The following is a 112,551-nucleotide window of genomic DNA, read 5'->3' on the forward strand; positions in this document are numbered from 1 at the left end:
CTCGCCTGTCCAACCAGCCTTGGCGCACGAGCTGGCGCTTCTTCGCACCAGGGTCCGTATCCGGGTCTAGAGTCAAAAACTCGACTCGACGTCGACTATATTGCGCAAATGCGCTGGTCCGCTGTACAGCTGAGCTAGTGATCCCTCCAAATTCATCGCTTATGCCCCAAGTTAGAGCGTAGATGGGCATATCTGGAAGTGGGGACTTGCGGAGCATCGGGCCTCTTCAAATTTCAAATTCTGCTAGGTGGGTGACCTTGATTCTACAGTTGCTGAGCCGTGACCTCCGCTCGCCATCTTAATCGGTGAAGAAACTTCAGCCGCTATGACGGAGTAGCATCAGAACGCCATCCACTTTGGAACAGGCTGCCGTCTGGGGCAGAGACGTAATCGACTGAGTCTTACGAATCGCGCCTCCCTCGCACTGATACTCACCACATACCCCTAGCGGTCGGCAATGAACTCGAAAGTACCTAGAGCACTTCTCCGAATAGAGTGGGATCCAGAAGGTGGACTTGCTCGTTGTAGTCTTTATCTTGGTGCATTTCCCCCGTAAACTAAGGCAATCGGCCCCGAAATACACGACCGATTCAGTGTTTTTTTACACCAGGTTTCCATCGACACGAACCAAATCTAGCGGCGCATAAGATGTCGCAGCTGAGTGTCATGCTCAGAGTTTGTGCAAGTCGCCCGAAAGAGTCGAATCATCGACCAGACACACACTCGTCGAGCAGACAGCACCCTAGCTCTGCAATTAACATTGGTGAGGTTCGAGGCAAGAACGAACTGCCTAGAAGCTTCACCACCTGCGAAAGGCTCACTGTGAAAAACCTGATCCGTAAACCAGCCCTATGGGCCGTGCGCTCTTCCGCATGGAAGAACACCAGCAAGTGGATCAGAGGCACAGAGCGGTGGAACCGCCTTGAAGACGAGTTCGACGGCAGTTACGTACAGGCCGAAGTGGTTGTTTATTTCGGAGATCGGTCGTCGAAGTTCTACCAGCTCGAGCAGTGGATCCCGGTTCTTGAGGAGCTGCATAAGAAGCACCGCGTCGTTCTGGTCATGAGGAAAGGCTCGGCCCTGCTTCGCACGCTCGAGACCACGAACCTTCCTGTGGTGTTCAAACGTAAATTCGACCCGCTGCACACCTTCTATCATGCCAACGACTTCAAGTTGGCGCTCTACGTCAACAACGGGATGACGAACTTCCAGTCGCTGGCCTTCGCCCCGATGGTGCACGTGCACGTCAACCACGGCGAGTCAGACAAGTTGAGCATGGTCTCGAACCAGGCCAAATCGTATGACAAAGTGTTCGTCGCCGGCGACGCCGCTGTCGAACGGCACCGCAGAGCACTCATCGACTTCGACGAGTCCGCTCTCGTTAAGGTCGGACGGCCTCAGCTCGACATCGAGCGACCTGTGGAACTGGAACCTACTGATGCGCGAACCATCATGTATGCGCCCACGTGGGAGGGCGAGAATGAATCCAATAACTACACTTCAGTCGATCACTTCGGTCCGCAGATCGTCGAAGCCGCGTTGCAGATTCCCAACGCCCGAGTGATCTATAAACCGCATCCTCGCGTTGAGACGTCCAAAGATCCGGCGATGACTGAAGCGAATACTCGGATCCTCGACCTCCTCGAGGCGTCTAATGAGTCGATCTCAGACGAGTCCATGCAACATCAGGTGCTCATGCAGGGCGATATTCTCGCGATGTTCGACGCGGTCGACCTGCTTATCACCGATATCTCCAGTGTCGGGCTCGACTTTCTCTACCTGCACCCCGAAAAGCCACTTGCGCTGACAGATCGCCGCAATGACACCGCTAGGCTCAATGCCGAAGCACCGATCAGTCGTGCCACTCCGATCATCGACATATCGACCATCGACAGCTTGAATCAGGTGTTCGGGTCGATGCTGTCCGAGGATTCGGCAGCGGACGCTCGTCTCGATCTGCGCCGTCACTACTTCGGTGCCGGAGGAAAGGGGACGTCGACAGTCCTCTTCACTGAAGCGGTGTCGAAGCTGATCTCCGCTCGGGCCGTAGATCTGGAGCACTTCCATTCCGACGACAGTATCAACGCCGAGTCCGAGGACGAGTCCAACGGCGAATAGGAGTCGGAGGTGGGACAGAGCCACCGATTGGCGATGTCCCGCCTCCGGGCGGTCTTCCTACTGTGATTTCAGGGGTCGTACCGAGAGATTCCCATGCTTCGTGGGATACCACTCCCACTCCCCCGACTGCATCCCATTGTGCGTTCTCGGGAGTCGGATCCTCCGCTTCGACGTCCATAGATCGCGGGGCCTCCGCAGATAGACGTCAAACGTCTCACCCACCGACTCGGAGAAGTTCTCAAAATCCACATCGAATGTCACCACCTGCCGCCGCCCCATCCGCCGGGTAGACACCGAAGTGCTTCCGCAGACGAAGAACGTGTTGATATCGCGCGCGGCAACGACCATCTCCAGGCTTTCGAGGACCTGTCGGTGGAGATGCGCGAATTCGAGCTCAATTCTGCAACCTCCAGAGATCGCTTCGCACGAGGCTCTCTTCACCGCGACGGGGAAACCTGACGTGTCGATACGGTCATCGGCCAAGTGTGCAGCCGCAGGCAATTCCTCGATGACCGTCTGCCAGCGCCGGTATCCGGTCTCCGGCAGATAGCGTTCGACCGTGTCCATGGCAGAATTGCGCATTTCCGCAACGGTATCTGTGCTCAGAGAGAGAAATTCCTCGATCTGATCTGCGAGGGCGTCGATATCATTCCTCGGCGTGATGAAGCCGTTGTGGCCCTGCTCGATCAGGTCGCGCGGGCCATAGGTGATGTCGTAGACGATCGGGATGCAACCAGCACCCATCGATTCCATCATCGACAACGGCAGTCCTTCACTGGTGCTCGTCAGCATAGAGAATGAAGCCGATGTCAACCTGTCTACGACATCATTGACATAGCCGGGCAGCTCCACTCGATCACGAACGTCAAGGTCATCGATGAGCTTCTCCAGTTTGGGCCGTGCTGGCCCCTCTCCCAGGACAGTCAGAGAGACGTCGACACCACGGTCACGCAGTTTCGCCACTGCCCGAATCGGGTGGTCCACCCGCTTGAGGTCAATGAGATTGGCGATCATTACGGCCTTACCCACTGACCGTTCTTGCCGAGCCTCGGTCAGCACCGACCCTGCCGGCAGCTCTCCGGTCAGAAGCCTGATGTTGTCTTCAGTGAATCCGAGCGCTCGGACGGCGTCCGCCTGCTGACGTGTCTGCACCCCGACCACGTCGAAGCGGTCGAAGTTGCGCACAGTATCAACTCTGCGGGGCAGCACCTGGCCGTGGTTGCCGTTCCACGGATGACGTAGGTGGGTTCCATGGAGGAACAAAATGAGTGCGAAGTTCCGATCTGCGATCTCGTGGATGAACTCGCTGACCTTCTTGTCATCGGCGATGACGACAGCGGGCTCCTTGTTCACAACTGCCTTGATCCAGGCGTTGTAGAAATCTCGCGGACGTCGCCATTCCGCGATCGGTGTTCCATTCGGAGCACAGAGGACGAACCTGCTGCCCAGTTTCGGATCCCGAATGTCCGCGACCAGCAGGCTCCCATCTTCCCTGTAATAGTTGCGGCGAATGATCTTGCCGCTGCGCGCATTGCGGACTACGTCAAAGAATGAGGTGATGTTCTCGATTTCACCATCGACGTCCGGAATCGGGCTCTGCGGCTGTTCACCTTCGAGCTGCGCGAGTTCCTGGTCGGACCTGCACCGCAAGTCCGACCAGATGTTCATCAGCTCGACGTCATCACGCATCCGTCCCGACGAGACCAACCGATTCCGAATTTCCTCTGTGTCCATTCGAGGGCTGAACGTCAGGATAGTCTGCGACATCGGCCTCCCGAAGTTCTGAAAGCTCCGAATCCGTCGGAGGGCCGCGGTCGTCATTCCGCCCATCGATTCGGGGATCCCCCACAGGACGTTGTAGACGTGCACTTCATCGGTCCCGAGCTGGTAGTCGGGCTCGTTCTGGACCTGACTGTTGTCGTTGACGTCATGCGTTCGTCGAGCCATAAAACTCACTGATGGTATCCTTCTCAGCTCTGGTCGTGCGGCAGTCTCGGCGCGCTGATCAACGTGTCAGCGTCATGCGACCGTAGTAGCGTGTTTGGCGCCGCCAGTTGACGATCTTAGGGCTGTCCGAAGTCTCCCACTGGGCGCGGACGTTCCACTCGTCGCCGATATCGGAGTACCTTCCGCCGACGATCGTCTGCATTGCGTCAACATAACTGAGCTTGAGGTCCTGCATCAGGCCGATGACCTTATTCACGAGACCTTCGCTGCGCATTTCGCTGAGGTTGAGGACCGCAGTCTGAGGGTCGAAGGGAACAAAGTCTTCGGTGAGGTCAGCGTGACTTGCGAAGACGAAGTTGAGCGCTCCGACATGATCGTCGCCGAATGAGCTCGCGATCCTCCTCATCAGAGTGAGGCCACTGGAGCGGTTCTTCCTCACGTCATGTTTCGCAGCGAGCAGTGCACTGCCGATTTCGGCCTTCGAGAACTCGACGATGTCGGCAGAGAACTCGCCAGCTGCGGGAACCACGACGAGGCGCTCATGATCAGGGAACAGTACGGGAAGCAGAGCCTGCACCAGGTCCGATTCGTTGGCGAAGTCGGCATAGGACACCGACTCCAAGCTTTGGACTGTCCCGTGCGAGAGCTGTGCCTGGATCTCCTCGGCGCTCTCAGCACTCATTGCTCCAGACGGCAGCCAGATGCGATAACGGCCGGAGGTATAAGAGTCGATGGACCTGACTGCCGTTTCGACCAGTGACTCTTCACCCTTCTCGACAGTCATGAAGACGTCGGTGACCTGTGCTTCGGGAGCTGCCTTGTCCACCTTGCTCACTGCCCCATCGATCGCAGTGCTGTCTCCGATGGGAAGCGCAGCTGAAGCCAGATACTCATCGGCGGCGACCATGTCGTCCGCGGTGATCTCTGCCCACTTCGAGTAGATCTCGCTTGCCGAAGCGCCTGTCGCGATGAGTGGAATCAGCACGGACAGTTTGTCCAAGATCCCGTCCCGAATCGCGTCGAATTCGGCTTCGTCGATGCCGATCAGCCCGCCGAAACGTGAATCCGATTTGTTCTTCGGTTCGAATTCGACCTCGGCACCCACAGACCGTGCGGGCAGGTTCGCGTGCAGTCGCGAGGTCAGAACTCGTTTGTACTTGTAGGCGTAGTCGGCGACCCAGTTCCGGGCCAGTTCCAAGTTCTCCGGGAACGACTTGTCACGGATCGCTGTGACGGTCTGCTTCTTCTTCGGCCCTTTTCCGCCCTTGGTCCAATCGATTCGCACTGTGCCGGACCGGCGGTCGGCTGACGGTGCTGGGAACAGGGTGTCGACCGTCGTCGTGAGGCACCCGGAGAAGAATGCAGGAACGCCGACGGCCCTGAGCACGGCGACCGACTGCCAGTCACGGCATCCCACCGGGCCGTACTTCTTCAGGTAGGCGATGGCATCGGGGGTGAGCATCTCCGGGTAGCGGACGAAGACGGAGAGCAGAATGGGACGCAGGTTCTGGTGGAACGGAATGTTGAATGACTTGCCGAAGATGTCATGCATGTACCAGCCGAAGGCGATGTACCAGGTGTCTTCCGGAATATCCTGATAGACGTTGCCGTCTCTGTAGACCTCAACGAGGTTGAGTTCAGCCTCAGGACCTGCGTACTTTCGTTCGTCTTTGACCGATTTGCGGAGCTTCTTGAAGAGCTCGGTCAGCCCCTGATCGCCCGTGAAACTGAGATTCTCGTACCGCAGAAGATGACCGATCGACGCGATCGTCTGGATATAGTCACCGATGTTGCGGGAGCGGATCCCCGGCTGGTCGTAGCTGAGCACACCGAAGTTGCGTGTGCCAGCTGCGGCCGGGAGAGGCTCGAGGTGCTTTCCGCCCGGAAGCCAATCGAGCATGCGGTTGAGTTCGTAGCGCACTGCCGAATCCACCTGATCCGACGACCTTCCGAGACGTGCCTCGATGAGGGTACGCACATGGTCGAAGGCTCCGATGCAGAATGACGATTCAGCTGTGCGCAACACAGCTTTGTCGCTCCATCGGTCGGTTTCGCCTGCTTCATTCGAGCGATCCAGGAGCGGCAGGGCTTCCTGCCCGAGGGTGTCGATCGCAGTAGGGAAGTATTCTTCGGCTGCCGAGACGATGATGTCGCGGTCATTGATCTTTGCAAACTCAGCCCACGCCACCTCCGGGTCCGATGACCGCTGATAAGCCATTCCGAGAATCACCCTGCCGGCTTCCTCAGTCGACGCACCGCTGCGGAGGTTGAGACCGATGGACACCGCCTCAGCCAAGTTGCCTTCTGCGACGAGAATCCGCGCCGCGTCGACCACCGATTCCCCGAGAGCTGATCCGTGTGCAAGTGCCTCCGAAAGTGTCGCGTGAGCCTTGACACGCGCCAACTGGCGTGCTTTAGCGTCGACTTCTCGAGTCGAGGGTGCAACCGTCCATCCGTCAGTATCTTCGGCTGTCTTGCCTCTGAGCCCTGAGGCAAGTTTGCGGTACGCGCGAGCGGTGTCCGTTGCGATCTTCTTCGAGGAACCGGCAAACTTCCCGGCCCTTGTCCCTCCGGCGGCTCGTTCACGCACGTACTTCGTCCCGGATGCTCGTTCCACCACGGGCAGGGCACGTCGTGCGATTCCGTGGACGACTGGTTTCACCAGTTCTCGTCCCTTGCTGAAGTACCGGTCTGCGGCGTTTCGTCCAGTGGTCACTCGTTCAGTCCTTTGCAGATGTTTCGGTGATCGGTCGGTGGTTACGGTCGGCGGTCAGGGGCCATCAGGCACACGCTATCCGACTTCACTGTCAGTTCGATGAACCGCAGCGGCAGCAGTTCTCAGTCGAATGTGCCGAGTCCTGTCTTGCGGAGGCTTGCATCGAATTGCGGGGCAAGAGTCTGCGCATAGGTCGCGGTGATATGAGCGGTATCGAAGTAGGTGATGACTCCGCCGATGACCGGCTCGCATCGCCCGTCCGGACAGAACCAGTCCTGAGGGTAGATGACCGACAGATTCTTCGAATCAATTGTCCTCGCCGAGGCGGCAAGCGGATCCATCCAGTGCCATGACTCAGGAGTACCGGAGCACTGCTCGAGGTCGTCTTCATGCTTGGCAACGCAATCCGGCACGGTAACATCGGCCCCGCCAGGGTATGGGGTGTCCCTAATGACCACGACGTCCAAATCAGCATCAACCCAGCGCTGCAGGATCTCACGATGCCCTTCAGGTGCCTTCTTCTCGGTTTCTTCCCAGTCCATGCCTTCCAACGGCGTCGACTGCCGCTCCGACGTGATCACTGCGTCGAAGCCGCCTTCGGTCGTTCTCTTCGCGACCCAATCGGCGTATTCCTGACATCCCTTGGTCTCCTCCGGTGTCGACAGGTCCTGAGGAAGGGTCGAAATGCTGCAGTTCGAAGCGAGGAACGTCGTGATCGTCAGATCATGCTTTTCGGCCAAGCGCTCGAGCGTCGGCAACCAATGCCCGGCATGCGAATTCCCGACGAGTGCGACATGCTTCGACCCATCTCCATAGGTGCATTCCGGTTTGCTCGCATAAGGTGCGCTGGCCCAACAGCCATCGGCATAAGCTTTGGACTTGTCCTTCTTCGCCGCAGCGGGTTCCATCTGCAGCGAGTCCTTGTCTTCGCAGTTGGGATTGTCTTTCGCGTTGGGGAGGAGAATCCCGGCGCCGAGACAGGAGTCGGGGTCATCCAATTGAGCCTGCAGCTTGTCTTCGTTCTGCTCGACGATGGTGTTGGCGACGACCATCTGGCTGAGCCCCAGGGCCGCGACGAGTGCCATAGCAAGTGTCGCGAACGCGAAGGTCTTTTTCGAACTGCTGAAGAACGACGACTTGCGGAACCGGTTCTCAACCCAAGTCGTCGAAGCCCACGCGGCGATGATCGAGACCAGAATGACGGCGATATTGTCCAGCACGCCGAGGCTCTCCGAGCGTCCGAGCTTGGCCGAAAGATAAGGCACGAGAACAATGAGCGGCCAGTGCCAGAGGTAGACGGAATACGAGATGTCGCCGAGGAATCGCACTGGTGGCAATGACAGCAGCGGAAGCACAGACCCCCGGCCCCGCGAGTCAGCGAGGATGACAAGTGCTGTCGACACCACGGGGAGCAGAGCGATGTAGCCGGGGAACGGCATGTCTGCGCGGATGAGGAAGGTGGCCGCCACAATTCCGGCGAGACCGATCCACCCGAGCAGAGAGCTGAACGGAAGTCGCCCCGGTCGAACGTAGAGAACGAATACGGCAACCAGACCGCCCGCGGCCAGTTCCCACATCCTGGTCGGAGTGATGAAGTAGGCCATCGCCGGTTCGGCAGCCGTGTACCAGATAGAGAAGACGAACGAGGCAAGAAAGATTCCGAGTACGGTGAAACCGACGATCTTCTTGGACTGGCCGAGCTTCGTCCCTACGAGGAACGCCAAACCGATGATCATCGGCCAGACGAAGTAGAACTGTTCTTCAACGGACAGCGACCAGAAATGCTGAACCGGCGACGGAGCATTGTCCGCAGCCAGGTAGTCGACGCTGGATACGGCAAAGTCCCAGTTGACGACATAAAGCCCTGCGGAGAGGATCTGGCGCCCGGTATCGGCCCAGATCGATTGTGGAGCAACCAAGAAGGTTGCGATGCCGACGAGGAAGAGGACGAGCAACGACGCCGGCAGCAGACGCCGGACCCGTCTTGCCCAGAACTTCGCCACGTCGCCCCAACTCCGTGGAGGGGTCTTGATGAGGTGGCTGGTGATCAGGAAGCCGGAGATGACGAAGAAGACGTCAACACCGACGAATCCGCCGACGAATCGGTCGGGCCACAGGTGATAGAGCAGAACGATACCCACGGCCAGAGCTCGCAGCCCCTGGATATCGGAACGAAAGCCCGAGAGTTTGGGCACGCTCGACCTCTGCGGGGAGTTTTCAGCGACGGGGGCTGTCGACTGCATCAATCGGCTCCACTCAGTTTCTCAGTCGGTTGGTTCGGACCCGACTGCGGTCCCTGTCATTTCTCGTTTCGGTCGTACGCGGCAGACAGCATGCTCTCCGGAGCCTCCCCGGTCTGATTCCTGCTGTTGCGACGCGCACCGTTCGCCATGGCCGCGTGAGGTCACACGATCGGCGGTCGACCGTGCCTGGACATTCGAAGAACGCCCCTTCTCGACAGCTTCTGCCTGTCTTCGTCTTGACCCCACGGGTCGAGACGCCATCCGGCGCGCCATCCTTCCATCCAGGCTTTGAGCTGGTGTGGCTTGTTGGCCCACTTGATGAATTGCATCAAAGTCCAGGAACCCACGTAGGCCCAACTGAAGGGCCACGGCAGATTGCGCCGCGCCAGCCAGACTCGGTTTCTCGCGTTCATGTAGAAGTATTCGTCGTGACGTCTCGGGTCGATCACCGGGTGGGCGACGGCAAGGTCGCCCATGTACCAGACGATGTAGCCGGCGTCCCAGACCCTCCATGCAAGTTCGATGCCTTCGTGCGCATACCAGAATGGGGCCGGCCAGCCACCGCATTCGTCGAAGGCCCGACGCTGCATGCAGACTGCGCCTTCCCACACCGAGAACACGTTTGAGGAGTGGTCGGCGCTTCCCTTCTTCAGTCTGGGAATCCACCGTTTCGGTGCATCCGGCCCACCGGGTTCTTCGACCCTTGGCTGGATCAGTCCGATCTGCGGTTTCGTGCGCATCAGTTGAGCCATCCGCATCAGCGACGTGTCATCCGGCAGCCACGCGTCGTCGTCGAGGAAGAACAGGAATTCTCCGTCGACATGGGGGACGCCTGCGTTTCGTCCTGCAGGGATTCCGAGGTTCTCCGGCAGTCCCAATTTCTTGACCTGCTCCGGGATCCCTTCCGGCTCCCAACCGTTTCCCACGCAGACGATGTCGAGATCGACGCCCTTCTGCGCCAGCAGTGACTCGAATCCTCGGTTGAGGTCGTTTAGTCGTTTGCCTTGGCTGAGAACGACAACACCGAAAGTGTAACGCTTGTTGTCTTCGAAGCGCTGGGAGAGGATCCGCGATGACTCGCTCATGACAGCCTCCTCGATGCCATGATCGACATGAAGTGACCGATGACTGAGAGGAGGCACAGCGGAGCCATGATGAGGACGAGCCACCGTTCGCCGAACAGGGGCTCAGCTCCTGCCGATACAGCTATCGCGGTGACGATGCTCGAGGCCAATGCCATCAGAGACATCTCTACCGAATGGAAGATGCGGTGGAAGGGCACAAACCGAGCGATTCGTTTGAGGGTGGAGATGACTCCCGGATTCAGTGCTGTGGCTTCCTTCGAATCCGCGAGTTTATCGAGTCCGTTGAACGCGCGGGAGACATGAACCATGTCGTTGAGAGCCTTGTTGAGAAGCACCAGTCCGGCGAGAACCGTTCCGGCGAGCAGAAGCGGGTAGGACCCAGCGGGATCGTCGATGAGGTTGTTCCACTCCCCCACTGCTCGGATTCCGAGTGCAACCGCAACCAGACCCTCAGTCGTGTAGTGGCCGACCTTGTCCAGAAACACGCCTTTGGCGCCGCTGGTTCCTCGCCAACGGGCAACCTCACCATCACAGCAGTCGATGTACATCTGGGCCTGAGAGAAGAAGACAGCCAGAATCGCGCCCCAGATGCCTGGGATCAGAAGACTGAAGGCGATGCACCAACCCGCCACGATCATCAGGCCGGTGACACCATTGGCACTGATCTTCGTACGCACGAGCAACATCGTGAAGTAGATCGAGATATGGCGGAGGTACAGCTGCGCCGTCCAGTGCTCGGCATTCTTCCGACTGCGAACTTCCGGTGGCTGTGCCTTGGCCCGAAGCTCCGACAGCGTCGGATGTTTAGCCGAAGAATTTTCGGGCACGTCCGTTCCTATCAGATCCATAGATGATGTCCAGCAACGATAGCGCGAAGCTCGCGCCATTGCTGTCAGGACTTGCCCAGCTCGCTCTTGATCCGCGTGGTCGAGATCTCGGGAGTGCGCGGCAGATAGACGACCTCGCACTTGTCCTTGAGGAAGTCGAACTCGCCTTCCCAATCGTCACCCATGACAAAGGTGTCGATGTGGTACTTCTCCACGTCAGTCGACTTCTGTTCCCAGTTGTCTTCAGGAATGACGAGGTCAACGTAGCGGATGGCCTCGAGCATGTGCTTGCGCTCTTCATAGGAGAAGTACGATTTCTTCCCCTTCCCGGCATTGAACTCATCGCTCGACAGTGCAACGACCAGGTAGTCGCCCTGCTCTTTGCATCGCTGGAGCAGTCGAATGTGCCCATAATGGAGCAGGTCGAAAGTTCCGTAAGTGATGACTCGTTTCATTGCTGATTCCGTCCAGAGGTCAAAGCTCACCTCGTGAGCCGCAGAATTAGTTCCGCGTTAGTTTATCATTCTGTTACTTCAAGTTAAGAAAATGTCACACGGCTCACTCAGCGTGCTTCAAACGACGTTCCTCCGAACGGTTTCTGATCACTTGTTCACTCGCCTGGATGAACCGTGAAGTCTGCTCACCGGCTGCTGTGTCGCCCAAATAGAACTGAGCCAATTCAGCGACCAACCCCCTTCGCGCCTCGGCTTCTTCGATGAGGTCGACAACTCCTTGCCTGTTCATCGGGTCGACTGCCGGACATCGATCCAGAAGACCTCCCTCGAGCACTTCCGCGGCTGGTTCATGGGGCTTGACCATCACAAGCGGCTTCCCGGAGGCGAGCCAGTCGAAGGCCACCGAAGTCATTTCGACAACAGCAAGATCGGCTTCGTCCAATTGCCATGACACATCCGGGCTTTTGTCGAGGAATCCTCGAGGATCGGATTCGACGATCTCCGCTACATCTTCGACAGCTTTTTCAAACTCATGACGCATCACTCCGGTACGAGGGTGAGGCCGGAAGATCACTCGGTAACCAGCTTCCAGAAGTGAGTTGACTATTTCCACTCCGTTGTAGGCGATGGTTCCATACGCCATCGATGGAGAGTCCCCCTCCCACGTCGGCGCGTAGAAGACCACTTTTCCATCAGGATTCTTCGTCTTGAACTCCTCCCACTCGCGAGGTACGGAGCGCGGACGATCCAGTTGGGGTCGACCAACATCGAACATGCGGTCGTCGCCCAAGCCGTAGAGAGTCTGCTCAATCCTCTGTCTGGCGGCTTGACCGGCGGTGAAGACATAGTCATAACCTTTGAGCTGATTGGAGATCATCGAGATCTTCTCGCTCTCACCATGGCTGAGGTGCACATGAGCCGGTTCAGGGTAACGCAGAGCCTGAAAGTTGCTCGTTCCCTGATTGACGTAGAACACTGCCCGCAGGCTCGGCGACTGCATGAACTCGTCCAGTCCCTTTGTCAGGCGTGAGAAGCGAACTGGAAAAGAGGTGACACCTTTCAGGTGTTTGGCCACTAAAGCATTTCGGACCATGATGCCGAAAGGTCGATCACCGTGACCGAGCTCTTTGAGTCGAGTCTCAAGCTGCGCGAACGGCCACAGCCACTGTTCAAGCTGATAGACCGAACTGAGATCCCCTGCGAAGTAGGCAGCCGCCACGAACTGGTCGTCGTCCTGAGGGTGAAACTCGTCAGGCAGCCGGGACTCGCGAACACGCTCACGCAGTCTCTGCGCTGCGAGCTTGGCAACTGACTGCGCGAACGAGGCACCACGTACTGCGGTATGCGGCAGTTCTGCCGGTAGGAAGGTCATGCAGTCTATTGTGCATGTCCGTCTGTGCTCCCCCTGAGTTCCGCCTGCTCCCCAGTTTGATAACCCCGGTCACGCAATCGATTCGAGCGCTCGCGCGGTGGTCTCGGCTCCTAGAGCTCAGTCACGAATGCCCGTCTTCGCACGGCGATCCGCGTACGAGACTCCTATCCGCAGCATGTTGGCGTTCCAGCTCTTCGTCGAGGCCGAGAACCTCGGTGCCCTCAATATCTTCTCAACTCACCCTCAAGCTTTCTCCGACGAATCGGAGCACGTAGGTCTCGTCGTCGCGGCCCACGCTGCGGTGGCCCTCGCCGGGTCTCAGGAAGTGTCCCAGCTTCACTCTGCTCTCCTCTCACGCGATACGATCGGCATGGCTAAGGGGGTTCTCATCGAACGCTGCGGCTTCGACGAGCACCACGCGTTCCTGCTTCTGGTCAAAGTGAGCAATGCTTCGAACTTGAAACTTCATGAACTGTCCGAACGACTCGTCCTCACTGGGAACCTGCAATTGAACTCTTGCTGCCCGACGGGGTGTTCCGACGAACCGGGGTGAAGCTATCTCCCGAAGTCGTCATCCGGCGCCAAAGGCTCAACTTCGTCGAAGTCAGGCTCATTGCTGAAGGACCCCCGAGGCGGATCCGGCAACATGTCGATAAGTTCATCGACGGCCTGCGCAATGATGTCGTGCTGATAGCCGGAGAGTCCGAAGACTCCGTGGAGGTAGGCATCGATTTCCAACTCGCTCAGCTCACTGCCCAAACTGACGCTGTGCAGCCAGACTCCTTCGAGGGAGAGCTTCCAGTAGTCGATCACCTCGGCCAGCTTCGCCCCTCTTGACTGAATGGCCCTGTCCATACTCGCGTATTCGTAGCCCCCGAAAGATCGGATGGAGCTTCCCGATGGTCGATCCGGGAACCCAGCGCAATGCGACTTAGCTTGTTGTTTAACCTCTCATGCGACTTTCCCAACTGGCTGGATGGGCACTGTCGGCCTGCTCGGACGACCTCGGGCACGTCCGTCCCGGCTCGAGAGATTTGCACCGAGACGGACCAGGCTCTCGCAAATGCGCGATAGCACCCGGTCGGGGTAAATCCTGCTTATCACCTATGCACACTATGCACAGGAGGTGTAGCTGAGCATCGCCATAGCGCTGTCACACCGCGCGGAGGTGATTCTGCTGGACGAACCATCCACGAGCGGACCCGTTTGCACGCCACGAGCTGCTCGACCTGCTGGGAGAGGTCGTCGACGATGGCGAACGCAGCGTCTTCTATTCCACTCACATCACCAGTGATCTGGACAAGAGCGCGGACTTCGTCGTCTTCATCCGCGACGGTCGCATCGTCGCCAACGGCACCAAGGACGATCTGCTCGCGGGCCTCCTGCTCGTCAGGGGCGGCAGAGACGATCTCACCGATGACCTGCATGGACGCCTTGTCGGACACTGGGGGCACGCATTCGGATTCACGGGGCTAGTACGAACCCAAGACCACCATGTCGGCCTTCCGCCCGGGGGAGCGCTGAGTGACTTTGATCCGGAAGTTCGCAGGGCGCTCGATCTCTGCAGGAGCCTCGAGGGCCCAGATCTCGACCTCGATAAGGCCGAGGCGGTCTGGAAGGAATCGCTGGCGCTGCCCGGCGCCCATGAACCAGGACAGGATCGCTGGTTTCACGGCGATCTCGTGGGAGAGAACCTGCTGGTCACCGGTGGGGAACTCAGCGCAGTTCTCGATTTCGGTGCCGTTTCCGTCGGCGATCCTACGATCGATCTCCACGGAGCGTGGGAGATACTCGACGCCACGGCCTGTGAGGTGTTCGCACGCAGGCTGGGCGTCGATGGGACCGAGTGGCTCCGCGGCCGTGCCTGGGCGCTCGGAGTCTCTCTCACCGCGCTTTCATACTACTGGTCGACCATGCCCGGCCGACGGGACGATCGCTTCGCGATGGCACACAACGTGCTGAGCGACTGAGCCGCCGAATCACGCCGAGCCTGGAGCCTGCCGAAGGTTTGGTGGACATTGACGCGACGTCAACACCTATGGTCGTGTCCCAGGCCCACAGGAAGGAGTCGAGCCCATGAACAGCAGAAGAATGCAATCTCCTATGTCCGACGCGGACAAGCGTGAACAGTGGGGAACATTCGCCGACGACGAAAAAGAGTTGCTTGATGAGGTGGAAGCCCGCTGGGGTGATACCGCCGCCTATGCGGAATCCGCCAAGAAGGTCTCCACATACACCAAAGAGGACTGGGAACAGATCAACGTCAGCAACACGGCGATCGAGCGGAGAATACAGGAACTCATGGACGCTGGCGCAGAGCCGACGAGCGAGGAGGCCATGGAGATCGCCGAGGAACAACGCTGCCATATCAGCCGCTGGTTCTACACCATGGACCACACATTCCATGTGCAGAAGAGCGACCTGTACGTCCAGGACCCGCGCTTCCGCGCCGGCATCGAGAAGAATACGCGACCAGGGGCAGCCGAGTGGCTGCAAGCGGCGATCGTCGCGAACGCAGCACGCTGGGGCTGCTGAATTCGAATGATCGCGGGCCCACTATCTGGGAACTGTGACCGCCGAACCACACACTTTCATCAGCACCCCTTTCACACCACCGCTTGAGCGCTGCCATCGGAGTCCTGGCTGCTGCCTGCAGCCGTGCCGTCGTCAGCAATCGCGTAAGCCTGGGACGGCTCGCCTCCGGCGTGCAGCAGCCGAGTGGTCCTGCGGTTGTCAACGATCGCAGCGTGACTGTCCTCAGTGCTCGCTGCAACAGTCCCGGACTCATTGACGTCGTGGTCCTTGTGCAGCGATTCCGGCAATGTAGCGACTGTCTCGGTCTTCGGATTCCACAGAGCTTGGGGGCTGTAATCCAAATCGTCGGTGGAGACGCCTCACTGAACAGCCCGCGACCGTTGAATCAATGCCTTCGGATTTGTCGTTTGTTGTGGTTTCGGCGAACGCCGGAGCACTCGAGCTTCCGAACGCGTTGCTCCGGCGAGCGCGCATGCGGCCAGAAGTGCTCCCGCCGTAGCTGCGCCATTATTCGGTACTGTCTTCATCTGCATTGCCACCCCTGCTTCCTCAGCGGGCTTCACTGTCCGTTCACAGTCGCTGGCCCCTTCCGCACACGGGCCGAGTGCGCGGCCTGGAACCAATATTTATAATGCGATTGCATTTTAACGTGATGCACGAGTGCTTCAATCCACGACGCTTGAGAATTCGCTCATCGACCGCTGAGTTGCAATCCACGCGTGTAAAGCTCGAAGAGCGGACTGACGGATTTAGTCTGTCGCGAAACGTTCGGCAGCCGTGGGGAAGGCGGTTACGCGTCGTCGAGGATGAACCCCGCTGCTCGCCACGCCATGGCCATGACTGGCCCGTTGATGTTGCCGGAGACCATGGTCGGAAGCACCGATGCGTCCACAATCCGCAGTTGGGACACTCCGCGTACGCGCAGTCGGGAATCGACCACGTCGTCGTCGTTCGGACCCATCGCAGCGGTTCCGATCGCATGATAGCCGGCAGATCCGGTACGCAGCCCGGCGTCGATGATCTCCTGGCTGGTCTGCACATCAACGCCCGGAGCGGTCTCGTGCTCGATCCATTTCTCCAGTGCACTGGTCGAGAACAGTCTGCGAACGAAGCGAACGATATCGACAGTCGTCTGCCGGTCATACTCCGTGGTGAGATATCCGGGTTCGATATCGAGGTCAGCGTCCGCTTCCGACGCCGTAATCCTCACTACTCCCCTGCTGGTTGGCCGGAGCATGTAGGCGATGCAGAGCAGCCCGGGGTCTCGTTCGACCTCGATGCCTCTGCCCTGTTGCGGAGGCAGCATCGAAAACGGAGCGACCTGAACCTGGGCATCGGGTCTCTCCAGCTCCGGGCGGGTCTTGAAGAATCCCACCAGATCGAACGACGGCGCGGCCATCGGCCCGTCTCGCTGCGCCTGATATCGGGCCATGGACTGCTGCCGCCCCTCAGCAGTGGCAAGCAGTCGATTGTAGCCGACGTCTTCGGTCAGCCGGTACTGCAGAGTGAACACACGGTGCTCGCGCATTCCGGCACCGACGTTCGGGCTGTCGACCACCTGGCGGACTCCGGCGGCATCAAGTGTGGCGCGGTCGCCGATGCCGGAAAGTTGGAGCAGCTTCGGAGTGGCGAGAGCACCGGCACACAGAACGACTTCTCCCGCGGCGGCGAATTCTGCTGTCTCCCCGCCTCGCCGCACCTCGATACCGATGGCTCGGCCGTCGTCGACGACGACTCGGTCGACTCGGGCGCCCAGGGCGACGGTGAGGTTGGGACGATCCGCGATCGGGTGGAGGAAGGCGTCGGCCGCGCTCCACCGACGTCCGCCGCGGATCGTCGCCATCGCAAAGCCGATCCGCTGCCCCTCGGCGTCATTGTGATCGGACACCCGTCGCCACCCCATCTCGACGCCGGCCTCGACGACATCCTCGAGCAGCCGGTCGCCTCCGCCTGCAGTAGAGATGTGCAGCGGTCCGTCGCCGCCTCGGGTCGCGGAGGGTCCGAACTGATGCGCCTCGATTGATCGGAACGCGGGCAGCATGTCCTCCCATCCCCACCCATCATTGCCGAGGGCCTTGAGAATCTCATAATCGGCCCGTTCTCCTCGGTTGTACACCATCCCGTTGACCGAGCTGGATCCGCCGAGGGTCTTCCCCCGCACCCAGTATTCGATCTGCTGATCCGGTCCGAAGGGACGGGTCGGGTAGTGCCAGACGGATTCGGGATCGCCGAGCAGCTCCCCGAATCCGCGTGGAATCGCGATCATCGGATTGCTCCTGTCGCTGTCTCCGGCCTCGACGAGCAGGACGCTGGTCTCCGGGTCGGCGGAGAGACGATTGGCGAGCACACATCCCGCCGAGCCTGCACCGACGACGATATAGTCAAAGTGGTTGATCATCAGTTTCTCCTCACATCATCGAAATGTCTCATGCGTCCCTCCTGCCGAAGACCGCCGACGCCCCACCGAGGAACACCGTTGTCCAGACGATCAGAGAGAACAGGGCCAGGGCCGGGGCAAGGAATTCCGCGTCACCCGGTCCCGCCGTGCCGGAGAGGCTGTGCAGCGCCGGTCCTGGTAAGAACGGGAGCAGAACACGTTGCCACCCCCCGGGAAGGACGCCGATCAGGGCCGGGAGAAACATGAGCGACAGGGCGATGACCACGGCTCCCCCGGTGCTGCGGCACAGGAACGCCGAGGCGGCCGCCGCCGTCGCGTAGAACGGCACCATCACTGCGCTGCCGACGATCACACGAAGCAGGTACGGATCGTTCACGTCCAAGGGGCCGACCCCGTACCCCAACAGAAGCGCCTGCGCCACGGCGAACACCGCTGCCGCCGCCGCCGCGCCGCATCCCACTGACACCGCAGCACACCAGAGGATCTTTGCCGAGAAGAGACGGACACGACTCGGTGTGACGATCAAGGATGTGCGTATCATTCCCGATGCGTACTCACCGCCCACCGTCCATGCCCCGAAGACGATGGCGACCAACGTTGCCGCATCGATGCCGAGCGCCGCGGTTCCAGCGATGTCCGTCTGGGAAAGTTCGTCGAGGGATTCGGACTGTGTGGCACCTGTCGTCGTCAGAAAGAGGGCGGCACAGGCTGCCGCCAGGACCACTGCCGACAACCACAGCCTGCGCGGGAGATGAAGCGAGAAGAACTTCACCGCCTCCGACCGCAGCGCCGCCGGCAGCCGAACCCCGGGTGCCGCACTCTGCCGAATCCTTACACTCGTCGCACTCATGATCTTCCTTCCCCGTCAGCGACGTCTTCTCGTTTCGTCAGAGACAGGAACACGTTTTCCAGGCTCGCCTCTGGCCGCGACAGCTCGTGGAGCGGGATCCCCTGCTCCGCGGCGATGTCTCCGATCGTTGCGGCGGGTACGCCGATCACGATGAGGGACCCGGCACCGGACGAAGGCTCGTCCACAGTGATGCCGTGTTCACGAAGAACCGCGAGCAGTGCCTGGCTCTGCGGAGTCCGGACCGTCACCCGCTCGGTCTCAGCTCCGACGTCGTCGATGTCGACGGCGACGACGAGTCGTCCCCGGTCGATGACGACGACCCTGTCGACCGTCTGCTGGATCTCGCCGAGCTGATGACTCGAGACGAAAACCGTTCGCCCCTCGGCCGCCAACATCCTGAGGAGGTCGCGCATCCATCGGATGCCGGCAGGGTCGAGCCCATTGGCGGGCTCGTCGAGAATGAGGGTGGCAGGGTCTCCGAGGAGCGCCGCCGCGAGACCCAGCCGCTGGCACATTCCCAGCGAGAAACCCGAGATCCGCCTGTCGGCGGCGTGGCCGAGTTCCACCTCATCGAGCACCTCGGCGACCCTGGCCCCGCTCATTGCCCCGGCCTCGGCGAGCCAGCGAAGATGCTGGCGTGCGGTCCTGCCGGTCTGCAGTGCCGTCGGATCGATGAGTGCGCCGACCTCGCGCATCGGAGCGGATGCGCCTCGATAGGGGCGGCCGTTGACCGTGACGTGTCCAGCTGTCGGCCGGTCGAGACCCAGGATCATCCTCATCGTGGTCGTCTTCCCTGCCCCGTTGGGACCGAGGAACCCGGTCACCACACCGGGCTTCGCGTCGAAGGACAGATCGTCGACTGCCCGAACCGCTCCGTACTGCTTCGTCAGTCCACTGGCCGAAATCATTAGGCGCATTCTCCCTAAGTCGGTTATCATGCACTTGCACTGTAACGCAGAAACGCGCGTTTTTAAATGCATTCGCATGATGAAGATATGGAGGTGGTGTTCCGGTGCCCAAGATCGTCGATCACGAACAGCGCAGGAAGCAGATCGCAGAAGCCGTATGGGCGATTGTCGCCTTCCGCGGCTTCGAAGCCGTGACCCTCCGATCAGTCGCCGGCGAGGCGGGGGTTTCGATGGGAACGGTCCAGCACTACTTCACGAACAAGGAAGAGATGATCTACTTCGCCTGCACGCAGTTCGTCGAACAGGCGACATCGGGCGCCGAATCACTGATGGAGCAGTCGAACGACCCGGATGCGCCGCGGACGATCATCCGCGCCATCATGCAGCAGACCATGCCCCTTACCGAAGAGCAGCGTATCGGCAGTGCCGTATGGCTGGCCTTCGTCTCACGCGCAGCCGTCGACGACCAGCTCGGGGAGTTCATCCGGGAGGCGTGGAACGGTCTGCACAGATTCGTCAGCGCTCAGCTGAGAACCGCTCAGGAGGCCGGTCAGGTACCGACGGCCCTCAATACCGGGATCGAGGCGGCGAGCCTGATCGCATTGGCTGACGGCCTCGCCTCCCACCTGCTTGTCGGTCAGCACACCGCGAAATTGGCGATCGAGGCGGTTGACCACCGGCTTGAGCAGCTGTTCACCGACTGACACGGAAGGCAGGCCCACAGTCCGGAGACCGGCTCCCCTGCCTCCGCCGGGGCCGACTGCCGAATCCCCGTGAGCGACGTCAACGGATCGAGTTTAGTTCTTCTGCGGGCGCATTGCTCGTGTCGCGCCGGACGCGAAGCTTCCGTACGAGTTCGACCACAGCACCGAGGACGACGGCCAGACCGACCCCGACGGCGACCCCGATAAGCGGCTGTTCATGGAACACCACTCCCCCGGCATAGCCGATTCCTGAACTGTACACAGCCCAGGCCAGCCCGGCGATGCTCGAGAACAGCGCGAACCGCGCGCGGGGATAGCGAACTGCCCCCGAAGCAAAAGTCGTCGCCGTCCGTCCGCCCGGGATGAATCTCGCACCGATAATGAGCATTCCTCCGCGCTCGTGCAGCCCCTTCCCTGCCCAGCGATACACGCTGCCGCCCCAGCCGCGGAGCCGCAGCAGCCGAGACAGCCGCCCGGTGCTCCTCCCGAGCTGGTGAGTGAGATGATCGCCGAACACCGCCCCGATCGCGGCCGCGGCTACGAGCAGAGCGACGTCCGGTTCGCCTTGAGCGGCATAGGCACCGGCAGTGATGACCAGCGTCTCTGCCGGTATCGCCGGAACGGTCGAATCGAGAGCGACCACCAGCGCGACGAGCCCGTAGAGCCACGGAGAGGCGACGGTCTGCTCCAGCAGATTCAGGAATGCATCCATGCACGCCCCTCTCGGGTCGGAACGGAATGCGCGGACGCGACCGCCCGGTAGTGGCCGAGCAGCCGGTCACCCACAGCCTGCCACGACTGCCCCTCCAACCCGGCGCGAGCATGCCGACCCATCCGCCGTCTCCGTTCGGGGTCCGCAGCGAGCTCGTGCACGGCTCGGAAAAGGGAGTCGGAGCCCTCGGTCGAATAGAGCAGTCCGTTGCGCCCGTGGTCGACGCGCTCGAGCAGTCCGCCAGCCTCTGGTCCGATGACAGGAACGCCTGAGGCGAGCGCCTCCTGCGCCGACTGGCAGAATGTCTCCTCTGTCCCCGTGTGGACGAACAGATCGAACGAGGCGACGACCTCGGCGAGGTCCTCACCCGATCGCGGGCCCAGGAAAACGGCGTCTGGCAGGAGCGCCCGGAGTCCGGGCTCGCTGGGCCCCTCGCCGACGAGCACCAATCGGATCCCAGGCAGATCCTGAAGACCCTGCAGGCGTTCTAGCGATTTCTCGGGCGAGAGCCTGCCGACGTAGCCGACGACAACCTCTCCCCCGGGCGCCGATTCGCGTCGTCGGGACTCCGATCGCTTCTCGGGGGAGAACAGCTCGAGGTCGACTCCCCGCGGCCAGTAGTGGACGCGTCGCACACCCAACTCCTCCAATTGCCGGCGGCTGATGTGCGAGGGTGCCAACGTCCGGTCGGCCAGATGATGAATGCGTCGGAGGCGGTGCTCGAGGGCTGGCCGCCAGCGGTTCATGCCATAGCGGTCGGCGAAGCCTGCGACATCGGTCTGGTAAATGGCCACGGCGGGAATGCCGAGTCGATACGCTGTCCGCGCAGCCGTGGCACCGAGAACGAAGGGAGACGCCAGGTGCACGACATCGGGCTGGAACAGACGCATCAGTCGCGACAGATCCCACGCCGGGGTGACGCCGAGGCGGAACCCCGAGTAGCCGATGAGCGGAACTCGCCCCGTCGTGATCACCGGAGCACCAGCGTACTCGTCGGGGCCGGTCGGGGCGACCACGGCCGCGCTGTGTCCGCGCAGCCGAAGGTGGTCAAGGGTCCGGCAGACCGAACCGGTCACGCCGTTGACCTGGGGCAGGAAGGACTCTGCGACTACCAGTACCCGGAGTTGCCGGTCCGGCTGGTCGTCGACGGGGATGTCGGGCACGGGGGATGAACGATACATACGGATACTTTCGCTTCAACGTTGAGGCTTGTGATGTGGGATCGAAATTTTTTTAATGCAACTGCATTTTAATTGACCTCGCCCAATGTCGCAATGCGGTAGCATTATAAAAATCCGAGACGATGACATCGAGGACGATGATGACCACTCACACCAAAGCTCCCCCGACCCCCACATCACGGCCCCTGCATCTGCGGGGACGAATTCTGCCCGAAGGCAAGGTGCGCGACATCTGGATCGCCGAGGGGCGGATCTCCCGCGAGCCAGTCGACGGCTCGGAGACGATCGCCCCCGGAGGGTGGATCCTTCCAGCACTCGTCGATGCGCATGTTCACCTGGGCATCGCAGAGATCGGCGGCCCCCTGGATTTCTCGGTGCTCCGAAATGACATGAGACAGCTCGCCCACTCGGGAGTCGGCGCAGCCAGGATTCTCGGCTCCCCAGAGCGGCTGCCCGCTCACATGCTTTCACTCCCGGGCGAACCCCAGCTGCTCACCGCGGGAGTTCCGGTCGCGGCGTTCGACCGCTTCATCTCGGGTTGGGGCCGCCGTGTGCCCGATCGACTCCTCGCCCAGGCATGTGCCGAAGAGGCCCGATGCGGGTGGAGCAAGATCATCGCCGATTGGTTCGACCCCGACGGAGGCTACGGGCCTTCGTTCTCGGCCCACGCCATCGAAGCGACGGTCTCCACAGTGCACGGCATCGGCGCTCGTATTGCTGTGCATACCCAGAGCAGCGTGGCCGGAGCCCGGGCGGCAGCGGCCGGAGTCGATTCGATTGAGCACGGCATGCATCTCCCTCCCTCCGCGCTCGACGACCTGGCCACTCACGGCGGATTCCTCGTACCCACCGGATTCGTCTTCGAGCAGCTGAAGCACTCGATGCTCGACCGTTCGCAGCCGACCGATCTCCGCACATGGTTCGCAGAGGGACTCGAGAACCATCCAGGCATGGTGATCGGGGCCCGTGATCGGGGAATCCCTGTGCTCGCAGGCACCGATCTTCCGGTGGGCGCACTCGTCGACGAGGTGGCCTGGCTGCATTGCGCCGGGCTCAGCGCCCATGACGCCGTGGGCGCCGCCAGCTGGACTTCCCGGGAGGTCCTAGACCTGCCCCGCCTGCGTCATGGCGATCGCGCGGATCTGATCTGGTTCGCCCATGACCCCAGAGATGACCTGGAGATGCTGCGCTCGCCCGAGCTGGCCGTGATCGGCGGCGAGGTCAGTGCGGCAACACTCTGACCCGGCGGCTCGTTCACCTCAGCGCGCCGGGAGTCCAGCGCGAAAGGGCAGCCGATTCATGCACAGGCAGACTCCGAGTACGGTCAGCCAGGCCCAGGCAAGGACCGTGAATGGCACGATCACGGCAAAATTGATCGCTACGGCACCGACGATCCAGCCGAGTCCGATGACGGCGCCGATGATGCCGAACACTCGGCCGCCGGTCTCCGCTCGGGCCAACAGCAGGCCGGTGAGCGCCACCGCGAGTCCCAGCAGTGCCTGGGCCACGAACGCTGTGCTGCCGAGCACCAGCAGAAGGGCCTCAGTCCGCTCAACCACCGCGGCCCGATCGACCGCTCCCGACAGGTACTGATCTGCCGCGGTCGAGAGCCCGATGGCATGAATGCCGAAATACACACCGAAGACCCCGGCGGCAACCGCCCAGACCGATCCCGTCGCCCGCGAAAGCGGCCCCGGCAGGCCGGGCAAGGTCCGCAGAAACGCCAGAGCGATCACCCAGAGGACAACGGCGAGGATGTTGACCAAGTGCGCAGCCCTCCAGCCGGACGCGTCGGAGACGTATTCCAATGTGGCCGCGGCATCGTCGATCGGAGGGTTCCCATGCAGGACCGACGGCAGAATATACAGAACGACGCCGGCGAGTATGAGCACGCCGGCTGCTCGCGGCGCGCCTCTGTCACTTCTGGTCACGTGCTCAGTGCTGGTCATGTGAACATCGCCCCCATGGACGCGATCGCCGCAATTCCGATCAGCACCGCCCCGGCGCCTGCGCCGAGGCAGAACAGCCCCACGCCAATGCCAACTGGAGAGCCCCATCCGTGCCATTGCTGCTGAAGCTCTGCCGACCGAGCCTCTGTCATCTGGTTCGCCTGGTCTTCACTCATTCTCTTACTCCATTTCGTCCCGCCAAGCGGGAATAGACATATTATGTCGTTCGCCAATATACATACGCTCGACATAAAATGTCTACTATGGCGAAACGGAATGATGAAGCAGAGACCGAAACCACGGAATACGCGAAGAGAAAGACCGCTCCAACCGAGTCCCAAACGAAGAACCAACCTGCATTGGCAGCCCTGATCCTTGCACTCCTCGAAGAGCATCCGATGCACGTCTACGGCATGCACAAGCTCATGCTCGAGCGGCGCCTGGACCACCTCGTCAACATCGAACGACGAAACAGCGTCCAGCAGGTGCTCAATCGCCTGCATCGCGAAGGACACGTCGAGACGGCGGACGGCAAGACCGGGCGCAGGATCGTCTACCGCATCACGGATACCGGTCGCGCGCTCTTCTATGATTGGCTGCGCACCGAGATCAGCCGCCCCCGAACGGAGTATCCGCGCTTCACGGCGGCCGTATCATTGCTCGGACTGCTTCTGCCCACCGAGGCGATCGACCTACTCGCCGCGCGCCGAGCAGATCTCCATGACGCGTCCGCGCACCTGAAGGAAGAACTGACCCAAGGAAAATTCCTTCCCGAGGTCCTGACCCTGGAGGTCGACTTTCGCCTGACCACGACCCAGGTAGAGATCGACTGGCTCGATCGAGTCATCGCACGACTCGATTCGAAGCAGCTCACCTGGGAACGCGAGGACCTGCTGGCACTCTCCACCGCAACTCATCTTCCGAAAGAGTGAGTGAATCGTCTGCACAGTCGGAATTGGCAGCACCTGAATGCGGTCGTAAGCCCGCGAAGCTCAGTGGATGCACCCCTTCGCCGGCGCTCCGAGGCGTCCACTTCCGGCGGCATTCGCCCTCATGACGACTGAGTCAGCCACGGATACGAAGGAAGCCGGCGGGAAGTCGCGAACATGTCTGTCACCTTCATCAATAAGTCGAGCAGAAGACGATTCTTGAAGGTAAAGTCGCGCAAGCCTATCCCGAATCCGCTGGGCGGGGCAAGGAAACGTCCCGCGTTGCCTGACCTGGCCACCCGGGCACACTTGTGCATGATCGTTTCATATCGAGCCAATGCGGCGTCGGGAGCCCGACCGGGTTCAGACAATGCGCCAGCCAACACAAACGCCCCCACCACAGCCAGCCCGGTCCCAAAACCGCCAAGCGTATTGCCATATGCCGCGTCACCGACAAGGACAACTCTATGAGTGCGGTAGCTGTCCAAGCGGACCCGGCTGATTTCGTCTAAGTAGAATTCCTGAGCACCCTCCAGTCGGGCAAGCATCTCCGGTATGCGCCACCGCATGGAAGCGAAAGCGTCAGCTACATATCGCTTCTGCCGCTCCGAGTCATAGCGGTCATCGAGGCGCCGCGCATCAGCGAACACATACAACTCCGGGGCCTTCGGGCCGCCGGTGGCGGCCAAGAGTCCCGGCTCGTTGTACCAGTAACCCCAGGCCCGCCCCTCCCCCGCTCGCTCACCGGCAGCGACCCGATCGGCAGATTCGCCTCCGACAACTGCATAGTGGTAACCCAGATGCTGAACGTTCCTTTCGTCGGGACCGAACGCAAGCTGCCGGACGCTCGAATGCATTCCGTCGGCGCCCACCACCAAATCGAAGCTGCCCTGCCGTCCGCTGCGAAAGACCGCCTCGATCCGATCGTCAACCGTTTTCAATGACTCGAGACAGTCATCGAATACATATGCCGCTCTCGAAGCGCTGCGCTCGAACAAGAGCCGCGCGAGGTCGCCGCGCAGAATCTCCACATCGCCTCCGGTGAATTCGTGCGGAATGATCGCCCGCAACCGACCATCCGGGCCAACGATTCTCTGATCGACTGGCGATGTGCGCATTCTGCAGATGTCTTCCCACACACCCATCTGATCGAGCACCATTCGATGGGTCTGGCCTTTGAAGTCAACTGCCTGTCCGCCGACCCGAAGCGTTGAGGCTTTCTCCACTACTTGCACTTCGTGACCTTGGCGCGCCAGCCAATACGCCGCGGAAGTCCCTGCAATTCCTGCCCCTGATATCAGAATTTTCACGAATACGACCTTTCTGACCTTATAAACTGTGTCTGGCGGACACATATTAGTGTCCATCAGACACAGTGACAATGATTGAAAGGCCGCGAATGCCCAAGGACACGTTGCTCGAGTTCCTATGGTCGGATCCGAAAACCTCAAGACGGGGGCCAAAACCACAGGTCAACCGGGGTCGAATCGTCGAAGCCGCAATCAAGATCGCCGACAGCGAAGGTATCGATGCAGCTTCCATGCAACGGATCGCCGTCGAGGTCGAGGTGACCAAAATGGCACTCTATCGACATATACCGGGCCGGTCTGAACTGATTGGCCTAATGATCGAAGTCGGCTTGGGCCCCGCCCCCGCCGTCGCTGGGCCCTGGCATGAGGGGCTGCGCAACTGGGCCGATGCGATGGAAACCGCCCTCTCGCGCCACCGGTGGCTGTCCTCGGCACTGGTCGGCCCGCGCCCCATAGGGCCGGGCGAGCTCGGGTGGACCGAAGCAGGCCTGGATGCACTGAGCGATGCGCCCCTTTCCGCCTCAGAGCGACTCGACACCTTGGTCCTCGTAGGCTCACATGTACGAGGCATCGTCGAACAAAACGGCGTTCACACGACGGCCACGGAACGAGCCAGCGGAGCCCGGCTGACCGCCCTCCTGCGCGAACATAGGGAGGAGTTTCCACTCAGCATGGAGGCCTACTCCGGAACCGCGACGGCCGACACCGCCGACCAGGCCTATGACTACGGCCTGCAACGGATATTGGCCGGGGTCGCTGCACTCATCGAAAGCCGATGAACTCAGATCAACCGCACGCTCGGCTCATGCCGAGTACTGGCGAACGGCCCCCTGAAACTACGTCTCAAGGCTCCCCCTATGGGGCAGGTATGGCGAGACAGCGAGTGCCACGCCGAACTCGAATCGATAGCCAACTTTTCCATGCAAACGCATTGCCACGGGTCGCCGCGGCCTAATACAATGCAACTGCATGACAACATGCAGTCGGTCCGCGACGAGGTAGACGACGGAACAGCACACAGAGTCGCATGCGTCGCGGTCCGACCAACTGAGGAATACACGTACGCATTCAAAGAAGGGAATGGTCATGCAGGTCAGAGAACACGGGAAGAGTTCCAACACGGCACGAGCGACGTCGCTTCTGGCCGTCGGCGCATTGTGCGGGTCTGCTATTGGACTATCCGTCGGAGCTTTCAGCGGTTCCGCTGCAGCAGCTTCCGGGCAGTCCGAGAACTCCAAGTGCTCAGTCAAGAAGCTCGAAGAACCCGACGGGACGACGAGTTCCGAAGCGACCGATGGCTCCTCTGACGGCGACCTCCATATCGGATATACGCATGACGATGGAAGCGCTCAAGCTGCACTGTGGTCCCTCGGAGAAACGGACGACGAACTGCCCGACGTCGAGGACTTCTCACCGACAGGGGTCAACGACGACCACATCGTCGTCGGCACGGGCGGCGAGGAACGAGCGAGTGATCGCACGTCATATCTCTACTACGACGGTGAGATCCGCACCCTTGAAGCCCCTGCAGGCGAGACCGCCGCAGTCGCCGACATCAATGCCGCCGGAGACAGCGTCGGACACGGATCGGACGGCAGCGCACTGCTGTGGCGTCTCGACTCTGAAGACGAGCCACGCAGGCTGTCGTCGCCTCATGGAGATGCTCGAGCAGTGAGCATCGGCGACAACGGCAGAACCAGCGGCAGCGCCGACGGCAAGGACGGGGAAACCGTTCCGGCACTCTGGCATTCCGATGGCGAGTTCGATGAGCTGCCCGGGCTCGACGATGCCGAACACGGCGTCGCCGCGAGCGTCAGTGGTGATTTCGCCGTCGGGACATCGGGTCCCAGCCCCGACGCCAGCGCCGACGTCATGTGGAATCTCGCTGAGAACACCGTGACCGAACTGCCGGATTCACTCGCCGAAGCCAATGACATCAACGAGTCGGGTGTTGTCGCAGCGACCACCGATGATGGCCACGCAGCGGTCGTCGACGATGGCGACCTCACCGAACTCCCGCGTCTCGCCGGCGGTGAGTCGAAGGCCGAATCGATCACGGATTCGGGCCAGGTCGCGGGAAGCAGTCAAGATGCCGCAGGAAACTGGCACGCAGTGGTCTGGTCCGGCTGCTGAAGAGTCCAGCGCACAGATCTGCCGGGCAGCGTCTTGCAGAATTCGATCCGACCGAAGTCTGCTTAGATGGTGCCCGGCAGGCCCACACACCAGCACAGATGATGGAGGAATCATGCACAACGACAAGAACAGTTCGCCGCTGACGGCAATGAGCGGAACTCTGCTGGCAGGTCTCGGAGCCGCTGCACTCGTCTTCGCGCCGATGCAGGCCCATGCCGATACCGCCGCTCCCTCGGAAGACGGAACCTCGGCCGACAATGAATCCACGCTCGGTCCGGACGGTTACAAGTCCCTCGAACTCGGGCAGTCCGAAGAGGAAGCGCTCGCCACGGATCTCATCACCGATCGGCAACAGATCGGGGACTGCACCTGGTACAACCTCAAGAAGTCCGAGGGCGAACAGAATCCCGGCTCTGGTGTGGTGATCTCCCCCGATCGCGGGGTGGTGAACATTCCGGGCACGCAGAGCCTGAATACTCCAGAGGGCATCACGATGGGGTCGGTGAACAACGACAAAGGTTCGACGACCGAGCAGATCGAGAATGCCTATGACCGCTATACGGTCGACAAGACCGGGCCGGTTCCCATCTACACCGCCCCTGCCCCGGGAAACTCGAAAGCACATTACATATTTGCGATCGGAGAGGATGACAAAGTCAAGGACTTGGGCCTGACCTCCGACGACGACGGCGGGTGCGGACTCAACGACTGAGTCGGTGAGGCGCCCGACGCAATAGGAGAACAATGCAGTTCCATCTCAACGGGTTCCGACCCGGCGATCCGGACATCCACCCTGCAGTCGACATTCGCCCAAACGAATTGACCACCGAGGCCGACGTCCTCATCGTGGGAACCGGTCCGGCCGGTCTCGTCCTCGCCGCGCAGCTGGCGGCCTTTCCGGACATCTCCGTGCGCATCGTCGAACGTCGCGAAAGGCCTCTGGAACTGGGGCACGCCGACGGCATCATGTGTCGGACGGTCGAGACGTTCAACGCATTCGGCCTCGCCGACGGGCTCGTTCGCGAAGCCTATGGGATCAACGAGACAGCTTTCTGGGGCCCAGACGGCGACGGTCCGGCCCGGATCGTACGCACCGGCCTGGTGGATGACGTTCCCGAGGGGATGACCGAGTTCCCCCATGTCGTGCTCAATCAGGCTCGCGTGCAGGACTACCTCCTCGAGCACATGGCGAACTCTCCGTCTCGATTGGAGCCGGAGTACGGAATCGAGGCCGCAGATATCACCATCGCCGATTCCGGCAGTCATCCCGTCACCGTCACAGTACGCCGCACCGGTGACGACGCCTCGGCGCCAGTGTCAGTGCGTGCGAAGTATGTCGTCGGTTGCGATGGCGCGCGAACTGCGGTGCGAAGAGCACTCGGCATCGGCATGACCGGTGACGAGGCGAACCACGCGTGGGGCGTGATGGACGTTCTCGCCGTCACCGACTTTCCTGATGTCCGTCGCAAGTCCGTCATCCAATCCGCGGCAGACGGAAACGCCCTGCTCATCCCCCGTGAAGGCGGTTACCTCATCCGACTCTATGTCGATCTCGGGGAGCTCGATCCGTTCGATCCTCAGGCGCGGAGCCGGTTCACCATCGATGCCATCATAGAAGCAGCGCAGCGGATCTTCCGTCCGTACCGGTTCGACGTCAAGGAGATCGCATGGTGGTCCGTCTACGAGGTCGGCCAAAGGATCGCGGAGCGGTTCGACGATGTGCCTGACGAGGAACGGGGGGCGCGCACTCCACGAGTCTTCATCGCAGGCGACGCCTGTCATACCCACAGTGCGAAGGCCGGGCAGGGTATGAATGTGTCCATCCAGGACAGCTTTAACCTCGGATGGAAACTCGCCGCAGTGCTTCAGGGTCGCAGTCCTGCACGGCTGCTGCGGACGTACGATCAGGAGCGACGGGAGGTCGCTCAGTCCCTCATCGACTTCGATCTGAAGTGGTCAGCGGCCATGGCTTCCCGACCATCAGGGACGGAGGATTCCTCCGTCCCTGGGATGAGTTCGGCCGAACGGCAACAGCTCTACACCGAGAGCGCGAGATTCACCTCGGGATTCGCTACTGACTACCCACCCAATATGATCACCGGCACCGGTGACCATGAGGATCTCGCTAAGGGATTCCCTGTCGGCGAACGGTTCCACTCGGCACCAGTGATCAGACTCGCCGACGCCAGACCCGTGGAGATCGGGCACCAGGCCGAAGCCGACGGACGGTGGAGAATCTACCTCTTCGCCGACTCCATAGATCCTCGCTCTTCTGACTCGGCCGCATCTCGCCTCTGCGAGTTCCTGGCCGAATCGTCAGACTCACCGGTTGTCCGCGCTACCCCAGCCGCCGCCGACCCGGATTCGAGCATCGACGTACGAGCGGTGTTCCAGGCCGACCATCGCGATCTCGACATCACGCAGCTGCCGCCGCTCCTGCGGCCTCGCAAGGGCAGGTACGGACTGATCGACTACGAGAAGGTCTTCTGCACGGGCCGCGGGAAGGCTCCGGACATCTTCGACCAGCGCCGTGTCAATCGCAGAGACGGAGCGATAGTTGTCGTCCGCCCCGACCAGTACGTCGCCGAGGTGCTCCCGCTGGACGGGGTCGATCGACTCAAGAGCTTCTTCACGGGCATCCTTTGCGACGCTTCGGATGCTCGTACACCCACCTCGACGCGGCTGACTTCCACAAAGCGCTCGCGTGGAACGGGGAACCTGAACTCGTGGAGGAACTCGGCCGCAGTTGACTGCGCCGCACCTACACCAGAATGAGGGGCTAAGCAGAGATCAGCCTTCGAACAGCGGTGCGAAGCCTGCGGGCAGCTGTGAGCGGAGATCGTCGACCTCGCCCTCGGAGACTGCGGCGTCAAGCGTCGAAATTACCGCACGCGCGTAGGCACGGGCGGTATCAGGATCGATCCCCTCGCCCAGCTGATCAGCCAGACGACGAAGGAAATCGTCGACGTCGTCGGTCAGCGGCGCTTCCGAGCCGTGCCGTTGGAGCGGCTCCTGCAGTTCGGCAGGAAGCTGGGCGCCCAGCTCCGCCGCCTCTCCTCCTTTGAGCTGTTTGCCGAGGTTATCCAATACCGTCCGAGTCACGACGGCAGCGCTTTCAGGATCGCCGGGTCCGCCAGTTTCGGTGACGTTTTTGAGGAACTCATCACTGCGCATGTTCAAACACCTTCTTCCGGTTCGCAGTCTTTTGTCACGTCGTCAGTGCGCTGGCCGATCTCATCGGTGGACACCTCCGGGTGCGTCGCCTTCGGGCTCCTGCGGGACTGCTTCGACGACATCGTCTTTGTTTTCGAACTGTCGATCCGGCAGAGCTCGCAGAGCCTGAAGTGTCTTCGCAGTGGCCGAGCGTTCGGTCGCATAGTCGATGAGCTCGGTCTTCGAGGCTGGGAATTCCATCCCCTGCAGGGCCTTCTCGGCACGGAGTTCGTCACGTGTGGTCATCGGTGGTTCTCCTTCATCTGTGATTCGTATCTGTGTTGTCGCGCTGAGCTATTGCTCGTCCCCGAAGACATGACGCCGCTGCTCGGCGTGGAACTCAGCCTCGGCCGGGTCGGGCCGGTCCTGCGCTGTCATCATTCTGTGCCAATGCGGATAATAGGCAGGTAGCTGAGACGCCGCAGTGATCCGATCCCGGGCGTCTGCCGGAAGCGTCAGCTCAGCGGCGTCGAGGTCTTCAGTGAGGTGATCGAACTTCCGGGCCGCGATCACCGTGCCGTCCACGCCCGGCCGATCAAGGATCCAGGAGATCACGACCTGCGGGATCGACCAGCCCAACTCGTTCGCAATCTGAGCGAAGAGTTCGATGAGGTCAAAGGCCCTTTTCCAGTCGGTGACGTGGGGCTCCGGCCAGCCGGTTCCCTGTCGGGTGTCCGAGGGCGTCTGCCGGCCGCGTCTGACCTTCCCGTTGAGGAGACCTTCGCCCAGCGGGCTCCAGCCGAACGTCGCCACGCCCAGGTCACGAGCGGCCGGGATCATCTCGTATTCGATCTCGCGTGCCTCGGGCGTGTAGTACACCTGCTGTGAGATCGGGCCTTCGAGGCCCGCCAGCTGCGCTTCGTAGACGGTCTTCGTCAGCTGCCAGGGACTGAAGTTCGAGACTCCCCAATACCGGATCTTCCCGGCCCGGATCATCTCGTTGACGGTGGCGATGGTCTCCGTGATCGGCGTCTGCCCGTCCCATTGGTGGATGTAGAGCAGATCGAGATGATCTGTGCGCAGTCGTTGCAGACTGTCCTCGACTGCTCGCGTCAGATGCTGTCTGCTTGCCCCGGAGTCGTTCGGGCCGTCCCCGGTGGGCATCCGCGCCTTGGAGGTGAGGATGACTTCATCGCGTTTGTCGCCCATGATCTCGCCGAGGACTCTTTCCGCGTCCCCGGCCGAATAGAGGTTGGCTGTATCGATGAAGTTCACTCCACGGTCCAGAGCCTCGCGGAACTGGCGTCGAGCGTCATCTCCGCAGACGCCCGCGATCCTCTCGAATCCGCCACCGGATCCGAACGGAATAGTCCCCAGAGCCAGCCGTGAGACGCGCAGGCCTGAGTTCCCGAGTCGGGTGTAGTCCATGAGCAGCTCCTCCTCGCCATATCGTCGGGTGAGCACGTGTGCCGACAGTGGTCCACAATTTCAGAACGACGACGTCCTCGCTACCCCTCCCGCGAATTCGCTCAAGCCACTACAATCCGTGCGTCCGGACACGGCGGGCGAACTGAAAACGTCGGTCAGGGCCTGCTGTCGTTCAGAGATCATCCACCGACTTGGAGTCGGACTGTCTCCCACCGGCCCGCTTCTCACTCTTGTCGATGAGGTGGGCTCCGACGAGGTCCCCGGTGATATTGATCATCGTCGCCCCCATCCCGAGCAGGACGTCTACACCGGCGACCAGTGCGACGGTCTCGAGCGGGAGACCGGCTTGCTGCAGCAGTATCGTCAATCCGATGAGCCCGGCGCCCGGCACTCCTGCGGTGCCGATCGAGACGAACGTGGCTGTGAGGACGATCGCGCCGAGTTCGAGCACGGTCAGGTCATGGCCGGCGATATTGGCAGCCAGCACCACCGACGCCCCCAGGCGGATGACAGCCCCGTCCATGTTGATGGTCGCGCCCAAAGGGATGACGAAGCCTGCGACCTCTTGGAGGATGCCTGCTTTCCTCGTAGCCTCCAGCGACACAGGGATCGTCCCGGAACTGCTCTGAGTCGTGAACGCCGTGGCCATCGGCGCACCGGCGACGCGGAAGAACCCGCCGACCGGAATCCGGTTGAACAGCAGCAGCGGAATATAGATGAGGAGGATCTGCGCGGCCAAGCCGGCGTAGACGACGCCGGCCAGTTTGCCCAGTGCCGCCAGCGCATCGAGTCCTTGGCTGCCGATATCGCTCGCCACCAGGGCAGCGATACCGAACGGCGCGAATTGGAGGATCCCTGCGAGGATGCGGAACGTCATCTCCTCGGCCGCGAGCACGAGGTCGTACAAGAGCTTCCCGAAACCGCAGATCGTCGAATCGGATGATCGGCGCATACCTGCCATCGTGATGCCGACGACTATGGCCACGAAGATCAGAGCGAGGATGTTGCCGTCAACCAGAGCCTTGAAGATGTTCTCGGGGAATACGCCGACGAGCTGATCGACGAATGAAGGTGCCTCGGGTGTCTCTGCGCCATTGTCAGGACGCTGGAGCCCCGTCCCCGGATTGACCAGAAGCGCCAGTGACAGACTGATGACGACGGCGGCGATCGTCGTGAGGATATAGAAGGCGAAGGTCTTGAAAGCGACCCTGACGAGGTTTCCGGAGCGGGTGCTGTTGACCGCGTGGATCAGCGTCACCATGATGATCGGGATGACGATCAGTTGGAGGAGGTTGAGCAGGATGTCACCGATCGGTGACAGCACCTGTGCCTTCTCTCCGAAGACGAATGCAACGAACAGTCCCAGAACGAAACCGGCCGTCATCTTCAAGAAGAGAGCTGTATCCCGGTAGCGGCGCCAGATGCGGAGGAAGATTCGTGACATGTTCTGCGTCTCCGTGCTCAAAGGTTCCTCGTGGAGGGCTTGCAGTCCGCGACGATGCCGACTGGTTGCCACTCTAACCCATCTGCGCACCGGCGCGGGCAGAGATCTTTCGCAGGCACCGCACCCGATCTGAGAATCCGCCGATGAGGATTTCGCCTCCGTCGCGCTGCGTCCCAAAGCTGAAATGGGCGTGCAGTACCGTTGAAGGGCTGTCAGAGGAAAGGGAGCACAATGGCCAGAGTCCACAAGCATAAGGCTGAGCGACCGTCACTGCGCAAGAGATCGGCGGTATCGACGACGGTCCCCGCGGAACCGATGCTCTTGAGCCGGCGGATCATCGACAGCGAACCGCAGGAGATGAGTGTGGTCCGGTCTTTCGCCGAGGCGCTGTCCGCACCTGAGCTGGACGACTCCGACCCGTCTGTTCCCGGTTCGATCACACAGGTCGTGATCCCCAGTTCTGCCCCCGAACTGCTGGCGGAGATTGCTTCAACATGGGACCTGCATCCTGTCCTCGTCGACGACCTCTTCCACGCGAACCAGCGAGCCAAGGTCGAGCGCTACGAAGATGTGCTCTTCGTCGTTCTGAAATCAGCTGTCTACATCGACGCGAAAGAAGAAGTCGAGTTCAGCGAGTTCCACCTGCTCATGAAGGACGATGTGCTCGTCATCATCTGTCAGGGAGACCGCTTCATCGACGGCACTCCGATTCCGGCGGATACAGATGGCGTCCGGGAGTACTTCACCGACGAGAGGCGAAGCTGGACGAAGGACCGCGAACTGCTCGCGCTTGGACCAGAAGCGCTCATCTACCGACTTCTCGACACCGCGGTCGATGGGTACTTCCCTGTTCTCGACGGTTTGCAGGACGACAAAGACGGGATCGAGAGACAGGTCTTCAGCGGCGATACTGCCGCGGCTGAGCGCATCTATCTCCTCACCCAAGAGGTCATCGACGTCCTGCACAACTCCACCCACCTCAATCGGCTGACGCAGGCGCTAGGCAATGGAGCAGCCAAATACGCAATTCCCGACGACCTTCGCGCCTATCTCGATGACGTGACGGATCACCTCACCAGAGTCCTTGCCGAAGCCGGAGAACTGCGCGAAGCCCTGTCGCAGATCCTCAACGTCAACTCCACTCTGGTCGCTCAACGTCAGAACGAGGACATGAAGAAGATCTCCGGCTGGGCGGCGATCCTCTTCGCCCCCACCCTCGTCGGCGCGATCTACGGAATGAACTTCGACGATATGCCCGAACTCCATTGGGCTTTCGGCTACCCAATGGCATTGGGGCTCATGCTTGGGTTGGGCGTCGTCCTCTACATCGTCTTCCGAGTCAAGAAGTGGATGTGAGAGCGGTCGAGATGATGCGACCGCTGAAGTTTCCATGCTTGGTCGAGTAGAGATGCAACTTATCTGAAGACGTGAAAGCTGAGTCTTCGTTGCAAGCAATACGCACTCTTTCGAAGCCTCGATCAAAGACGAGGTCGAGGGAGAAGTCGACATATCCGTCGGTGATCGGGCGCATTCGAGAATGTGGAATCTCGGCCGTGATCAGATCTTCGCACCGCTCGGCTTCGACTCGTCCGAAGAAGGTTCCAGTCCGCGACTTCCAGGAGACGAACATCTGCTTGGGCATGCTTTCCCGAATCGCAGAAATTCTCATTTCGATGGAGATTCCGTTCGAAGTCACTTCGGCGGTGTGAATCTCTGCGCGAGCGTTCTCGGTACGGACGATTGGGGCGAACGACTGTGCCGACAGCACCTCTCCCCACCGTCGGACGATGGGATCGTGAAAGAAGTCCGCGGCCCGCGCGACGGCGTTTCGGCGCATCGTCGTAACCTCGCCCTCTGACAGCGACAGGAATGTCGAGATTGCAGCGGACAGTCCTTTGACGTCGCCAGGTGCGACGAGGAATCCGCTGACCCCGTGTTCGATGATGTCTGCGGGGCCGAAGTCCACCGCATAGCAGATGGGGATGCACCCGGCCGACATGCTTTCCAACACCACCAGCCCTTGGCCTTCGAATCGACTCGTCAAGAGACTGAACGAGCTGGAGAGAAAGTTCGACTTCGCTCCATCCACGTGGCCGTGCAGTCTGACGCGGTCGACTGCGTCTTTGCTCTCGATGAGCTCGGTGAGCATCGGTCTGTCTTCGCCGTCTCCGAACACGTCGAGTGTCACCTGTTGATCATTGGCTGCGACGTCCGCAATGGCTGCGATCGCATCTTCCACGCGTTTCTGAGGAGACAGACGAGCAATCATGGAACCTTTATGGCGAGGCCGTGGTCGGTCGGGGTCTCCATGCAGATCGTCCGTCAGGTTCGACACTGTCGTGAGCTTTCCAGCTGACAGGTCCAGCCTCTCCATTGCGTATCTCTGCGAATCGGTGAGCGTGGTCGTCACATCGAAGGCGTCAAGATGGCGAAGGTAACCGAATTTCTCTTCAGCCAACGCCCCTGTGGCCTCATCATCCGCATCGGCAAGAAAGTGATTGTGATTGACCATGCAGAGAACCACATTGTCGCGCCGATACTCGTGGATGAAATTGCCGACGAAGGCCGAGTCACAGATGAGGTAAGCAGGTTTATCCCCGATGACGACGTCGAGCCATGCCTGATAGAACTCTCGCGCCGTTGACCATTGCGCGATCACATTCTGCTCACGGTCGGACAGCGTGATCCGGCGACCGCCTCGGCGTCCGGCCTTCTTCATGTCCTGACGATCAATGACAAGCAGATGCCCGCGATCATGGTATCTGTCAGCCTGGAGCAGTCTTCCTTCGGAATCTTTCCTCAGTTCAGTCCATTCCTGACCGGTCCGATCCAGGACATCATCAGCCGCTGATGGATCGGGTTCGATCGTGCCGATCATTCGCCGCAATTTCCGGTCGGACCACGTTGTGAGGTCCTGCCACAGGTTGCGGATCTTCACCCTGCGATCGATGGCCCCGGCTTCACGGAGCTCGCGCTCCCGGTCAAGGCCTTTCATCTCCGGACTCAGAGTCAGAATCTCCACGTGCCGGTTGTCGAGTCGAGCGAAAGCGGAGCTTCGCTCGAGCGCGACCGTGGTCATGCCTCCGTAGTCATAGCCGATTGTCCAGGTCAGGGTGAAGTAATTGCCTTCGGGCAGGAGACCACGATGAGGGAAGCGGTGGGGATGAGAGCGCCTCGGAGATGCTTTGGGGATGCTGTTCACTACAGAAATATTAGTCGAGCGTGACAGCCCCGACCGTCGACACACCACAACTGATAGGTGATATGCATTTCACGAGGCACCTTTGCGCATTCGGCTGCACAGGGCCGTTCACTATGCGGACGGCCGGTCGAAGAACAGTCTGCGTTCCCTGACGAGGATGATCACAGAGAGGACGAGCATCAGGCCGGTCTGAATGATCTTCGAGTCCGGGGCGGTCATGAAGATCTCAGCGGACATATTCGCCGAGGCGTGGAAGATCACCGGGACGAGGATGCTGCGTCCGCACCGAAAATACAGCCAGTTCATCACGAGCACGAACGCCACCATCGAGACCGGGAAGTTCAAGGTCTGCAGCACACCTGATTCGACGACCTCGTTCTGGTAGTAGCCGTCGATGAACGACAGCGGCACATGCCACAGCGCCCAGATGAGGGTGAAGAGCATCGACGCCGAGAACACCCGCATCTTCCTCACCAAGGTGTCGGTGCCATAGCTGTGCCAGGCGAGCTCTTCGATGACGGCGGCCCCGATGAGCGTCACCCAGACCGGCATCAGCCCCGTGGAGAAGGTGAACCCTCCCCGCAATCTGAACTGACCTGGGTCGTAGCCGAAGAAGAGAGACAGCCCTTGAGCTGCCATCAGGGTCACAGGAACCAGGAACACCGCCGCGACAAGGAACGGCCACCGTGCAGAACTCGGCCACTTCAGCCTGTTGACGATGTCGGCTCGCAGCTCCGGCCGGTGCCGGACAAGAGCGAAGACCACGGCAAGAGGGGCGAACAGCCCCGCCAATGACAGCGCCAGGGTCGCGACGAGCACGGTCTGATTCTGCTCCGGCAGATGACTGAGGTAGGCGGCCGCGAACCAGAACGCCCACGGCAGCACTGTCGCCCACACATAGAACGCAACCGGGCGATCATATCTGTGCAGAATCTCTTCATCCTGGCGACCCCGTGTGGTGGCGGGATCGGCCGGAACGCTGCCGAGAGCGGGGTCGGTCACCATAGCGCAAAGAATAGAGTCCGGTCGGGGGCGATACCAGGGATGCACGTTCCTCACCACGATGTCCGCGAACGCGGACGGACGGCAGTGGGCGGCCGCCTCGGCGAGGTCATTCATTTCCCACCCGTTCGTCCACTCTGCCGATGACGTTCACAGCACCTTTGCCGCACGGTCGCCTGCGCTTCGTAGCGTCGCAGACGTGAATACACAGAGAGAGACATCCACACGCACCCGTCCGTTCACGATTCTCGCCACTGCCGTTCTCGCGGCTTCGGCCACCTTCGGTGCCGGCCTCGCGCCCGCGGCCGCCACCGGGCTCGGATCCGCCGGTGAAGCACCGGGACTCGGCTCCCCCAGCGATTTCACCGCCCCCGACAAGGTCGACGACATCGAATTCCCGACGACGATCTCCCACCGAGGCGGCGCCAACCTCTACCCGGAAGAATCCATGGAAGGATTCACCGCCTCGGCGAAGGACGGATTCCTCCCCGAGATGGACATCCAGTTCCTCGAAGACGGCACCCCCGTCCTCATCCACGACGACACCGCAGACCGCACCCTCAACGGCGCGACCGGACCCATCCGGGACCTCAGCCGTGAGGAATGGGACTCGGCCACGATCAAGCACCCGGCCGGCGGAGAGGAAGCCGCCACCGTCACCCTCGACGAACTCCTCGACGAAATGGGCGGCGAGGTCGTCCTGGTTCCCGAGATCAAGCCCGGGGCCACCCCCGAGGAGGTCGACCGGGTTCTCGACGAATTCGACGAACGCGGACTCAAGGACTCCCTCGTCGTCCAGTCCTTCGACTTCGAAGCGGCGAAGACGATCGCCGACCGCGGATACACCTCGCTCTACCTCATGGGCTCGACCATGCCGAAGGAATCACCGGCCGAGATCCAGGACGCCGGAATCGAATGGGTGGGACCGAGCAAGAACCTGCCGACGAACAAGATGCGCGAACTCGACAAGGCCGGCTTCCACGTCGCCCCGTACACGCTCGAGACTTCGAAGGACGGGCAGCGCCTGCCCGGGTTCATCGACGGCTACTTCACCGACGACGCCTGGACTGACTGAGTTCCTCGCACCGATGATCGAACAGCGGGATCCGGGAAAGGGTCGGAAAATCACCGCCGCGAGTGCCCGCGACGTTGAGTAGACTGCACGAATGGAGCCTCTCGAACGCGGCACCCCGATCCCGGACCCGCTGACACCCTATCTCGAGGTCGACCGCACCCAGCCGCGGCACGAATGCTGGGTGACCGGTCACATGGTCGCCGGTCTCGACGGAACCGCTGCCATTCACGGACGCGTCGGTGCTCTGTCGACAGAACCCGATCAGGACCTGTTCCGACGGATGCGACAGATCGCCGATGTCGTCATGGTCGGCGCGCAGACGGTTCGCAGCGAAGGCTACGCTCCGATGCGGCTGAGCGAGTCCGCCCGAGCGCAGCGTCGAACACGGGGACAGTCCGAGATGCCACCAGTGGCGGTCGTCAGTCGCAGCCTCGACCTCGACTGGTCGTCACAGGTCTTCACCGCAGCACCCGAGCACGCGCGCACCATCGTCATCACGTGTGCCAAGGCCGACCCGCAGCGGCTGGCGGCCGCCGAACAGGCGGCCACGGTCATCATCGCAGGTGTTGACCGTGTCGAACCAGTGGAGGCTCTGCAGGCTCTCGCCGGGCTCGGCTACCAGGTCGTGCTCTGCGAAGGCGGACCCCGGTGGCTCGGGGAGCTCGTCGCAGCGGACCGACTCGACGAACTGTGCCTGTCGATCTCACCGATGATGGGTGGTGATCCGCTGCCGGTGAGCATTGCGCCGCCCGGTGCCGGGATCGCACAGTTCTCGTTGAAGTCGACGATGGTCGCCGATGACACCCTCTTCCTCCGCTACGAGGCGAAACCGCCTGACGGAAACGGCTCATGAACACCATCGAGGCCCTCATGGGATCGGTCGATTCCCCACTCATCGTCGTCACAACCTCGGCGGAGGGCGAACGGGCCGGCTGTCTGGTCGGATTCCATTCGCAGGCGAGCATCGATCCGGAGCATTACTGCTTCTGGCTGTCGAAGGCCAATCACACCTACCGGGTGGCGCTGCGTTCCGAGCGTTTCGCCGTCCATTTCCCTACCACCGGGGACAGTGAGCTGGCCCGGTTCTTCGGGTCGCGCTCCGGATCGGAGACGGACAAGTTCGCCGGTCTTGACTTCACCGTCACCGAGGATGGGGTGCCCTTGCTCGCGGACCTGCCGAATCGCCTCATCGTCGAACGCATCACGATGCTCGACGACGGAGGCGATCACGTCTGCCTCACGGCCCGTGTGCTTGCGACCGAGACGAAGGGCGGCTTCGCGTCGCTGCGCCCTTCACAACTGGGAGACCTCAGCCCCGGGCACAGCGCCGAGGAACGGGCGATCCGCCCGTAAGCCGACCGCGTGCCGATCTGCTGTCAGCGATGACGGAACAGACGATCAGACACACTTCCTCCACACGGTAACAAGAGACAGCGTGGTCGATAACCCCTGTCGTGGCCGAGATTCCATCCGTAGCGTGGATCATCTCAGCGGGAGCAGAAGCCCCGCAGAGCGCTAAGGAGATGATTACGATGGCCACCGACATCAGCAGCCCGGTCAAGGACAAGAACTACAACCTCATCTGGGCGATCGAAGCGTCATTGAGCAATGTGTGGAAGCTCGAGACCTACGTCCAGGATGCTCGGGAACAGGGCGATGAGGAACTCGCCGACTGGTTCAGGAAGATCCAGGAGAACAACCGTACGGCCGGCCAGCAAGGCAAGGAGATGCTTCTCCAACGTCTTCAATGACGTCTAGACAGAGCCCCGGTTCGCCGGGGCTCTGGTCTGTCCGGACCTGCGACAGGACCTTAGACGCCCCGAGGCACGAGTACCGAACAGACCCCCTTGTGGCCCGGAGGAACATCGGTACTGTTGAAGCTATGACGACAATGGCAGAGGCCATTCGGGGTCGATAGCATGCCGACCGCGCATCATCCTCATCGCAACGCCATCGACCGTGTAGTAGTGACCTACCTTGCGGCTCTGCTCCTCGGCACAGGCCTGCTGATGCTGCCCGCAGCGACGTCCACTCCCGGCGGCATCTCAGTGCTGTCTGCGCTCTTCACCGCCACTTCCGCGATCAGCGTCACGGGCCTGGAGGTGCTCTCGACCGGCAGCGACTACACGTTCTTCGGCCAGGCCGTGATCCTCGGTCTCATCCAGATCGGCGGCCTCGGCGTCCTGCTGCTCACGACTCTTCTGGCCATGCTCGTCGCGGGAAAGGTCGGGCTCAGGCTCCGCGAGTCGGCCGCCGCCGAGGCCAAAAGCTCCGATATCGGAGGCGTCCGACCCATGGTTCTGCGGATCATCGGTCTCACCGTCGCCACCGAGGCGGCCGTTGCCACGATGCTGTTCCTTCGCTTCTCCACCCACTACGGCGAAGAAGCCGGAAACGCGGCGTGGGACGCGGTCTTCCATGCAGTCTCGGCTTTCAACAACGCCGGCTTCGGTCTCAGATCCGACAGTCTCGCCGGCTACGCCACCGATCCCTTCGTCTGTGGTCCCGTCGCCGCGGCCATCATCCTCGGCGGACTCGGCTATCCGGTGCTCATCGAGATCGTCCGCCGCTACCGGACTCCGCTGGCGTGGAGCATGACGACTCGTGCGATGGTCGCCGCCACTCCCGTTCTGCTCCTTGCCGGCACGGTGTTCATCGCCGCCGTCGAATGGAACAATCCCGGCACTCTGGGACGATTTGACTGGTGGGACAAACTGCAGGTGGCCGCATTCCAATCGACGACCACACGCACGGCGGGCTTCAGCACGGTCGATTTCGCGCAGCTGCACCCCGCCACCTGGTTCGTCATGGACATCCTGATGTTCGTCGGCGGAGGCCCGGCGGGAACCGCGGGTGGCGTGAAGATCACCACTGTTCTCGTGCTGCTGGCGATGACCTGGGCAGAGATCTCCGGAGGTACGGCAACGAACCTCTTCGGATCCCGTGTGGCACGTTCGGCGTACCGACAGGCGGCGACGGTGATCGTTCTGGCTCTCGCGCTCATCGCCACAGCCACCATCGTCCTCATGCTCGACGACCCGCGGCCCGGACTCGGCCGACTCCTCTTCGAGGTCATCTCCGGCTTCGGCAACGTCGGCCTGTCGACCGGCATCACCGCCGGACTGCCCGGAACGAGTCAAGCCGTCCTCATCACAGTGATGATCCTGGGGCGACTGGGTCCGGTGACCGTCGCTTCCGGACTGGCACTGCGGGCCCGCGCCATCCGCTACGAGCTTCCGGTCGAACGGCCGCTCATCGGCTGAGCCGGGTGACCGGCACCGCTGCCTCCCAGCCAGATCCCACGCACTCTCGGAAAGGAGACCGGAGATGAAGAGCAGAAAGTGGCGCACACGACCTGCGGCGTTCTTCTTGGGCAACCCCCACCCCCTGGCCAGGGACGGGGCGGTGGCCGTCATCGGGCTGGGCCGCTTCGGCGGATCACTGGCCACAGAACTGGCCGCCTACGGCGTCGACGTCATCGGCATCGACATCGACGAGGCGGTCGTGGCCCAATACTCTGACAAACTGGCCTTCGTCTCCCGGACGGATGCGACGGATGAGACCGTTCTGCGCCAGGTCGGCATCGAGGAGGTCAGCCGAGTGGTGATCGCCATCGGCAACGACGTCGAAGCCGGCATCCTCGTCGCTTCGAAGGTCCTCAAGATCGGGAATCAGCATATCTGGGCCAAAGCCGTCAGCCAGACTCATGCGGACATCCTCGGACAGTTGGGCATCGACAATGTGATCCGTCCCGAGAACGATATGGGGCGACGGACAGCGCATCTCATCCGCGGACACATGTCCGACTTCATGTCAGTCAGCGAAGATTTCGTGCTGGCTCGCACCGCCCCGCCAGTGCGCATCTCGGATTCACCCGCTGGCGTCCTTCGACATCAGACGCGAGTACGGGATCAGTGTCGTCGCATTCAGACGCGACGGTGAGGACACCTGGAACATCGCTGATCAGGATGTCACTCTCTATGCCAACGACGAGATCCTCGTCGCAGGATCTCCCCGCGAGGTGGAGGACTTCAGCACCCTCGACGAAGAGGACGACGAGGAGGGCTGAAGTCCTCGACCGGTCTCAGACCGCGACGACCTCGACGGGGATGTTGCCGCGAGTGGCCTTCGAATAGGGGCAGAGCTCATGGGTGCGGTCGACGAGCTTCTGCGCAGTCTCGGGGTCCACACCGGGGATGCTCACCTCGAGTCTCACCGACAGGCCGAAGCTCTCACCCTCTTTGCCGATCCCGACCTGCGAGTTGACGACGGACTTCGAGGTGTCGACGCCCTGTTCCTTGCCCGCCAGCCCGAGTGCGCCCTGGAAGCAGGCCCCGTAGCCGACGGCGAAGAGCTGTTCGGGGTTGGTGCCGCCGCCCGGTCCGCCCTGTTCCTTCGGTGTGCGCAGGTCGACGTCGACCATCTTGTCATCGGTGGCGCCGTGTCCGTCCCGGCCGCCGGTGATCTCCGCGCGAGCGGTGTACGCGATGCTCTCAGGTGTATTCACTGTCTGCTCCTCACTAATGCTGATGTCACAGGTCTCCCGAGACTAACGCAGTTGCCGCGTTCCCGTAAGGGGGCGCAGCAGCCCCTGGTCACAGTGCTAACCTGCCGGCCAGAAGCCGTTGAGACATTACGGAACAGAGACAATCGCAGACGGGAGGACAGACGCCGTGAACGAGTCCGATGAGAAGATCCCCACGCCCGACGGCATCGACATCAAGACGATGCCGCCCGGAGACAGACGCACACTCAGACGAGCCATCAGCGGCTCCGCCCTCGGAAATGCCGTCGAATGGTTCGACTACGGTGTCTACTCCTACGTCTCCGTCTACATCGCCAATGCGTTCTTCCCCGGCGAGTGGGGTGTGGCGCTCACCTTCGCCTTCCTCGCCCTCTCCTTCGTCTTCCGTCCCTTGGGCGGCTTCGTCCTCGGCCCCCTCGGCGACAAGGTGGGGCGCCAGCACATCATGGTTCTCACCATCATCATGATGACCATCCCGACGACGCTGATCGGCATCCTGCCGACCTATGCCACGCTGGGTGCGTTCGCTCCCATCCTCCTGCTGCTGTGCAGGATGGTCCAAGGCTTCTCCACGGGTGGAGAATACGGTGGTGCTGCTGTCTACATGGCAGAGTCGGCCCCTGATAAGCGCCGGGGCTTCTGCGGGTCGTTCCTCGAACTCGGCACTCTGGCCGGTACCGCCTCGGCGGCCCTGGTCTGCACCGTTCTGCTCGTCCTCGTCGGCAGCGACGGCATGGATGCCGGCTGGTGGCGGCTGCCGTTCCTGCTCACACTCCCGCTCGGCGGCATCGCCCTGTGGCTGCGGATGAAACTCGATGAGCCCGAGGCATTCTCCGCGGCGACGAGCCGACAGCAGACGACGAAGAAGCCCTTCCGAGATCTCTTCCGCGGTTACTCGAAGCAGATCACCATGCTCATGGCTTTCGTGGTCCTGCTCAACATCGGCCAGTACATGGTGCTCACGTATATGCCCACCTACCTCAGCAGCACATTGGGCCATTCGGAGGTCGAGAGCAACTTCACGCTCGTCATTGTGCTCGCGGCGATGATGGTCGTCATCACACCTCTGGGCCGGCTGACCGACACAATCGGGCGCAAACCGGTCCTCTACACCTCGGCGATCGGGTTCATCGTCCTCTCCGTCCCCGCGTTCCTGCTCATTCAGGCCGAGGGCGCCGGCCTGCAGATCCTGGGATTGGGCATCATCGCCCTGCTCCAGGTGATGCTCCAATCGTGTGTCTCGGCGACCCTGCCGGCGATCTTCCCCACACAAGTGCGCTTCTCAGGGTTCGCCATCGGCTACAACATCTCCACCGCGATCTTCGGCGGCACGACCGCGGCAGTGAATACCTTCGTCATCCAGAAGACCGGTTTCGAACTCTTCCCCGCCGTCTACCTCGTCGCCGCCGGTCTCATCGGACTCATCGGCATCCGCTTCTTCAATGAGACAGCCGGCCGACCCATCGACGGTGCCACTCCACCTGGCTCCGAAGACGAAGAGCTCGCCGAGATGGGCTACGACCTCATCGGCTTCAACGACAACGGCACCGACGATGACACCGGCAGCGGTGACAAGCAGGTTTCCCACTGACGTCGCCGCCGCTTCCCAAGCACCGGTCGGAGGTCCACGATGGAGTGAGAGAGCGGGGCAGCTCGACCTCGGCTCGGATTCCAGTCTGAGGAGGACTCATGGGACGTTTTCTGCTGATCACGTCGACACTCATCGCGCTCATCGCGGTCGCCTGGGCAGCCGCCGTCGGACCGTGGGCATGGTGGGTCCTCGGTGCGGTGGTCCTCGCCATCGTCGGCGTGGCCGCGTACGACCTGCTTCAGCGCAAGCACTCTATTCTGCGCAACTACCCGGTAGTCGGTCATCTGCGATTCCTGTTGGAGACTCTCCGACCCGAACTCCAGCAGTACTTCATCGAACGCAACTGGGACGGACGCCCTTTCGATAGAGACATCCGCTCCCTCGTCTCCGAACGTGCGAAGGGAATCCACGGAGAGCTCGCTTTCGGCACCGAACGGGACGTCAACTCCGCCGGCTACGAATTCCTCATCCACTCCACCGCTCCCGTCGCGGTTCCGGACCAGACGCCTCGTGTGCAGGTAGGTGGGCCGGACTGTACGAAGCCCTACAGCATGGCGCTGCTCAACGTCTCGGCCATGAGCTTCGGCTCCCTGTCGCCCAACGCCGTCAGGGCGCTCAACCGCGGTGCCGAACTCGGCGGCTTCGCCCATGACACCGGTGAAGGCGGGATCTCCGACTACCACCTCGAGAACGGCGGCGACCTCGTCTGGGAGATCGGTTCGGGCTATTTCGGCGCCCGGACCGACAGCGGCGACTTCGACCCCGCCCAGTTCGCCGACCAGAGCTCCCGCGACCAGGTCAAGTGCGTCTCACTCAAACTGAGCCAGGGTGCGAAACCCGGAATCGGAGGCGTCCTGCCCGCGGCGAAGGTCAACGCCGAGATCGCCCGAACCCGCGGCGTCCCGCAAGGCGAGAAGTGCGTGAGCCCGGCCGCCCACAGCGTCTTCAGCACCCCGGTCGAACTCATCGAGTTCATCGCCCGGATGCGCGAACTCTCGGGCGGCAAGCCCACGGGATTCAAACTCTGCGTGGGATCCCGCACAGATGTGCTCGCGATCTGCAAGGCGATGCTCGAAGTCGGAACCGCACCCGACTTCATCATCGTCGACGGTTCCGAGGGCGGCACGGGAGCCGCTCCCCTCGAGTACGAGGATCACGTGGGGACTCCGCTCACCGACGGCCTGCTCACCGTCCACAACGCGCTGGTCGGAACGGGCTTGCGGGATCGGATCCGCGTCGACGCCAGCGGGAAGGTCGCCGCGGGCAACGACATCGTCAAACGCCTCATCCAGGGGGCAGACTATACGAACTCGGCCCGCGCCATGATGATGGCCGTCGGCTGCATTCAGGCTCAGATCTGCCATACCGGACAGTGCCCTGTCGGCGTCACCACCCAGGACCCCAAACGGCAGAGGGCCCTGCATGTGGGTGACAAGAGTGAGCGGGTGCGGAACTACCAGGAGGCGACCGTGCAGCAGGCCGTGGAGATCATGGCATCCATGGGCGTCAGCGATCCTTCCGAACTCTCCCCGCAGCAGCTCCACTGCAACCTCGGCCGCAATGAACACGTGTCGTACGCCGAGCTCTTCGACTGGCTCGAGCCGGGAGAGCTGCTGACGCAGCCGCCCGAGTCCTGGAGCCGCGACTGGGCGAGGGCCGATGCGGGAACGTTCCGTTCGGTCTGAGCACGGGATTCAGCGACTTTCGCTGACAAGGAACCTAGTCTGATACCGTGGCTCGGCGTGATCCAAGAACCCGCGCACGCGAAATCTGCCGCCGATCGAACGCAGCCGTCGAATCCGCAAGACCGCATCGTCTCGATCGATGTCATCCGCGGCATCGCCATCGCCGGCATTCTGCTCATCAACTTAGGCTACTTCCTGTCCCAAGCCGGGCAGACAGAGGATCCCGTCGGCATAGACGCAGTGATCTGGCAGGTCGTCGACGACATCGCCCTAGGCAAGTTCCATTTCGTCTTCGCCTTCCTCTTCGGCACCGGCATGCACATCTTCCTGAGCAGGCTGCGCGCGAAGCATCGTTCGACTTGGGTCTACGTCCGACGGATGATCATCCTCATCGCAGCCGGCATCATCAACTCAGCCCTCGGAGGCATCGATGTGCTCGCCTCCTACGGCGTCCTCGCGCTCTTGCTTCTGCCGCTGACTCGGCTGCCGCGCTGGGCCTTCGTGATTCTCGGCGTCGCGGCGGCGACGGTTCCCGACGTGCTGCAGCTGGCGTCGAGCCTCGGCGATCTCGACCCGCCGACGCTGCTGTTTCCCATCCTGTCGTACGTCCGGACTCTGGGGCACATGATGCTGGGGTTCTGGCTGACCGGTCTCGGCCTGTACTCCGCAGCGACTCGAATCCCGGTCACGGGACTCTTCATCCTCAGCCTCCTCGGCTCGGTGCCGATCTGGATCTGGACCACCGCTGCCGGGACCGGATCGACCGAGGCTCACGAGATCGCCTTCCGCACCGCTTTGGTCCCCGGTCTCATGTACATCACCGGTCTCATCCTTCTGCTGCGCACCCAACTCGGCCGAAAGAGCCTGTCCTTTCTGCGTCTGTACGGTCGGATGGCGTTCTCGAACTATCTGGGACAGACCGTGGTCTGCGTGCTGGTCATCCCGCTCCTGACCGCTCACGGACATGTATCCACGGCTGCCGCGCTCATCGTCTGGGCAGTCATCATCATTGCCCAGTGCGCATTCTCCACGGTGTGGCTGCGCTATTTCCGCTACGGTCCCCTGGAATGGCTGTGGCGCTGCGGCACCTATTGGGAGCTCACACCGCTCCGATACGCCGCCGACACTCGGTCGGAATCCGCCTCGCAGAGCTGATCGGTCTCAGGCGACTGCCCGCCTTCCAAAGGAAGCTCAGCCCCGCACATCCTCTGAGTCGATGTCGGAGCGCAGGCCGCGCCAGACCGGGTGCCGCAGGCGCCCGGCCTCGGTCAGGCCCGAGAACCGGACCTCCCCGACGAGGTCGGGTCGCACCCAGTGGGCATCTCGCGACTCAGCAGCCGGCACCGTGAGCGCCGGCGTCTTCCGAGACCGGCGATCGAGACTGGAACGCAGACTCCGCAGGGCGGCCTCGTCGAACCCGGTGCCCACACGCCCCAGGTAGACGAGGTCGTCGCCGTCGTGGGCGGCGACCAACAGTGAGGCGAAGCTGTCAGAGCGTTCGCCTTCTCCGGTCCGCCAGCCGACAATGATGACATCTCGGGTCGAGGCATGCTTGAGCTTGGCCCAGGTGCGAGTGCGCTTTCCGGGAAGATAGATGCTGTCGGTCCGCTTCGCCATCACCCCTTCGAGGCGAAGCTTCCGGCTGGATTCGAATGCTGCATCGACGCTGCCTTCAAAAGCATCGGGCACCTGGATGTGGTCACTTTCGGCCACGAGTTCGAACAGACGTTCGCGACGTTCCGTGTACGGTTGCCGCAGCAACGAGGATCCGTCGGCATGGAGGACGTCGAAGAGCATGAGGTAAACCGGGGTGCGTCGCCGCTCTCGTTCGACATCGCTCTCCCGGCTCAACCCCATTCTGCGCTGGAGTCTCCCGAAATCCGGTCTGCTGCCCTGTCCGAGAGCGACGATCTCCCCGTCGAGGACGCAGTCGACATCGACACAGTCGACCAACTCGCGAAGCTCCGGATAAGTGCTCGTCATGTCACGACCGTTGCGGCTGGTCAGCTCAACGCTGCCGTTGCGGTCCCCGTCACCCGGCTGCACCCTCGCCAGAGCGCGGATGCCGTCCCACTTCATCTCGAAAGCCCAGTCCTCGGCTTCCCTGCGCACGGAATCGATGTCTCCGATGCTCGCGAGCATCGGAGACAGATCCGCCGGCAGAACCTCCTTCTTCGATCCGTGATTCGTCGATTCGTCCTCCATGAGGTGGATCATCCAGTTTTTCTCCGGGTCCTTGTTCGGACCGTGGCCCCCGGTGTTGAACAGTGCGAACCGCCGCACTGCCCCGAGGCCGCCGTCCTCACGCCCGTGGAGGACCGCGATGACCTCCTTGCCCTCCTGCCACTTCTCGATGTCGCAGGTTCCGGAGTCCCAGATCTCCACGTCGCCGGCTCCGTACTCCCCTTTCGGGATCGTGCCTTCGAAGCTGCCGTATTCGAGGGGATGGTCCTCGGTCTGTACCGCCAGGTGGTTCTTCCCCGGGTCCGTCGGCGGCCCCTTCGGCAGGGCCCAGGAGACCAGCACACCGTCGTGTTCGAGTCGGAAGTCCCAGTGGAGGCTCCTCGCATGGTGTTCCTGGATGACGAAGGTCAGTCCGTCCCCGCTCGTTCCCTGTTTCGCTGGCACGGGTTCGCTCGTGCGCTTCGGATCCCGTTTGGACCGGTAGACCTCCAGTCGGTCGCGCACGACCTCTGGGGCCTCGTCCGACATCGGGTCGGATTGGGGCTCCGAACCGGCTCCGGGCTCCGGCGCCGAGGCGGTTCCTCCGACCGCCTCGGCGAGAGGTTCGAGAAGATCCCCGAAGTCGTCCACGCGGTCGAGGACCTCCTCGAAACGTACCTGCTCGACCGCGGCCGGATCATCGAACTCGTCCCAGCTGCGGGGAGCGGCGACCATGGGGGTGAAGCGTCCGCGCAGCGAATACGGGGCGACCGTGGTCTTGGCCGCTGAGTTCTGCGACCAATCGATGAGCACCTTGTTCTCCCGCAGCGTCTTCTTCATCGCCGAGACGATGAGATCTTTGTGGTCGGCCTCCAGGCTGCGGGCGAGCTCATGGGCGACATCGGAGACCTGCTGCGAGCTCACCGACCCGTCCAGCGGTGCATAGAGGTGGACGCCTTTGGAACCGCTGGTCACCGGGTATGCGTCGAGGCCCATGCCCTCGAGCAGTTCGCGGACGAGCTGAGCCACCTCGATGCAGTCGGCCAGGCCGCGACCGGGGCCCGGATCGAGGTCGAAGACCATCCGGTCGGGGAAGCGGGTCTCCGAATCGATCGTTCCGGGGTCCTTCGCTCCGGCGCGCACCGTCCACTGCGGCACATGGATCTCGAGCGCGGCCATCTGAGTGAGGTAGGTCAGCGTCGCGAGATCATTGACCAAGGGGTAGCGTTTGGTGCCGGTGCTGTGTCGGATCGCGCGCGAGCGGATCCATGACGGGGCGGATTCGGGCAGGTTCTTCTCGAAGAACACGTCCCCGGGGTCATCGGGAGTGCCGACCCCGTCGACCCAGCGTTTGCGTGTGGCGATCCGGTCCCGAGCATGACGGATGAGATGCGGCGCGATGGTGGCGCAGTAGTCGAGGATCTCACCCTTGGTCGTCTTGGTCTCCGGGTAGAAGACCTTGTTCAGATTGCTCAATGTCAGTCGATGGCCCTCGACCGTGACCTTCTGCTCGTGACGTGCCACTGAGCACCTCCTCTGTGCACCGTTCGGGCTCATACCCAAGATCGTCCTTTCACGGTAGTCGGAGACCGCCATGGGCAACAGGGGGTGCGAGATCGCCCGACCTCCCGCATCTGCGAGCGCCCGATCCTCACCACAGGTGGCCGAGTATCCGCGCCACAGCCAGGAGCGCCGCGATGACGAAAGCTGACCCCTCTTGTCGGGGTGTCCGAACGGGGTTAGATTGGCCGGACGTCGACAACGCTGTCTGGAGGGCCCTCATGGGACACTCGCTGCACCTCACCGTCGACGGCCAGGAGCACACCCTGGTCGTGGATTCCCGAACCACCCTTCTCGATGCCCTGCGGGACAGGTTGGGGGTGATGTCTGCGAAGAAGGGCTGCGACCACGGCCAATGCGGGGCCTGCACCGTCCTCGTCGACGGCCGTCGGCTCAACTCCTGCCTCGCGCTCGCGCTCACCCACAACGGTGCCGAGGTCACGACCGCCGACGGTCTGGCTCCCGAAGGCGAACTCTCGCCCTTGCATCGGGCGTTCCTCGCCCTCGACGCATTTCAGTGCGGATACTGCACCCCGGGGCAGGTGTGCTCGGCCGCCGGTATGCTGGCCGAGGCCGCCGACGACGCTCCGAGCGTGGTCACCGAAGATCTCGAAGGGCCCGTGGAGCTGTCCGAGGAGGAGATCCGCGAGCGGATGAGCGGCAACCTCTGTCGCTGCGGAGCCTACGTCAACATCGTCGCGGCCGTGAGCCGAGCCGCAGAGGAGTCACGATGAACCCCTTCGACTACGAACGCGCCGCCGATGCCGCCGGAGCCGTCACGACTGTCACCGATCGTCCCGATGCGGTGTTCCTGGCCGGAGGCACGAACCTCGTCGATCATCTCAAACTCGGAGTCGCAGAACCCGACCTCGTCGTCGACATCAACCGCCTCGAGCTCACGGAGGTCGAGGCGCTCGACGACGGAGGCCTGCGGATCGGTGCGATGGTGCGCAACAGCGACGCCGCCGCCGACCCGCGCATCAGACGCGACTACCCGATGCTCTCACGTGCCCTGCTCTCCGGTGCCTCCGGTCAGCTGCGCAACGCGGCCACGATGGGCGGCAACCTGCTGCAGCGCACCCGGTGCGTGTACTTCCAGGACACGACTACCCCCTGCAACAAACGCGAACCCGGCTCCGGCTGCTCAGCCATCGGCGGCTACACCCGCTACCACGCGATCCTCGGTGCCTCAGCGGACTGCGTGGCGACGCATCCCTCGGATATGGCGGTCGCTCTGACCGCACTCGACGCCGTGGTCGTCGTCCTCGGTGCCTCCGGTGAGCGCCGGATCCCGGTCACCGAGCTCCACCGGCTGCCCGGCGACCGTCCCGAGCAGGACACGGTCCTCGAACACGGGGAGCTCATCACGGCGCTCGAGCTCCCTCCCCCACGGCCCGGCGCCGCGACGTATCGGAAGATCCGCGATCGCGCGTCCTACGCTTTCGCTCTCGTCTCCGTCGCGGCCCGGGTTGACGTCGACGCCTCGGGGCCGGCACCGATCATCCGTGAGGCCGCGATCGCCCTCGGCGGAGTCGCACACAAACCCTGGCGTGCACGCGCCGCCGAGGCGGTGCTGCGTGGCGCGGAACCGACTGCCGAGACGTTCCTGGCAGCTGCCGACGCCGAGCTCGAGACCGCCGAACCCCTCGAGGGCAACAGCTTCAAGGTTCCGATGACCCGCGGAGCGATCACCACCGTGCTCGCCGAGCTCACCGGAGCGTCGGAAGCCCTGCCGGAGACGACCACGGAGGACACTCATGAGTGACCTGCTCACGACCACGTCCGTCGGCACGCACCAGGTGCGCCTCGACGGACCCGACAAGGTGCGTGGACGCGCCCCCTACGCCTACGAACACCCCCTGACCGATCCTCTCTACCTCTACCCCCTGCAGGCGGGGATCGCCCGCGGACGCACAGCGCACATCGATGTCTCCGCGGCGGAAGCAGCCGAGGGGGTGGTGTACGTGCTCACCGCCGACAACGCACCCGAGCTGGCGAGCACCGATGACGGCGAACTCGCGATCCTGCGCTCTGCTGAGATCGGATTCCGCGGCCAGTACCTCGGCGCTGTCATCGCGACCACCCCCGAGCGGGCCCGCCACGCGGCAGGCCTCGTCGAGATCACCTATGTGCAGGACGATCACGACGTCGAGCTGCGCGAGGATCACCCTGCTTCCCGGGAACCGGAGTCGGGCAGCGGGGATGTGCGCACAGGCGATGTCGACACAGCCCTCGCTGAGGCGGCCGTATCCATCGATGAGCGCTACAGCACCCCCATGGAGCACAACAATCCCATGGAACCGCATACCACCGTCGCCCTCTGGGACGGAGACGAACTGACCCTGTGGACCTCGACGCAGGGCGTGCACCCCGCACGCGCGACATTGGCGCCGATCCTCGGGGTGGAGCAGGAGAAGATCCGCATCATCTCCCCGCACGTCGGCGGCGGCTTCGGCTCCAAGGGCCTCCCCCACGCGGATATGATGCTCGCTGCCCTCGCGGCACAGGCGGTGCCGGGTCGACCCGTGAAATATGCCGTGACCCGGCAGCAGATGTTCTCGATCACCGGCTATCGAGCTCCGACCCTGCAGCACATCCGTCTGGGCGCGAGAGCCGACGGCACGCTCACGGCCTTCGCTTATGATGCGATCTCCATGTCCTCGCAGACTAAGGAGTTCCCCGAGGAGTCGACGAAGCCGGGCCGCATGATGTACGCAGGCGACAACCGCCGCCTCACCCAGCGAGTGGTTCCGCTCGACGTGCCGGTGCCCTCCTGGATGCGTGCTCCCGGCGAGGCTTCAGGCATGGTCGGACTCGAAATCGCCATGGACGAACTCGCAGTGGCCGCCGGCCTCGACCCCATCGAGCTGCGGGTGCGCAATGACCCGACCACGGACCCGGACACCGGGCTGCCGTTCAACCAGCGCCGCCTCGTCGACTGTCTGCGAGAAGGAGCAGACCGTTTCGGTTGGGAGAAGCGGAATCCGCAGCCGCGCACGCGTCAGGAGAACGGCTGGTTCGTCGGCATGGGCGTGGCCTCTGCGACCTACCCGGCAGGCAGACAGCCGGGCTCTGTCGCGCGGATCCGCCGCACTCCCGAAGGCTTTGAGGTCTCGATCGGTGCCGCCGATCTGGGCACCGGGACGTGGACCGTCCTGTCTCAGACTGCCGCGGACGCTCTCGGAGTTCCCATCGGGCAAGTAGATCTGCGGATCGGCGACACCGCGCTGCCGAACGCGACCGTGGCCGGCGGATCCACGGGTTTGGCGAGTTGGAGCACGGCGATCGTCGCCGCAGCCCAGGAGCTCCGTTCCGAGCACGGAGCCGATCCTGCCATCGGCGCCGAGGCCCATGGTGAGGCCGAGGCCAATCCCGCGGCGGAGAAGTTCGCCCTGCACTCTTTCGGCGCCCATTTCGCCGAGGTCCGCATCCAGCCGACCACCGGTAAGATCCGACTCGACCGCATGTTCGGCATGTTCTCCGCCGGGCGGATCGTCAACCCGAGCACCGCACTCTCACAGCTCATCGGCGGCATGACCATGGGCGTCGGGATGGCTCTGCATGAGAAGGGCGAGCTCGACCCGCGCTTCGGTCACGTAGTCAACCACGACCTCGCGGAGTATCACGTTCCCGTCAACGCAGACATCACCGACATCGAGGCAGATTGGCTCGACGAGAAGGACCCGCAGGCCGGTCCCCTCGGCGCGCGCGGCGTCGGTGAGATCGGCATCGTCGGTGCCGCAGCCGCGATCGCGAACGCCGCCTTCAACGCCACCGGAGTCCGAGTCCGCGATCTGCCGATCTTCGGCGACGCGTTCCTGCCGTCGTGAGCGGCGAGACCGGGTCGACTCCTCCCAAACGACCCGTCCCCGGTCCCCCGAGAGGGCTCGTCCTCGCCGCCGGAGCGGGGCGACGCCTCGGCCGAGGGCCGAAGGCACTGCTGGTGCGAATGGATGGGCTCACCCTGGTGGAGTCGATGGTCCTCGCCCTGCTCGACGGTGGCTGCCGGGACGTCACAGTCGTCACCGGAGCCTGCAGCGAGCAGGTTGCGAGCCTGCTGGGCGGGTGTGACCGCGTGTCCGTCGCGTTCAACCCTGACTGGTCTTCGGGTATGGGTTCCTCGCTGCGCCGCGGCCTGCAGGCGATCGGCCCCGGACCCGACGTCATGGTCACACCTGTGGACCGTCCGGGAATCTGTGCGGCGGAAGTCGCTCGTCTCATCGCCGCCCATCGTCCCCGAGCGATCACCGCTGCGGGCCACTGTGATGCGAACGGGTCGCTGCACCGCGGTCACCCTGTGCTCTTCGACGAGAGCTGGACGAGCCGGGCGGCTGCCGCCGCGCACGGCGACGTCGGTGCCCGCGACCTGCTCGCGACGCACAGAGCTGTCGTCGACCTCGTCGACTGCTCCGACCTCGACGACGGGGCCGATGTCGATGTGCCCAAGGACCTGCACAGGCTGACAGTCGTCAGTTCTCGCGATTAGCTCTGGGTTGTCGGGAGCAACTCGGCCGGAGGCGCCCTGAAGTGCTGTGAGCAGAGTCGGGTCTCAAAGAAGGCTCTGCATAAAGCTGCTGAAGCCTCCCTCCGCGCGTCCCTCCAGACGGGCCGAGGTGAGAACCCGGCAGGTGTCGGTGCGTCTCACGTTTCCCCCCGCGGCGAGCACGGCAGCAACAGTTGCGGCATCTTCGCCGAGTGGCAGCTGAGGCATGCCGCCGATGATGTTGAGATACGAGCCTCGAATGCCCAGGTTCGCGCCGAACACGTGGGGATGGTTCTCAAGTAACGTGTGGTGAGAGTGCCATTTCGCGATCAGCGCTGCCGACCCGGTATCAGGTCGAGGCGACACCGTGCCGACCAGGCAGTCGCTTCCGGCTTCCGCCATGGCAAGGTGCGTCGTCAGCCAGTGGGTGGGAACTCTGCTGTCCGCATCGGTGAACGCAATCCATGTCAGGTCGAAGTTGACATCGCGATCAGCTTCAGCCGTCTGCTTGAAATGGTTCCAGGCGAAATTCCGGGCACTGCCCACGTTCTTGAACGTCGTCTCAAGTAGCGTGACTTGTGAATGCTGTTCGGCGAAGTCTGCGACGCGACTCACCGTCTCGTCGGTACAGGCGTCGGCCACGACGAGGATTCGAGTGGAGGATTGCGCGAACCCGTCAGGGAGCTGAGCACCCGCTTGGGCCACCGAGTCGAGACAGCCGAGGATCTCGTCTTGTTCATTGTGAGCCGGGATGACGATGCCCAGGTGCGTGATCACTCAACGGCTTCCGCAGGGAGGAAATCGTCAGTTTTGTCCACCGTCACGATATCGAGACGATACTCGGCCTCGGAGCGAAAATCGGTCCGCAGTCGGGGCCAGTAGTCCAGGCACGCGTCATGGACTTCATCGGCGGTCAGAGGCCAATCTTCGATGTCACCCTTCCAATGACAGAGAACGAGCACAAAGCGCGATGGGGTTGATTCATCAATGCGCTCCAACGTTCGTTGCAGCTGTGCACGTGTCAGATAGAAGCCGGTCTCTGAGAGGACGACGCAGTCGAAATGCCCTTCGGGCCATTCGTATGGGACAGTGGCGTGCAGGAAGGCTATTTCGGTTGCAGTGGTCGTGTGCAGACGTTTCGCTGTTTTCAGCGCCTCGCAGCTGGCATCGACAGCTGTCACTCTGACGCTGTAAGCGGCAAGCTCTCGGGTCAAAGCGCCGACTGAACAACCGATCTCGAGAATGTGGGAAAACGAGGTCGACGGGAGGTGGGACACAAGGGTCTCGCGTTTGGCGATTTCGTATTCGGACTCCCACACCGTCCACGGATCACTGCGTTCCCTGTGCACATCATCGAACACCGCCGACGCAGTGGACGCATCATTGATCGGTCTGCCTATTCCCTCCTGACCATAGCCGGCCGATGCCTCACCGGATCTGAAATCCGTGATCACGAAGGTATCGTGGCTCCGGATGAAGTGTTCCAAATGGGCGCTGGTGAGGATCGCTTCGTCCCCGTGCTGATCCGACAGCGCTTCGGTCTGCGACGGGTAACACGCGAGCAGAGCATTTCGATCAAGACCTTGAGGGTCAGGTAAGACTGCCCAGGCCTGCCAGCGAGGGTCTGTGGGAGCAGCCCAGTGCCAGAACCAGATGGGATATTCGAGCACTACGGCATGATGTGATCGCCCGATGTCCAGCGCCGCGGCGCCCACCGCCTCGTGGTCACAGTGCCCATCCCGGCTGTAAGGCGCAACGAGTGTCACCGGCCCATGTGATCGTGCGATCTCCTGTCGGATCACGTCTCTGATCTGGCTTGAATATTCGGGCAGCTGACCGTCGGGCAGATCGAGAAAACGACTGGAGTGCGCCTTGTCGAAGGTGCTCAGCGCACGATCGAACTCCTCCAGACGGATGCTTTTGAGCTGATCGCCGGTATACGTCGGCGACTCAGGGTGCGATTTCTCGCCTGCGCTGAAGAGTAGGACTTTCAGCTGGCAGCTCCACTCATCGGCACGTGCGAGCAGCGCAGCGGCTCCCAGCGCTTCATCGTCTGGGTGTGCGGCAAGGACGATGATGGTTCCGCCTCTGGCGATTGTGCTCTCTGGAACCGCCGGAAGATCAAGGGCACCCGCCTGCACCCAGGCATCTTCTCTGGTGCTGCGGTCTTGGTGGCTAAACCTCATCGACATCTGGCTCTGCACAGATATTCTCGCCCAAAGCAGCTTCGTCCCGAGGCCCGTGATGCTGACTGAGGTAGACGGTGAGATCAGCGTCAGCTTTGGCAAATGCCGCATCACTCGTCAGAACCGCAGGACCGGCCAGCTCCCGGCTCAGAAGCTGGATCCGTTGGGCACTGCGGTATATGTTGTTGCGAACTCTCAGAGCCAGTCTCCACGCGTGTTCTCGCGAGAACTTCTCATCCCCATCCGCTGCAGCAGCAGTTTGCGCCAACATGGTGCGGACCGCGAAGATCTCAGCATCAAGCTGCCCGAGCTGCATCTCTCCCATCGGCGAGCGCCCAGCCCTGTTCAGGTGGGTTTGGGCTGCACGCCGGGCCAGTCCCAATGCTCCACCGAACCAGCAGGCTGCCACGCGAATCCCACCCCAAGCGAAAGAGGGCCGGTCAAGGTACCAATTCGGGGGGCCGACACTCGTCGCCGGTGCTCGGTCGAAGACGACTGAGCCGCTCGGGATTTCTCTGAGACCCAGACTCGGCCAAGCACCTGTCTGCGGTCGTACACGAGGGTGCCGAAGATTCACCGCGTAGGCTCGGTTCCCGTCGCTGCCGCTGGCGATGACGATCGCGTCGGTGAGTTCCGCGGCTAAAGAGCACCACGCTTTCGTGCCGGTGAGGAGGTTCTCCGCACCGGCATCGATCACGTTCACGCGATGTGTGGGCAGGTCAGCCGCGTACACGCCCCAGGCCGAATCGGGATCAGGTGTTTCGTGTCCGGCCTCGGCGAGGATGCCCAGAGCGTCGACGTGGGGTTCGAGCATACGAGCGACGCCGATGTCGATCGCAGCCAGTTGAAGCAGCCTTTCCCATTGATCGATCTGAGGTGAGCACCCTGTGAGCTGCAGAAGACGGGCAAGGGCGGTGATCTTGTCGACAGCGGACGCACTGCTCGTGACGACCTCGGTGAGATCATCCCTGAAGTCTGGAGTTTCCCACCACGGTTCGAACGGTGTGGCGATGATCCGAGACGAGGTTGAGTCGAACAGGGTTTCCATTTCACGTCCTTCGGGCAGAACATTTCGTCGGAACTCGGTGTGTAGTGAACACGCAGGAGGCAGTCGGAGGTGATGGCTCTGAACACGCTTATATCTCAAGTGGGTGCAGATACCCAATTCCAGCCGGCTCTTCCACATCACCCCAATGTGCAGACTAGCGGCATGCTTGGCAGATCTCAGTCAACTGCTCTCTACCGTGTCGTCGGCATCTGTGCTGTTGTCTGTATAGACTCGCTGCCGCATCCGCTGGCCATGAGTCAGCTTCTGCACGTCGGCATCAGTGTCGAAGCTGGCACCGAGGCCGCCGGCGACCACACCCATGGCTGCGCTGAGCCATGCGATATCGAGGTAGTTGGTGAACGACGCGTCTTGTTGAATCTGTTGGGTCATGAATTCCGGATCGATAACGACGAGGCCGCCCAGGAGAATGAGGACGACCAGTGTCGCGTAGAGAACGATCACAGTGATCAGCAGTGTGAGGACGGTGGAGAAGTTGTAGTACATGACCACCGTGGCCAGACGTTCGTTGACCGGTCGATCCCAAAGTCTGTGACTGACGATCAACCAGGCGACCATCATTAGGATGGCGAGCGCGCCGATTGAGAGCAGCCGGAAGGTGGACAGGTAGGTCGACATCTGCCAGATCGAACTGTAGAAGATGCCGAAAGCTCCGGTTGCCGAGGCTGCTGCGAGGGCTCCTGAGAGTTTCGGGGCCGTGCGCCAAGGTTCGTTGGCAATCGTCATCCCCATAATCAGCCGTGGGCCTCCGGTGATGGTGTGGGCATGCAGGGACTGATGGCTGGAGTCTTCGTTGTTCGACCAGTTCGACCATCCGAGCAGAAATTTGCGTGTCGTGGCTTCGGGGTCCCACGGAACCAACTTGTTCACCGAGCTCATCATGACTTTGATGATGCGGCGCTTGGTGGCCCACGCGCCGAGTGTGGGGCATGAGACGACCGCAAGGTTGCGGTCAGAGTAGACTTCGGCGATCAGAGGGTCGCCCTGGGTGTGCCGGGGGATCTCTGTGAGGATGAGGATGATGTTGACGTCGGGGTAATCAGCGCGGAGGTCTTCGACTGCGTCTAGAGCCAGCTCGCGCTCGGGTGTCAGATAGACCGTGTCGGTGCGAGTGTACAGCGTCGTTGTGACCCCATACGCCTCACGCAGATAGCGCTCTAACGAGGAGTGGATGGAAGCCGCTCGCCTGCTGGGCAGACCTGGGTCGGCTACGACCAGCACTTGAAGAGCCTGGGATGAGGTGGTGGGCATAAAGTCCTCCGCTACTCGACCAGCGAGTTGTGTAGAAGATTGTTCTGGTTCCGAAGTCTAGTGAGCGTAATCACTATGGGGTAGTCCTATACGTCGGCTTCACTGTCTGAAGCTTTATCGCCAGCGCAGCCGCGGACAACTGCTTCGGACTGGCCGGCGAGCGGTCCCCCTGAATCGAGGTGACCAAGACAGAGTGAGCAGCGACATACGCGGTGTCGAATTCTGCTGTGTCACAATGGTCTCCATGGTCCCCGGCACTGTGCACGAACTGTCCGAGCATGATCGGTTGATCCTCGACTTCGAGAAGACTGCGTCTGCTGCGGCGGGGCGACACGAGTTGTGCCAGCGAATCGAACTTCCAGCAGAGAGGTACGCCATCGTGCTCGAGGGGATCGTGGATACGGACGCCGCATACGGTTACGCCCCGGACGTTGTGGAGCGGGTGAGGCGGTTGCGAGCGGAACGGTTCGCATTCGAACGCCGGCAAGGCCGATGGAAGAAGCACAGCAGCTTCCCCCTATAGCCCGATATGCCGCCATCAGATCAGCGCGGCTTCTCACCCGTCTTCGTCATCAACCTCGACGACGATGGATTGATCGGCAACATCGCCCACATCCGCTTCGCGGATTGCTCCCCAGTGAGGCTCAGCCTCTTCGTAACCGTCGTCGATATGCGTTGCGGCGTCGACGAGCTGTTCATTCCAATCCGGCCCGGGCACTTCGACGCCGGGGCGGACACTGTCTGCCATCATTGCATCCTCCTCAATTCGTACCGAAGCGAGGTGTTCTCATCCTGGAGATCGAGAATGATTCCGATGCTAGCGAGATTCGCGCCCACGTCAACCAGCTCCCGCACACGCCGCAGACGAGCAATATCCTCGCGACTGAACCGCCGCGTCCCGCCTTCACTTCGCATAGGCGCCACGAGGCCGCGAGCCTCGTACTGCCGCAATGACTGCACCCCGACACCGGTCAACTCCGCAACATGCGAAATCGAGAACAAGCGCCCCCCGGACTCTGAAGTCGCCGTCTCCCCATGTCCCAAAATTCCTCCTGAAACAGTGTTGACATTCGCATTCTGATCGACTAAATCATATGTCTATCAGATGATGTAGATCCTATCATCTGCACGAATCCGCCATCCAGCAAAGGAGGTTTCACCAATGATCATGATGCGCACTGACCCATTCCGCGAAGTCGAACGCCTGAGCAGAGAAATCTTCGGAGCCACCGGCACAACGGCTCGCCCCGTGATGATGCCGATGGACGCCTGGCGCGACGGCGATACTTTCCGCGTCGAACTCGACCTGCCAGGAATTGATCCTGACAACATCGACCTCGACGTCGAGAACAACGTCGTCACCGTCAAAGCTGAACGGCCTGCGACCGACCACGGGGAGTCTTCGGTCGCGGCAGAGCGGCCCCGCGGGACCTTCAGCCGACAACTCGTCCTCGGCGACAACCTCGACACCAGCAACATCACGGCGAACTACGACGCCGGTGTGCTCACACTCAGCATCCCGGTCGCGGAATCAGCGAAACCCCGCAAGATCGCCATCAACTCAGGCTCTGCTGAACCGGCAGCCATCAGCGCCTAATTACAACTGGTGGGGTGTTCCCATGCAGACGTGTGCACCAGACGTCCAGCTGGGTATCGATGCTGCGTTCTGGGCGATCATCCTCAGCGACCGCGAACTGCGCGGCCTCGACACGAGTCACCACATGAACCGCGGGCTTTGAGTCATTGCGAGTGCCGGACCTTCAGGCACTCCTCACCGTGGCTGCTGTTCCGGTCTCCCGGTCTCTCAGCAGCCCAGGTTATCGCCTACCGAGTCCTCGCTTGTCAGCGCTCTCCTCCCCGGTTCAAACGGCGCTGACATCTTCGATGAAAGGAGGTGAGACGTTTCCGCACCCAGGATGAGCTACACAGCCGTGTGGTCGCGTCCGCAAGTCTTTCTACCAGTGTGCTCGACGCATGATGCGCGGCAGTGACGTCACAATGACGACGAAGTGATGCGGGCCCGTCCACGGCTTCCCCTTCTGGCCCCGGGCTATCCCCCGGGGCCAGACCATGTTCGGTTGAGATGAGAAACGAGGAGAACATGTTCGTCAGCTTCTTGGAGAAACTGTTGATTGTCTGGCCCTGGCACGCTCGAGCACTCGCTCGCGCACTTATCGGCAAGACTGCCACAGTCCGCCATCGCCCATGACTGAGCGATCATCGCATATGAATGCTTCCCAGCGCTCGTCATGAGTTGTAGTCCTGAAGGCGAGGTCGTGTCGCACGCCAGGGGCAGGCACTATGCGGAACAACAGAATGCTATGACTGACATAACGAAGTCGAATGCGAAGATGCAGCCAGCGACTGGCGACTCGTTTCGCCTCAGTGAAGAGGCGAATCTTCCCGTTCGTCGCTGAGGGGAACGACCTGTCGGCGGCCACCGCGTACAGCGAGGATCTCTGCGAGGATCGACACAGCCACCTCGGCGGGGGTGAACGTCTCCAGATGGAGACCGATCGGCGAATGCAACCGTGCCAGTGCTGGGCTCGCCACTCCCGCTTCGCGCAGCGCGGCGCGGCGGTCGCGGTCGCTGCGCCGCGAGCCCATCGCCCCGACGTAGGCCACGTCGAGGTCGAGTGCGACGGCCAGGGTGGGGATGTCGACCTTCGGGTCGTGGCTGAGGACGCAGATCATGCTCCGGGTGTCGAACTCACCGGTGGCGGCCGCTTTGGTGAGGAATCGGTGCGGCCAGGCCCGAACCACCTCGGCGCCGGGAAACGATGTCTGGTCGGCGAAGGACGGACGGGGGTCGCACACTGTGATGCGCAGTCCCAAGGGTCTGGCCGCTTCGACGAGGGCGAGACTGAAGGCGTTGGCTCCGACGACCAGCAGATGGGCCGGCTCGATGCGGGTCTCGACGAAGAGCTCGATCGGCTCGCTCCCGCCTTCCGGGGGCGCAAGGCGGATGCTGCCGGTGCGGCCGCTGCGGATAAAGGCCCCGACGCGCTGCGCGGCGGTCTCGACCACGTCTTCGGGCACCAGAGGACCGAGTCTGACAGCCAAGGATTCGGTGCTCGGCCCCGTGCTCTCATCCACAGCGCTGGCCGAGACAGCTGCCGCTGGGGCACAGTCGTCATCGGCGGAAGGCAGGCGCATCACCACGGCTGTCGGTCCACTGTCCGATCGCAGACCGGGACAGCCTGAGCGGAAGGGCTGGATGAGCACGTCGATGCGGCCACCGCACATCAGACCGACGGCGAAGGCATCGTCATCGCTGTAGCCGAACCTCTGAACCGAGGAGTCCCCGGTGGCGAGCGCCTCCCGGCACGCCTCGAGCACGGCTCCTTCGACGCATCCTCCGGTGAGCGATCCGACGATTCCGCCGGCGGCATCGACGAGCATCGAGGTCCCCACCGGTCGCGGGACCGAACCCTCTGTCGCGATGACCGTCGCGACGGCGACATTCTGCGGCTCTTGCGAGTCGAAGAGCCGCGTCGCAGCGGCGGAGAGAACGTCGAGCATGGGCCGAGACTATACCGTCGGGAACCTCACCGACAGGGCCTTGACGCGAACGGACTATTCGGGCAGTTCGTACGTCAGCCAGACACGATGAGTGCCGTCGGCTTCGTTCCTCAGCCCACCGGTCCCAGTGATCCCGGCCAGATCTCCGGTGCCGCTCGACGGGATGATGACGAACGATTCGTTGTCCCTGTCCTCACCGGATGTCGTCGCGGAATGAGTGAAGTTGAAGGTGCCCGTGCGTTCGTGCAGGTTCCCTGCGAACGACTCCATGGCGACATAGCCGCCGACGTCGGTCGAATGATCCACCGCGTAGGTGAACAGCGTCGTCGAGTGCCCGCTGACTTCGCCGGTGAAATGCTTCTCCATCCGCGCGAGACCGACCGGCGTGGCCGTCGTCGGCGTCTCCTCGCGCGGAAGATCGATCGGGGTGAACGTCTCGACGGTGAATGCTCCTGATGCGTCCATGCATCTGCCCTCTCTGCTGGCAGGTCCTCTCGTCCACGGTACCCCGAAAACGATCGGGATGGGACCGCCCGCGAGGACAGGAGGGAAGAGTGCGGAAAGCCCGCGTCACAGCCAGGGGCGCATCGGCACGAGAGCGCGTTCGGCGAGTTTGGTCAGCCGGTGGCGGTTGAGCCACTCCGAACCGAGTTCGACACAGTGCATGGAGTCACTGTCGAAAACCTTCTCCATCTCGGCGGCGAATGCACGGTCGATGACTTCGACATTCGTCTCGTAGTTGAACGTCAACGACAGCCGGTCGATGTTCGCCGTACCCACCGTCGACCATTCGCCGTCGACAGTGGCGACCTTCGAATGGATCATGCTCGCGGTGTAGAGCAGAACCGTGACCTTCGAGTTGATCATCTGCTCGAAGAATCCGCGGGAGAGCCAATCGCCGAGGATGTGGTTGGACTCCTGCGGAACCATGACCCGCACGTCCACGCCGCGCTCCGCCGCCTCGACGAGAGAGTGCAGCAGCTGCTGGTCGGGAATGAAATAGGGTGTCGTCAGCCAGATCCGCTTCCGCGCACGGGCGAAGGCGTTGAGATACATACTGCGAATGGGATAGACGAGGTGGATCGGAAGATTCGCCGAGACCCGCAGCTTCGACTCCCAGGCCGCGGGCGGCACCCATGCGATCTGTTCGTCGGAGTCGTGGAACTCGTTCCACACTTCCGCGATGGTCTGCCGCAGACCCCAGGCTCCGGGGCCGACCGATCGCAGGTGGGTGTCGCGCCAGTGACGGGCGTAGAGAGAGCCGATGTTGAACCCGCCGACGAAGGCTACATCGTCGTCGATGACGAGGATCTTCGAATGGTTGAAACCCGAATGCCGCATCGGTCCCCGCCAAAACCTCCGCGCCACCGTCGGCAGACGCAGCACACGAACCTGCTCGGAGAGCTGATGGTAGAACGAGCTGGGCACCGACAGATTGGCGAAGCCGTCGTAGATGAGATGGACCTCCACACCGCGGGCCGATGCCGCGTTGAATGCGTCGATGAACCTCTGACCCACCTCGTCGTTCTTCCAGATGAACGTCTCCATGAGGATCGACTCGCGTGCGGAGCCGATCGCATCGAGCATGTCCTCGTAGAGAGTGGCACCATCGGTGTAGATGTCGAGCTCTGACTCTTCGACCGTCGAACTGAAGGTCCCCGGTCGCGGAGCAGCGCGCGTCTTTCGTCCCCGCTTCTGGATGAGGTCGATGGCCATCGAAGCTGCGACGGTCGTCGGCACTGCGCCGACGAGGCCGACTACCGCCCAGGGCACGATTCGCCGCAGACGGTCGACCTGGCGGAGGGAAGGATTTCTCAGCGGAGACATCCGCTCACTCTATCCCCTTCCGTCCCGTCCGCCTGTCTCAGGTGAAGATGCTCACTCCCCCGGGCCCGACGAGGCAGCCCACGACGATGAGCACGACTCCCCAGAGTATCTGTTTCCTGAAGAGGGCAGCGATACCGGAGACGACGAGCAGCGCTGCGATGATCCAGAGAATGACAGCCACGGGCACTCCTTCATTCGTTGATTGCGAAGTTCGCTTACCGGCAACCGGTTCGCCTTCGAAAAGCCAATCTAACACCGCTTCGCTGACCTGGCAGGACGGCGACGGTGCCTCAGCAGGTGGAACCGGGAACGACACTCCCGGCAAGCGAATCCGATGGAAGAGCGTGCGAACCACCCCCGTACACTGTTGCCGAAGCTGAACTGTTCTGACCGGACTTCGAGGCGAGGAGCCAGCCATGCCCCATGATCGCTCACAGGAGGGATATCTCCGGCAGCCGGAGTTCGTCACCGACCTGCTGCAGATCGCCAAGGGCGTGATCGCCGCCACCGGCGCCTGGTGGGTCTCTGACGCCGTGCTTGACAGTCAGATGCCGTTCCTTGCTCCGTGGACGGCGCTGCTGACGGTCCACGCCACCGTCTACCGGTCGTTCTCTCGAGGGGTGCAGACGACGATCGCGTCGACGATCGGCGTGGGCGTGTCCTTCCTCATCGGCAACTACCTCGGTGTCGGTCTCTGGACTTTCGCTCTGGCGATGTTCGTCGGTCTGGCCGGTGCCCGCCTGTCGTGGATCCGCGACGAAGGAGTGGCGATCGCGACGACGGCGATCTTCATCCTCGGCTCGGGATTCGACTCCCAGCAGCCTCTGCTCGTCGACCGTCTCCTCGAACTCGCCCTCGGGGTGGCAGTCGGCCTCGCAGTCAATCTCCTCATGGTCCCGCCTCTGCGGGACCGACAGGCGGCTCGCTATATCGACAGCGTCAACCGGCAGATGGGCGAAGTGCTCACAGACATGTCGGACCAGTTCTCTCGCTCCTGGGACTCGGATGCCGCCCAGGAGTGGTTCGAACGGACTGAGGCCATGAGCCGAGAGCTCGAATCGGCGTGGCAGACCGTGCGATTCGCCCGTGAAAGCCGACGCATCAATCCCCGCACAGCGATCCGGGCCAAGAGACTGCGACGCCGGGCAGACACAGCCGACTCCGCAGAGAAGGAAAGCTACGAGAACATCCTGTTCAGAGCCGACGAAGGCATCTCCCACCTGCGGAACCTCGCCCGCACTCTCCGTGAAGCCTCCTCATCCGAAAGAGAATGGAACACCTGGTTCCGCGATGAGTGGACGTCGATCGTCGCCGAGGCCGGACGGTCCATCGCCGATCCCGATGCCGAGGTCGAACCGATCTTCGACCGTCTCCAACAGCTGTCGACCGATATCTCCCAGGATCGGTCGCTTCCAGAGACCACGTGGCCGATCTACGGCTCACTCATCACGAGCCTGCGCCATATCGTCGTCATCGTCGACGATGTCGCCTCGGCGCGCAGCGCACGGGAATCCGACTGACCCCGACTCCCTGGGCACGTACGCGCGGGTCTGAGCCCGAAGAGCTCAGGCCTCTGCCTCGTCGTCGGTGTCGCGGCGTTCGCGGCGTTCGCGGCGTTCGCTTTCGCGCTTGCTGTACGTTGCTCGCCGAATCTCATCGTCGCTGTCGAAGTTGGAGCCGAGTGCTCCGGCCAATGTGCCCAGACAAGCCGCCAACCACGCAAGCCTCGGATAGTTGAAGAAGCTCACGGAATGCATGAGTTCGGAACCGAGCTGGCCATCATCGACGACGACCAGTCCCAGTGCGAACAAAAAGGCGAACAGGACCAGGAACATCAGGGCCACGCTGGTACCCACCATGATGACCGTGGTGGTGTTGTCCAGCCCGCCCTGCCATGCGTACACCGCATCGCGCCGCTTGGTCCAGAGGCGATTGCGGAAGATCAGCCAGAAGGTCAGCGCCGCGATGACGAGCAGACCGATCAGGAGCAGACGCGCCGGATGCAGGGAATCGGCCAATGTCCACATCGAACTGTAGAAGACACCGAATGTGCCCACGGCCGCCGCCGCGGCGATGGAGGTGGTCAGCGCGGGCAGCATCCGCCCGGGCCGGTTGCTGCGCACCATTCCTGTCAGCAGCCGCAGCCGGTTGAGCCATCCGGGCATCACGATGTATGCGGTGTCATCCCGTCCCAGACCGGGGTCACCGCGGTCCCCACGCGCACTTCTGAGTTTCGCGATCGATCGCACGGAGTCCTCCAACGAGCTCTGTCTCGTCTTCTCCTGAGTCGAGAAGATGAGCGCAACCACCAGATTGCGCGGGGCTGGTGCCTGCTCCCTACATTTCCCGGGTCGGCCTGAGGGGGCTAGCCAGTGCTCGAAACCTGCGTTTCAATGGGGTCATGAGAGCTATCTGGACCGGATCCATCGCCTTCGGCCTCGTGAATGTGCCCGTGAAGCTGTACTCGGCCACGGAGAACCACGACGTGCGAATGCATCAGGTCCACAAGAAGGACGGAGGGCGGATCCGCAATCAGCATCACTGCGAGGAATGCGGGAAGACCGTCGAGTACGACGACATCGATAAGGCTTTCGACGACGGCGAGCACCGCGTGGTCCTCACCAGTGAGGACTTCGAGGCTCTTCCGGCAGAGGACAACGACGATATCGACGTCCTGCAATTCGTGCCCAGCGACGAGATCGACCCCATCATGCTCGAGAAGGCCTACTTCCTCGAGCCGACGTCGAAGACGCCGAAGGCCTACCTCCTGTTGCGTAAGACGCTCGAGGACACCGAGCGGACCGCGATCGTCAAGCTCACTCTGCGCACCCGTACGCGTCTGGCCGTGTTGCGGGTCTGCGGAAAGGTCCTCATGATCCAGACCCTGCGCTGGGCCGATGAGATCCGCGACGTCGACTTCAAGGGCGTGAACTCGAAGGCGAAGATCTCGGACAAGGAACTCGAGATGTCGGAGAAGCTCGTCGAGTCCTACTCCGAGGACTTCACCCCCGAGGAGTTCAGCGACGACTACCAGGTCGAGTTGCGCAAACTCATCGACGCGAAGATCGAATCCGGCGAGAGCCTCGACATCGAGAAGACCTTCGACGAGGAAGACTCCGAGGAGGACACCGGAGGCGATGTCATCGACCTCATGGAGGCGCTGCGCAAATCCGTGGACAGTTCGCGGTCGGCGAAGAAGGGGACGCCGGGCAAGAAGTCGAATGCGAAGAAGACCTCGTCGAAGAAGTCGAGCGCGAAACCGAAGAAGTCGACGGCGAAGAAATCGGCCCCGAAGAAACGCACCGGATGAAGTGCAACCTCAGCCAACCTTGCAGAAACCTCTGGCCATGAACGACACGATAGGAGAAGTTCACACCATGCCGAAGACGACGAAGACAGGAAAGCCGAAGGAGACCGAGCTGCCCTCGACGCTGGAGAAGTCGAGCAAGAAGGCGCAGCGGACCTTCGCCAAGGCCTACGACTCGGCCATCGACCAATACGGAGACGAGAAGCGCGCTCACCAGGTCGCCTACGACGCTCTCAAACACAGCTATGAGAAGGTCGGCGACAAGTGGGAGGCGAAGGACTCCTCCGGCCCGTCGGACGCTCAGAGCTCCGGTGGCAAGAACACCGACCGCAAGACCGCCGGCGGAGTCGACGCGAAAGCCTCGAAGGAGCACCTCTACGAGCAGGCGAAGAAGCTGAAGATCTCGGGACGTTCGTCGATGACGAAGAAAGAACTCGTCGACGCACTCGAGAAGGAGAGCAAGCGCAAGACGAAGCAGAACTCCTGACACCGACCCGAAGCGGCGAAAACGAAGCGGCATGGAGAGTTCTTCCGGCGGCCGAACACCGAGACTACCGTGAGGATCTCCGTCCCGCTGTCCCGACAGACGCACAAACAGAGATCGGAGCACCATGACAGACACAGTCACCGTTCCCGAACCGCACGGATCCGAAGACACCCGGAGGGAGAACGCCGAGAGGGGATTCGTCGCACCCGAGTCGCTGACGAAGAACCTGCAGAACGTCCTCGTCGACTTCATCGCCCTCAGCCTGGTCGCCAAACAGGCGCACTGGAACATCGTGGGCACGAACTTCCGAGATCTCCATCTCAACCTCGACGAGGTGACGACAGTGGCCCGCAACGGCAGCGACGCCCTCGCCGAACGGATGAGGGCACTGCACGGTTCGCCCGACGGACGGCCCGCGGTCATCGCCGCGCAGACCGATCTGGCGACGTTCCCGGCCGGAGAGATCACCACCCACGATGCGATCGACCACGTCGTGGACGCGATCGAGACGACGGTCGGCAGCATGCGCACCTGCCACGACGAGGTCGACTCCGCCGACCCGACGACCGCGGATCTGTTCCACGAATACATCGCCCAGCTCGAACAGCAGGCCTGGTTCATCAGCGCCGAGACGCGCCGGCCGAGCTGAGGCCGCCCCCGCGGTGGAGGCACAGCCGCCCCGGCAGCGGTGCCGATGACTCACCCACCAGCAAGGAGATTCCCATGTCCGTCTGCGACACCTGCGGAAACGACTACGAACAGACATTCACCCTGTCATTCGGAAACGACTCGTGGACATTCGACAGCTTCGAATGCGCGATCCATAAGGCCGCACCCACTTGCGAACACTGCGGATGCCGCATCCTCGGCCACGGTGTCCATGACGGCCAAGCGCTGTTCTGCTGCTCGCACTGTGCGCGCGAGGCAGGACATACAGAGGCCACCGACGACAAAGGAGGAATACGATGAGCGACCAGCTGACCTTCCAGGATCCCACCACTCGCTTTCCCGACATCTCACCGCCGAAGCAGGATCAGCCCGAACCGGGACTCGACGCGGAACTCATCCCCGGCACGGATCGCGGTGAGGACAGCTACACCGGCACAGGCAGGCTCCGCGGCCGCAGGGCGCTGATCACCGGCTCGGACTCCGGCATCGGATCCGCCGTCGCGATCGCCTTCGCCCGTGAGGGAGCCGATGTCGCTCTGTCCTATCTGCCCGCCGAGGAGGAGGATGCCCAGCACGTCTGCGAAGTCATCCGCCAGGCCGGCCGCAAGGCCGTGCCTCTCCCGGGAGACCTGTCCGATCCCGAGTACTGCCGCGAAGTGGTCCGCCGGGCGGCAGAGGAACTGGGCGGGCTCGATGCGGTGGTCAACAATGCCGGCCGACAGATCGCCGTCGAAGACATCGCCGACCTCACGGACGAGCAGTGGGAGGACACATTCCGGACGAACATCCACGCGATGTTCCGGGTCTCCCAGGCCGCGCTCGAGCATCTCGAGCCTGGGTCGACGATCGTCAACAGCACCTCCGTGCAGGCGTATTCGCCGTCCGCCCACCTCATCGACTATGCGTCGACGAAAGCGGCGATCAACAACTTCACGAAGGGACTGGCCACTCAGCTGGCTCCGAAGGGCATCCGAGTGAATTCCGTGGCACCGGGGCCGATCTGGACCCCGCTGCAGGTCTCCGACGGCCAGCCGAAGGAGGCGCTGCCGCACTTCGGCAAGAACACTCCGCTGGGACGGGCAGGGCAGCCGACAGAGCTCGCACCTGCGTACGTCTTCCTCACCTCGTCGGAGTCGAGCTACGTGATCGGTGAGACCCTCAACGTCAACGGCGGCCAGCCCACCCCGTGAGCAACCGCTCCAGGATGGTCACCGCGGCCCCGCGCCCCGAAGGAGACCTGATGAGTTCACACGATGACAAACAGCCGAAACCGAACACCGACCGGCACGGCACCGGCAATCCCAACCTCGACCCGGGCCCAGCCGGCGACCCCGACCTCGATGAGGGCGGAAGCGTCCGACCAGGTGCGACTCCTCCTGAGTCGCACTCGGCGACCGCCTCGCCGCCTCACCCTCCGGCGTCGCGGCCCCCGAAGACGAAATGGGTGATCGTCGGAATCAGTTGCCTGCTGGCGATCATGATCTTCTTCTTCGTCGCCTATATCGTCGGGGTCTTCGGCTGATCCGACCGCAGCGAAGACTCAGGGACGGTGAGAGGAACGGGAACAGCCCGGTCCTAATCACGGTCCTGCGTCGACCGTCCGCTCCCGTCATCAGCCAGTACGCCCTGCGGGCAGTCGGCTTCGGTCATGGCAGAGAAGAACCGCAGCACGGTCTGGCGCTCCCGGCTGTTCAGGGCCGCGATCACGTCGAAGCGACGGGCATGCTGGCGACCCACCGACTCGTGCGCTGCCTGCGCGGTCTCCTCTGTCACCTCGACGCTGGTGGTGCGCCTGTCGTGGGGGTGGGGAACCCGGATCAGGTGCCCACCGGCGACGAGGCGATCGACGAGCTTCGTCGTCGAGGCGCTGGAGATCCCGACGGCAGCAGCGATGTCCTTGGGAGTGACGATGAGCCCCTGGCGCTGCGCGCGGATGAGCAGGCGGATGGTGCGCATATCGCTGTCGTTGAGCTGCATATACCGCCGCGACGCCTCGGCGAGGTCGCGTTCGGCCTCGTGCCACTGCCGCAGGGCCTCCATCAGCGCGGTGCACTCCGCGATCTCGGATTCGGACAGGGCCGAGCGATCGGAGAACTCCGATTCATTCGAAGAGTAGGTCAGCCCAGCTGCCTTCGAGTCTGCGGACGGCACGCTGACAGCATACCGCTGACGTGTTAGATTGAACTCTCGCCTGGCTAAAGAAATTGGAGAGCGTCCTGACCGTCGAATCCCGCCTCGTCGAAGTCCTCGCCGCTGCTCGGCGACGCTCTCGAGTCCGCACCCAGCAGTACGAACAGCTCTGGGAAGCGCTGTCGAGGATGGCGTTGGGCGGAAAGATGATCAGGCCCCGCCTGCTCATCGATGCCCATGAGGGCCTGGGAGGCACGGCAACGCAGGCCGCGACGGACGCCGCCGGCGCGATGCAGCTGCTGCACATCGGCCTGATCATCCACGATGATGTCATCGACAACGACACCGTCCGGCGAGGAGAGATGAACATCACCGGTCAGTTCTCCTCCGAGGCCATGCTCCTCGGAGCCACGAGCGCCGCAGCGCAGACGTGGGGGATCTCCTCGTCCCTGCTCGCCGGTGACCTCATGCTCAACGAGGCCCAGTCCCTCCTGGCGCGCCTCGACCTCGAGGCGCCGCGCAGACTCGCGATCCTCGACATCTACGATGAGACGATCGCCGAGAGCGTCGCTGGAGAACAGTCCGACGTGTGGCTGAGCCTCCACCTCGACGAGGCCGACTCCGGTGACGTGCTCACGATGATCGGACGCAAGACCGCCGCCTACTCATTCGAAGCCCCGCTGTCCATCGCCGCGGTCCTCGCCGGAAGCGACGACAGCCTGGTCGAGCGGCTGCGCGCCATCGGCCGCCGCATCGGCATCGTCTATCAGCTCAGGGACGATGTCCTCGGGCTCTTCGGCGATGAGCACGAGACCGGCAAATCCGTACTCAGCGACCTCCGAGAAGGCAAGGAGACCCTGCTCATCAACACGGCCCGAACCCATTCGGCCTGGTCCCAGGTCGCCCATCTCTTCGGCGATCGGGGCCTCGACGCCGAGGGTGGCCTCCGGCTGCGGCAGGCCATCGAGGAGTCCGGGGCGAGGGCATACGTCGAATCGATGATCGCCGAGCACTGCAAGACCATCGCCGGGCTCATCGCCGAGGCGGAGCTGCCGCAGGCGCTTGCCGGCAGACTCGCGGACCTCACCTCCGCCTGCAGTCTGAGGTGCGCATGAGCGGGGCCGATCGGTGTCGGCCGAGCCGACGGGCGGTGCCCAGCGATGAGCCGGCCGGTCCCCCGGTCGAGCAGGTGCATTTCGATCACGGTCCCGACCTCTGGCGCATCCGCTCCTTCGAGGCCGCCCGCCAGGTGCTGCGGGCCCGACACCTCACGACACAGGCCGGATTCACCGCAGAGCGGATCCCTCGCGGCGTCTTCCGTCGCCACCCGATCCTCATCTCCGACGGGGAGTCCCATGACTCGCAGCGCCGAGAGCTCGCCCGATTCTTCGCCCCCGCTGTGATCGCCGACAGGTACGGCGAGCGCATCGATGCTCTCGCGCAGGACACGGTCGGCCGGGTTGCCGAGACCGGCCGGTGCCGCCTCGACGAGGTGGCTCTGCACTTCTCCGTGGCCGTGACCTCCGAAGTCGTGGGACTGACCGAATCCTCCATCGCGGGCATGTCGCGGCGGCTCGAGGGATTCTTCACCCAGCCGCCGGTCGACCTCGCCGCCCCCGGTTGGGGCCGGACCCGGAAGCAGTGGCTGCAGGCCGCGGTCAACGGCCTCGTCCCGATCGTCCGGTTCTACCTCGCCGACGTCCGACCGGCGCTTCGGGCCCGACGCCGCAGGCAGCGCGATGACGTCCTGTCCCATCTCATCGGGGCCGGACACAGCACGTCGGACATCCTCGTCGAGTGCGTCACCTACGGCACGGCCGGGATGGTCACCACCCGCGAATTCATCACCATGGCGTGCTGGCACCTGCTCTCAGACGGCGAGCTCGGGGCGGAGTACCTCGCGGCCGACCGGCCTCGCCGGTTGGAGATCCTCGAGGAGATCATCCGCCTCGAACCGGTCGTCGGCCACCTCTTTCGACGCACTCAGGCCGACATCGAGGTCACGGCACCGGATCGCACCGTGACGATCCCCGCCGGGGACCTCATCGACGTCTGCGTCCGCGCGACGAACACCGATGAAGAGGCGATGGGACCCGAGCCGCATTCCCTGTGCCCCGTGCGACACACCACCGGAGCCGTCCCGGCGGTCGGCATGAGCTTCAGCGACGGTGCGCACAAGTGCCCGGGGCAGTCGCTGGCGCTGTTCGAGACCGATGCCCTCGTCCATCGCCTGCTCGACCGCGGCCCGCGACTGGTCGCCGAGCCGGAGATCGGCTGGGACAGCGTCATCTCTGGCTACCGGCTGCGTGGACTCCAACTGGCCTTCGACGAGTGCTCCGGCCCGGAGAGGAGACTGTCGTGAGCGCCTTCGAGTATCTGCTCCTCATGGGTGCCTGCGTCCTCATCACCCTGCCGCTGGAGCTGTTCTTCCGGGCTCGGGTGTACCGTCGGTGGAGAACCGTGCTGTGGGCGCTCGTGCCCGTCATCGTCGTCTTCTGCCTCTGGGACGTCGTCGCTATCGCCCGTGACCATTGGGTGTACAACCCGCGATTCGTCACCGGCATCCACCTCGGCAACCTGCCGCTCGAGGAGCTCGTGTTCTTCATCGTCATCCCCCTGTGCGCCCTGCTCAGCTATGAGGCGGTCGGCACGGTGCTCACGGCGGTGCGCAAGCGCACCCGGCCGGGAAGCCTGCCCCGGCAGGACAGTCCACCCCGGCCCGCAATCCAGTCCCGGCCACACGAGCGCACCGACCGGCCGCCCGAATCCGAAGGAGGCGGCGAACGATGAGCGTGCCCGAGTACACGATCATGACCGTCGTCGGAATGATCCTCGTCGTCGGCCTCGAGCTGTTCGTCTTCCGCTCAGGCATCTTCCGCCGGGCGAAGTACTGGGCGGCGCTGAGCATCTGCCTGGTCTTCCAGTGCTTCGTCGACGGCTGGCTGACGAAGCTCTCTGACCCCATCGTCATCTACAATCCGCAGGGTCTGAGTGGTATCCGGTTCCCGTGGGACATCCCGATCGAGGACTTCGGCTTCGGCTTCGCCATGATCACCGCCGTCCTCATGCTCTGGCAGTGGCGCCTGGACAGGCACGCTGCATCCACCGGAGAGGAGAGCACATGAACCGCCGCGCCTCCCAGCTACGCCCCCGCGACCGGCACGCGATCCTCAACCCCTCCCACCCGGGGCGTCCGCGTCTGCTGCGGCCCAAGCGGGTGACCGTCGTCGGCGGCGGCATCGCCGGACTGGCCGCGGCCGCGGTCCTCGCCGAGCACGGCGTGAGTGTGCACCTGGTCGAGGCCGAATCCAGCCTCGGTGGACGGGTCCGGGCCTGGAGCCTCGACGGGGACCGGTCGATGAGCCGCGGATTCCATGCCTTCTTCCGCCAGTACTACAATCTCCGCAGCCTGCTCGCACGCGCCGATCCCGGCCTGGACCGTCTGGTCCCGGTCACGGACTATCCACTCGTGGGTCGGAACGGTCTGCGCGACTCCTTCGCCCGGATTCCTCGGACTCCCCCGCTCAGTCTCGCGGGATTCGTGCTCACCAGCCCGTCCTTCCCGCTGCGTGGTCTGGCCGACGTCGACCTGACGACGGCATTCGAACTCATCGACGTCGACTTCCCGGACTCCTATCGACGCTACGACGGAGAGTCGGCCGAGCAGTTCCTCGACCGGCTGCGGTTCCCGGTCGGGGCGCGGCATCTCGCGCTCGAGGTCTTCGCCCGCTCTTTCTTCGCTCACCCTGCGGACTTCTCCGCCGGGGAGCTCGTCGCGATGTTCCACACGTACTTCACGGGCTCCGCCGAAGGGCTGCTCTTCGACGTCCCCGACGACGACTACGACACCGCACTGTGGTCGCCCCTGAGCGAATACCTCGCCGAGGCTGGGGTGCGGATCGAGACCGACACCGCGGTCACCGCGCTCCGCCCACGGGACAGTGCGGGCAGGTGGCGCGCCGAGACGACGAGCGGGACGCTCGAGAGCGATGCGCTCGTGCTCGCCGCTGATCCGCGGAGCACTCGGACGCTGCTGGCCGGACTCGAGGACTCGGTCGACACCGACGCGCTCGGACACGCACCCGGGTCACCGGCCGCAGGCACGGGAGCTCGCGAGCGGTGGCTGAGCAGCGTCACCTCGCAGCGGAACGCCCCGCCGTTCGCGGTGCTGAGATTGTGGCTGGAAGACGAGGTGGATCCGAGCCGACCGGCTTTCCTCGGCACGACCGGCTATGCGCTGCTCGACAACATCTCGGTCCTCGAACGCTTCGAGGCCGGGGCGGAGAGGTGGCGGCATACGCACGGCGGCTCTGTCGTCGAACTCCACGCCTATGCGCTCGGCACCGCTCATCGGGGCGGCACGCGAGCGATGTTCGAGTCCGAAGCCGTCGACCGGGAAGCCGTGACACGCCAACTGCTGGCCGACCTCCACGCTGTCTACCCAGAGACAGCCGACATCGCCATCACCGCCCAGGAGCTGCTCATCGCAGACGACTGCGCTCTCGCCGACACGCGGGCGTACAACGACCGCCCCGGCGTCACCACCGCGTTTCCCGGACTGGTGCTCGCCGGGGATTCGATCCGCTGTGAGGCACCTGTGGCGCTCATGGAACGCGCGGCGACGACGGGGTTCATGGCCGCGAACGAACTGCTCGCCGGTTGGCGGGTGGAGGGAACCGAGATCTGGTCGCCGCCTCGGCGCGGTCTGCTCCGCCGGGGTCTCCTCGGCGCACTGCGCAGGAGTGGGGCAACGGGGCCCAGGCGAGGAGCAGGCACCGGGCGCTGACCGCCGCCCCCAAGTCCCTCACGGTGCAGGGATCGGCAGTGGTCCCGGGCTGGAGTCTCCGCGGAGGCGTTTGAGGACGAGCTCGGCGCTGATGAGGCACATCGGCACGCCGACCCCGGGCGCCGTCGTGGCACCGGCATAGAACAGCCCGTCGACTGCCTTCGAAGAGTTCTGCCGGCGGAACATCGCGCTCTGGCGCAGCGTGTGCGCGGGCCCCAGCATCCCGCCGAGCCAGGAGTTGAAGTCCTCGGCGAAGTCCGTCGGTCCCAGCGTCCTGCGCACTCTGATGCGCCGGCGCAGGTCGGGGATGTCGGCCCATCGGGCGATCTGGTCGATCGCACGATCGGCGGCCGCTTCGATCCGCGGATCTCCTGCCCCGTCGTCTCCCCCGGCTCCGAGCCCTGCATCGGCGGGGACGGGGATGAGGAGGAAGAGATTCTCGTGCCCGGGCGGAGCGACGGTGGGATCGGTGGCGCTGGGACGGCAGGCATAGATCGAGGCCGGTGAGGGGATCTTCTGCGTGGACCCGAAGATCGCGTCGAAGTTCGACTCCCAGTCCTCGGTGAAGAACAGCGAATGATGCGGCAGCGCCTCGAGCTCGCCCTCGATGCCGAGGAAGACGAGCACCGCCCCGGGGCCGCTCGTCACTGACGACCAGGAGCGTTCCGGGAAGCTCTGGTCCTCGGGGCCGAGCAGCTGCGTCTCCGTGTGGTGGAGGTCGGCGGCGGAGACGATGACGTCGGCGGAATGCGTGCGTGTGCGTCCAGCGCCATCGGTCCAACGCAGACCGGTTGCCCGGCGTCCGGTCCGTCCGGGGCCGGGTGCTGCCTCGGTGTCGATGTGCGTGACATCGGCTCCTGTGTGCAGGCGCACCCCGGAGCGTTCGGCCAGCCGGACGAGGGCGTCGATGATCGTATGGAACCCGCCCATGGGGTAACTGACACCTTGGTCGAGGTCGAGGGTGCTCATGAGGTGGTAGATCGCCGGTGCCCGTCGCGGGTCGGTGCCGAGGAAGATCGCGGGGTATTGGAGGATCTGGCGCAGCACCGGATCGTGGAACGATGCGTTCGCGAAGTCGGTCAGAGAGGTCCCCAACTGCCGGAACAGTGTCGGCAGCGCGCCGAGGATGTCCCGATGGAGCAGGGACCGTGGCGAGGTGAAGGGGTTGTAGAGGAAGTGGGCGAGCGCGAGTTCCTTTGTGCGCGCGGCCGAGACGAGGTAGTCGTCGAGGGAACCTCCCGTGCCTCGCTCGACGCTTTCGAAGATCGCCCGCACCCGGGACCTGCCCTGCGGGATCGTCAGTTCTCGCGTGCGCCCCGGGGCGCCCGTGCTCTCATCGACCGGCCCCGGTGGGCTGAATACGGTGTAGCCGGGATCGAGCATGCGGAGGTCGAGTTCGGCCTCGGCGCTGGTGCCGGCGAGAGCGAAGAAGTGTTCGAAGACCTCGGGCATGAGATACCAAGAGGGCCCGGTGTCGAAACGGAAGCCCTCACGCTCGAACACGCCGATGCGCCCGCCGAGTTCGCTGTTCTTCTCGAACAGGTCAACCGAGTGGCCTTCGCGGGCGAGGAGGATAGCTGTGGCCAGCCCGGCGGCTCCCCCGCCGATGATGCCGGTGCGCGGGCTGCTGACGGCACCGGAGCCGCTCCGCCGGTTCACTTCCGACCTTCGCGGGCTGAAGTCATGACTGCGTGGGCTGTCAGTCGAGCCTTCACGGCGCTCGGGACCCGCACCCGATGTCGGTAGAGCTCGGCGACGGGAGTAGAGGCAATCCTCTCGGTGAGCGCGGTGAAGAGCGCGCAGGCGCAGCGGACCGCAGTGCGCGCGTCCTTCGGCAGTCCGGTGATGGCATCCTGCGCGGCGTCGAGCTGCTGCCGGATCGTGTTCACCCATTCGGCTTTCTCAGCCTCGGTGAGTCGGTGTCCCGAGGTGAGGTAGCTGCGGCCGAGGCGCTGATCATCATCGGCCAGGTCGCGCAGGAAGTTGACATTCTGGAACGCCGCTCCCAGCTGCCGTGCCCCGTACTCGAGCCGGGCGACCTCGGCGGGGGTGCGGTCGAGATCGATGAGGAAGACCTTGAGGCACATGAGTCCGACGACCTCGGCGGACCCGAAGACGTACTCGGCATGTTCCTTCGCGTCGAAGCCGCGGACCGGCGACGCGGTCGCCGCCTCGGTCCTACGACCGGAACCGGCGTCCGCGGATTCCAGGTCTGCCCGCATGGAGGCGAAGAACGGGTCGATGAGCTCGGAGTCGATGCCTGCTGCGCGAGCGGTCCGGGCGAAGGCATGGATGACGAGGTTGTCACTGATGCCGTTGCGCAGCGCCGCGTGGGTGGCGGATGCGAACCGGTCCAGCATCTCCCGCTGCTCGGCCTCGTCAAGCCCTGCTTCGAGGGCCAGGCCATCGACAATCTCATCGGCAATGCGGACCAGGGCGTAGATATTGCGGATATGGTGCCGGTTTCTGGCTCCGAGCAGTCTGACCGCAAGACCGAAAGAGGTCGAATAGCTCGCGATCACGGCCCTGGACGCATCCTCGGCGGTGCGCGTGTAGAGCTCATCGATGGTGCTGCTTCGCCGCGTCATGTTCGTTAGCTTAGCTAAATATCTGCCAAGTAAGCGAATCTTCGCTCGGGCGGCGTCGCGGTGTCATTCGAGGACGAGGCAGAAGGGACGCCCGATCAGGTCGGCGTAGACGCGGAAGCTCGGATGCTCGTCCGAATCGTCGAGCAGCCTCCCGCCGGCGTCGATCATCGTGATCCTTCCTTCCTCACCGAAGTGCAGGGAATGCTGTGGCCGTGACCGCATTGTCCATGTGGTCACGCTAGGCGCCGGGACTCGACAGCGACAAGACCCCTCGGCGCCCAATGCAAACCCCCGCTTTGCCGTTGCGAGGACCGAGGTTGAGGATTCCCGAGGTCGCTCGGGTCACCTAGACGAAACCCGCGGATCTGTAAAGACCCTTCCACAGAAACGTCGCCCTCAATAGCGTCTCTGGCACAACGGGAGTCCCGGTGGCTCCCCGATCCGATTCGGAGGATGACATCATGACTTCACCCATCCAACTAGCCCGCACCTACGCTCGCTCCTATGAGGCGTCGTCGCGCAAGGGCAAGGGCACGATCCTCGACACGCTCACGGAGGCGACCGGGTGGACACGCGATCACGCGCGCCACCAACTGCGCAGCCAGTTCCACCAGATCAGAGCCGGGGTCTCCCTCGACGCTGTCGTCGACCGCCGTCGCCTCAAGCCGAAGAAGTTCTCCTCTCGTGCCCAGCGGGCTCTCGAACTCGTGTGGAAGTCCTCCGGCCGCCCCTGCGGCAAGTACCTCGAGGCGGCGATGGCCGACTGCCTCGACTCCCTGGAGCGGCACGGTCACCTCCGTGAGGGACGGCACGGCTATTCGCCCTCGGTGCGAAGGGAACTCCTCGACATCTCCGCGGCGACGATCGATCGGTACCTGCGCGGTGCCAAGGCCGGCGACCAGGACGATTCGTGGCTGACCGGCACCGGGGCGGGGATGCGTGCTTCCCTCCCGCGGCAGCGCATGCGTTCGCTCCTCGAGCCCGAACCCGGCTACTTCCTCGTCGAACTGCTGACGGTCACGACACTGACCGACGAGGACTGCGTCACAGTGACATTCACCGACGTGGAGATCGGGTGGGTGCACACGAGGACCTTCGCCCCCGGCACGCAAGTGGTCGACATGCTCGCGCAGATGGTGCGCGCGGTGCCTTTCATCGTCACCGGAATCCTGTTGCCACCGGCGGTCCCGGACAGCGCCATCGAGAAGTGGGCAGAGGACAACCTCATCGAAGTCCACTGCATGAGCGATCTCCGACAAGGGTCTCGCGTACCCGATCGGACGTTCAGCGGCCTCAACCTCCCGCTCGGCACGCCGCACGACATCGATGCCGCGGTCGCGAGAGTCAACCAGCTGTGGTCGGCCCTGGCCGACCGCCTCAATTACTTCATGCCTGTCAAGAACCCCGTGGGCTGGCGCCTCTCTCCTGCAGGAGAGCGTCGACGCGAATACGATCGTCCGGACACGCCGGTCTCCCGACTCATCGCATCCGGCATCCTCTGCCCCGAACAGACTCGGGAACTGATCGAGAAGAGTCAGGGACTCGACATCGCCGGGCTCACCGCACGCGTCGAGGAGCTGAAGTCGACTCTGCGGTGAAGGGACACTTCGCCGCCAGGTCCGGCGGTAGGCGACGAGAAACGGCCGTCGGAGGCCATTGACGAAGATCCCGACATGGACGAATACTGAAGACAGCCATCCCAGGGTCGACACCTGAGACACGATTGGAGTGGCATCTCTGATGGACGAGACCTCGGCAGAACCGACCGATGACATACCCCGCGACGCGGCTGTCGCTCCCGCGCCCACCGTTACCGATGACGAACGGCATCGACTTACTGCGCAGATCGGCGAGCAGGGTGCTTCGACTCCATCCGCGAGCATCGCATCGTCCGGGTCCCGGATCTCACCGACCCCACCCCCTGGCCCCGGTTCGCCTCCAGCGCGGTCTCTGAGGGAGTGAGGAGCATGCTCGCCTTCCAACTCTTCGTCGAGGTCGACAGCCTCGGTGCCCTCAATCTCTATTCGAAGACTCCCCGCGCCTTCGACCAGGAATCGGAAGACATCGGAAGCGGAGTGGCCGCTCATGCCTCTCTGGCTCTGGCCAACGCGCAGAAGCAGGGACAGCTCTAAGAGGCAGTGGCCTCGCGGGATCTCATCGGTCAGGCGAAAGGGATCCTCATGGAACGGCACAAGATCAGTGAGCACGAGGCGTTCCTGCTGCTCACGAAGGTGAGCTCGAAGACGAACACGAAGCTGCGTGAGGTCGCCGAGGAGTTCGTCAGCACCGGTGCGCTGCCGGGCACGGTCACCGACTGATCCGGCACGTCCGTCTGCTCATTCTCTTCGACCTGCCACTTGTTGTCCGGTGCGGCTCTGGGATAATCTGAGAATCGGTCAAGCAGATGGCCGCCTTCCTGGACCCAAAGGGACCACTGTGTACACTCTGCTCAACAACAGCGAAGCTTCCAAGTTCGATCTCTACCTTCCCGGACAGCTCGTCGCCTCTCTTCACTACACGATCACAGCGGACGAGATCATGTTCGTCTACTGCGAAGCCATTGAGCCCCTCGATTCGGAACGGCATTGCCGCGAACTCCTGCGTCTGGCTCTCGAAGACTCACTGAATCGCCGGATCCCCATCACCGTCTCGTGCCCGATCGCGCGCAAGCACATCGACAGCGACCCGGTCATCGGTGCCCAGATGCAGACTCTGCCCAAGAACGTGGGGCATAAGCACGAGAACTCCGTCGAATAGGGCAGCGACCGCATCTGTCACACCTCTTGCGTCTCGGCATCGGTCTCGACATCCTGGGGCGACGAGAAACATCGTGCTCGTCGATCTCAGCGGTGAGGAAATTCTGAGGAAGGGCGCCAACAGAGGATCAGCTGTCCGCCGTCGCCGGCAACGACAACATCCGAGACGTCGCCGGACACGACTTCAGCGCGAAGGACCTGCGCATGTGGCGGGCGACCGTCGTCGCCGCTCACGAGCTGCCATGGGCCGAGGCGCGGTTCGTGCCCGCCGATGTGCTGTCGTCATCTTCATCGTCTCCTCGTGTCAGTGTGCGTGTCGTCTGCTCCCCCGCAGCGGGAACGGTCGGATGACCCACTCTCCGGGTGCGGGACGCTCATCATCCTGAGTGCTCCCGAGCACTGTCCAGGGGGCCGCCGCCCCCGGCGGGTGCCTCAGACAACGTTGCCGTTCGCGGACACAGAGACGGTCGTCACGCCGTCCCAAGCGACCGTCCTCGGGCCGCGTTCCGTGCCTGGCCCGCCTGCCGACGGCTCAGCGGCGATGAAGTATGAGTCTCGTGCGGACGCTGACATCGGCAGCGCACTTTGCCACGCTGTCTACTCAGGCACGGCCGACGATGAGGAGTCAGCGGATGACACAGACTGGTGCGATCGACGAACTGAACAGCCCTGCACCGCTCACTGCGCCGGAGCGCGGGCTCATGCCTCGGCCGAGAGGCGAGGTCACCTCGTTGCTGCTCAGCGTGCTCACATCTGACGGCGGGGAAGCTGCTGAGCTGCTGCCCGAACTCGACGCGGCCGCTTCTTCTGCGCTGGTGTCGAGTGAGGACATGTTCCGCGACGAGGATCTGCAGCTGGCGCTCCACCTTCTCTACACCCTGCACACCGGCCCTGCCGATTTCGTGCACGGAGACTGGGAATGGGACCCCTCGCTGATCGGGATCCGCGGAAGGATCGAGCGCCGCTTCGAGACCGCGCTGCGAGCACTCGCGCCATTGCCGGACCTCATTCCGCGCTCCGGCGCCGAACTCGCACAGACACTGTTCTCGATGACCAGCGAGGTGGCGCAGCCGGAGCTGGCCACATGGGCGGCGAAGCACGCGTCCGTCGACCAGCTGCGGGAATTCCTCATCCACAAGTCCATCTACACCTTGCGCGAAGCCGATCCCCATTCCTGGGCGATACCTCGACTGCGCGGACGGGCGAAGGCAGCCCTCGTCGAGATCCAGGCTGACGAATACGGCGGCGGCAGACCCGAGCGCGTCCACGCCGAGATCTTCGCCCAGGCGCTGCGCGGATTCGGTCTGGACGACCGACCCGATCACTACCTCGATGACGTGCCTGCGGTCACTCTCGCCTCGGTGAACGCGATGAACCTCTTCGGTCTCAACCGGCGCCTGCGAGGTGCCGCCATCGGTCATCTCGCGGCGTTCGAGATGACCTCGTCCATCCCCAACGGCCTCTACTCTCGTGCCTTCTCCAGAAACGGCTTCGACCGGGACGTCACGTGGTACTTCGACGAACACGTCGAAGCCGACGCCGTTCACGAACAGATCGCCGCACATGACCTCGCGGGAGGGGCAGCCGACGACGAACCGGGACTCATCCCCGACATCCTCTTCGGTGCCGCGGCCTGCCTCCGCCTCGACGACATCACCGGTTCCCGGATGCTCGCGGCCTGGTCCACAGGAGCCAGCTCGCTGCGAGCGGGCGGGAGGTCGCTGTGAACACGACTCCGACCACCACCATCACTCCGTGCCCGGACGGGCCGCTGCTGATCCGAGGCGACTTCGCGGTCCTCACAGCACCAGGACGGGAGGAGACGGCAACCGAACGTCGGGTCGTCGCCCTCTGCCGGTGCGGGAAGACCGGAATCCCACCGCTGTGCGACGGCTCCCATCGGGCCGTCGGCTTCCGTGCTCCCGCACCACCGCCGACAGAAGACCAGCCGACAGACCCCGCGGAGCCATCGGATAACGACTGACCCGCGGGCGAGCGACCGCTCCGACGGGCGAACACACTGTCGATCGAGAAGGAGAGAAGACAATGCGTGCAGTCACTTGGCAAGGCAAGAGAGACGTCTCTGTGGAGACGGTCGATGATCCGATCCGTCACAAGTCGAACGACGCGATCATCGAAGTCACCTCCACCGCCATCTGCGGCTCCGACCTTCACCTCTACGAAGTGCTGGGTCCATTCATGGACCGCGGGGACATCATCGGGCACGAGACGATGGGTCGAGTCGTCGAGGCCGGCCCCGATTCCGGCTTGTCGACCGACGATCGGGTGGTCGTGCCGTTTCCCATCTCCTGCGGCCGCTGCTGGATGTGCGAGCAGGGGCTGTACACCCAATGCGAGACCACACAGGTGAGGCAGTACGGGTCCGGGGCACAGCTGTTCGGCTACTCTCGACTCTACGGGTCTGTGCCCGGCGGGCAGGCAGAATACCTCCGTGTCCCCTATGCCGACGTCGGACCGATCAAGGTCGGTGCCGATCTTCCCGACCACCGCTACCTCTTCCTCAGCGACATCCTCCCCACGGCATGGCAGGCAGTGAAATACGCCGGGATCAGGGAAGGCGACTCGCTCGGCGTCTACGGTCTCGGGCCTGTCGGCCAGTTCGCCGCCCGCATCGGCAGACACCTCGGCGCGCAGGTCTTCGCTCTCGACCCGGTCCCCGAACGTCGTGACATGGCCGCTCGCCACGGGATCGAGGTCTTCGACTTCGACGAGGACGCACATTCGGCCATCCGAGAGGCCACCTCCGGGCGTGGGCCCGACGCGGTCGTCGACGCCGTGGGGATGGAAGCACACGGGTCCCCGCTGGCCTCGGCCGCACAGCAGGCGACCGGTCTGCTCCCGCCTCCGGCCGCGCGGAAGCTCATGGAGACCAGCGGCATCGACAGGACCGCGGTCCTCCACGCGGCGATCGATCTGGTCCGTCGGGGCGGGACCCTCTCGCTCAGCGGAGTCTACGGTGGGGCACTCTCACCCATGCCGCTGCTCACCCTCTTCGACAAGCAGATCCAGCTGCGGATGGGGCAGTGCAACGTCCGCAGCTGGACCGATGACCTTCTGCCGTTGGTCGAAAGCTCCGACGATCCGCTTGGCGTCGATGACCTCGTCACCCACCGGCTTCCCCTCGATTCAGCTCCCGAAGCCTATGAGATGTTCCAGCAGAAGACCGACGGCTGCATCAAGGTCGTCCTCGACCCGAACGCGGATCTGTGAGCCGCCCACCGCTTCTGCAGTCAACCCACCATTGAGGAGACACCATGAGTACAGAAGATCGACCGATCATTCCGGGCAAACCCGGTTCCCGCACTCCGGACTTCGAGGAGCCGACGACGCCGCGAGAGCCGTTGCCGCCGAAGCCCGATCAGAGCGGTCCGAAGCCGACGTCACCCACAGGGGCGCCCAGTCGCGACGAGCAGGAGGACCAGGCCCAACAGGGCAGCTGGCTGACCACTGCCCAGGGCGCCCGGCTCTATGACACGGACCATTCGCTCAAGGCGGGTTCCCGTGGACCGACCCTGCTGCAGGACCACCACCTGCGGGAGAAGATCACCCACTTCGACCATGAGCGCATCCCCGAACGTGTCGTCCACGCGCGCGGTTCTGCCGCCCACGGCACGTTCATCTCCTACGGCAATGCCGCGACCATCACGAAGGCGGCCTTCCTCGCCCCCGACGTCGAGACGGAGGTCTTCACCCGCTTCTCCTCGGTCGTCGGCTCGCGCGGCTCGGCCGACGCCGTCCGCGACACCCGGGGCTTCGCGACGAAGTTCTATACGAGGGACGGTGTGTTCGACCTCGTCGGCAACAACATCCCGGTGTTCTTCATCCAGGATGCGATCAAGTTCCCCGACATCGTCCATGCGGCCAAACCGCACCCGGACCGTGAGATCCCGCAGGCGCAGAGCGCTCACGACACCTTCTGGGACTTCGTGTCCCTGCACACCGAGGCGACTCATCACACGATGTGGCAGATGTCCGATCGGGGCATCCCCCGCTCCTTCCGGATGATGGAGGGCTTCGGGATCCACACCTTCCGAACCGAGAACTCCGCCGGAGAGACCTCCCTGGTGAAGTTCCACTGGAAGCCGAAGGCCGGTGTGCATTCGCTCATCTGGGAGGAGGCCCAGATGGTCAACGGCGTCGATCCGGACTTCCATCGCCGGGACCTCGCCGACGCCATCGAGGCCGGAGCATGCCCGCAGTGGGAACTCGGCGTCCAGGTCTTCCCCGACGACCCCCATGAGACCTTCGAGGGAATCGACCTGCTCGATCCGACGAAGATCGTGCCCGAGGAGCTCGCACCCGTACAGCCGCTGGGAATGCTCACGCTCAACCGCAATCCCAGCAACTTCTTCGATGAGACCGAGCAGGTGGCGTTCCACCCCGGGCATGTGGTCCCGGGCATCGACATCACCGACGATCCGCTGCTCCAAGGGCGGCTGTTCTCCTATCTCGACACCCAGCTCACCCGACTGGGCGGGCCGAACTTCTCTCAGCTCCCGATCAACCGTCCGCACTGCCCGGTCAACGACATGTTCCGCGACGGAATGCACCAGACTGCCGACCATCGCGGCACCGCACCGTACAAGCCGAATTCGCTCGACGGCGGCAACCCGTTCCCTGCCGAGCAGACCGACGAGCATACGTTCGTCGAAATCGCCCACGAGATTCCGGCGTCGAAGAAGGAACGCCGTTCGCCGGAGTCCTTCGACGACCACTATTCCCAGCCGCGCATGTTCTGGCTCAGCCTCACCCCCGTCGAACAGCAGCACCTCGCCGATGCCTTCACCTTCGAGCTCGGCAAATGCTACGAGGAGACGATCCGGGAGCGCGAGGTCGCTGTGCTCGCCTGCATCGACTCGGAGCTTGCCCGCATGGTCGCCGAGGGGCTGGGTCTCGAGGCCCCTGCGGCTCAGACGCCGCCGCGCAGCGATATCGAACCGAGCCCGGCACTGTCCCAGGTGGGGAAGCGCTGGCCGGTCGACGGGCGCAAGATCGGCATCGTCACCGGCAGTGGGACCGACCCCGAGCAGGTCATCCGCGCCTACGACCGCATCGCCGAGGCGGGAATGGTCCCCATCACGATCGCTCCGGTGGGTGGACGCATCACCTCCGGCGAGCGGAGCGTCGCCGTCGAGCGGACATACCTGACCGTGGCCTCGAGCGAACTCGACGCCTTCTTCTTCGCCGATGGTGCCGAGCTGACCACCGAGATCGAGCTCCTGATCACGGAAGCGTGGCGTCATCTCAAGTTCATCGCCGCCAGCGGAGACTCCTGCACCATGATGGAGAAGTACGGCATCACGGCCGACGACCCCGGAGTGTACTGCAAAGATGACCTCGAAACGGCGCTCTCGCAGCTGCAGGAGGGGCTGAGCGAGCACCGAGCTTGGGCCCGGGTCGAGGCCTGAGACACTGCATGCCATTGCTGAAGGAAAGGTGACGTCGCCGGTAGCGGGAAGCCCAGGAATCCGGCTCACAGCTCGTCGATGCGCCCGGAGGCATCGAGGACCGGAGCAGGATACGGTGTCTCAGTCGCCCCGCACAGGGCTGACTCCCGAGGCCTGATCGTAGACAGCCCGATACCGGCGGAACGCGCGGCTCCGAGCATAGCTGTGCACAGTGTCGAGCACTTCACGTTGGTGTTCTGCCTTCTGCGCGAAACCACGGAACTGTTCGGCATCCAGGCCGAGTGCCTCGGCGTTGCCCTCAAGCGTCTGCCACATTCCCAGCTTGCCGATGACCGCGCTGCGCATCAGCTCCGCTTCGAGCACGAGGGTCATGGGCGAGCGTTTGAGCAGCGAGCCGTTGCTCTTGAGCCTGCCGACCCGTTCGCCGACCCACGACACAGCCTCGGCGAGAGGACGGCGCCGAAAACCGAGCTCGCCGATGAGGTGCCGCACGTAGAGATGCTCTCCGCGGATCTCCGCGGCCAGCTCGGACAGGGCTGCGAAGACGGGAGTGTCGATGAAGTCGGCCGCCATCCGTTCGATCCTCTCCGCGCCGGCGGTGGCCCCGGTGAGATGGTCGCTGAGATAGAGACCTAGGAGGTCCATGTCGACGTGCTCGTCCGCACCCGGTGCGTCGTGCCCGCGGCTCGTATCGTCCGTTGCCCGCAGGCGCGTATGTTCGACATCGCGTGGACGCAGCGGGACGGAGGCGGCACCCTCGCCGTCGGCCATGCCTTTGAGCAGTTCGCGCGCGGCGTCCATGGCACTGTACTCCGGCTCCCAGCCGAGTTCCCGGCGTGCGCGGCCGTTGTCCATCAGCGGCACGTGCAGGCCCATGTCCAGCCATCCGGCATCGGCGGCGACCAGTGAGCTGCTATGGCCCATGCCCAGAGCCGCGCGCACTGCGCCGTTCGGCACCGGGATGTGCCTGCCGTGGTCGAGCAGTTCGGCCAGATCCTTCGGATGGAGGACATCATCGGCGCAGATGTTGAAGGCGCCCGAACGGCGACGGAGGACACTGGCGACATAGGCACGGGCGACATCGGTCGAGTGGACGGCTTGGACGCCGCGCAGTCCCGCAGGCAGTGGAAGGAACGGCAGTCGGCCCGCGCGCAGCAGCTGGACGGGCATCCAGGTTCCCAGGAAATAGCGCTGGATCTCCGAGGCGGCAGGGGCACCGAAGATGAGCGCAGGACGCAGTCGGGTCACGGTGATCTCGGGGTGGTCGGCGCAGAAGTCGTCGAGCACGCGTTCCTGGGCGGCTTTGTCCACACTGTAGTGGGAAGAGCGGATCCCCTCGGTCGGCCATTCCTCATCGCGCTTGTCCATGCTGTCATCGGGAGAGTAGGCGCCGACCGAGGACGCCACGACGAGATGTGGGACGCCGGCCGCCGCGACGGCTGCGGCCACACGGGCCGTGCCGTCGACGTTGACGCGTCGGAGCAGGTCCCGGTCGCTGTTGGGCTGGATCAGCCAGGCCAGATGGATGACGGCGTCGGCACCGGTCAGCGCTTCTGTGAGATCGCGGTGGGCCGTGCCCTCGCTGCTCGCGGCGGCGATGTCGATCGATCTCCATTCGCATCCGGAATACGGTTCGGCCTCGGTGTCGGGCATCCGTCTGGAGATCCCCAGCACCGAGGTGATTTCGGGCGTGCGCCCGAGCACGTCGAGGACCGCTGTGCCGACGTTGCCGGTGGCTCCGATGACTGCGACTCTCATGTTGTCTCGCCCTGCGGGTTCGGCGTCGGCGAGTCTGGTGCAGAGCTGCTCGGGTTCCGCTCCTCGCTGATGGAGACGTCGGCGAAGGAATACGGCGGCCACGGGCCGAGGAAGCGGATGGACAGAGCGGGCTGGGCCTTCTTGAGCGCGGTGAGCTCGGCTCCCAGTGCCGTGGCGTCTGTGCTTCTCACCAGGCATGAGGCCATGATCACCGGTGTCAATCCACTTTCGCGGCTCGTGGAGCGGTGTTCCTCGATGTCGAGGCAGTGGGCGGCGATCCTGGCCCTGATCTCGGGGTAGATCCTGTCGGCCGCTCGATCGACGATCTCCTTCTCCGTCTTCTCCAGTCGCTTCTCGAGCAGTCGGCGCACTCCTGCAGGACGGCTCTCCATCTCCGTCCTCATTTCGCCGACCTCTGCGTCGACCTCCTCGAGCAGGCCTCCGTCCAGGAAGATTTCGACTCGCAGCTCGGAGGTGTCGCACAGCTCCTCGAGTCGTCTCGACAGCATCACCGCGGAGTCGTCGAGCCAATGTTCGAGCTGTTGGGTCGCAGTCGCCTCGGTCTCGGGATCCGAGCGGACGATGACGTTGAAGGAGACCGGGAGAAGGGCCGGTGAGTTCTGCCAGGCATCATCGATGACTTCGCTGTGTTCGAGCACCCACCGACGCACGGAATCGTCCGGCCCGTCGAAGGGACCTCGGGTGTGGCGGTGGACCACGGCCCTCGGGCCGGTGTCGCGTCCGACCATGTGGAGCGCGGAACCGTCGATGCCCGTGACGGCAGGAGCGTAGTCGTCGCCGGCGACGATGGCGTAGACGTAGAGCATGTCACCCTCGGCGTTCATTCGACGCCCTTTCCATTCTCCTCGGCCCATCTGGCCGGATTGATGAGCTTGTCGACGACTTCATCGACGACATCGTCGAGGCCTCGGTGCAGATCGTCGACGGAACCGGTGATCCCGTGTTGGTCCTTGATCTGATCCATCGCCTCATCGAGTTCGAGGAGAGCCTCGCCGAGGCGGTTCTGTTCGTCCTCGGTGAGGTCCCCGCCTTCCATCCGGCGCACCGCTTGGGTCTCGAGGGCTTCCTGGATCACCTCGACGAGGGTGACGACGAGTGTGAGAACCCCGTGTTTAAGGCTCTCCTCGTTGACATTGAGCGTCATGATGCTGCTCCTTCTTCGGCGCGTTCGTCGGGGTTGCGGCCTGGTGACATGGTGGCCTCGAGCGGCGCGGAACGCCTGTCACCGGGCCCGGTCCGCCACTCGTCGAGTCCGGCGAACCATGCGCCGGCGTCGTCTGCGGCCAGGGTGATGGTCGAGTCCGCGGTCTCGAGGATGAGGACCCGCCGTTCGTCGGTCGGGTTGCTGCGCTCCTCGCGGCGGATGTCTAGCAGCTGCTCGGGTGGGATCCTCACTCGTGCGCGCCCGTCCATCGGCGACCTCCAGGTCAGTTCCGTGTTCGAAAGCTGCGCCTGCCCGCCGCGCCACGTGCTCCCGGACGACAGGGTCTCGAGAAACCACATCCGACCCTCTCGCAGAGGCCGGTCCTCCGCCGTCGTCGCCTCCGGAGTCGAGGATGGGGCGCCGTCGGTCCGGTCGAGCCGAGCCTGGACCAGGGAGATGAGGCGATCGGGCTCGAGGGCCGAAAGGATCGCCTCGGTGCCGTCGTTGAGCCCGACGAGGATGCGCGTGCGCTCTTCACCTCCGATGGAGGGCTCGCGCAGCGCGGAGACCGAGGCGATCGCGTCCAGGCGCGTCTGCCATAGTGTCTCTGCAGGGTCACGTCGATGGATGATGAGACGCTGGGTGGTGAGATAGGCGCTGCCGGGCCGCCACGTCCGATAGAAGTTGTCCTGATAGTGCCCTCCGGCCATCTTGGCGAGGATCTCCTCGTCGGCGGCCAGCGGCAGATGTGTGCGGACGGCTCTCTGCACCCACTCTCGGGTGTCGCGGTCCCACTGCTGCATCATCCCGTACTCGATCATCGTCTCGATCCCCGCGATCGTGGCGCGCAGATTGATTCCGATGAGCGGGATGTCCGACACCGAGATGATGAGGTCGAGGTTGAGATGGACGCCCTTGTTGAGAAGCACTTCGATGAGGTCGGGCAGAGTCGCTCGCGGGTCGCGTGTGGGCTGCATGATCGCGTCTCCGGGCATGGTCGCCTCAGCGGTCGTCGCCGGGAGAGCCGGCGGCGGGAGTGCCTGCGTCGGCGGATGAGCCGGCGGCTTGCTCCGCGGAGGTGTCAGCGTCGTCCGCGGAGTTCAGCTGCGCCGGCTCACCGGCCTCGATCCGCTTCGAACGCGCACTCTGCCACCCGCACCAGGGGCAGTAGTCGTTCATCAGCTGCGCGAGTGCGGAGCGCTTCCCGCACTCGGGGCAGGTGTCCTTCTGCTCGACTGCTTCCTTCCATGCGACGGTCTCCCGGTCCGTGCCCGCGGGAAAGTCCAGACCGTAGCGGGCCGCGGTCTCGAAGGAGGCCAGGGCGGCCCTGATCCGGATTCCCAGCAGCTCGACACCGGCCACGGAGACCATGATGTCCGCGTTGAGAACCAGACCTTTGTCCAGCAGCGTCTCCACGACGTGCAGCAGCGTGCCCTCCTGGCTGCGCTGCGGCTGCATCGCATCGTTCGGCTGATTCATGATGCTCATATCGCCCTTTCGATCACTCGCTCGGCCGGCCGCGAACGTAGCGATCCTTCCTGTCATAGGCCATGAGCTCACCGTCCGCATCGAGCTCGACCTCGTACTCGGCCAGCAGATCCGCGCTGTCGGGAATGCGTCGGGATTCCACGACCTCCAGACGCACGGACCAGCGGTCGTCCTTCCACCTCGTGCCGACCACGGACTCCGGAGGCCTGCCGGTGAGGGTGCTGAACTGCTCAATCGCCCTCTTCACCGCGCTGACCGCAGAGATCCTCTGACCGGTCGCGCTGTGAGACCGACTCTCCGAGCGCGAGGACGACTTCGCCTTCTCAGATGACGAGGACGTCGCCTTCTCGCGTGAGGAAGACGCCGATGAGGACGACCGGCGGGACGTCCCGCCGCTCGTGCGCTCCTTCTCAACCGGCTTCCTGGCGCGCTTCGTGGTCGTGCCTCCATCGTCTGCAGAGCTGCCCTCTGCTCTCGACTCTTCGTTCGCTGTCGACTCTTCGCTCATCGGTCCTCCTCGGTTCTGCGCCGACGGCCCTCGAGCAGTCGTCCGACGAGCTCACGCTCGAGGGCATCGGCTTCGTCATCACTGATCGATCCGCGTTCGCGTGCCCCGGCGACCTCTTCCAGCTGACGCCGAATGGCACCGGGATCGAAATAGCGCTTCTCGGCTTCTCCTCTGACCTGCTCGGCGACCCATACGGTTCCCTTGAGCGGTGCCAAGGGAGCACCGAAGACTGCTGACAGAAGTCCCATGACGTCACCTACATCTCGGGGACGAAGTCGTAGGGTGCCTGCGGTCCGATCAGCCGGAATCTCATCCGCTCCCGGTTCGCCTCCGCCAACTCCTCGATGACGGAGTCGAACTCGTCGATGGCGTCCCTGCGAACCAGCACCGCCACCTCGGCGACGTCCTCGGCCTGGCCGACTTCCCGCATCGCCGTCTCGACTGTCGCGGAGCGGATCTGCTCGAGTATCGGAGGAGCTTCGGTCCTTCTCCAGCTCTCCATCGTCGTGACCACGATCTCTCCGAGCCGGATACGTTCGTTCCTCGTCTCGTCTTCGCTCGTGCCGCTGATCCTCTCCCTCAGCTCGGCGACCTCGGGGTTACCGCTGACGATCTCCCGCAGTATCGCGTCGCGGTCGAAGCTGATCCTCAGGGTGAACTGCGTGCACCCTGCCAACTGGTCGAGCGCCTCGGCGAAGACGTCCGCCTGCGGAGCCAGCACCTGTTCGGCGATATCGGCCCCTCCGGGGACGACGGTGCCGAATGCGAGCGGCAACACCGGTTGCTTCTCGGCCAGCTCGTCGAGGACGACGCTGTGGTTCTGCAGAGCTTCGGGAGTGCCCAGCATCCCACTGTCCGCGAGTTCCGTGACCACGGCCGCAACCGCCCCGGACTCGACGAGAGCGAGGGCATTGCCCTGCACCCCGTCGGGCCCGGTCGGCAGCTCGGCACCGGCGCGTACGATCCCGTACAGATACCGATCTGCCAAGGGTGCGCCTTCTTCACTCATTCGGACTCCGAGGAGTTGCGCGCCGGGCGTTTGGTCCGGCGACGTGATTTCTCCTGACTCGAACTCTCGCCCGAGTCGTCATCGGAGTCGTCCGAGGTGAGGGCGTCCTTGATGCCTTCCACAGCTCCCTGTGTCTTGCCCTTGGAGCCGTTCTCCATCATTCCGCCCATCATCTCCGGCAGGTCGCGTCCGCCCTGCTGTGTCAGATCGAGCCGGTTCGTCGCCTCGGCGAAGCGCAGATAGGTGTCCACGCTGGCGATGACGATGCGTGCGTCGATCGTGAGGACCTCGATCCCCACCAGGGAGACGCGTACGTATGCATCGATGACCAGGCCCTTGTCGAGGATGATCTCGATGACGTCTGCAAGCGAACTCGACGACGGACGGTCGACGTAGCTGCCGCGTGAACGTTCAACAGTGCTGGTGCTCATTGTTCTTGCCTACTTCCCAATCGGAGGACGCTCAGCGGCGTTCCTCGTCTTCTGGTTCTTCGGATTCCTCGTATTCCACGGGCTCGTCAGCGGCTTCCGGCTCCTCCTCGTAGTCCTCTGCGGGCTCCGCGTCGCCTGCCTCGGCCGGTTCCTCCTCCTCGTAGTCCTCTACGGGTTCCTCCTCATACTCCTCTTCGGCTTCGCCCTCCGCGGGCTCGAGATCGGACTCCTCCTCCTCCGAATCGTCGGGATCTGTCTCGTCCGCACCGGAGTCGACATCCGCGTTCTGATCCTCGGCGGACTCATCCTCGCTGCCTTCAGCTTGCTCCTGCTCCTCCTCGAGGCCGTCCTCGTGGGAGGTGACGAGCTCACCGTCGCGGATCTCTCCGCGCCAGCCCTCGACGCTGTCGGGATCGAGCATGATCTGACGCATCACGTGGTGGACGAAGAACTTCAGTTCGAGGCGGAAACGGCGGGGAACGGTGAACCACAGGGCACCGACGCCTTCCATGAAGCCCTGCTTGTGGTACTCGCCCACCGCAATGATCCGGGTCAGCCTGGGTGCGACTTCGTGGAAGGAGATGCTGCCGCTGATGTAGCCCTTCTCGCCGGTCGATTCCCACACGATATGGGAGTCGGGAACCTGCTCGGTGATCGTGGCTTCCCAGGTTCGATGCGACCAGACCGCCTGGCCCTTGATGCTGAGGGTGACATCATCGGTGCGTTCGACGTTCTCGACCTTCTTCATGAAATCGGGCCAGTCCTCGAACATCGTGAACGCGTTGTAGGCCACGTTCAACGGGACTCCGACATCTGCGGTCTCCACGATGTTGGAGAACTTGAAATCACCGGAACCGCCCGAACCGCTCGAGCCGCCTCCGAACAGACCCTTGACTTTCTCCTTGACGCCGGTCGTCGCCGCAGACAGTGCCGCTTTCGCCGGTGGCTTGCCCTCGGCGATCTCCTCCGCACCAGCCTGGGCCGCAGGCGCTGCACCATCGCCCACACCGTCGAGGCGGTCTGCGAACTTCTCGACCCTGTCCCCGACGGAGTTGACCGCCTTGCGTCCGACGGTCTTAGCGAAGTCTCCGGCCTGCTGCTTGAGGCCGCTGAAGATCGAATCATCACTCATCTTCGGCCTCCTCGGGCTTGGCAGCGGCGCGCGATGATGTCTTCTTCGCAGTCGTCGAGCGCTTGGAGCCCGGCTTCGTGCGCGAGCCGCGCGAACTGGTCGAAGACTTCGACGAACGCGTTCCCTTCGCAGAGCGCTTCGCTGTCGAGGACCGTTTGGCTGCCGGCTTCTTCGGAGCTTCCTCCTCTGCCTGCGGCTCGTCGTCGGCCTCCTGCTCATCGTCGGTCGGCTCCGCCTCGTCGGCTTCGGGCTCCTCCGAGTTCTCGGGAGCGCTCTCGTCCTCCGACTCGGGTGCGTCCTCTTCGTCGTCCGCACCCTCGCTGTCATCGACATTGGGGTCGATCGAGTCGGCGGCGTCGTCGAGAGTCGACTTCATCTTCTCGGTCTGATCCTGGAGCTTGACGCTGAGCTGATCGACTCCCTTCGCGGCCACGGCTTTGACCGCGCTCTTGCCGGATTCGGCCAGACGACCGGTGATCTTCTCCTGGAGACTCTTGAGCTCGGGGGAAGAATCAGCGAAATCCTTGAGGCCGCCCAGAAGCTGATCGCGATTCTTCGCGGCAGTCGTTCCGGCGACAGCCGAGGCGACCGTAAGCGCCAGGCCGAGCTTCTTGGTTCTGCCGAGCATGTAGCCCGCCAGTATCAGGCCGGTGATTTTCATCTTGTTGTTCATGATTGCCTCCGTCTCCGCGCTGGTGGGCACGGACCGAGATGGGAATTCGAAGACCGTCCCCTGGACGGGATTGCCGTTCCATGGGGTACAGCTCCACTGTGCTGATCACTGATTCGAGGGTCATCGCCTCGTGACGACAACGGCGGGAATCGTCTCCGCCCATCGTCCGAAGCTGTCGCAGACTCCTGACCGCGTCTGCGGGCTTCCTGTGTCGCGGAAGCCAAGAGCACTCTGCCCTTTGCACCATCATCTGTTCAGCTACCCCTGATCCGTCAAGGGGGGTCAGAAACGCCCCTGGAGCTGTCAGCCGGTTGCTCAAATTGATCCTGAGAACTGGCTGTCAATCTGTGGGCTGCGTGTTCCAACAAGCCGCCTACCCCCTGTCTCTCCGCCACCCGGCGCTGCTCCTCGGAGCCGGTGCCCTGGCTGAGCAGACGGCGGAGTCCACGGTGAACACGGCCCATATCCTGGCTTCGCATCAGCGCCGGTCGTGCGCGGTGGAAGACCTTTCGGACTACCTCTGCAGCCGGGACACTCGTATGTGTGTCGGGGTCCATGAGCATTCCCGTCAGACCGAAACGCGCAGCCTGCCAATGAGCGATGTTCAGCAGATTCGCAGGGACCGCCTCCGGTCCCGTGTCGTCCATGGCGACGTCTGCGAGCGCACGGGTGAGCAGCGCGAGGGTCACAGTGGTCGCGGTGTCCAGCTGCACGTCACTGGTCCGGACTTCGACTGTCCTGTGCTTCGGCGAGAGCCTGACCAGCCACCCCAGAGTCGCCTCGTCGAGCACCACGTCCGATCGCAGCGCAGCATCGATCTGCGCATCGTAGTCGTCGAGGTCGTGGAAGTGAGGCGGGATGCCGAAGACGACCCACCGCCGGTAGTGGATGGAACGCCAGCTGGCGAAGCCGCTGTCGGCTCCGCGCCAGAGGGGAGAATTCGCGCTCAACGCGGTGAGCACGGGAATCCACCTGCGCAGGCCGTTGACAGCTCTCAGCCCCGCTTCCCTGTCGGGAATGTCGACATGGACATGCATGCCGTTGACGTATTGGTCGGCGGCGATGGCGGGAGCGAGCTGCGCGAACTCACGGTAACGGCTGCCGTCGCTGACCCCCGGCGGGGCCGCCGGAATCTGAGGCGCTGTGCCGAGGCCGACAGCGAGCAGTCCGCGCGCCTGAGCCGCTGCCGAGAGGCCGCGTCGAAAAGAGTGCAGCGATTCGAACGCTTCTTCAGCCGTGGTCAGGACGGGAGTCGCGAACTCGATCTGCCCGGGCAGCCATTCGGCACAGGCTGCTCCGCGGCTCGGCCTCACCTCGTCCTCGATCTCCTGCAGGCTGCTCTTCGATCGAGCAGGCAGAAGTGAATGTTGATCGACGAGAAGGAATTCCTCCTCGATGCCGAATTCGCTCATCGTCACCTCATTCCGTTTCTGACCCGCTCACGCTATTGGACGGGTCGCGGATGCGACAGCAGATGCGGGACCTCACGGAAATACCTGCGAAGAGGCCCCGGCGGCAGGTGTGAGCGGTAGGCGCTCTCGCGGCGATTCAGACGCGGCAGCCGGATCGTCGATCACCCCTAGCCTCCATCGAGAAGCAGAACCTACACTTTCGGGAAGATTCGAGACGAGTGGCCAAAGCATGAGCGAGGGTCGCTGGGTCCCGGATCGCTGGCACACCGGGCAGGAGGAACCTCCTGCCACGAAAGTCACAAGCCGAATCAGCAGACGAATGGACGATCAGAACCCGAAGCGCATCGATCCCCGATCCGGCATCGCATTCTCAGACGAGCGAGCGATCAGGAGACGGAGGAAGCTCAAAGAGGCCGCCGAATTCTGGAACATGTCGGTTGCCGGAGTGTGGCTGCACTATGTCAGCCTCGGCGGTGACCTCACCGAATACGAGCTCGACGCCTACCTCCACGAGGCCTACTTCCTCACGCCCTATCAGCACGACATCCTGGCCGAGGCCGTCAATGAGCTCATCGATATGCTTCCCCCGCCTCCGCGAGCCCCGCTGACCGACGAAACCGGTCTATGACCGGTCGCCTCGGTACTCCAGCCTGCCGCGGCGATTGCGATGGACGGCTCCCTGCCGAATCGCCTCACGCACCGCCGCACGGAAGCGTCCGGGGCCCCAGCGGCGAGCCCCGATCGCACGGTAGAGCTCCACCTCTCCGACAGGTTCCATGTCGCGGACGAAATCGATGATGCCGTTGACCTCGTTGGCCGAGACCTCGGGCGGAACGTCGCGTGAGGACACCGAAGGCCACGGTGAATAGACGCCGACCGATCCCGGGCCCGGACGCAGACGATCTCCTCGGCTTCGAGCCTCGGGGCTCGCCGACGGTTCGGCCGCCTCAGCGGAATCTGCCCACTCACCTCGCTCGGTCGGCTCGGCACTGCTCTCCGCGGCGCCTTCGGCACTCTCAGCGTCCTCGGCCGTCAGGGGTCGGGCGATGTCTTCGAGGTCGGCACCTTCCGCCTTGACGCCGAAGATCAGTTCGGCCACGCCGCCGAGCGCCATGACCGCCGCACCGATGCAGAATGCCCAGGCCACTTGGGAACGATCACCGGACTCGATCATGCCGCCGAAGAGCAGCGGACCGGCGATGCCTCCGGCGGCGGTGCCGATGGCGTAGAAGAATGCGATGGCCAGTGCTCGGGTCTCCATCGGGAAGATCTCGCTGACGGTGAGGTAGGCCGCACTGGCTCCGGACGAGGCGAGGAAGAAGCAGACGATGAGGATGACGAGGAAGAGCCATTCGCCGCCGACATCAGTGTTGAAGACGAGTGCGAGGACCACTGCCACGACCGCCGATCCGAGGTAGCTGAACGAGATCATCGGTTTCCGACCGATCGTATCGAAGAATCTGCCGAGGATGACGGGGCCGGCGAAGTTGCTCAGCGACCAGAGGATGATGAAGATCGGCACGGTGGCTGCCGCAACTCCGTAGAATCCGTTGAAGATCGTGCCCAGGTTGAAGGTGATGCCGTTGTAGAGGAACGCCTGCCCGACGAAGAGGACGAGGCAGAGGATCGCGCGTTTGGGATAGATCGTGAAAGCGACCTTCATGATCTCGACGAACGAGATCGTCTTCCGCTGCCGGACGGTGATGGTCTTCTTCGGCGGCGGCAGGGTCTGTGAGGTCTCCGTCTCGATGCCGTCTTCGATCTCGCCGACGATGCGTTCGGCCTCGTCGTTCCGACCATGGATGAACAGCCACCTCGGACTCTCTGGAACGTTCTTGCGCACGACGAACACAAAGATCGCCAGCAGCATGCCGACGGCGAAGGCCAGGCGCCAGCCGATCATCTTCGGCAGGATATCGGTGTTGAGGAAGAACAGCGTCGTCGCCGCCCCACCGGCGGCGCCGAGCCAGTAGGAGCCGTTGATGATGAGATCGATGCGGCCCCGGACGCGGGCGGGGATGAGTTCGTCGATGGCGGAGTTGACGGCTGCGTATTCCCCGCCGATGCCGGCACCGGTGAGAAAGCGCACGAGGAAGAAGTACCAGGCGGAGAACGAGAACGCCGTGGCGACGGTGGCGACGAGATAGAGCACGAGAGTGATGAGGAAGAGCTTGCGTCGGCCGAATCGGTCAGTGAGCTGGCCGAAGACGATCGCACCGACGCAGGCGCCGAGGACGTAGATGGCTCCGGCGGTGCCGATCTGCCCCGCGGTCATGTCGATGCCGCTGCCCTCTTCGGTCATCCGAGCGGCGACGTTGCCGACCATCGTCACCTCGAGACCATCGAGGATCCACACACTGCCGAGTCCGACGACGACCATCCAGTGGAACCGGGCCCACGGCAACCGGTCCAACCGGGCCGGCACATCCGTCTTGATCGTTCCGAGCTCGACGTTCTCACTCATCAGACACCTCCTGGACGACGCCACTCGATTGCCAGGCAGTCTAAGCACACTCCGCCGGGCCGACAAGGCATGGTGCGAAGGCCTGAAGGAGAGTACTCTCCGCCCGCAGCGCACGGTGGCGGTGAGCCGTAGGGTCGCGAGCCGACGTGGCCACGGCTCAGCGTCGCCGGCCTCTGTGAGATTATTCCCGGAGACTCAGTTCACGAGATCCTGGTCACGAGGTCGCCCGGTGTGTGGTCCCAGTCTTCGCCGAGGATCTCCCGCGCGGCGTCGAGACGGTCCTCCATATTCACCATGAGGACTCCGCGCACGCGTCCGTCCTCGCCGAGGTAGTACACCACTCCATCCGTATGGGGCTTCTTCCAGTCTTCGACGGTGCGCAGTGTCGGATCGAGCTCGCCGACCGCCTGGTACCCGAAGTCGAAAACGTTCGTGTAGAAGTACGGTGTATGGGTGTAGGACTCGTCCGCGCCGGCCATGATCCGCCCGACGGCCTTGCCCATCTGGGTGGCGTTGTCGACGTGTTCGACACGCTGTCGTCCGAGGATCCTGTCGGGATAGCGAGCAACGTCTCCGGCTGCGAAGACGTCCGGCTTTGAGGTCCGCAGCGATTCGTCGACGATGATCCCGTCGTCCGTGTCCAGCCCCGCATCCTCTGCGAGCTGGGTCGCAGGTTCGATGCCGAGGCCGACGACCACGGCGTCGAACTCATGGGGCTCGCCGTCGCAGTCGAGCACCACTCGATCGCCGTCGACGTGCCCACCCGAGGCCTTCGTGCCCGGCACGAGAGTCACTCCGTGGCTGCGATAGAGTTCGTGGAACTGCTTGGCGAGGTCCGGCGGGAAGATGGACCCGCCGAGGGTGTCGTCGTCGAAGATCAGAGTCGTTCGGGTGTCGTTCTGCACCAGGGCGGCGGCGAGTTCAGTGCCGATGAAGCCGCCGCCGATGACTGCGATGCTCAGGTTCCGGCCCGACAGATCCCGCAGACGGCGGTAGTCGTTGAACTCGCGGAAGCAGATGACCCGCTCACCTTCGTCCAGATCGATGCCCTTCGGTCTCCCGCCGGTGACGAAGAGCAGCTTGTCATAGGTGAAGTCGCCGTGGGTCGTCCTCACGGATTTCGCTTCGACGTCGACTGCGGTCGCCCCCGTACGGAGGCTGATCCGGGCTCCGGTCGCTTCGGCGGTGTCGAGGTAGTTGTCGCTCTCGTCGAAACTCTCGTCGGTCCACAGTCGCTTGCTCAGCGCGGGACGCGTATAGGGCTCGTCGACGTCATCGCTGATGATGGCGATCGAACCCTCCTCGTCGATCTCCCGTATCCCCTGGGCCGCGGAGTCAGCGGCCATGCCGCCGCCGATGATCACATATCGGAACTCAGCCATGTCGGATGCTCCTCTTCCTGTCGTCTCTGCTGTGCCTGTATTCGGTGTTCGGGGCGCTCTGGCGCACTAGATCGTGGCCACCGATCCAGCGTCCACGCGATAGTTCGAGCCGTTGACGAAGCTCGCGGCGTCCGAGCAGAGGAATGCGATGACCTTGGCCACCTCCTCCGGTCGGCCGCGACGTCCGAGTTCCATGAACGGCCGTTCTTCTCGCAGGAACGAGGCGATGGCCTCATCGAAGCTCGTTCCCTTCTGCTGGGCTCGCTCATTCATCATCTCGTCGGTCATCGGGGTCGCGATGAACGCCGGAGAGACGGTGTTGACCAGCAACCCTTCGGAGGCGTAGGTGCGCGAGAGTCCCTTGGCCAAGGAGAGCATGCCGGCCTTGGCCGCACAGTACGGCAGCTCGTCGTCATAGGGCTGCACCGCGTCTTCAGAGGACACGAACACGATACGGCCCCAGCCGCCTCGGCGAAGTCCCGGAAGGAACGCCCGAGTGACACGGACTGGTCCCATGAGGTCGACGTCGATGGTTCGGTCCCAGCCCTCCTGGTTGATCTCATGGAACAGCCCACCAGCCCCGTGGATGCCGGCGACATTGACGAGGATGTCGAGGTCGCCGACCTCGGCGGCGACGGACGCGGCGAGTTCGTCGACTGATTCGTCATCGGCGATATCGGCGTCGTGGGCGTAGATCCGCTCCTTGAATTCGGCGAGTTCGTCGACTGCGGCTTTGAGTTCGTCGGGCTCGGGCCCGGTCATCACGACGACGGCTCCTTCGGCGAGGAGCTGACGGGCCGTCTCCAGCCCGATGCCCGAACTCGCCCCCGTCACCAGTGCCTTGCGGTCGCGGATGTTGAGATCCATCTGTCTCCTTCCGGTATCTCGGTCGACTGTCGGTCTGCTGTGTCAGGGCGTACGGATGAGCTTTTTGTTGACGAATTCGCGGATACCCTCTGCGCCGAGTTCACGGCCGACGCCGGAGCGCTTGGTCCCGCCGAACGGCAGGTCAGGTTCGGTCCAGGTGGCTTGATTGATCCACACCATTCCGGTGTCGATGCGGTCGGCGACGCGTTGGGCCTTCTCGATGTCATCGCTGACGACCGTGCCGCCGAGGCCGAAGGACGAGTCATTGGCGAGTGCCACGGCTTCGTCCTCGTCTGCGACCGAGTAAACGACTGCGACGGGCCCGAACAGCTCCTCCGAGTAGGCGCGCATCTGTTCGGTCACCCCGGTCAGCACCGTGGGTTCGACGAAGGCACCCGGCCTGTCGACACGATGCCCGCCGGTGTGCACATGGGCCCCGTGGTCGATGGCGTCCTGGACCTGCTCCATGAGGTCTCGGGCGGCTTGTTCGGAGGACAGCGGTGCCATTGTCGTCGCAGAATCCCGTGGGTCCCCGGCGACAAACTGCGACATCTTCGCCGTCAACAGATCGACGAATTCGCGGTAGTGCTCCTCAAGCACGATCAGGCGTTTGGAGGCGATGCAGCTCTGGCCGGAGTTCGTCATCCGCCCTTTCACGGCGGCGGTGACGGTCGCGTCCAGATCCGCGGAGTCGAGGACGATGAACGGATCGCTGCCGCCGAGTTCGAGGATGGACTTCTTCAAATTGTGGCCGGCGGCCCCTGCCACTGCCGCTCCGGCGCCTTCGGAACCGGTCAGCGAGGCGCCGCGAACTCTCTCGTCCGCGATGATCGTCTGGATCTGATCACTGTCGGCGAAGACGTTGCGATAGCAGTCGGACGGCAGCTGCGCATCGTTCATGACCTGTTCGAAGGCCAGCGCCGACTGCGGACAGTTCGAAGCGTGCTTGAGGATGATGGTGTTGCCCGCCACGAGGTTCGGCGCAGCCAGGCGGACCACCTGGTAGTAGGGGAAGTTCCACGGCATGACACCGAGTATCGGACCAATGGGTTCGTACTTCATCACCGCGCTGCCTCCACTGGACGGCGCGAGCACCTCGTCGGAGAGCAGCAGGGGTCCCTCTTCGGAGTAGTAGCGCAGAATCCTCGCTGCCAGTTCGACCTCTGCTTCGGCCTCGGCGCGCAGTTTGCCCATTTCGAGTATGAGGAGCTCAGCGAGGTCCCACCTGCGCTCCTCCATGAGATCCGCCGCTCGGGCGAGCGGTGCAGAACGTTCCCGGACATCGGTCGTCCGCCATGTCTGGAAGGCCGCGTCGGAGGCGTCGATGACGGCGGAGATCTCCTCGTCGCTGGCTGTGGGAAATTCCTTGAGGACCTCTCCGGTCGCCGGGTTCGTGGTGTTGAATTTCGCGGTCACGGCTTCTCCTTTCCTCGAGGTTCGTCAAGGTGCTCTGCGGAGCAGCAATCATCTCCGCTCCGCGACCTCTGCCGAACCGAGACTCCACCGTCCCAAACGTCGACGTCCGCGACCAGCCCCTTACGGTGCCCGACGATTTCCTTTATAATCCGCACGGAGATCGGGGTCGTCGATCACAAGCAGAATCGCTCCGTTGTCGAGATCACTTTCGAACTTCTCTATTTCATCGGAGTCGAAGCCGTATCGCTGAAAGCGGTTCCTGAGTTCGTCGCCTCGTTCGTTGTATCGCTCGTCCACGAGGTCTCCGAGTCCTTTCAGAGTTCCGTCGGCACCGACCACCTCGTCGGTGCTCTCCGCATCGTGGGCGAAGACGTGCAGGGCTGTCTTCGGTACGCCCTCCGACGCGAGCTTCACCAGTTGATTGAGCACACCGATGTCGTCGTGAAAGATCTTCACGATCGGTTTGTGATCCGTCACGTCTGACTTCTGAGAGTTGAGATCGTCGTCGCTTCCCATGCCGCTCAACATAGCATTGCAGAGCCGCGTCGGCACGGCTGATTCAGTCAGTCCGCTCAGGCTCACCCACCATTCCGCGGCCTCCGGAGCAGCACCTTCAGACCCCATGCGATGGCACCGGAGATCGCTCCGACCACCACTCCGATCAGAAGGCTCGAGGCGACTGCGAACGAACGGAAGATGAGCGACTGCGCCGTCGGGTCGAGGCCTGCGAGGTTCCCTCCGAGCTGCGGCGGGTTGTCACCCAGGGAGTGATTCCACAGGATCTGATGCCCGAGTGCCAGGAAGACTCCATAGAAGAGCCCGACTGCCAGGAGGGTGATGAGAGGTCTCGGCACACGTGTGATCAGGACGGTGACGATCCAAACGAGCGGCGGCAGAAAGACGAACAGCGCATTGACGGATGTGCCTTCTTCGATGATGTTCAGATCGTGGAGCACCACTCGCGGTGCCGCCAGAAGCGCGAGACCCACGATGGCGATGACAGGCAGGCCGAGCCGGTGCCGCGGTGTGGTCGGATCGAGTCGGGGCGATATGGAAGATGCCTGATCTTCCGGTGGACTCTGTTGATAAGGCATGATGAGTGTCCTGTTTCATGAGGGCAGTCGCATGCCCTCGCCGTCGTTGACACCTTCAACGATAGGAAGCAGAACACGGGTCCACATCGGCCCCAAAGCGACACTTGAGTCGCTTCTCGTCAACCTCGCCTGCGTCAGGACGCGACTCAGGCAGGCACGCCGTTGAGCATGCTGGCGATCAGCCCCAGCACCGCCAGGCCCGCGATGACGTACACGATCACACGTTTGCGCATGGTCCGGATTCTACTGCGACTCCCCCGGTTAGTGTCCATGGTGCCCGACGACGAGTCGCCGTCACCACGGGTTGGCCTCCTGCCAGCGGGTGAACCAATAGCGGTCGCCTTGGTAGTGCGACTTCTCCGGCTTGCACCCCTTGAGATCCGAATGCTCCCCCAGCCAGGTCCGCACCATCGGCACGACCTCGTCCAGACGGTCGACCCAATCATCGAGCGGCAGCAGCAGAACCGAACCGTCGACGGAGGTCAGACGGCATGAATAGTTCGGCAGACCCTCGGTGATCTGCGAATGCGTATATCTGATCTGGTCGCAGCCGGTGGTGAGGTAGAAGCGGATGAACTCACCACAGACATAGGAGCACAGCGTTTTGAAGTTCCGGTAGCGGATCATCCATGCCGGGGGATCACATTCAGACATGTGTTCTATTCTAAGACTTCGGTCTGACAGGGAACAGCGGATCGGAGGAATCTGCCCTCACCCGTCGTCAGCGGGGCGGTCGTCAGCGGCGGCGGGAGCTCACGCGGATGAGGATCAGCGCGAGGATCACGCACAGCACATAGGTGATGCCGACGGCGACCCAGCCGATGACGAAGCCGCCGGGCGAACCGACGATGACGCCCATAAGCAGCGGGCCCAAGGCGAAGCCGCAGAACATTCCGGCCGTGACCATGCCGCTGGCCGAGACCATCGAGGATGCCGGGATCGCGCGCATGAGCGCGGCCATGAGCACCACCGAGACCCCGAGAGCGGAGATGCCGTGGAAAGCCACGGCCACCCAGACAAGCGCAGACCATGCGGCGACGTCGGCGATGAGGAACAGCACCGCTCCACCCAGGGCGATGAGGGCGAGGACCAGCAGCAGGCGGGGCCCCGAGGCGCCCTTGGCTATGCGTCTGGCCCAGGTGACGCGGGCGATGACGCCGATGACGCCGGCCAGTGCGGCAGTGGAACCGCCGAGGACGAGGCTGAAGCCCATCTCGCGCACAGCGAAGAGCGGTATGTACACGTTCGTCGCCTGTACACCGATGCCGTTGATCAATCCGAACAGCGCCAGTGCCCACACCATGCCGGGGTGCTTGGCCGGGCGGGTGGGTGCCGGTTCAGGATCGGGGTGGGCCGCCTCGGCGGGGGTGTCCGTTGAGGGTTCCGGGGTGGTGGCGGCCGCCTCGGTGGCGGTGTCTGATGCAGGTTTCGGAGCGCTCAGCAGCGGGGTGGTGCGCAGCGAATACCAGGTCATCGCGAGCAGGATGAGTGGGATGACCGCGGTGGTCAGGGCGGCACCGCGCCACCCGACACCGAGCGCGAGAACCGGGAAGGCAAGGCTGGCGATGAGCTGGCTGACCTGGACTCCGGACTGTTTGATGCCGACCCAGCCGATGCGCTTGGTGTCGGGGACGCGTTCGAGGATGATCCGGTTGGTCACTCCGTTGGGAAAGGATTGAGCGATGCCGGACAGGGCTGCGGCCAGCAGAAGCATCGGGAACCCGTCGGGAACGGCCACGAGCAGGAGTGCCAGCGTGGCGAGGACGAAGATGAACGCCATGAGCGAGAGATCGGAATGCCGATCGGCGAGGCGGCCCAGGGTGGCGTTGCCGATCGCGGCGGCACCGAAACAGGTGGTGGCGAGCAGGCCGAAGTGGGCTTCGGAGATGCCGAGCTCGGCGATGATCGAATCGCTCGTGGCGCTGAGCCCGTAGAGCATGATGGGCCCGGCAGCGACGGCCCCGAGGAGGACGGTGAGCAGACCGATGCCAGGTGCCTTCTGGTCACGGCTGGTCATCGTACACCTCCTGTCGCATGCTTCAAGTCAGCATGCTAGCCGGAGGCGAATGGCGGGTGGTGAGGTGTCTCAGCTGGTGCGATTCAGCCTTTGGAGCGTCGCACGGAAGACCGGTAGGCCAGTGCAGTGTCGATGGCGAGGATGCCGGCACCGCCGATGAGGACGGCGAGCGCCACTGCGATCGGGTGCGGCTCATTCCATGCCAGCAGCCCACACAGCACGGAGGCGAAGATGACGATGAGCGCCCCGTTGCGGCAGCGCCGGACCAGGCTGGCCTTCTCATCCGAGTTCTCAACGGCCTGCAGCGTGTAGGTCATTGTCACTCCATCTCGTTGTCGGCATTTCCGCAGCGTGCGGCGGTGATGCACAGTGGTCTGTCTGTCGCGCCCTTCCCGTTCGCACGGAAATGGCGCCGAGAGCCACATTAGCCTCGAGTTCGCGCTCTTATCGCCACATGAAGAAATTGTTGAATGTTGCAGATCTTTCACAAAGACCGCCCCGCCCCGAACGGCAGGGGTGGATGACTTTCCGCCGCCGGGGAGCGGCCGGTCGATCGTTATGGCGGTGTTATCGAATTCCTCGGGATTCAGGGCCGGTCCGCTACATCACTCGACGAATCGGCCGCGGTCGCCTGACAGGCCTGCCTTGAGTATTGTGGCCGCATCGTCGGCCAGGATCTCGTTCACCCCGTCTTCGAACTGGTCGAGGGCGGTGGCGACGAGTTCGTCCGGGCGGTTCTTGGGGACATCGATTCCTGCCATCATGTCGGTGTCGGTGCTTCCAAGCAGCATCGAGCTGACCTGGATGCCGGCCCCAGCCAGCTCTTCACGCAGCCCGTTCGACATCGCCCAGTTCGCCGCTTTGGACGCCCCATAGGAGTTCGAGTGTTCGTAACCCAGCCAGGCCATGACAGAGGAGACGTTGAGAAAGGCGCCGCGGCCGCGCTTCCGCATGGCCGGGGCGAACGCCCGGACCATACGCAGGGCACCGAAATAGTTGATGTCGATCTCTCGCCTGATATCGCGCATCTCTCCATCGATGAGGCGGGCGAATGAGGAGAATCCTGCGTTGTTGATGACGATGTCTGCTTGGCCGACCGCGCGAGCCGCCTCCTCGACCTGCTGCTGGTCGGTGACGTCGAGACTAATTGGTTCGACTCCGGGCACGTCGACTGACTCTGGACGGCGCGCTGCCGCATAGACTCTTGCGGCGCCGCGCTCGAGCATCTGCGTGGCGAACTGAGCCCCCAGTCCGCGGTTCGCTCCGGTGATGACGACAACGCTGTACTTGATCTTCATGACTGTGCTTCCTTTCGCATCTCCCACCGGTTCAGGCGGGTGCTTCGATGCTAAAATCTGACGTGGACGTCAGCTTCAAGGCAAAGAGACACATGTCACAGATTCCGCAGTCGCCGGCCCTGTTATCGATCGGTGAGACCGCACGTCGCTCCGGCAGCAGTCCGCGTGCCCTGCGCTACTACGAAGAACAGGGCCTCCTCGCGCCGGAGCGCACCGAGGGTGGTCAACGTCGCTATCCAGCTGACGCTGTTGAGCGGGTCCTCCTTTACCGAAGGCTCATCGACGCCGGCCTCGGCACCGAGGTGATTCGAGAGCTTCTGCCTTGCATGAATGGTTCAGCGACTTCTGACACCGTGGCCACGCTGCAACGCGAGCACAAGAAACTGCTTGCTCAAGCCAGGGAGCTCGAGGCGGCCGCAGGCAGGTTGGAAAGCATCCTCGAATCGCTCTGAACTCCCGAGAGCGGTGTGCCGGTGAGAGTCTCGGACGACGCGCTTCAGGGAGACGCAGAGTTTGTCACTGCGTTGAGCGCCGTGTCGACATCGGCTTCGTCGTTAAAGAGGTGGAATCCGAAGCGCATGTTCCCTCCGGCCTGCGAGTATCGCACTCCAGCCGCGTCGAGCCGGTCGAGAGCCGCGGGCCACGACTGCTGGGCGTCGTCGAGGCCGATCGTCACGATGGCTGAGTTTGACTTCTCCAGACCGAGCCCGGTTCTGAAACGGTTGGCCAAGGCGAGGTCGTGGGTGTGGATCTGGTCGACATCGACGTCGAGCAGCAGTTCGAGCGCTGGAGCCGTGCCGACCCACGAGTGCCAGGCCGGTGAGATGTCGAAGGCGCGAGCACCGTCGGCCAGATGCATCGGCATCCCGTAGCTGGCTGCTCCCCCGGCAGCGAACCACCCGGCGGCCAGAGGCTTGAGCCGGTCGAAGCACTCCGCACGGCGGGGATGAGAGTCGTCGGCGGCTGCCAACTGCGACGGCATCGTGAGGAACGCCGTCCCGCGCGGGGCGCACAGCCATTTGTAGGCGGCGACGGCGAGGAAGTCGACCTCGGAGGCGTTGAGCGGCAGCCATCCGGCCGCCTGCGTGCCGTCGAGGACAGTGAGTGCCCCAACTTCTCGGGCGGCACGGGTGGTCGCTGAGATGTCGGCGACCTCGCCGGTCGCGGACTGTGCGGCGGAGAAGGACACGAGCGTCGTGGACTCGTCGACCGCCTCGGCGAGGGTGTTCAGCGGCGCGGTGCGCACCCGCACCCCACGGTCGGCGTGGACGGCGAAAGGGTAGACCCCGGAGGTGAACTCGATGTCAGGGATGAGGACCTCCGCGCCGTCAGGCAGCGCAGCGGCGATCGGGGCGAGCAACTGGGATACGGCGGCCCCGGTGGCCACCTGATCTGCGGGAACACCGACGAGGCGACCGAAGAGTTCTCGGCTGGTGTCGACCGATTCCGCCCACCGCGGCCAGGGGACGCTTCCGGCCCGCCACTCGTCGAGGGATCGTTGCAGCGCATTCCATCCGCGCCGAGGCGGCGGACCGTAGGAGCAGGAATCGAGGAAGGCCTTCTGCACGTCCCATTCGGTACGGGCCTGCGCGATAGTCAGACAGGAGGTGGAGCTGGTGGGATCGTCATTGATGTCCATGCCAGCGAATCTAGCACCGGAACCGCGGGGCCGCCTCGGCGAATTCAGGCCACGCGCTCGGGGTACGAGTAGGCGTTGAACCTGCCCTTGCGGTTGAAGCCGATGACGGTCACGCCTACGTCTTTGCCGTGGTCGACGGCCATCGCCGAGGGGGCGCTGACGGCGGACATCATCGGGATGCCGGCCATGGCGCACTTCTGAACGAGCTCGAACGATGCCCGCGCGGACACCTGCAGCACGGTCTGGCGCAGCGGCAGGCCCCGGTTGGCCATGGCCCAGCCGATGACCTTGTCGACGGCATTGTGCCGGCCGACATCCTCACGACCGACGAGCAGTTCGGGTTCTGTGTTCGGGTCGTCTCCGACGGCGAAGAGCGCAGCGGCATGGACTCCGCCGGTCTTGTCGAAGATCTCCTGCGTCTGCCGCAGACGATCGGGCAGTTCACCGATCCGAGCCGCGGAAAGCAGCTTGGGGAACTCGTATTCTCCATGGTCCTCGACATGAAAGGCGCCAGGAATGAGGGGATATGCAGAGGTCTTCGTGACGGCATCGGCGGCCGCGGTTCCGCAGATCCCGCACGACGATGAGGTGTAGACATTGCGGGCCGGAGCCGTCTCGGGGTTCCAGATTCCCGGGGCCAGGCGCACCTGGGCCACGTTATAGTTCCGGCTGCCGTCGGGGGCGAGTCCGGCGGAGAAGTTGACCTCCTCGATATCGTCCATCGACGTCACGACCGCCTCGGAGAGCAGATACCCGGCGATGAGTTCCACGTCGTGGCCGGCGGTGCGCATGGTCACGGTGTACTGCTCACCGTTGAGCTGGATCTCCAGCGGCTCCTCCCCCGCCAGGGAATCCGGGCCAGCCGAGATCTCACCGGTGGCGTCGAACTTATAGACCCGGGCTCGCACGGCCTTGCGCATCTGCATGTTCTCGTTCCTCTCTCAGACCCGGGGACCGTGGTCGGTGGTGTCCTCGACGGAGGTCTGGATGTGCTCGAGGAGGTCATCGATGACGGTGATTCCGTCCTTGACCCCACCCTTAGACCCGGGGAAGTTGATGACGAAGCTGCGTCCGCGCACTCCCGCGACTCCGCGGCTCATCACCGCCGAGGATGTCGATTCGAGACCCTTGCGCCACATCGCATAGATGAGGCCCGGCGACTGTCGTTCAAGGAGTTCGGCAGTGAACTCCGGAGTGCGATCGTCGGGAGCGAGCCCGGTCCCGCCGCTGGTGACGATGACACGAAGACGATCGACTTCCGGGGTGTCGACGAGGAGCGTTCGCAGCGCTTCACCGACGGGTTCGCCGTCCCGGACGACGATGGCGTCGGGGGTCTCATAACCGCGGCCGCGCAGCCAATCGACGAGGATCGGACCCGTCGTGTCCGCAGCCTCTCCCCTGGCCGCCGAGGTGGAGGCGATGATGACGGCAGCCTTGCGTCCCGCTCCGAGGAGTTCGCTGTTCTCTTCGCTCACCTATCTGTCCTCTTCCCAATTCAGTTTCAATTGCGCCTGCAGGCAGCACATCTGGCAGGTGCGCCTGCTCGCGATCCCTGCGCTCACCCACGAGGCACGGTCTTTGCCACCATTGTCCCACTCCGGTCGGGGATGACCAGAAACGGCACGACCCCGGGTCTCGGGAAGAGAAGGCAATTCAAGGGACGAATCGCCGAGGGCTGCTCTCGCCGCTTTGCCTCGTTGGCGGTTGTTGCCAGCGTCCTGCCATGTTCGGCACATACCGTGTGATTGCAATTTCAACCAATCTTGGAGATCACCGTGTACGCAACGACCGGACTGCCGACCTCTGCCCGCGACATCATCACTCTCATTGCCCGGATCGGCCTCGGCGCGATCTTCATCGCCCACGGGTGGCAGAAGTTCAATGAGTGGACCATCGCCGGAACGAGCGATTCGTTTGCGCAGATGGGAGTGCCGATGGCCGATATCGCGGCCCCGGTTGCAACTTTCGTCGAACTCATCGGCGGAGCACTGCTCATCCTCGGCGCGCTCACTCCCATCGTCGGATTCCTGCTGGCAGCGAATGTCATCGGCGCCCTGATCATCGTCCACCTCACCCCGACCCCGTTCGTCGATCAGGGAGGCTGGGAGCTCGTCGCAGCCCTCGCCGCAGGTGCTCTTCTGATTGCCACCGCGGGTCCCGGCCGACTGAGCATCGACCGCTTCCTCTTCGCCGGTAAGCCAGGCAAGGGGCGCAAGCACGCAAGCGATTCACAGACAGTGCCTGCAGACGCCTGAGCCTGCGTAGGCGCCAGGCACTTGGCACAACCAGGCCTGGCGGAAGCACGGCCATAGGTGGGCGAAATGGTCACAGAAGACTCAAGGGAGCGTGACCATTTCGCCCACCGTAGCCGGCACCTCGCCGCGGGCCGTTCCCGACCCCTCGCGCAGCGCAGGTAATGTGAGAACGAATCGGGGCGGCCGTGTTGTCAGCGGCCGGTACGCAGTCAGCAGAAGGAGAAGCGGTGGAGGACCTGAGCCAGAGCACGCTCATCTGGCTGCGCATGGTCCGCTTCGTCCAGAACAGCAACCAGCTCTCCAACGACCACCTGCGTCAGTTCGGACTCACCGTCGCACAGTTCGAGGCCCTTGCCCATATCCGCAATTTCGAACCGATCACGCAGTCCGCCCTCGCCGAAGGACTGACCGTCAGCGGCGGCGGGATCTCCCGCATGCTCGCCCGGCTCGAGACCGAGGGCCTCATCTCCCGCGAACAGGACTGGAAAACCAAACACATCTCGCTGACGGACAAAGGCCGCGAACTCCTCGAGCGCGCGTTTCCCTCGCAACTGGAGCAGCAGTCATCTCTCTTCGACGAGTCATTGAGCGAGGACGAGAAGGTGCAGCTGCACGCACTGATGAAGAAGCTCTACGACACCAGCCGGAAGCGCGGCGGGAGCAGTCGGGAATAATCGCTCCGCGTTCTCAGTTGACATGGCAAATGACATTTTCGTCGCCGTCACGAGGAGACACCTTGAGCGAGTCCGCGCAGCTGCCCACCACCCCGTCACAGCATTCCGGAACGGCTGGATCACAGCCGTCACAGCAGCCGAACTATATGCAGGAATTCGGCTTCGACCGAGGCCAGGGACTG

The 112,551-nt window shown here is 63.3% G+C and carries 118 protein-coding genes and 1 pseudogene (2 of these 119 only partly in view); 53 read left to right on the forward strand and 66 right to left on the reverse strand.

The genetic code is table 11. From position 1 onward, the window contains the following. A protein-coding gene (locus GUY30_RS13545; RefSeq protein WP_167198576.1) for a glycosyltransferase crosses the window boundary here: on the reverse strand, window positions 1-190 show its 5' end (the start). The gene continues 1,589 nt to the left of window position 1, outside the view; the window shows 190 of its 1,779 coding nt (coding positions 1-190); it begins with the start codon at window positions 188-190; its stop codon lies beyond the left edge, outside the window. Between the two features lie 632 nt (window positions 191-822). On the opposite strand from GUY30_RS13545, the gene GUY30_RS13550 reads away from it, so the two are divergent. Then, the gene (locus tag GUY30_RS13550; RefSeq protein WP_167198579.1) at window positions 823-2,118 is read left to right on the forward strand and encodes a CDP-glycerol glycerophosphotransferase family protein; all 1,296 of its coding nucleotides are present in this window, start codon (window positions 823-825) and stop codon (window positions 2,116-2,118) included. A gap of 57 nt (window positions 2,119-2,175) precedes the next feature. Here the strand turns inward: GUY30_RS13550 and GUY30_RS13555 are convergent, their stop codons facing one another. The 7 genes from GUY30_RS13555 to GUY30_RS13585 form a co-directional block, all read right to left on the reverse strand. Beyond that, window positions 2,176-4,065 carry a glycosyltransferase gene (locus GUY30_RS13555; protein ID WP_228281893.1) on the reverse strand — a complete coding sequence of 630 codons (1,890 nt, stop codon included), beginning with the start codon at window positions 4,063-4,065 and terminating at the stop codon, window positions 2,176-2,178. A 58-nt stretch (window positions 4,066-4,123) separates the two neighbouring features. Then, window positions 4,124-6,781, reverse strand: a complete 2,658-nt coding sequence (locus GUY30_RS13560; protein ID WP_167198585.1) for a glycosyltransferase family protein — start codon at window positions 6,779-6,781, stop codon at window positions 4,124-4,126. 122 nt (window positions 6,782-6,903) lie between these two features. Then, window positions 6,904-9,024 carry an acyltransferase family protein gene (locus tag GUY30_RS13565; protein ID WP_167198589.1) on the reverse strand — a complete coding sequence of 707 codons (2,121 nt, stop codon included), beginning with the start codon at window positions 9,022-9,024 and terminating at the stop codon, window positions 6,904-6,906. Between the two features lie 161 nt (window positions 9,025-9,185). Then, on the reverse strand, window positions 9,186-10,109 hold the full coding sequence (locus GUY30_RS13570; RefSeq protein WP_167198592.1) for a glycosyltransferase family 2 protein: 924 nt from the start codon (window positions 10,107-10,109) through the stop codon (window positions 9,186-9,188). Continuing rightward, window positions 10,106-10,936, reverse strand: coding sequence for a CDP-alcohol phosphatidyltransferase family protein (locus GUY30_RS13575; protein WP_228281357.1), 831 nt, complete (start codon window positions 10,934-10,936; stop codon window positions 10,106-10,108). Before GUY30_RS13575 ends, GUY30_RS13570 begins: the two co-directional genes overlap by 4 nt. A 65-nt stretch (window positions 10,937-11,001) precedes the next feature. Beyond that, window positions 11,002-11,391 (reverse strand): glycerol-3-phosphate cytidylyltransferase, encoded by a 390-nt coding sequence (tagD, locus tag GUY30_RS13580; RefSeq protein WP_039206950.1) that lies wholly within the window; start codon window positions 11,389-11,391, stop codon window positions 11,002-11,004. Between the two features lie 103 nt (window positions 11,392-11,494). Next, complete coding sequence (locus GUY30_RS13585; protein ID WP_167198597.1) at window positions 11,495-12,763, reverse strand: CDP-glycerol glycerophosphotransferase family protein; 1,269 nt, start codon at window positions 12,761-12,763, stop codon at window positions 11,495-11,497. A 76-nt stretch (window positions 12,764-12,839) separates the two neighbouring features. Between GUY30_RS13585 and GUY30_RS13590 the strand changes: the two genes are divergently transcribed. Continuing rightward, window positions 12,840-13,316 (forward strand): ANTAR domain-containing protein, encoded by a 477-nt coding sequence (locus GUY30_RS13590; RefSeq protein ID WP_323127787.1) that lies wholly within the window; start codon window positions 12,840-12,842, stop codon window positions 13,314-13,316. A 2-nt stretch (window positions 13,317-13,318) separates the two neighbouring features. Here the strand turns inward: GUY30_RS13590 and GUY30_RS13595 are convergent, their stop codons facing one another. Both GUY30_RS13595 and GUY30_RS17940 read right to left on the reverse strand, forming a co-directional pair. After that, window positions 13,319-13,618: a hypothetical protein gene (locus GUY30_RS13595; protein ID WP_167198603.1), complete on the reverse strand. Its 300-nt coding sequence runs from the start codon at window positions 13,616-13,618 to the stop codon at window positions 13,319-13,321. 245 nt (window positions 13,619-13,863) lie between these two features. Further along, window positions 13,864-14,190, reverse strand: a complete 327-nt coding sequence (locus GUY30_RS17940) for a hypothetical protein (RefSeq protein ID WP_228281358.1) — start codon at window positions 14,188-14,190, stop codon at window positions 13,864-13,866. 93 nt (window positions 14,191-14,283) lie between these two features. Here GUY30_RS17940 and GUY30_RS18220 point away from each other — a divergent pair, with 93 nt between their 5' ends. After that, complete coding sequence (locus GUY30_RS18220) at window positions 14,284-14,733, forward strand: phosphotransferase (RefSeq protein WP_407645314.1); 450 nt, start codon at window positions 14,284-14,286, stop codon at window positions 14,731-14,733. Between the two features lie 106 nt (window positions 14,734-14,839). Then, window positions 14,840-15,298 carry a TipAS antibiotic-recognition domain-containing protein gene (locus tag GUY30_RS13605; RefSeq protein ID WP_167198606.1) on the forward strand — a complete coding sequence of 153 codons (459 nt, stop codon included), beginning with the start codon at window positions 14,840-14,842 and terminating at the stop codon, window positions 15,296-15,298. A 790-nt stretch (window positions 15,299-16,088) separates the two neighbouring features. Here the strand turns inward: GUY30_RS13605 and GUY30_RS13610 are convergent. The 3 genes from GUY30_RS13610 to GUY30_RS13620 are packed head-to-tail and all read right to left on the reverse strand — an operon-like array spanning window position 16,089 to window position 19,454. Then, window positions 16,089-17,696 carry a GMC family oxidoreductase gene (locus GUY30_RS13610; protein ID WP_208091420.1) on the reverse strand — a complete coding sequence of 536 codons (1,608 nt, stop codon included), beginning with the start codon at window positions 17,694-17,696 and terminating at the stop codon, window positions 16,089-16,091. Window positions 17,697-17,724: 28 nt separating this feature from the next. After that, window positions 17,725-18,546, reverse strand: coding sequence for an ABC transporter permease subunit (locus GUY30_RS13615; protein ID WP_167198609.1), 822 nt, complete (start codon window positions 18,544-18,546; stop codon window positions 17,725-17,727). Beyond that, on the reverse strand, window positions 18,543-19,454 hold the full coding sequence (locus GUY30_RS13620) for an ABC transporter ATP-binding protein (protein ID WP_167198612.1): 912 nt from the start codon (window positions 19,452-19,454) through the stop codon (window positions 18,543-18,545). Before GUY30_RS13620 ends, GUY30_RS13615 begins: the two co-directional genes overlap by 4 nt. Window positions 19,455-19,558: 104 nt before the next feature. On the opposite strand from GUY30_RS13620, the gene GUY30_RS13625 reads away from it, so the two are divergent. Then, entirely contained in the window at window positions 19,559-20,158 is a 600-nt protein-coding gene (locus GUY30_RS13625) for a TetR/AcrR family transcriptional regulator (protein WP_167198615.1), read from the forward strand. Between the two features lie 79 nt (window positions 20,159-20,237). Here the strand turns inward: GUY30_RS13625 and GUY30_RS13630 are convergent, their stop codons facing one another. After that, window positions 20,238-20,870: a DedA family protein gene (locus tag GUY30_RS13630; RefSeq protein WP_167198618.1), complete on the reverse strand. Its 633-nt coding sequence runs from the start codon at window positions 20,868-20,870 to the stop codon at window positions 20,238-20,240. Beyond that, window positions 20,855-22,051, reverse strand: coding sequence for a glycosyltransferase family 4 protein (locus GUY30_RS13635; RefSeq protein WP_167198621.1), 1,197 nt, complete (start codon window positions 22,049-22,051; stop codon window positions 20,855-20,857). The genes GUY30_RS13630 and GUY30_RS13635 overlap by 16 nt, the downstream gene beginning before the upstream one ends. A gap of 140 nt (window positions 22,052-22,191) precedes the next feature. Here GUY30_RS13635 and GUY30_RS13640 point away from each other — a divergent pair, with 140 nt between their 5' ends. Further along, on the forward strand, window positions 22,192-23,292 hold the full coding sequence (locus GUY30_RS13640) for an amidohydrolase family protein (protein WP_167198624.1): 1,101 nt from the start codon (window positions 22,192-22,194) through the stop codon (window positions 23,290-23,292). Window positions 23,293-23,310: 18 nt separating this feature from the next. Here GUY30_RS13640 and GUY30_RS13645 read toward each other — a convergent pair whose 3' ends face one another. Further along, on the reverse strand, window positions 23,311-23,943 hold the full coding sequence (locus tag GUY30_RS13645) for a hypothetical protein (protein WP_208091421.1): 633 nt from the start codon (window positions 23,941-23,943) through the stop codon (window positions 23,311-23,313). Window positions 23,944-23,996: 53 nt separating this feature from the next. Next, the gene (locus GUY30_RS13650) at window positions 23,997-24,176 is read right to left on the reverse strand and encodes a hypothetical protein (protein ID WP_167198630.1); all 180 of its coding nucleotides are present in this window, start codon (window positions 24,174-24,176) and stop codon (window positions 23,997-23,999) included. Window positions 24,177-24,263: 87 nt separating this feature from the next. On the opposite strand from GUY30_RS13650, the gene GUY30_RS13655 reads away from it, so the two are divergent. Continuing rightward, on the forward strand, window positions 24,264-24,932 hold the full coding sequence (locus GUY30_RS13655; protein WP_167198633.1) for a PadR family transcriptional regulator: 669 nt from the start codon (window positions 24,264-24,266) through the stop codon (window positions 24,930-24,932). Between the two features lie 119 nt (window positions 24,933-25,051). Here the strand turns inward: GUY30_RS13655 and GUY30_RS13660 are convergent, their stop codons facing one another. Continuing rightward, window positions 25,052-26,239 (reverse strand): FAD-dependent monooxygenase, encoded by a 1,188-nt coding sequence (locus GUY30_RS13660; protein WP_208091422.1) that lies wholly within the window; start codon window positions 26,237-26,239, stop codon window positions 25,052-25,054. Window positions 26,240-26,328: 89 nt separating this feature from the next. Between GUY30_RS13660 and GUY30_RS13665 the strand changes: the two genes are divergently transcribed. From GUY30_RS13665 to GUY30_RS13680, 4 genes are all read left to right on the forward strand, one after another. After that, the gene (locus GUY30_RS13665) at window positions 26,329-27,018 is read left to right on the forward strand and encodes a TetR/AcrR family transcriptional regulator (protein ID WP_167198636.1); all 690 of its coding nucleotides are present in this window, start codon (window positions 26,329-26,331) and stop codon (window positions 27,016-27,018) included. Window positions 27,019-27,325: 307 nt separating this feature from the next. Beyond that, a complete protein-coding gene (locus GUY30_RS13670; protein ID WP_167198638.1) occupies window positions 27,326-28,372 on the forward strand; it encodes a hypothetical protein in 1,047 nt (348 codons plus the stop codon). 112 nt (window positions 28,373-28,484) lie between these two features. Continuing rightward, window positions 28,485-29,084 carry a hypothetical protein gene (locus GUY30_RS13675; protein WP_167198641.1) on the forward strand — a complete coding sequence of 200 codons (600 nt, stop codon included), beginning with the start codon at window positions 28,485-28,487 and terminating at the stop codon, window positions 29,082-29,084. A 32-nt stretch (window positions 29,085-29,116) separates the two neighbouring features. After that, the gene (locus GUY30_RS13680; RefSeq protein WP_167198644.1) at window positions 29,117-31,147 is read left to right on the forward strand and encodes an FAD-dependent monooxygenase; all 2,031 of its coding nucleotides are present in this window, start codon (window positions 29,117-29,119) and stop codon (window positions 31,145-31,147) included. 15 nt (window positions 31,148-31,162) lie between these two features. On the opposite strand, the gene GUY30_RS13685 is transcribed toward GUY30_RS13680, so the two are convergent. From GUY30_RS13685 to GUY30_RS13700, 4 genes are all read right to left on the reverse strand, one after another. After that, the gene (locus tag GUY30_RS13685; RefSeq protein ID WP_167198647.1) at window positions 31,163-31,546 is read right to left on the reverse strand and encodes a DUF2267 domain-containing protein; all 384 of its coding nucleotides are present in this window, start codon (window positions 31,544-31,546) and stop codon (window positions 31,163-31,165) included. Between the two features lie 60 nt (window positions 31,547-31,606). Beyond that, window positions 31,607-31,831, reverse strand: a complete 225-nt coding sequence (locus GUY30_RS13690; protein WP_152347459.1) for a DUF2795 domain-containing protein — start codon at window positions 31,829-31,831, stop codon at window positions 31,607-31,609. A gap of 48 nt (window positions 31,832-31,879) precedes the next feature. Continuing rightward, window positions 31,880-32,953: an aldo/keto reductase gene (locus tag GUY30_RS13695; RefSeq protein WP_167198650.1), complete on the reverse strand. Its 1,074-nt coding sequence runs from the start codon at window positions 32,951-32,953 to the stop codon at window positions 31,880-31,882. Window positions 32,954-33,125: 172 nt separating this feature from the next. Then, entirely contained in the window at window positions 33,126-34,397 is a 1,272-nt protein-coding gene (locus GUY30_RS13700; protein WP_167198653.1) for a dicarboxylate/amino acid:cation symporter, read from the reverse strand. 231 nt (window positions 34,398-34,628) lie between these two features. On the opposite strand from GUY30_RS13700, the gene GUY30_RS13705 reads away from it, so the two are divergent. Then, window positions 34,629-35,753, forward strand: a complete 1,125-nt coding sequence (locus GUY30_RS13705; protein WP_167198656.1) for a magnesium and cobalt transport protein CorA — start codon at window positions 34,629-34,631, stop codon at window positions 35,751-35,753. Here the strand turns inward: GUY30_RS13705 and GUY30_RS13710 are convergent. Together GUY30_RS13710 and GUY30_RS13715 are read right to left on the reverse strand one after the other, a co-directional pair. Beyond that, the gene (locus GUY30_RS13710) at window positions 35,737-37,599 is read right to left on the reverse strand and encodes a glycosyltransferase (RefSeq protein ID WP_167198659.1); all 1,863 of its coding nucleotides are present in this window, start codon (window positions 37,597-37,599) and stop codon (window positions 35,737-35,739) included. The genes GUY30_RS13705 and GUY30_RS13710 overlap by 17 nt on opposite strands. Before the next feature lie 111 nt (window positions 37,600-37,710). Beyond that, window positions 37,711-38,604 carry a CPBP family intramembrane glutamic endopeptidase gene (locus GUY30_RS13715; RefSeq protein WP_208091423.1) on the reverse strand — a complete coding sequence of 298 codons (894 nt, stop codon included), beginning with the start codon at window positions 38,602-38,604 and terminating at the stop codon, window positions 37,711-37,713. Window positions 38,605-38,800: 196 nt separating this feature from the next. Here GUY30_RS13715 and GUY30_RS13720 point away from each other — a divergent pair, with 196 nt between their 5' ends. From GUY30_RS13720 to GUY30_RS17950, 7 genes are all read left to right on the forward strand, one after another. Continuing rightward, the gene (locus GUY30_RS13720; protein ID WP_167198662.1) at window positions 38,801-39,676 is read left to right on the forward strand and encodes a glycerophosphodiester phosphodiesterase; all 876 of its coding nucleotides are present in this window, start codon (window positions 38,801-38,803) and stop codon (window positions 39,674-39,676) included. A 91-nt stretch (window positions 39,677-39,767) separates the two neighbouring features. Then, window positions 39,768-40,529, forward strand: a complete 762-nt coding sequence (locus GUY30_RS13725) for a pyrimidine reductase family protein (RefSeq protein ID WP_167198665.1) — start codon at window positions 39,768-39,770, stop codon at window positions 40,527-40,529. Next, window positions 40,526-41,029 (forward strand): flavin reductase family protein, encoded by a 504-nt coding sequence (locus tag GUY30_RS13730; protein ID WP_167198669.1) that lies wholly within the window; start codon window positions 40,526-40,528, stop codon window positions 41,027-41,029. The genes GUY30_RS13725 and GUY30_RS13730 overlap by 4 nt, the downstream gene beginning before the upstream one ends. Before the next feature lie 101 nt (window positions 41,030-41,130). Then, window positions 41,131-41,427, forward strand: coding sequence for a hypothetical protein (locus GUY30_RS13735; protein WP_228281361.1), 297 nt, complete (start codon window positions 41,131-41,133; stop codon window positions 41,425-41,427). Window positions 41,428-41,643: 216 nt separating this feature from the next. After that, window positions 41,644-42,939, forward strand: a complete 1,296-nt coding sequence (locus GUY30_RS13740; RefSeq protein WP_228281362.1) for a TrkH family potassium uptake protein — start codon at window positions 41,644-41,646, stop codon at window positions 42,937-42,939. Between the two features lie 64 nt (window positions 42,940-43,003). Next, entirely contained in the window at window positions 43,004-43,618 is a 615-nt protein-coding gene (locus GUY30_RS13745; RefSeq protein ID WP_228281363.1) for a potassium channel family protein, read from the forward strand. Next, entirely contained in the window at window positions 43,587-43,745 is a 159-nt protein-coding gene (locus GUY30_RS17950; protein ID WP_266096064.1) for a TrkA C-terminal domain-containing protein, read from the forward strand. The genes GUY30_RS13745 and GUY30_RS17950 overlap by 32 nt, the downstream gene beginning before the upstream one ends. A 15-nt stretch (window positions 43,746-43,760) precedes the next feature. Here the strand turns inward: GUY30_RS17950 and GUY30_RS13750 are convergent, their stop codons facing one another. Beyond that, window positions 43,761-44,183: an organic hydroperoxide resistance protein gene (locus GUY30_RS13750; protein WP_167198675.1), complete on the reverse strand. Its 423-nt coding sequence runs from the start codon at window positions 44,181-44,183 to the stop codon at window positions 43,761-43,763. Between the two features lie 166 nt (window positions 44,184-44,349). Between GUY30_RS13750 and GUY30_RS13755 the strand changes: the two genes are divergently transcribed. From GUY30_RS13755 to GUY30_RS13765, 3 genes are all read left to right on the forward strand, one after another. Continuing rightward, entirely contained in the window at window positions 44,350-45,792 is a 1,443-nt protein-coding gene (locus tag GUY30_RS13755) for an MFS transporter (RefSeq protein WP_208091424.1), read from the forward strand. Between the two features lie 98 nt (window positions 45,793-45,890). Next, a complete protein-coding gene (locus GUY30_RS13760) occupies window positions 45,891-47,477 on the forward strand; it encodes an FMN-binding glutamate synthase family protein (protein WP_167198678.1) in 1,587 nt (528 codons plus the stop codon). 57 nt (window positions 47,478-47,534) lie between these two features. Then, on the forward strand, window positions 47,535-48,632 hold the full coding sequence (locus GUY30_RS13765; RefSeq protein WP_167198681.1) for a DUF418 domain-containing protein: 1,098 nt from the start codon (window positions 47,535-47,537) through the stop codon (window positions 48,630-48,632). Between the two features lie 36 nt (window positions 48,633-48,668). Here GUY30_RS13765 and GUY30_RS13770 read toward each other — a convergent pair whose 3' ends face one another. After that, window positions 48,669-51,164 carry an ATP-dependent DNA ligase gene (locus GUY30_RS13770; protein WP_228281364.1) on the reverse strand — a complete coding sequence of 832 codons (2,496 nt, stop codon included), beginning with the start codon at window positions 51,162-51,164 and terminating at the stop codon, window positions 48,669-48,671. A 257-nt stretch (window positions 51,165-51,421) separates the two neighbouring features. On the opposite strand from GUY30_RS13770, the gene GUY30_RS13775 reads away from it, so the two are divergent. Genes GUY30_RS13775 through GUY30_RS13790 form a run of 4 tightly spaced genes read left to right on the forward strand, consistent with a single transcriptional unit; the run spans window position 51,422 to window position 55,686 of the window. After that, a complete protein-coding gene (locus GUY30_RS13775; RefSeq protein ID WP_167198687.1) occupies window positions 51,422-51,934 on the forward strand; it encodes a (2Fe-2S)-binding protein in 513 nt (170 codons plus the stop codon). After that, window positions 51,931-52,965: an FAD binding domain-containing protein gene (locus tag GUY30_RS13780; protein ID WP_167198690.1), complete on the forward strand. Its 1,035-nt coding sequence runs from the start codon at window positions 51,931-51,933 to the stop codon at window positions 52,963-52,965. The genes GUY30_RS13775 and GUY30_RS13780 overlap by 4 nt, the downstream gene beginning before the upstream one ends. Next, complete coding sequence (locus GUY30_RS13785; RefSeq protein ID WP_167198693.1) at window positions 52,958-55,030, forward strand: xanthine dehydrogenase family protein molybdopterin-binding subunit; 2,073 nt, start codon at window positions 52,958-52,960, stop codon at window positions 55,028-55,030. The genes GUY30_RS13780 and GUY30_RS13785 overlap by 8 nt, the downstream gene beginning before the upstream one ends. Then, a complete protein-coding gene (locus GUY30_RS13790; RefSeq protein WP_167198697.1) occupies window positions 55,027-55,686 on the forward strand; it encodes a nucleotidyltransferase family protein in 660 nt (219 codons plus the stop codon). Before GUY30_RS13785 ends, GUY30_RS13790 begins: the two co-directional genes overlap by 4 nt. Before the next feature lie 63 nt (window positions 55,687-55,749). Here the strand turns inward: GUY30_RS13790 and GUY30_RS13795 are convergent, their stop codons facing one another. From GUY30_RS13795 to GUY30_RS13810, 4 genes are all read right to left on the reverse strand, one after another. Next, window positions 55,750-56,460: a glycosyltransferase family 2 protein gene (locus GUY30_RS13795; protein ID WP_167198700.1), complete on the reverse strand. Its 711-nt coding sequence runs from the start codon at window positions 56,458-56,460 to the stop codon at window positions 55,750-55,752. Further along, on the reverse strand, window positions 56,457-57,887 hold the full coding sequence (locus GUY30_RS13800) for a PIG-L family deacetylase (RefSeq protein WP_228281366.1): 1,431 nt from the start codon (window positions 57,885-57,887) through the stop codon (window positions 56,457-56,459). The genes GUY30_RS13795 and GUY30_RS13800 overlap by 4 nt, the downstream gene beginning before the upstream one ends. After that, window positions 57,859-58,917, reverse strand: a complete 1,059-nt coding sequence (locus GUY30_RS13805; RefSeq protein ID WP_167198703.1) for an acyl-CoA dehydrogenase family protein — start codon at window positions 58,915-58,917, stop codon at window positions 57,859-57,861. Before GUY30_RS13805 ends, GUY30_RS13800 begins: the two co-directional genes overlap by 29 nt. 180 nt (window positions 58,918-59,097) lie before the next feature. Beyond that, window positions 59,098-60,186, reverse strand: coding sequence for a hypothetical protein (locus GUY30_RS13810; RefSeq protein ID WP_228281368.1), 1,089 nt, complete (start codon window positions 60,184-60,186; stop codon window positions 59,098-59,100). 244 nt (window positions 60,187-60,430) lie between these two features. Between GUY30_RS13810 and GUY30_RS13815 the strand changes: the two genes are divergently transcribed. Next, a complete protein-coding gene (locus tag GUY30_RS13815; RefSeq protein ID WP_167198706.1) occupies window positions 60,431-60,709 on the forward strand; it encodes a DUF3263 domain-containing protein in 279 nt (92 codons plus the stop codon). Window positions 60,710-60,742: 33 nt separating this feature from the next. Here the strand turns inward: GUY30_RS13815 and GUY30_RS13820 are convergent, their stop codons facing one another. Beyond that, the gene (locus GUY30_RS13820) at window positions 60,743-60,937 is read right to left on the reverse strand and encodes a hypothetical protein (protein ID WP_098731641.1); all 195 of its coding nucleotides are present in this window, start codon (window positions 60,935-60,937) and stop codon (window positions 60,743-60,745) included. Further along, window positions 60,934-61,230 carry a MerR family transcriptional regulator gene (locus GUY30_RS13825; protein ID WP_167198709.1) on the reverse strand — a complete coding sequence of 99 codons (297 nt, stop codon included), beginning with the start codon at window positions 61,228-61,230 and terminating at the stop codon, window positions 60,934-60,936. Before GUY30_RS13825 ends, GUY30_RS13820 begins: the two co-directional genes overlap by 4 nt. Window positions 61,231-61,351: 121 nt before the next feature. Between GUY30_RS13825 and GUY30_RS13830 the strand changes: the two genes are divergently transcribed. After that, window positions 61,352-61,783, forward strand: a complete 432-nt coding sequence (locus GUY30_RS13830) for an Hsp20/alpha crystallin family protein (protein ID WP_039207043.1) — start codon at window positions 61,352-61,354, stop codon at window positions 61,781-61,783. Between the two features lie 785 nt (window positions 61,784-62,568). On the opposite strand, the gene GUY30_RS13835 is transcribed toward GUY30_RS13830, so the two are convergent. The 4 genes from GUY30_RS13835 to GUY30_RS13850 all read right to left on the reverse strand — a co-directional run bounded on the left by GUY30_RS13835 (window position 62,569) and on the right by GUY30_RS13850 (window position 65,716). Then, window positions 62,569-63,708, reverse strand: coding sequence for an XdhC family protein (locus GUY30_RS13835; protein ID WP_167198712.1), 1,140 nt, complete (start codon window positions 63,706-63,708; stop codon window positions 62,569-62,571). A gap of 54 nt (window positions 63,709-63,762) precedes the next feature. Continuing rightward, a complete protein-coding gene (locus tag GUY30_RS13840; protein ID WP_039206908.1) occupies window positions 63,763-64,173 on the reverse strand; it encodes a DUF3224 domain-containing protein in 411 nt (136 codons plus the stop codon). 105 nt (window positions 64,174-64,278) lie between these two features. Then, entirely contained in the window at window positions 64,279-65,535 is a 1,257-nt protein-coding gene (locus GUY30_RS13845; RefSeq protein WP_208091425.1) for a phospholipase D-like domain-containing protein, read from the reverse strand. 37 nt (window positions 65,536-65,572) lie between these two features. Then, on the reverse strand, window positions 65,573-65,716 hold the full coding sequence (locus GUY30_RS13850; protein WP_167198715.1) for a GPGG-motif small membrane protein: 144 nt from the start codon (window positions 65,714-65,716) through the stop codon (window positions 65,573-65,575). A gap of 235 nt (window positions 65,717-65,951) precedes the next feature. On the opposite strand from GUY30_RS13850, the gene GUY30_RS13855 reads away from it, so the two are divergent. Then, complete coding sequence (locus GUY30_RS13855; protein WP_167198718.1) at window positions 65,952-67,055, forward strand: FUSC family protein; 1,104 nt, start codon at window positions 65,952-65,954, stop codon at window positions 67,053-67,055. A 45-nt stretch (window positions 67,056-67,100) separates the two neighbouring features. Here the strand turns inward: GUY30_RS13855 and GUY30_RS13860 are convergent, their stop codons facing one another. Next, window positions 67,101-67,661: a hypothetical protein gene (locus GUY30_RS13860; RefSeq protein WP_167198721.1), complete on the reverse strand. Its 561-nt coding sequence runs from the start codon at window positions 67,659-67,661 to the stop codon at window positions 67,101-67,103. Between the two features lie 275 nt (window positions 67,662-67,936). Between GUY30_RS13860 and ku the strand changes: the two genes are divergently transcribed. From ku to GUY30_RS13885, 5 genes are all read left to right on the forward strand, one after another. Continuing rightward, window positions 67,937-68,845 (forward strand): non-homologous end joining protein Ku, encoded by a 909-nt coding sequence (gene ku, locus GUY30_RS13865; protein WP_167198724.1) that lies wholly within the window; start codon window positions 67,937-67,939, stop codon window positions 68,843-68,845. Window positions 68,846-68,882: 37 nt separating this feature from the next. Next, complete coding sequence (locus GUY30_RS13870) at window positions 68,883-69,329, forward strand: ChaB family protein (RefSeq protein WP_323127758.1); 447 nt, start codon at window positions 68,883-68,885, stop codon at window positions 69,327-69,329. A gap of 124 nt (window positions 69,330-69,453) precedes the next feature. Beyond that, window positions 69,454-69,978: a Dps family protein gene (locus tag GUY30_RS13875; protein WP_167198727.1), complete on the forward strand. Its 525-nt coding sequence runs from the start codon at window positions 69,454-69,456 to the stop codon at window positions 69,976-69,978. A gap of 316 nt (window positions 69,979-70,294) precedes the next feature. Continuing rightward, window positions 70,295-71,188 (forward strand): SDR family oxidoreductase, encoded by an 894-nt coding sequence (locus GUY30_RS13880; protein WP_167198730.1) that lies wholly within the window; start codon window positions 70,295-70,297, stop codon window positions 71,186-71,188. 50 nt (window positions 71,189-71,238) lie between these two features. Then, window positions 71,239-71,520, forward strand: a complete 282-nt coding sequence (locus tag GUY30_RS13885; RefSeq protein WP_167198733.1) for a DUF6480 family protein — start codon at window positions 71,239-71,241, stop codon at window positions 71,518-71,520. Between the two features lie 53 nt (window positions 71,521-71,573). Here the strand turns inward: GUY30_RS13885 and GUY30_RS13890 are convergent, their stop codons facing one another. Beyond that, window positions 71,574-72,149: a MarR family winged helix-turn-helix transcriptional regulator gene (locus GUY30_RS13890; RefSeq protein WP_228281371.1), complete on the reverse strand. Its 576-nt coding sequence runs from the start codon at window positions 72,147-72,149 to the stop codon at window positions 71,574-71,576. A 53-nt stretch (window positions 72,150-72,202) separates the two neighbouring features. Between GUY30_RS13890 and GUY30_RS13895 the strand changes: the two genes are divergently transcribed. The 5 genes from GUY30_RS13895 to GUY30_RS13915 are packed head-to-tail and all read left to right on the forward strand — an operon-like array spanning window position 72,203 to window position 76,914. Continuing rightward, the gene (locus GUY30_RS13895; RefSeq protein ID WP_167198735.1) at window positions 72,203-73,243 is read left to right on the forward strand and encodes a polyprenyl synthetase family protein; all 1,041 of its coding nucleotides are present in this window, start codon (window positions 72,203-72,205) and stop codon (window positions 73,241-73,243) included. Beyond that, window positions 73,240-74,490, forward strand: a complete 1,251-nt coding sequence (locus GUY30_RS13900) for a cytochrome P450 (protein ID WP_167198738.1) — start codon at window positions 73,240-73,242, stop codon at window positions 74,488-74,490. Before GUY30_RS13895 ends, GUY30_RS13900 begins: the two co-directional genes overlap by 4 nt. After that, a complete protein-coding gene (locus tag GUY30_RS13905) occupies window positions 74,487-74,918 on the forward strand; it encodes a lycopene cyclase domain-containing protein (RefSeq protein WP_167198742.1) in 432 nt (143 codons plus the stop codon). Before GUY30_RS13900 ends, GUY30_RS13905 begins: the two co-directional genes overlap by 4 nt. After that, window positions 74,915-75,253, forward strand: a complete 339-nt coding sequence (locus GUY30_RS13910) for a lycopene cyclase domain-containing protein (RefSeq protein WP_167198745.1) — start codon at window positions 74,915-74,917, stop codon at window positions 75,251-75,253. The genes GUY30_RS13905 and GUY30_RS13910 overlap by 4 nt, the downstream gene beginning before the upstream one ends. Further along, window positions 75,250-76,914 (forward strand): FAD-dependent oxidoreductase, encoded by a 1,665-nt coding sequence (locus GUY30_RS13915; RefSeq protein WP_167198749.1) that lies wholly within the window; start codon window positions 75,250-75,252, stop codon window positions 76,912-76,914. Before GUY30_RS13910 ends, GUY30_RS13915 begins: the two co-directional genes overlap by 4 nt. 18 nt (window positions 76,915-76,932) lie before the next feature. Here the strand turns inward: GUY30_RS13915 and crtI are convergent, their stop codons facing one another. From crtI to GUY30_RS13925, 3 genes are all read right to left on the reverse strand, one after another. Beyond that, the gene (gene crtI, locus GUY30_RS13920; RefSeq protein ID WP_208091426.1) at window positions 76,933-78,573 is read right to left on the reverse strand and encodes a phytoene desaturase family protein; all 1,641 of its coding nucleotides are present in this window, start codon (window positions 78,571-78,573) and stop codon (window positions 76,933-76,935) included. Beyond that, window positions 78,570-79,502 (reverse strand): phytoene/squalene synthase family protein, encoded by a 933-nt coding sequence (locus GUY30_RS17800; protein WP_208091427.1) that lies wholly within the window; start codon window positions 79,500-79,502, stop codon window positions 78,570-78,572. Before GUY30_RS17800 ends, crtI begins: the two co-directional genes overlap by 4 nt. 63 nt (window positions 79,503-79,565) lie before the next feature. After that, window positions 79,566-79,739 carry a hypothetical protein gene (locus GUY30_RS13925; protein WP_167198755.1) on the reverse strand — a complete coding sequence of 58 codons (174 nt, stop codon included), beginning with the start codon at window positions 79,737-79,739 and terminating at the stop codon, window positions 79,566-79,568. Between the two features lie 224 nt (window positions 79,740-79,963). On the opposite strand from GUY30_RS13925, the gene GUY30_RS17805 reads away from it, so the two are divergent. The 9 genes and pseudogenes from GUY30_RS17805 to GUY30_RS13970 all read left to right on the forward strand — a co-directional run bounded on the left by GUY30_RS17805 (window position 79,964) and on the right by GUY30_RS13970 (window position 87,687). Continuing rightward, the gene (locus GUY30_RS17805) at window positions 79,964-81,100 is read left to right on the forward strand and encodes a hypothetical protein (protein ID WP_208091428.1); all 1,137 of its coding nucleotides are present in this window, start codon (window positions 79,964-79,966) and stop codon (window positions 81,098-81,100) included. A 270-nt stretch (window positions 81,101-81,370) separates the two neighbouring features. After that, window positions 81,371-81,634 (forward strand): annotated as a pseudogene (locus GUY30_RS13935) (GAF domain-containing protein); the annotation flags it as partial. Window positions 81,635-81,640: 6 nt separating this feature from the next. Then, the gene (locus tag GUY30_RS13940; protein WP_167198758.1) at window positions 81,641-81,820 is read left to right on the forward strand and encodes an ANTAR domain-containing protein; all 180 of its coding nucleotides are present in this window, start codon (window positions 81,641-81,643) and stop codon (window positions 81,818-81,820) included. 118 nt (window positions 81,821-81,938) lie between these two features. Beyond that, on the forward strand, window positions 81,939-82,259 hold the full coding sequence (locus GUY30_RS13945; RefSeq protein ID WP_167198761.1) for a hypothetical protein: 321 nt from the start codon (window positions 81,939-81,941) through the stop codon (window positions 82,257-82,259). A gap of 203 nt (window positions 82,260-82,462) precedes the next feature. After that, window positions 82,463-82,609, forward strand: coding sequence for a hypothetical protein (locus tag GUY30_RS13950; RefSeq protein WP_167198764.1), 147 nt, complete (start codon window positions 82,463-82,465; stop codon window positions 82,607-82,609). A gap of 350 nt (window positions 82,610-82,959) precedes the next feature. After that, a complete protein-coding gene (locus tag GUY30_RS13955) occupies window positions 82,960-83,985 on the forward strand; it encodes an iron-containing redox enzyme family protein (RefSeq protein WP_167201064.1) in 1,026 nt (341 codons plus the stop codon). Beyond that, complete coding sequence (locus GUY30_RS13960) at window positions 83,982-84,242, forward strand: CDGSH iron-sulfur domain-containing protein (protein ID WP_139908832.1); 261 nt, start codon at window positions 83,982-83,984, stop codon at window positions 84,240-84,242. Before GUY30_RS13955 ends, GUY30_RS13960 begins: the two co-directional genes overlap by 4 nt. Window positions 84,243-84,304: 62 nt before the next feature. Further along, window positions 84,305-85,489: a zinc-dependent alcohol dehydrogenase gene (locus GUY30_RS13965; RefSeq protein ID WP_167198768.1), complete on the forward strand. Its 1,185-nt coding sequence runs from the start codon at window positions 84,305-84,307 to the stop codon at window positions 85,487-85,489. A gap of 44 nt (window positions 85,490-85,533) precedes the next feature. Beyond that, window positions 85,534-87,687 (forward strand): catalase, encoded by a 2,154-nt coding sequence (locus GUY30_RS13970; RefSeq protein ID WP_167198771.1) that lies wholly within the window; start codon window positions 85,534-85,536, stop codon window positions 87,685-87,687. Window positions 87,688-87,807: 120 nt separating this feature from the next. On the opposite strand, the gene GUY30_RS13975 is transcribed toward GUY30_RS13970, so the two are convergent. The 12 genes from GUY30_RS13975 to GUY30_RS14030 form a co-directional block, all read right to left on the reverse strand. Then, window positions 87,808-89,445 carry an NAD-dependent epimerase/dehydratase family protein gene (locus tag GUY30_RS13975; protein ID WP_167198774.1) on the reverse strand — a complete coding sequence of 546 codons (1,638 nt, stop codon included), beginning with the start codon at window positions 89,443-89,445 and terminating at the stop codon, window positions 87,808-87,810. Continuing rightward, on the reverse strand, window positions 89,442-90,290 hold the full coding sequence (locus GUY30_RS13980; RefSeq protein WP_167198777.1) for a GvpL/GvpF family gas vesicle protein: 849 nt from the start codon (window positions 90,288-90,290) through the stop codon (window positions 89,442-89,444). Before GUY30_RS13980 ends, GUY30_RS13975 begins: the two co-directional genes overlap by 4 nt. Continuing rightward, window positions 90,287-90,610 (reverse strand): gas vesicle protein K, encoded by a 324-nt coding sequence (locus tag GUY30_RS13985; RefSeq protein WP_167198780.1) that lies wholly within the window; start codon window positions 90,608-90,610, stop codon window positions 90,287-90,289. The genes GUY30_RS13980 and GUY30_RS13985 overlap by 4 nt, the downstream gene beginning before the upstream one ends. Next, entirely contained in the window at window positions 90,607-91,605 is a 999-nt protein-coding gene (locus tag GUY30_RS13990) for a gas vesicle protein (protein ID WP_208091429.1), read from the reverse strand. The genes GUY30_RS13985 and GUY30_RS13990 overlap by 4 nt, the downstream gene beginning before the upstream one ends. A 7-nt stretch (window positions 91,606-91,612) precedes the next feature. Then, window positions 91,613-92,089, reverse strand: a complete 477-nt coding sequence (locus GUY30_RS18125) for a gas vesicle protein (protein WP_167198783.1) — start codon at window positions 92,087-92,089, stop codon at window positions 91,613-91,615. Window positions 92,090-92,111: 22 nt separating this feature from the next. After that, window positions 92,112-92,606: a gas vesicle protein GvpO gene (gene gvpO, locus GUY30_RS14000; protein ID WP_167198786.1), complete on the reverse strand. Its 495-nt coding sequence runs from the start codon at window positions 92,604-92,606 to the stop codon at window positions 92,112-92,114. Further along, window positions 92,603-92,854: a gas vesicle protein GvpG gene (locus GUY30_RS14005; protein ID WP_039206887.1), complete on the reverse strand. Its 252-nt coding sequence runs from the start codon at window positions 92,852-92,854 to the stop codon at window positions 92,603-92,605. Before GUY30_RS14005 ends, gvpO begins: the two co-directional genes overlap by 4 nt. Window positions 92,855-92,862: 8 nt before the next feature. Further along, a complete protein-coding gene (locus GUY30_RS14010) occupies window positions 92,863-93,615 on the reverse strand; it encodes a GvpL/GvpF family gas vesicle protein (RefSeq protein WP_167198789.1) in 753 nt (250 codons plus the stop codon). Continuing rightward, window positions 93,612-94,046: a gas vesicle protein GvpJ gene (gene gvpJ / locus GUY30_RS14015; protein ID WP_167198792.1), complete on the reverse strand. Its 435-nt coding sequence runs from the start codon at window positions 94,044-94,046 to the stop codon at window positions 93,612-93,614. The genes GUY30_RS14010 and gvpJ overlap by 4 nt, the downstream gene beginning before the upstream one ends. Before the next feature lie 31 nt (window positions 94,047-94,077). Next, window positions 94,078-95,178, reverse strand: coding sequence for an SRPBCC family protein (locus GUY30_RS14020; protein ID WP_167198795.1), 1,101 nt, complete (start codon window positions 95,176-95,178; stop codon window positions 94,078-94,080). After that, complete coding sequence (locus GUY30_RS14025) at window positions 95,171-95,851, reverse strand: hypothetical protein (protein ID WP_167198798.1); 681 nt, start codon at window positions 95,849-95,851, stop codon at window positions 95,171-95,173. Before GUY30_RS14025 ends, GUY30_RS14020 begins: the two co-directional genes overlap by 8 nt. A 272-nt stretch (window positions 95,852-96,123) precedes the next feature. Continuing rightward, window positions 96,124-97,263 (reverse strand): carboxylate-amine ligase, encoded by a 1,140-nt coding sequence (locus GUY30_RS14030; RefSeq protein ID WP_167198801.1) that lies wholly within the window; start codon window positions 97,261-97,263, stop codon window positions 96,124-96,126. 319 nt (window positions 97,264-97,582) lie between these two features. Here GUY30_RS14030 and GUY30_RS14035 point away from each other — a divergent pair, with 319 nt between their 5' ends. Then, window positions 97,583-97,891 (forward strand): hypothetical protein, encoded by a 309-nt coding sequence (locus tag GUY30_RS14035; protein ID WP_152347519.1) that lies wholly within the window; start codon window positions 97,583-97,585, stop codon window positions 97,889-97,891. Here the strand turns inward: GUY30_RS14035 and GUY30_RS14040 are convergent. From GUY30_RS14040 to GUY30_RS14085, 10 genes are all read right to left on the reverse strand, one after another. Then, window positions 97,886-99,727 (reverse strand): MFS transporter, encoded by a 1,842-nt coding sequence (locus GUY30_RS14040; protein ID WP_167198805.1) that lies wholly within the window; start codon window positions 99,725-99,727, stop codon window positions 97,886-97,888. The two genes, GUY30_RS14035 and GUY30_RS14040, sit on opposite strands and share 6 nt — an antisense overlap. Before the next feature lie 200 nt (window positions 99,728-99,927). Continuing rightward, the gene (locus tag GUY30_RS14045) at window positions 99,928-101,109 is read right to left on the reverse strand and encodes an NAD(P)/FAD-dependent oxidoreductase (protein ID WP_167198808.1); all 1,182 of its coding nucleotides are present in this window, start codon (window positions 101,107-101,109) and stop codon (window positions 99,928-99,930) included. A 66-nt stretch (window positions 101,110-101,175) separates the two neighbouring features. Beyond that, on the reverse strand, window positions 101,176-101,976 hold the full coding sequence (locus GUY30_RS14050) for an SDR family NAD(P)-dependent oxidoreductase (RefSeq protein ID WP_167198811.1): 801 nt from the start codon (window positions 101,974-101,976) through the stop codon (window positions 101,176-101,178). Window positions 101,977-102,018: 42 nt separating this feature from the next. Then, window positions 102,019-103,392 (reverse strand): NAD-dependent succinate-semialdehyde dehydrogenase, encoded by a 1,374-nt coding sequence (locus GUY30_RS14055; protein ID WP_167198814.1) that lies wholly within the window; start codon window positions 103,390-103,392, stop codon window positions 102,019-102,021. Window positions 103,393-103,512: 120 nt separating this feature from the next. Beyond that, the gene (locus GUY30_RS14060) at window positions 103,513-103,974 is read right to left on the reverse strand and encodes a general stress protein (protein WP_167198817.1); all 462 of its coding nucleotides are present in this window, start codon (window positions 103,972-103,974) and stop codon (window positions 103,513-103,515) included. Then, the gene (locus tag GUY30_RS14065) at window positions 103,971-104,381 is read right to left on the reverse strand and encodes a hypothetical protein (protein WP_228281374.1); all 411 of its coding nucleotides are present in this window, start codon (window positions 104,379-104,381) and stop codon (window positions 103,971-103,973) included. Before GUY30_RS14065 ends, GUY30_RS14060 begins: the two co-directional genes overlap by 4 nt. Window positions 104,382-104,780: 399 nt before the next feature. Continuing rightward, complete coding sequence (locus GUY30_RS14070; protein ID WP_167198820.1) at window positions 104,781-105,140, reverse strand: hypothetical protein; 360 nt, start codon at window positions 105,138-105,140, stop codon at window positions 104,781-104,783. A gap of 82 nt (window positions 105,141-105,222) precedes the next feature. After that, window positions 105,223-106,503, reverse strand: coding sequence for an MFS transporter (locus tag GUY30_RS14075; protein WP_167198823.1), 1,281 nt, complete (start codon window positions 106,501-106,503; stop codon window positions 105,223-105,225). 83 nt (window positions 106,504-106,586) lie between these two features. Then, on the reverse strand, window positions 106,587-106,820 hold the full coding sequence (locus GUY30_RS14080) for a hypothetical protein (RefSeq protein WP_167198826.1): 234 nt from the start codon (window positions 106,818-106,820) through the stop codon (window positions 106,587-106,589). Window positions 106,821-107,108: 288 nt separating this feature from the next. Beyond that, entirely contained in the window at window positions 107,109-107,801 is a 693-nt protein-coding gene (locus GUY30_RS14085) for an SDR family oxidoreductase (protein WP_167198830.1), read from the reverse strand. A gap of 92 nt (window positions 107,802-107,893) precedes the next feature. Between GUY30_RS14085 and GUY30_RS14090 the strand changes: the two genes are divergently transcribed. Beyond that, entirely contained in the window at window positions 107,894-108,253 is a 360-nt protein-coding gene (locus GUY30_RS14090; protein ID WP_167198832.1) for a MerR family transcriptional regulator, read from the forward strand. Window positions 108,254-108,297: 44 nt separating this feature from the next. On the opposite strand, the gene GUY30_RS14095 is transcribed toward GUY30_RS14090, so the two are convergent. From GUY30_RS14095 to GUY30_RS14105, 3 genes are read right to left on the reverse strand one after another with little or no spacing between them, the layout of a single operon-like run. Next, window positions 108,298-109,440, reverse strand: coding sequence for an aminotransferase class V-fold PLP-dependent enzyme (locus GUY30_RS14095; RefSeq protein ID WP_167198835.1), 1,143 nt, complete (start codon window positions 109,438-109,440; stop codon window positions 108,298-108,300). A 44-nt stretch (window positions 109,441-109,484) separates the two neighbouring features. After that, window positions 109,485-110,366 carry a formate dehydrogenase accessory sulfurtransferase FdhD gene (fdhD, locus tag GUY30_RS14100; protein ID WP_167198837.1) on the reverse strand — a complete coding sequence of 294 codons (882 nt, stop codon included), beginning with the start codon at window positions 110,364-110,366 and terminating at the stop codon, window positions 109,485-109,487. 15 nt (window positions 110,367-110,381) lie between these two features. After that, window positions 110,382-110,915, reverse strand: a complete 534-nt coding sequence (locus tag GUY30_RS14105; RefSeq protein WP_167198840.1) for a MogA/MoaB family molybdenum cofactor biosynthesis protein — start codon at window positions 110,913-110,915, stop codon at window positions 110,382-110,384. Window positions 110,916-111,215: 300 nt separating this feature from the next. Between GUY30_RS14105 and GUY30_RS14110 the strand changes: the two genes are divergently transcribed. From GUY30_RS14110 to GUY30_RS14120, 3 genes are all read left to right on the forward strand, one after another. Beyond that, on the forward strand, window positions 111,216-111,695 hold the full coding sequence (locus tag GUY30_RS14110; protein ID WP_167198843.1) for a DoxX family protein: 480 nt from the start codon (window positions 111,216-111,218) through the stop codon (window positions 111,693-111,695). Between the two features lie 227 nt (window positions 111,696-111,922). After that, a complete protein-coding gene (locus GUY30_RS14115) occupies window positions 111,923-112,369 on the forward strand; it encodes a MarR family winged helix-turn-helix transcriptional regulator (protein ID WP_208091430.1) in 447 nt (148 codons plus the stop codon). A gap of 62 nt (window positions 112,370-112,431) precedes the next feature. Next, window positions 112,432-112,551, forward strand: the beginning of a protein-coding gene (locus GUY30_RS14120) for an LLM class flavin-dependent oxidoreductase (RefSeq protein WP_228281375.1). 1,032 nt of this gene lie beyond the right edge of the window; only the first 120 of its 1,152 coding nucleotides appear in the window; it begins with the start codon at window positions 112,432-112,434; its stop codon lies beyond the right edge, outside the window.

The sequence above is a fragment of the Brevibacterium pigmentatum genome, assembly GCF_011617465.1.
GTDB lineage: Bacteria > Actinomycetota > Actinomycetes > Actinomycetales > Brevibacteriaceae > Brevibacterium > Brevibacterium pigmentatum.

Excerpts from the sequence above, each read along its gene's own strand:
- GUY30_RS13700 (WP_167198653.1), bottom strand. The coding sequence starts at position 34,397 with ATGTCACGAATCTTCCTCCGCATCTGGCGCCGCTACCGGGATACAGCT.
- GUY30_RS13650 (WP_167198630.1), bottom strand. The coding sequence starts at position 24,176 with ATGAGTGAAGACCAGGCGAACCAGATGACAGAGGCTCGGTCGGCAGAG.
- GUY30_RS13585 (WP_167198597.1), bottom strand. The coding sequence starts at position 12,763 with ATGACCTTCCTACCGGCAGAACTGCCGCATACCGCAGTACGTGGTGCC.
- GUY30_RS13605 (WP_167198606.1), top strand. The coding sequence starts at position 14,840 with ATGAACAGCAGAAGAATGCAATCTCCTATGTCCGACGCGGACAAGCGT.
- GUY30_RS13665 (WP_167198636.1), top strand. The coding sequence starts at position 26,329 with ATGCCCAAGGACACGTTGCTCGAGTTCCTATGGTCGGATCCGAAAACC.
- GUY30_RS13565 (WP_167198589.1), bottom strand. The coding sequence starts at position 9,024 with ATGCAGTCGACAGCCCCCGTCGCTGAAAACTCCCCGCAGAGGTCGAGC.
- GUY30_RS13730 (WP_167198669.1), top strand. The coding sequence starts at position 40,526 with ATGAACACCATCGAGGCCCTCATGGGATCGGTCGATTCCCCACTCATC.
- GUY30_RS13815 (WP_167198706.1), top strand. The coding sequence starts at position 60,431 with ATGGTCCCCGGCACTGTGCACGAACTGTCCGAGCATGATCGGTTGATC.
- GUY30_RS14090 (WP_167198832.1), top strand. The coding sequence starts at position 107,894 with ATGTCACAGATTCCGCAGTCGCCGGCCCTGTTATCGATCGGTGAGACC.
- ku (WP_167198724.1), top strand. The coding sequence starts at position 67,937 with ATGAGAGCTATCTGGACCGGATCCATCGCCTTCGGCCTCGTGAATGTG.
- GUY30_RS13725 (WP_167198665.1), top strand. The coding sequence starts at position 39,768 with ATGGAGCCTCTCGAACGCGGCACCCCGATCCCGGACCCGCTGACACCC.
- GUY30_RS14085 (WP_167198830.1), bottom strand. The coding sequence starts at position 107,801 with ATGAAGATCAAGTACAGCGTTGTCGTCATCACCGGAGCGAACCGCGGA.
- GUY30_RS13980 (WP_167198777.1), bottom strand. The coding sequence starts at position 90,290 with ATGAACGCCGAGGGTGACATGCTCTACGTCTACGCCATCGTCGCCGGC.
- GUY30_RS13860 (WP_167198721.1), bottom strand. The coding sequence starts at position 67,661 with ATGGTGCGCAGCAACCGGCCCGGGCGGATGCTGCCCGCGCTGACCACC.
- GUY30_RS13695 (WP_167198650.1), bottom strand. The coding sequence starts at position 32,953 with ATGGACTACACCCGACTCGGGAACTCAGGCCTGCGCGTCTCACGGCTG.
- GUY30_RS13955 (WP_167201064.1), top strand. The coding sequence starts at position 82,960 with ATGCCTCGGCCGAGAGGCGAGGTCACCTCGTTGCTGCTCAGCGTGCTC.
- GUY30_RS13760 (WP_167198678.1), top strand. The coding sequence starts at position 45,891 with ATGGGACGTTTTCTGCTGATCACGTCGACACTCATCGCGCTCATCGCG.
- GUY30_RS14005 (WP_039206887.1), bottom strand. The coding sequence starts at position 92,854 with ATGGGACTTCTGTCAGCAGTCTTCGGTGCTCCCTTGGCACCGCTCAAG.
- GUY30_RS17805 (WP_208091428.1), top strand. The coding sequence starts at position 79,964 with ATGACTTCACCCATCCAACTAGCCCGCACCTACGCTCGCTCCTATGAG.
- GUY30_RS17940 (WP_228281358.1), bottom strand. The coding sequence starts at position 14,190 with ATGCAGGTCATCGGTGAGATCGTCTCTGCCGCCCCTGACGAGCAGGAG.
- gvpJ (WP_167198792.1), bottom strand. The coding sequence starts at position 94,046 with ATGAGCACCAGCACTGTTGAACGTTCACGCGGCAGCTACGTCGACCGT.
- GUY30_RS13685 (WP_167198647.1), bottom strand. The coding sequence starts at position 31,546 with ATGCGCAGTGATGAGTTCCTCAAAAACGTCACCGAAACTGGCGGACCC.
- GUY30_RS13745 (WP_228281363.1), top strand. The coding sequence starts at position 43,004 with ATGAAGAGCAGAAAGTGGCGCACACGACCTGCGGCGTTCTTCTTGGGC.
- GUY30_RS13675 (WP_167198641.1), top strand. The coding sequence starts at position 28,485 with ATGCACAACGACAAGAACAGTTCGCCGCTGACGGCAATGAGCGGAACT.
- fdhD (WP_167198837.1), bottom strand. The coding sequence starts at position 110,366 with ATGCAGATGCGCAAGGCCGTGCGAGCCCGGGTCTATAAGTTCGACGCC.
- GUY30_RS13950 (WP_167198764.1), top strand. The coding sequence starts at position 82,463 with ATGTGGCGGGCGACCGTCGTCGCCGCTCACGAGCTGCCATGGGCCGAG.
- tagD (WP_039206950.1), bottom strand. The coding sequence starts at position 11,391 with ATGAAACGAGTCATCACTTACGGAACTTTCGACCTGCTCCATTATGGG.
- GUY30_RS13705 (WP_167198656.1), top strand. The coding sequence starts at position 34,629 with ATGGCCAGAGTCCACAAGCATAAGGCTGAGCGACCGTCACTGCGCAAG.
- GUY30_RS13635 (WP_167198621.1), bottom strand. The coding sequence starts at position 22,051 with ATGTATCGTTCATCCCCCGTGCCCGACATCCCCGTCGACGACCAGCCG.
- GUY30_RS13595 (WP_167198603.1), bottom strand. The coding sequence starts at position 13,618 with ATGGACAGGGCCATTCAGTCAAGAGGGGCGAAGCTGGCCGAGGTGATC.
- GUY30_RS14045 (WP_167198808.1), bottom strand. The coding sequence starts at position 101,109 with ATGGCTGAGTTCCGATATGTGATCATCGGCGGCGGCATGGCCGCTGAC.
- GUY30_RS13820 (WP_098731641.1), bottom strand. The coding sequence starts at position 60,937 with ATGATGGCAGACAGTGTCCGCCCCGGCGTCGAAGTGCCCGGGCCGGAT.
- GUY30_RS13690 (WP_152347459.1), bottom strand. The coding sequence starts at position 31,831 with ATGACCACACGTGACGAACTCCGTGCCGAGAAGGCCCTGCAGGGGATG.
- GUY30_RS14075 (WP_167198823.1), bottom strand. The coding sequence starts at position 106,503 with ATGACCAGCCGTGACCAGAAGGCACCTGGCATCGGTCTGCTCACCGTC.
- GUY30_RS13615 (WP_167198609.1), bottom strand. The coding sequence starts at position 18,546 with ATGAGTGCGACGAGTGTAAGGATTCGGCAGAGTGCGGCACCCGGGGTT.
- GUY30_RS14040 (WP_167198805.1), bottom strand. The coding sequence starts at position 99,727 with ATGAGTGAGAACGTCGAGCTCGGAACGATCAAGACGGATGTGCCGGCC.
- GUY30_RS13655 (WP_167198633.1), top strand. The coding sequence starts at position 24,264 with ATGGCGAAACGGAATGATGAAGCAGAGACCGAAACCACGGAATACGCG.
- GUY30_RS13970 (WP_167198771.1), top strand. The coding sequence starts at position 85,534 with ATGAGTACAGAAGATCGACCGATCATTCCGGGCAAACCCGGTTCCCGC.
- GUY30_RS13715 (WP_208091423.1), bottom strand. The coding sequence starts at position 38,604 with ATGGTGACCGACCCCGCTCTCGGCAGCGTTCCGGCCGATCCCGCCACC.
- GUY30_RS13990 (WP_208091429.1), bottom strand. The coding sequence starts at position 91,605 with ATGCCCGGAGACGCGATCATGCAGCCCACACGCGACCCGCGAGCGACT.
- GUY30_RS14020 (WP_167198795.1), bottom strand. The coding sequence starts at position 95,178 with ATGAGTGATGATTCGATCTTCAGCGGCCTCAAGCAGCAGGCCGGAGAC.
- GUY30_RS13840 (WP_039206908.1), bottom strand. The coding sequence starts at position 64,173 with ATGGACGCATCAGGAGCATTCACCGTCGAGACGTTCACCCCGATCGAT.
- GUY30_RS13985 (WP_167198780.1), bottom strand. The coding sequence starts at position 90,610 with ATGACGCTCAATGTCAACGAGGAGAGCCTTAAACACGGGGTTCTCACA.
- GUY30_RS13805 (WP_167198703.1), bottom strand. The coding sequence starts at position 58,917 with ATGGAAACCCTGTTCGACTCAACCTCGTCTCGGATCATCGCCACACCG.
- GUY30_RS13570 (WP_167198592.1), bottom strand. The coding sequence starts at position 10,109 with ATGAGCGAGTCATCGCGGATCCTCTCCCAGCGCTTCGAAGACAACAAG.
- GUY30_RS14025 (WP_167198798.1), bottom strand. The coding sequence starts at position 95,851 with ATGAACAACAAGATGAAAATCACCGGCCTGATACTGGCGGGCTACATG.
- GUY30_RS14070 (WP_167198820.1), bottom strand. The coding sequence starts at position 105,140 with ATGTCTGAATGTGATCCCCCGGCATGGATGATCCGCTACCGGAACTTC.
- GUY30_RS13975 (WP_167198774.1), bottom strand. The coding sequence starts at position 89,445 with ATGAGAGTCGCAGTCATCGGAGCCACCGGCAACGTCGGCACAGCGGTC.
- GUY30_RS13555 (WP_228281893.1), bottom strand. The coding sequence starts at position 4,065 with ATGGCTCGACGAACGCATGACGTCAACGACAACAGTCAGGTCCAGAAC.
- GUY30_RS13870 (WP_323127758.1), top strand. The coding sequence starts at position 68,883 with ATGAACGACACGATAGGAGAAGTTCACACCATGCCGAAGACGACGAAG.
- GUY30_RS13845 (WP_208091425.1), bottom strand. The coding sequence starts at position 65,535 with ATGTCTCCGCTGAGAAATCCTTCCCTCCGCCAGGTCGACCGTCTGCGG.
- GUY30_RS13610 (WP_208091420.1), bottom strand. The coding sequence starts at position 17,696 with ATGATCAACCACTTTGACTATATCGTCGTCGGTGCAGGCTCGGCGGGA.
- GUY30_RS13965 (WP_167198768.1), top strand. The coding sequence starts at position 84,305 with ATGCGTGCAGTCACTTGGCAAGGCAAGAGAGACGTCTCTGTGGAGACG.
- GUY30_RS13810 (WP_228281368.1), bottom strand. The coding sequence starts at position 60,186 with ATGCCCACCACCTCATCCCAGGCTCTTCAAGTGCTGGTCGTAGCCGAC.
- GUY30_RS14095 (WP_167198835.1), bottom strand. The coding sequence starts at position 109,440 with ATGGACATCAATGACGATCCCACCAGCTCCACCTCCTGTCTGACTATC.
- GUY30_RS13915 (WP_167198749.1), top strand. The coding sequence starts at position 75,250 with ATGAACCGCCGCGCCTCCCAGCTACGCCCCCGCGACCGGCACGCGATC.
- GUY30_RS13780 (WP_167198690.1), top strand. The coding sequence starts at position 51,931 with ATGAACCCCTTCGACTACGAACGCGCCGCCGATGCCGCCGGAGCCGTC.
- GUY30_RS13785 (WP_167198693.1), top strand. The coding sequence starts at position 52,958 with ATGAGTGACCTGCTCACGACCACGTCCGTCGGCACGCACCAGGTGCGC.
- GUY30_RS14010 (WP_167198789.1), bottom strand. The coding sequence starts at position 93,615 with ATGAGTGAAGAAGGCGCACCCTTGGCAGATCGGTATCTGTACGGGATC.
- GUY30_RS14030 (WP_167198801.1), bottom strand. The coding sequence starts at position 97,263 with ATGAGCGAATTCGGCATCGAGGAGGAATTCCTTCTCGTCGATCAACAT.
- GUY30_RS13775 (WP_167198687.1), top strand. The coding sequence starts at position 51,422 with ATGGGACACTCGCTGCACCTCACCGTCGACGGCCAGGAGCACACCCTG.
- GUY30_RS13680 (WP_167198644.1), top strand. The coding sequence starts at position 29,117 with ATGCAGTTCCATCTCAACGGGTTCCGACCCGGCGATCCGGACATCCAC.
- GUY30_RS13640 (WP_167198624.1), top strand. The coding sequence starts at position 22,192 with ATGACCACTCACACCAAAGCTCCCCCGACCCCCACATCACGGCCCCTG.
- GUY30_RS13910 (WP_167198745.1), top strand. The coding sequence starts at position 74,915 with ATGAGCGTGCCCGAGTACACGATCATGACCGTCGTCGGAATGATCCTC.
- GUY30_RS13620 (WP_167198612.1), bottom strand. The coding sequence starts at position 19,454 with ATGATTTCGGCCAGTGGACTGACGAAGCAGTACGGAGCGGTTCGGGCA.
- GUY30_RS13885 (WP_167198733.1), top strand. The coding sequence starts at position 71,239 with ATGAGTTCACACGATGACAAACAGCCGAAACCGAACACCGACCGGCAC.
- GUY30_RS13875 (WP_167198727.1), top strand. The coding sequence starts at position 69,454 with ATGACAGACACAGTCACCGTTCCCGAACCGCACGGATCCGAAGACACC.
- GUY30_RS17800 (WP_208091427.1), bottom strand. The coding sequence starts at position 79,502 with ATGACGCGGCGAAGCAGCACCATCGATGAGCTCTACACGCGCACCGCC.
- GUY30_RS14035 (WP_152347519.1), top strand. The coding sequence starts at position 97,583 with ATGGACGATCAGAACCCGAAGCGCATCGATCCCCGATCCGGCATCGCA.
- GUY30_RS13630 (WP_167198618.1), bottom strand. The coding sequence starts at position 20,870 with ATGGATGCATTCCTGAATCTGCTGGAGCAGACCGTCGCCTCTCCGTGG.
- GUY30_RS13855 (WP_167198718.1), top strand. The coding sequence starts at position 65,952 with ATGCCCCATGATCGCTCACAGGAGGGATATCTCCGGCAGCCGGAGTTC.
- GUY30_RS14080 (WP_167198826.1), bottom strand. The coding sequence starts at position 106,820 with ATGACCTACACGCTGCAGGCCGTTGAGAACTCGGATGAGAAGGCCAGC.
- GUY30_RS18125 (WP_167198783.1), bottom strand. The coding sequence starts at position 92,089 with ATGAATCAGCCGAACGATGCGATGCAGCCGCAGCGCAGCCAGGAGGGC.
- GUY30_RS13900 (WP_167198738.1), top strand. The coding sequence starts at position 73,240 with ATGAGCGGGGCCGATCGGTGTCGGCCGAGCCGACGGGCGGTGCCCAGC.
- GUY30_RS14050 (WP_167198811.1), bottom strand. The coding sequence starts at position 101,976 with ATGGATCTCAACATCCGCGACCGCAAGGCACTGGTGACGGGGGCGAGT.
- GUY30_RS13670 (WP_167198638.1), top strand. The coding sequence starts at position 27,326 with ATGCAGGTCAGAGAACACGGGAAGAGTTCCAACACGGCACGAGCGACG.
- GUY30_RS13835 (WP_167198712.1), bottom strand. The coding sequence starts at position 63,708 with ATGCTCGACGTTCTCTCCGCCGCTGCGACGCGGCTCTTCGACTCGCAA.
- GUY30_RS13880 (WP_167198730.1), top strand. The coding sequence starts at position 70,295 with ATGAGCGACCAGCTGACCTTCCAGGATCCCACCACTCGCTTTCCCGAC.
- gvpO (WP_167198786.1), bottom strand. The coding sequence starts at position 92,606 with ATGAGCGAAGAGTCGACAGCGAACGAAGAGTCGAGAGCAGAGGGCAGC.